The organism is Bradyrhizobium sp. A11 (assembly GCF_042077125.1).
Taxonomy (GTDB): Bacteria; Pseudomonadota; Alphaproteobacteria; order Rhizobiales; family Xanthobacteraceae; genus Bradyrhizobium; species Bradyrhizobium japonicum_B.
Genome location: NZ_CP149509.1, coordinates 912,268 through 1,027,610, shown reverse-complemented (window position 1 = coordinate 1,027,610; position 115,343 = coordinate 912,268). Strand labels below are relative to the sequence as shown.

General features: G+C 65.6%; 103 protein-coding genes, 1 other RNA gene and 1 pseudogene (2 of these 105 only partly in view). 39 read left to right on the top strand and 66 right to left on the bottom strand.

The features are described from left to right. On the top strand, positions 1-800 hold the final stretch of the coding sequence (locus WI560_RS04735) for a cache domain-containing protein (RefSeq protein WP_375307080.1). Its footprint begins 1,168 nt before the window's first position; only the last 800 of its 1,968 coding nucleotides appear in the window; the start codon falls outside the window, past its left edge; the stop codon is at positions 798-800. Between the two features lie 195 nt (positions 801-995). On the opposite strand, the gene WI560_RS04730 is transcribed toward WI560_RS04735, so the two are convergent. Beyond that, entirely contained in the window at positions 996-1,640 is a 645-nt protein-coding gene (locus tag WI560_RS04730; RefSeq protein WP_375307079.1) for a TetR/AcrR family transcriptional regulator, read from the bottom strand. Positions 1,641-1,743: 103 nt separating this feature from the next. Here WI560_RS04730 and WI560_RS04725 point away from each other — a divergent pair, with 103 nt between their 5' ends. Beyond that, entirely contained in the window at positions 1,744-2,388 is a 645-nt protein-coding gene (locus WI560_RS04725; protein ID WP_375307078.1) for a glutathione binding-like protein, read from the top strand. Positions 2,389-2,503: 115 nt separating this feature from the next. Here WI560_RS04725 and WI560_RS04720 read toward each other — a convergent pair whose 3' ends face one another. From WI560_RS04720 to WI560_RS04625, 20 genes are all read right to left on the bottom strand, one after another. Continuing rightward, positions 2,504-4,654, bottom strand: a complete 2,151-nt coding sequence (locus tag WI560_RS04720) for a methyl-accepting chemotaxis protein (RefSeq protein ID WP_375307077.1) — start codon at positions 4,652-4,654, stop codon at positions 2,504-2,506. A 1,365-nt stretch (positions 4,655-6,019) separates the two neighbouring features. Further along, complete coding sequence (locus tag WI560_RS04715) at positions 6,020-7,324, bottom strand: TRAP transporter large permease (protein ID WP_375307076.1); 1,305 nt, start codon at positions 7,322-7,324, stop codon at positions 6,020-6,022. Between the two features lie 31 nt (positions 7,325-7,355). Next, positions 7,356-7,949, bottom strand: coding sequence for a TRAP transporter small permease subunit (locus WI560_RS04710; RefSeq protein ID WP_257176720.1), 594 nt, complete (start codon positions 7,947-7,949; stop codon positions 7,356-7,358). Positions 7,950-7,959: 10 nt separating this feature from the next. After that, the gene (locus WI560_RS04705; RefSeq protein ID WP_375307075.1) at positions 7,960-8,961 is read right to left on the bottom strand and encodes a TRAP transporter substrate-binding protein; all 1,002 of its coding nucleotides are present in this window, start codon (positions 8,959-8,961) and stop codon (positions 7,960-7,962) included. A 34-nt stretch (positions 8,962-8,995) separates the two neighbouring features. Next, the gene (locus WI560_RS04700; protein ID WP_375307074.1) at positions 8,996-10,654 is read right to left on the bottom strand and encodes a hydantoinase B/oxoprolinase family protein; all 1,659 of its coding nucleotides are present in this window, start codon (positions 10,652-10,654) and stop codon (positions 8,996-8,998) included. 2 nt (positions 10,655-10,656) lie between these two features. Then, positions 10,657-12,741: a hydantoinase/oxoprolinase family protein gene (locus WI560_RS04695; protein WP_375307073.1), complete on the bottom strand. Its 2,085-nt coding sequence runs from the start codon at positions 12,739-12,741 to the stop codon at positions 10,657-10,659. 141 nt (positions 12,742-12,882) lie between these two features. Further along, a complete protein-coding gene (locus tag WI560_RS04690) occupies positions 12,883-13,689 on the bottom strand; it encodes an NAD-dependent protein deacetylase (RefSeq protein WP_375307072.1) in 807 nt (268 codons plus the stop codon). Between the two features lie 37 nt (positions 13,690-13,726). Then, a complete protein-coding gene (locus WI560_RS04685) occupies positions 13,727-15,529 on the bottom strand; it encodes a cation:proton antiporter (RefSeq protein ID WP_375307071.1) in 1,803 nt (600 codons plus the stop codon). 117 nt (positions 15,530-15,646) lie between these two features. Continuing rightward, positions 15,647-16,483 (bottom strand): SDR family oxidoreductase, encoded by an 837-nt coding sequence (locus WI560_RS04680; protein ID WP_375307070.1) that lies wholly within the window; start codon positions 16,481-16,483, stop codon positions 15,647-15,649. Between the two features lie 65 nt (positions 16,484-16,548). After that, positions 16,549-17,868, bottom strand: coding sequence for a solute carrier family 23 protein (locus WI560_RS04675; RefSeq protein ID WP_375307069.1), 1,320 nt, complete (start codon positions 17,866-17,868; stop codon positions 16,549-16,551). A gap of 417 nt (positions 17,869-18,285) precedes the next feature. After that, positions 18,286-19,899 (bottom strand): ABC-F family ATP-binding cassette domain-containing protein, encoded by a 1,614-nt coding sequence (locus tag WI560_RS04670; protein ID WP_375307068.1) that lies wholly within the window; start codon positions 19,897-19,899, stop codon positions 18,286-18,288. Between the two features lie 169 nt (positions 19,900-20,068). Beyond that, positions 20,069-20,416, bottom strand: a complete 348-nt coding sequence (locus tag WI560_RS04665) for a RidA family protein (RefSeq protein ID WP_028138431.1) — start codon at positions 20,414-20,416, stop codon at positions 20,069-20,071. A gap of 13 nt (positions 20,417-20,429) precedes the next feature. Further along, on the bottom strand, positions 20,430-21,551 hold the full coding sequence (locus tag WI560_RS04660; protein WP_375307067.1) for an NAD(P)/FAD-dependent oxidoreductase: 1,122 nt from the start codon (positions 21,549-21,551) through the stop codon (positions 20,430-20,432). Next, on the bottom strand, positions 21,548-22,966 hold the full coding sequence (locus tag WI560_RS04655) for an FAD-dependent oxidoreductase (protein ID WP_375307066.1): 1,419 nt from the start codon (positions 22,964-22,966) through the stop codon (positions 21,548-21,550). The genes WI560_RS04660 and WI560_RS04655 overlap by 4 nt, the downstream gene beginning before the upstream one ends. Next, positions 22,963-23,259: a (2Fe-2S)-binding protein gene (locus WI560_RS04650; protein ID WP_257176709.1), complete on the bottom strand. Its 297-nt coding sequence runs from the start codon at positions 23,257-23,259 to the stop codon at positions 22,963-22,965. The genes WI560_RS04655 and WI560_RS04650 overlap by 4 nt, the downstream gene beginning before the upstream one ends. A gap of 32 nt (positions 23,260-23,291) precedes the next feature. Beyond that, positions 23,292-24,425 carry an NAD(P)/FAD-dependent oxidoreductase gene (locus WI560_RS04645; RefSeq protein ID WP_375307065.1) on the bottom strand — a complete coding sequence of 378 codons (1,134 nt, stop codon included), beginning with the start codon at positions 24,423-24,425 and terminating at the stop codon, positions 23,292-23,294. 8 nt (positions 24,426-24,433) lie between these two features. After that, complete coding sequence (locus WI560_RS04640) at positions 24,434-25,240, bottom strand: ABC transporter permease (RefSeq protein ID WP_257176707.1); 807 nt, start codon at positions 25,238-25,240, stop codon at positions 24,434-24,436. After that, complete coding sequence (locus WI560_RS04635; RefSeq protein WP_375307064.1) at positions 25,237-26,112, bottom strand: ABC transporter permease; 876 nt, start codon at positions 26,110-26,112, stop codon at positions 25,237-25,239. The genes WI560_RS04640 and WI560_RS04635 overlap by 4 nt, the downstream gene beginning before the upstream one ends. Then, positions 26,109-27,149: an ABC transporter ATP-binding protein gene (locus WI560_RS04630; RefSeq protein ID WP_375307063.1), complete on the bottom strand. Its 1,041-nt coding sequence runs from the start codon at positions 27,147-27,149 to the stop codon at positions 26,109-26,111. Before WI560_RS04630 ends, WI560_RS04635 begins: the two co-directional genes overlap by 4 nt. Positions 27,150-27,172: 23 nt before the next feature. After that, entirely contained in the window at positions 27,173-28,207 is a 1,035-nt protein-coding gene (locus tag WI560_RS04625) for an ABC transporter substrate-binding protein (protein WP_028138439.1), read from the bottom strand. 272 nt (positions 28,208-28,479) lie between these two features. Here WI560_RS04625 and WI560_RS04620 point away from each other — a divergent pair, with 272 nt between their 5' ends. Together WI560_RS04620 and WI560_RS04615 are read left to right on the top strand one after the other, a co-directional pair. Further along, complete coding sequence (locus tag WI560_RS04620; protein ID WP_375307062.1) at positions 28,480-29,406, top strand: LysR substrate-binding domain-containing protein; 927 nt, start codon at positions 28,480-28,482, stop codon at positions 29,404-29,406. 67 nt (positions 29,407-29,473) lie between these two features. Next, positions 29,474-30,193 (top strand): type 1 glutamine amidotransferase, encoded by a 720-nt coding sequence (locus WI560_RS04615; RefSeq protein WP_375307061.1) that lies wholly within the window; start codon positions 29,474-29,476, stop codon positions 30,191-30,193. A 114-nt stretch (positions 30,194-30,307) separates the two neighbouring features. On the opposite strand, the gene WI560_RS04610 is transcribed toward WI560_RS04615, so the two are convergent. From WI560_RS04610 to WI560_RS04580, 7 genes are all read right to left on the bottom strand, one after another. Continuing rightward, positions 30,308-30,775 (bottom strand): DUF1348 family protein, encoded by a 468-nt coding sequence (locus WI560_RS04610; RefSeq protein ID WP_375307060.1) that lies wholly within the window; start codon positions 30,773-30,775, stop codon positions 30,308-30,310. Positions 30,776-30,853: 78 nt separating this feature from the next. Continuing rightward, complete coding sequence (ybgC, locus tag WI560_RS04605) at positions 30,854-31,258, bottom strand: tol-pal system-associated acyl-CoA thioesterase (protein WP_375308771.1); 405 nt, start codon at positions 31,256-31,258, stop codon at positions 30,854-30,856. Positions 31,259-31,373: 115 nt separating this feature from the next. Beyond that, positions 31,374-32,294: a metallophosphoesterase gene (locus WI560_RS04600; RefSeq protein ID WP_375307059.1), complete on the bottom strand. Its 921-nt coding sequence runs from the start codon at positions 32,292-32,294 to the stop codon at positions 31,374-31,376. A 129-nt stretch (positions 32,295-32,423) separates the two neighbouring features. Beyond that, complete coding sequence (gene ruvB / locus WI560_RS04595; RefSeq protein ID WP_375308770.1) at positions 32,424-33,458, bottom strand: Holliday junction branch migration DNA helicase RuvB; 1,035 nt, start codon at positions 33,456-33,458, stop codon at positions 32,424-32,426. A gap of 148 nt (positions 33,459-33,606) precedes the next feature. Next, positions 33,607-34,224, bottom strand: a complete 618-nt coding sequence (gene ruvA, locus WI560_RS04590) for a Holliday junction branch migration protein RuvA (protein ID WP_035998377.1) — start codon at positions 34,222-34,224, stop codon at positions 33,607-33,609. Positions 34,225-34,366: 142 nt separating this feature from the next. Beyond that, a complete protein-coding gene (gene ruvC, locus WI560_RS04585; protein ID WP_375307058.1) occupies positions 34,367-34,894 on the bottom strand; it encodes a crossover junction endodeoxyribonuclease RuvC in 528 nt (175 codons plus the stop codon). A gap of 243 nt (positions 34,895-35,137) precedes the next feature. Continuing rightward, entirely contained in the window at positions 35,138-35,884 is a 747-nt protein-coding gene (locus WI560_RS04580; RefSeq protein ID WP_126261898.1) for a YebC/PmpR family DNA-binding transcriptional regulator, read from the bottom strand. Between the two features lie 221 nt (positions 35,885-36,105). Between WI560_RS04580 and WI560_RS04575 the strand changes: the two genes are divergently transcribed. The 4 genes from WI560_RS04575 to WI560_RS04560 all read left to right on the top strand — a co-directional run bounded on the left by WI560_RS04575 (position 36,106) and on the right by WI560_RS04560 (position 41,997). Next, on the top strand, positions 36,106-37,857 hold the full coding sequence (locus WI560_RS04575) for a methyl-accepting chemotaxis protein (protein WP_375307057.1): 1,752 nt from the start codon (positions 36,106-36,108) through the stop codon (positions 37,855-37,857). 107 nt (positions 37,858-37,964) lie between these two features. Further along, the gene (locus WI560_RS04570; RefSeq protein ID WP_375307056.1) at positions 37,965-39,389 is read left to right on the top strand and encodes a methyl-accepting chemotaxis protein; all 1,425 of its coding nucleotides are present in this window, start codon (positions 37,965-37,967) and stop codon (positions 39,387-39,389) included. A 302-nt stretch (positions 39,390-39,691) separates the two neighbouring features. Then, positions 39,692-40,828, top strand: coding sequence for a DSD1 family PLP-dependent enzyme (locus tag WI560_RS04565; RefSeq protein WP_375307055.1), 1,137 nt, complete (start codon positions 39,692-39,694; stop codon positions 40,826-40,828). A 713-nt stretch (positions 40,829-41,541) separates the two neighbouring features. After that, positions 41,542-41,997 (top strand): hypothetical protein, encoded by a 456-nt coding sequence (locus WI560_RS04560; protein ID WP_375307054.1) that lies wholly within the window; start codon positions 41,542-41,544, stop codon positions 41,995-41,997. A 293-nt stretch (positions 41,998-42,290) separates the two neighbouring features. Here the strand turns inward: WI560_RS04560 and WI560_RS04555 are convergent, their stop codons facing one another. From WI560_RS04555 to WI560_RS04535, 5 genes are all read right to left on the bottom strand, one after another. Then, entirely contained in the window at positions 42,291-43,115 is an 825-nt protein-coding gene (locus tag WI560_RS04555; protein WP_375307053.1) for a TIGR00282 family metallophosphoesterase, read from the bottom strand. Next, complete coding sequence (locus WI560_RS04550; protein WP_375307052.1) at positions 43,093-43,689, bottom strand: 5-formyltetrahydrofolate cyclo-ligase; 597 nt, start codon at positions 43,687-43,689, stop codon at positions 43,093-43,095. Before WI560_RS04550 ends, WI560_RS04555 begins: the two co-directional genes overlap by 23 nt. A gap of 182 nt (positions 43,690-43,871) precedes the next feature. Then, a non-coding RNA gene (ssrS, locus tag WI560_RS04545) (6S RNA) lies at positions 43,872-44,032 on the bottom strand. Between the two features lie 238 nt (positions 44,033-44,270). Beyond that, positions 44,271-44,654 carry a cell division protein ZapA gene (locus tag WI560_RS04540; RefSeq protein ID WP_028138455.1) on the bottom strand — a complete coding sequence of 128 codons (384 nt, stop codon included), beginning with the start codon at positions 44,652-44,654 and terminating at the stop codon, positions 44,271-44,273. Further along, complete coding sequence (locus WI560_RS04535) at positions 44,651-44,971, bottom strand: DUF4164 domain-containing protein (RefSeq protein ID WP_028138456.1); 321 nt, start codon at positions 44,969-44,971, stop codon at positions 44,651-44,653. Before WI560_RS04535 ends, WI560_RS04540 begins: the two co-directional genes overlap by 4 nt. A gap of 374 nt (positions 44,972-45,345) precedes the next feature. On the opposite strand from WI560_RS04535, the gene tkt reads away from it, so the two are divergent. The 8 genes from tkt (at position 45,346) to WI560_RS04495 (ending at position 54,973) form a co-directional block, all read left to right on the top strand. Then, the gene (tkt, locus tag WI560_RS04530) at positions 45,346-47,331 is read left to right on the top strand and encodes a transketolase (RefSeq protein WP_375307051.1); all 1,986 of its coding nucleotides are present in this window, start codon (positions 45,346-45,348) and stop codon (positions 47,329-47,331) included. A gap of 148 nt (positions 47,332-47,479) precedes the next feature. Then, positions 47,480-48,487: a type I glyceraldehyde-3-phosphate dehydrogenase gene (gene gap / locus WI560_RS04525; protein WP_257176688.1), complete on the top strand. Its 1,008-nt coding sequence runs from the start codon at positions 47,480-47,482 to the stop codon at positions 48,485-48,487. Between the two features lie 153 nt (positions 48,488-48,640). Further along, complete coding sequence (locus WI560_RS04520; RefSeq protein WP_375307050.1) at positions 48,641-49,837, top strand: phosphoglycerate kinase; 1,197 nt, start codon at positions 48,641-48,643, stop codon at positions 49,835-49,837. A 54-nt stretch (positions 49,838-49,891) separates the two neighbouring features. Continuing rightward, the gene (gene fba / locus WI560_RS04515; protein ID WP_375307049.1) at positions 49,892-50,959 is read left to right on the top strand and encodes a class II fructose-bisphosphate aldolase; all 1,068 of its coding nucleotides are present in this window, start codon (positions 49,892-49,894) and stop codon (positions 50,957-50,959) included. Positions 50,960-51,251: 292 nt separating this feature from the next. After that, positions 51,252-52,277 (top strand): class I fructose-bisphosphate aldolase, encoded by a 1,026-nt coding sequence (locus tag WI560_RS04510; protein WP_375307048.1) that lies wholly within the window; start codon positions 51,252-51,254, stop codon positions 52,275-52,277. A 3-nt stretch (positions 52,278-52,280) separates the two neighbouring features. Further along, complete coding sequence (locus tag WI560_RS04505) at positions 52,281-52,970, top strand: thiamine phosphate synthase (protein ID WP_375307047.1); 690 nt, start codon at positions 52,281-52,283, stop codon at positions 52,968-52,970. A gap of 8 nt (positions 52,971-52,978) precedes the next feature. After that, positions 52,979-54,052 (top strand): tetratricopeptide repeat protein, encoded by a 1,074-nt coding sequence (locus tag WI560_RS04500; RefSeq protein ID WP_375307046.1) that lies wholly within the window; start codon positions 52,979-52,981, stop codon positions 54,050-54,052. Between the two features lie 129 nt (positions 54,053-54,181). Beyond that, positions 54,182-54,973: an inositol monophosphatase family protein gene (locus WI560_RS04495; protein ID WP_375307045.1), complete on the top strand. Its 792-nt coding sequence runs from the start codon at positions 54,182-54,184 to the stop codon at positions 54,971-54,973. Between the two features lie 164 nt (positions 54,974-55,137). Here the strand turns inward: WI560_RS04495 and WI560_RS04490 are convergent, their stop codons facing one another. The 3 genes from WI560_RS04490 to WI560_RS04480 all read right to left on the bottom strand — a co-directional run bounded on the left by WI560_RS04490 (position 55,138) and on the right by WI560_RS04480 (position 60,751). Continuing rightward, positions 55,138-58,299 carry a multidrug efflux RND transporter permease subunit gene (locus WI560_RS04490; RefSeq protein ID WP_375307044.1) on the bottom strand — a complete coding sequence of 1,054 codons (3,162 nt, stop codon included), beginning with the start codon at positions 58,297-58,299 and terminating at the stop codon, positions 55,138-55,140. 6 nt (positions 58,300-58,305) lie between these two features. Continuing rightward, positions 58,306-59,499, bottom strand: a complete 1,194-nt coding sequence (locus tag WI560_RS04485; protein ID WP_375307043.1) for an efflux RND transporter periplasmic adaptor subunit — start codon at positions 59,497-59,499, stop codon at positions 58,306-58,308. Positions 59,500-59,731: 232 nt separating this feature from the next. Then, positions 59,732-60,751, bottom strand: coding sequence for an SAM-dependent methyltransferase (locus tag WI560_RS04480; RefSeq protein WP_375307042.1), 1,020 nt, complete (start codon positions 60,749-60,751; stop codon positions 59,732-59,734). 167 nt (positions 60,752-60,918) lie between these two features. Here WI560_RS04480 and WI560_RS04475 point away from each other — a divergent pair, with 167 nt between their 5' ends. The 3 genes from WI560_RS04475 to WI560_RS04465 all read left to right on the top strand — a co-directional run bounded on the left by WI560_RS04475 (position 60,919) and on the right by WI560_RS04465 (position 63,572). Next, entirely contained in the window at positions 60,919-61,938 is a 1,020-nt protein-coding gene (locus WI560_RS04475) for a hypothetical protein (RefSeq protein ID WP_028138469.1), read from the top strand. Positions 61,939-62,097: 159 nt separating this feature from the next. After that, the gene (locus tag WI560_RS04470; protein ID WP_375307041.1) at positions 62,098-63,126 is read left to right on the top strand and encodes a peptidoglycan -binding protein; all 1,029 of its coding nucleotides are present in this window, start codon (positions 62,098-62,100) and stop codon (positions 63,124-63,126) included. Then, entirely contained in the window at positions 63,126-63,572 is a 447-nt protein-coding gene (locus WI560_RS04465; protein WP_375307040.1) for a GNAT family N-acetyltransferase, read from the top strand. Before WI560_RS04470 ends, WI560_RS04465 begins: the two co-directional genes overlap by 1 nt. Positions 63,573-63,717: 145 nt before the next feature. Here WI560_RS04465 and WI560_RS04460 read toward each other — a convergent pair whose 3' ends face one another. Then, entirely contained in the window at positions 63,718-65,568 is a 1,851-nt protein-coding gene (locus WI560_RS04460) for an ABC transporter ATP-binding protein/permease (RefSeq protein ID WP_375307039.1), read from the bottom strand. 196 nt (positions 65,569-65,764) lie between these two features. Here WI560_RS04460 and rpmE point away from each other — a divergent pair, with 196 nt between their 5' ends. Next, on the top strand, positions 65,765-65,992 hold the full coding sequence (rpmE, locus tag WI560_RS04455; RefSeq protein ID WP_011084323.1) for a 50S ribosomal protein L31: 228 nt from the start codon (positions 65,765-65,767) through the stop codon (positions 65,990-65,992). 200 nt (positions 65,993-66,192) lie between these two features. On the opposite strand, the pseudogene WI560_RS04450 reads toward rpmE, so the two are convergent. Both WI560_RS04450 and WI560_RS04445 read right to left on the bottom strand, forming a co-directional pair. Further along, positions 66,193-66,700: pseudogene (locus WI560_RS04450) on the bottom strand (DUF1465 family protein). 492 nt (positions 66,701-67,192) lie between these two features. Next, complete coding sequence (locus tag WI560_RS04445) at positions 67,193-67,384, bottom strand: DUF1192 domain-containing protein (protein ID WP_375307038.1); 192 nt, start codon at positions 67,382-67,384, stop codon at positions 67,193-67,195. 116 nt (positions 67,385-67,500) lie between these two features. Between WI560_RS04445 and WI560_RS04440 the strand changes: the two genes are divergently transcribed. After that, positions 67,501-68,499 carry an NAD(P)H-quinone oxidoreductase gene (locus WI560_RS04440; RefSeq protein WP_375307037.1) on the top strand — a complete coding sequence of 333 codons (999 nt, stop codon included), beginning with the start codon at positions 67,501-67,503 and terminating at the stop codon, positions 68,497-68,499. A gap of 139 nt (positions 68,500-68,638) precedes the next feature. Continuing rightward, a complete protein-coding gene (locus WI560_RS04435) occupies positions 68,639-71,515 on the top strand; it encodes an EAL domain-containing protein (protein ID WP_375307036.1) in 2,877 nt (958 codons plus the stop codon). Between the two features lie 189 nt (positions 71,516-71,704). Here the strand turns inward: WI560_RS04435 and WI560_RS04430 are convergent, their stop codons facing one another. Then, positions 71,705-71,965 (bottom strand): hypothetical protein, encoded by a 261-nt coding sequence (locus tag WI560_RS04430; protein WP_375307035.1) that lies wholly within the window; start codon positions 71,963-71,965, stop codon positions 71,705-71,707. 154 nt (positions 71,966-72,119) lie between these two features. Between WI560_RS04430 and WI560_RS04425 the strand changes: the two genes are divergently transcribed. Further along, the gene (locus WI560_RS04425) at positions 72,120-73,616 is read left to right on the top strand and encodes a diguanylate cyclase (protein ID WP_375307034.1); all 1,497 of its coding nucleotides are present in this window, start codon (positions 72,120-72,122) and stop codon (positions 73,614-73,616) included. 105 nt (positions 73,617-73,721) lie between these two features. Here WI560_RS04425 and WI560_RS04420 read toward each other — a convergent pair whose 3' ends face one another. Next, positions 73,722-74,597 carry a UTP--glucose-1-phosphate uridylyltransferase gene (locus WI560_RS04420; protein WP_028138479.1) on the bottom strand — a complete coding sequence of 292 codons (876 nt, stop codon included), beginning with the start codon at positions 74,595-74,597 and terminating at the stop codon, positions 73,722-73,724. Positions 74,598-74,816: 219 nt separating this feature from the next. On the opposite strand from WI560_RS04420, the gene WI560_RS04415 reads away from it, so the two are divergent. Both WI560_RS04415 and WI560_RS04410 read left to right on the top strand, forming a co-directional pair. Further along, a complete protein-coding gene (locus WI560_RS04415; RefSeq protein ID WP_375307033.1) occupies positions 74,817-76,214 on the top strand; it encodes a lytic murein transglycosylase in 1,398 nt (465 codons plus the stop codon). A gap of 171 nt (positions 76,215-76,385) precedes the next feature. After that, entirely contained in the window at positions 76,386-78,095 is a 1,710-nt protein-coding gene (locus WI560_RS04410; RefSeq protein ID WP_375307032.1) for a DUF459 domain-containing protein, read from the top strand. A gap of 173 nt (positions 78,096-78,268) precedes the next feature. Here WI560_RS04410 and WI560_RS04405 read toward each other — a convergent pair whose 3' ends face one another. Next, positions 78,269-78,637 carry a CsbD family protein gene (locus WI560_RS04405; protein ID WP_028138482.1) on the bottom strand — a complete coding sequence of 123 codons (369 nt, stop codon included), beginning with the start codon at positions 78,635-78,637 and terminating at the stop codon, positions 78,269-78,271. An 83-nt stretch (positions 78,638-78,720) separates the two neighbouring features. Further along, positions 78,721-79,458: an SDR family NAD(P)-dependent oxidoreductase gene (locus WI560_RS04400; protein WP_375307031.1), complete on the bottom strand. Its 738-nt coding sequence runs from the start codon at positions 79,456-79,458 to the stop codon at positions 78,721-78,723. A gap of 97 nt (positions 79,459-79,555) precedes the next feature. On the opposite strand from WI560_RS04400, the gene WI560_RS04395 reads away from it, so the two are divergent. Beyond that, positions 79,556-80,335: an SDR family NAD(P)-dependent oxidoreductase gene (locus tag WI560_RS04395; protein WP_375307030.1), complete on the top strand. Its 780-nt coding sequence runs from the start codon at positions 79,556-79,558 to the stop codon at positions 80,333-80,335. Between the two features lie 98 nt (positions 80,336-80,433). Continuing rightward, entirely contained in the window at positions 80,434-81,321 is an 888-nt protein-coding gene (locus WI560_RS04390) for a TauD/TfdA family dioxygenase (protein ID WP_257176668.1), read from the top strand. 200 nt (positions 81,322-81,521) lie between these two features. On the opposite strand, the gene WI560_RS04385 is transcribed toward WI560_RS04390, so the two are convergent. Then, positions 81,522-82,166 carry a YqgE/AlgH family protein gene (locus WI560_RS04385; RefSeq protein WP_028138486.1) on the bottom strand — a complete coding sequence of 215 codons (645 nt, stop codon included), beginning with the start codon at positions 82,164-82,166 and terminating at the stop codon, positions 81,522-81,524. Positions 82,167-82,308: 142 nt separating this feature from the next. Here WI560_RS04385 and WI560_RS04380 point away from each other — a divergent pair, with 142 nt between their 5' ends. From WI560_RS04380 to WI560_RS04370, 3 genes are all read left to right on the top strand, one after another. Beyond that, positions 82,309-83,148 carry a protein-disulfide reductase DsbD domain-containing protein gene (locus tag WI560_RS04380; RefSeq protein WP_375307029.1) on the top strand — a complete coding sequence of 280 codons (840 nt, stop codon included), beginning with the start codon at positions 82,309-82,311 and terminating at the stop codon, positions 83,146-83,148. 116 nt (positions 83,149-83,264) lie between these two features. Next, positions 83,265-84,632, top strand: coding sequence for a flippase (locus WI560_RS04375; RefSeq protein ID WP_375307028.1), 1,368 nt, complete (start codon positions 83,265-83,267; stop codon positions 84,630-84,632). Positions 84,633-84,829: 197 nt separating this feature from the next. After that, positions 84,830-85,654, top strand: a complete 825-nt coding sequence (locus WI560_RS04370; protein WP_375307027.1) for a sulfite exporter TauE/SafE family protein — start codon at positions 84,830-84,832, stop codon at positions 85,652-85,654. Positions 85,655-85,787: 133 nt separating this feature from the next. Here WI560_RS04370 and WI560_RS04365 read toward each other — a convergent pair whose 3' ends face one another. The 12 genes from WI560_RS04365 to cysG form a co-directional block, all read right to left on the bottom strand. Continuing rightward, positions 85,788-86,576: a 3-hydroxybutyrate dehydrogenase gene (locus tag WI560_RS04365; RefSeq protein WP_257176663.1), complete on the bottom strand. Its 789-nt coding sequence runs from the start codon at positions 86,574-86,576 to the stop codon at positions 85,788-85,790. Next, on the bottom strand, positions 86,569-87,753 hold the full coding sequence (locus tag WI560_RS04360) for a DUF3734 domain-containing protein (protein ID WP_375307026.1): 1,185 nt from the start codon (positions 87,751-87,753) through the stop codon (positions 86,569-86,571). The genes WI560_RS04365 and WI560_RS04360 overlap by 8 nt, the downstream gene beginning before the upstream one ends. Positions 87,754-87,830: 77 nt before the next feature. After that, on the bottom strand, positions 87,831-88,331 hold the full coding sequence (locus WI560_RS04355; protein WP_257176661.1) for a CAP domain-containing protein: 501 nt from the start codon (positions 88,329-88,331) through the stop codon (positions 87,831-87,833). Positions 88,332-88,488: 157 nt separating this feature from the next. Further along, a complete protein-coding gene (locus WI560_RS04350) occupies positions 88,489-89,523 on the bottom strand; it encodes a sulfate/molybdate ABC transporter ATP-binding protein (RefSeq protein ID WP_375307025.1) in 1,035 nt (344 codons plus the stop codon). After that, a complete protein-coding gene (gene cysW / locus WI560_RS04345; RefSeq protein ID WP_375307024.1) occupies positions 89,513-90,421 on the bottom strand; it encodes a sulfate ABC transporter permease subunit CysW in 909 nt (302 codons plus the stop codon). The genes WI560_RS04350 and cysW overlap by 11 nt, the downstream gene beginning before the upstream one ends. Before the next feature lie 8 nt (positions 90,422-90,429). Next, positions 90,430-91,215 (bottom strand): sulfate ABC transporter permease subunit CysT, encoded by a 786-nt coding sequence (cysT, locus tag WI560_RS04340; protein WP_375308769.1) that lies wholly within the window; start codon positions 91,213-91,215, stop codon positions 90,430-90,432. 89 nt (positions 91,216-91,304) lie between these two features. Continuing rightward, positions 91,305-92,318 (bottom strand): sulfate ABC transporter substrate-binding protein, encoded by a 1,014-nt coding sequence (locus WI560_RS04335; RefSeq protein WP_375307023.1) that lies wholly within the window; start codon positions 92,316-92,318, stop codon positions 91,305-91,307. 108 nt (positions 92,319-92,426) lie between these two features. Next, on the bottom strand, positions 92,427-93,158 hold the full coding sequence (locus tag WI560_RS04330; RefSeq protein ID WP_375307022.1) for a phosphoadenylyl-sulfate reductase: 732 nt from the start codon (positions 93,156-93,158) through the stop codon (positions 92,427-92,429). Further along, entirely contained in the window at positions 93,155-93,670 is a 516-nt protein-coding gene (locus tag WI560_RS04325) for a DUF934 domain-containing protein (RefSeq protein ID WP_375307021.1), read from the bottom strand. Before WI560_RS04325 ends, WI560_RS04330 begins: the two co-directional genes overlap by 4 nt. After that, entirely contained in the window at positions 93,657-95,312 is a 1,656-nt protein-coding gene (locus WI560_RS04320) for a nitrite/sulfite reductase (protein WP_257192870.1), read from the bottom strand. The genes WI560_RS04325 and WI560_RS04320 overlap by 14 nt, the downstream gene beginning before the upstream one ends. A gap of 11 nt (positions 95,313-95,323) precedes the next feature. Beyond that, positions 95,324-95,641 carry a DUF2849 domain-containing protein gene (locus WI560_RS04315; RefSeq protein ID WP_257176653.1) on the bottom strand — a complete coding sequence of 106 codons (318 nt, stop codon included), beginning with the start codon at positions 95,639-95,641 and terminating at the stop codon, positions 95,324-95,326. After that, a complete protein-coding gene (gene cysG, locus WI560_RS04310) occupies positions 95,638-97,062 on the bottom strand; it encodes a siroheme synthase CysG (protein ID WP_375307020.1) in 1,425 nt (474 codons plus the stop codon). The genes WI560_RS04315 and cysG overlap by 4 nt, the downstream gene beginning before the upstream one ends. 245 nt (positions 97,063-97,307) lie before the next feature. Between cysG and cysD the strand changes: the two genes are divergently transcribed. The 4 genes from cysD (at position 97,308) to WI560_RS04290 (ending at position 102,862) form a co-directional block, all read left to right on the top strand. Next, positions 97,308-98,102 (top strand): sulfate adenylyltransferase subunit CysD, encoded by a 795-nt coding sequence (gene cysD / locus WI560_RS04305; protein WP_028138502.1) that lies wholly within the window; start codon positions 97,308-97,310, stop codon positions 98,100-98,102. A gap of 21 nt (positions 98,103-98,123) precedes the next feature. Continuing rightward, positions 98,124-100,040, top strand: a complete 1,917-nt coding sequence (gene cysC, locus WI560_RS04300; protein ID WP_375307019.1) for an adenylyl-sulfate kinase — start codon at positions 98,124-98,126, stop codon at positions 100,038-100,040. Positions 100,041-100,366: 326 nt separating this feature from the next. Beyond that, a complete protein-coding gene (locus tag WI560_RS04295; protein WP_375307018.1) occupies positions 100,367-102,532 on the top strand; it encodes a malate synthase G in 2,166 nt (721 codons plus the stop codon). A 129-nt stretch (positions 102,533-102,661) separates the two neighbouring features. Then, positions 102,662-102,862, top strand: coding sequence for a CsbD family protein (locus WI560_RS04290; RefSeq protein WP_061880957.1), 201 nt, complete (start codon positions 102,662-102,664; stop codon positions 102,860-102,862). Between the two features lie 65 nt (positions 102,863-102,927). Here WI560_RS04290 and WI560_RS04285 read toward each other — a convergent pair whose 3' ends face one another. The 3 genes from WI560_RS04285 to WI560_RS04275 all read right to left on the bottom strand — a co-directional run bounded on the left by WI560_RS04285 (position 102,928) and on the right by WI560_RS04275 (position 104,637). Further along, complete coding sequence (locus WI560_RS04285) at positions 102,928-103,083, bottom strand: Thivi_2564 family membrane protein (RefSeq protein WP_008546817.1); 156 nt, start codon at positions 103,081-103,083, stop codon at positions 102,928-102,930. Between the two features lie 106 nt (positions 103,084-103,189). Then, the gene (locus tag WI560_RS04280; protein WP_375307017.1) at positions 103,190-103,840 is read right to left on the bottom strand and encodes a DUF2865 domain-containing protein; all 651 of its coding nucleotides are present in this window, start codon (positions 103,838-103,840) and stop codon (positions 103,190-103,192) included. Between the two features lie 17 nt (positions 103,841-103,857). Further along, the gene (locus WI560_RS04275) at positions 103,858-104,637 is read right to left on the bottom strand and encodes a L,D-transpeptidase (RefSeq protein WP_375307016.1); all 780 of its coding nucleotides are present in this window, start codon (positions 104,635-104,637) and stop codon (positions 103,858-103,860) included. Between the two features lie 208 nt (positions 104,638-104,845). Here WI560_RS04275 and WI560_RS04270 point away from each other — a divergent pair, with 208 nt between their 5' ends. The 5 genes from WI560_RS04270 to WI560_RS04250 all read left to right on the top strand — a co-directional run bounded on the left by WI560_RS04270 (position 104,846) and on the right by WI560_RS04250 (position 109,001). Then, positions 104,846-105,958 (top strand): AI-2E family transporter, encoded by a 1,113-nt coding sequence (locus WI560_RS04270; RefSeq protein ID WP_375307015.1) that lies wholly within the window; start codon positions 104,846-104,848, stop codon positions 105,956-105,958. 78 nt (positions 105,959-106,036) lie between these two features. After that, entirely contained in the window at positions 106,037-106,408 is a 372-nt protein-coding gene (locus tag WI560_RS04265; RefSeq protein WP_028138509.1) for a YqjD family protein, read from the top strand. Positions 106,409-106,498: 90 nt separating this feature from the next. Then, complete coding sequence (locus WI560_RS04260; protein ID WP_375307014.1) at positions 106,499-106,954, top strand: hypothetical protein; 456 nt, start codon at positions 106,499-106,501, stop codon at positions 106,952-106,954. Positions 106,955-107,125: 171 nt separating this feature from the next. Continuing rightward, the gene (locus tag WI560_RS04255; RefSeq protein ID WP_375307013.1) at positions 107,126-108,298 is read left to right on the top strand and encodes an OpgC domain-containing protein; all 1,173 of its coding nucleotides are present in this window, start codon (positions 107,126-107,128) and stop codon (positions 108,296-108,298) included. Positions 108,299-108,386: 88 nt separating this feature from the next. Then, entirely contained in the window at positions 108,387-109,001 is a 615-nt protein-coding gene (locus tag WI560_RS04250) for a TetR/AcrR family transcriptional regulator (protein WP_375307012.1), read from the top strand. Here WI560_RS04250 and WI560_RS04245 read toward each other — a convergent pair. The 7 genes from WI560_RS04245 to WI560_RS04215 form a co-directional block, all read right to left on the bottom strand. Continuing rightward, positions 108,998-110,656: an HWE histidine kinase domain-containing protein gene (locus tag WI560_RS04245; RefSeq protein WP_375307011.1), complete on the bottom strand. Its 1,659-nt coding sequence runs from the start codon at positions 110,654-110,656 to the stop codon at positions 108,998-109,000. The two genes, WI560_RS04250 and WI560_RS04245, sit on opposite strands and share 4 nt — an antisense overlap. 288 nt (positions 110,657-110,944) lie before the next feature. Then, complete coding sequence (gene ureG / locus WI560_RS04240; RefSeq protein ID WP_375307010.1) at positions 110,945-111,568, bottom strand: urease accessory protein UreG; 624 nt, start codon at positions 111,566-111,568, stop codon at positions 110,945-110,947. A 40-nt stretch (positions 111,569-111,608) separates the two neighbouring features. Next, positions 111,609-112,337 (bottom strand): urease accessory protein UreF, encoded by a 729-nt coding sequence (locus WI560_RS04235; protein WP_375308768.1) that lies wholly within the window; start codon positions 112,335-112,337, stop codon positions 111,609-111,611. After that, entirely contained in the window at positions 112,318-112,962 is a 645-nt protein-coding gene (gene ureE, locus WI560_RS04230; RefSeq protein WP_375307009.1) for an urease accessory protein UreE, read from the bottom strand. Before ureE ends, WI560_RS04235 begins: the two co-directional genes overlap by 20 nt. Positions 112,963-112,973: 11 nt before the next feature. Continuing rightward, entirely contained in the window at positions 112,974-113,273 is a 300-nt protein-coding gene (locus tag WI560_RS04225) for a putative quinol monooxygenase (protein ID WP_018318764.1), read from the bottom strand. A 127-nt stretch (positions 113,274-113,400) separates the two neighbouring features. Continuing rightward, complete coding sequence (gene ureC, locus WI560_RS04220; protein ID WP_375307008.1) at positions 113,401-115,116, bottom strand: urease subunit alpha; 1,716 nt, start codon at positions 115,114-115,116, stop codon at positions 113,401-113,403. A 34-nt stretch (positions 115,117-115,150) separates the two neighbouring features. Beyond that, on the bottom strand, positions 115,151-115,343 hold the end of the coding sequence (locus WI560_RS04215) for an HD domain-containing protein (protein ID WP_375307007.1). Its footprint extends 350 nt past the window's final position; the window shows 193 of its 543 coding nt (coding positions 351-543); the start codon falls outside the window, past its right edge; it ends in the stop codon at positions 115,151-115,153.

Genomic DNA, 115,343 nt, shown 5'->3' with positions numbered 1-115,343 from the left:
GCGACGTCGTCACCACGGTGTCCTCGGCCGCGGTCGAGATGGAGCATACGGCGCGTTCGATGTCGGCCATCGTCGAGCAGTCCCGGCAGCAGACGCGCGCGGTGTCGTCGGCCTCGGCGCTGGCCTCGGAGAATGTGCAGACCGTCGCGGCCGCAGCGGAGGAGCTGTCCTCGTCCATGACCGAGATCAGCCGCCGCCTCGCCCATGCGACCGAGGTGGTCGGCAAGGCCGCCAGCGACGGTCGGCAGTCGAATGCACGCGTGCAGAGCCTGGCGGAAGCCGCACAGAAGATCGGCGACGTCGTCTCCTTCATCAACGGCATCGCCGGCCAGACCAATCTGCTGGCGCTGAACGCGACGATCGAAGCGGCGCGCGCGGGCGAAGCCGGCCGCGGCTTTGCCGTGGTCGCTTCCGAGGTCAAGGCGCTGGCGACGCAGACGGCAAAGGCGACCGAGGAGATCGGCGCTCAGGTCACCGCTGTGCAGGGCGAAACATCAGGCGCGGTGGATGGCATCCAGTCGATCTGCGCGACGATACAGCAGGTCGACGAGATCTCCGCCGCGATTGCGGCTGCCGTCGGCCAGCAGGGCACGGCGACGCAGGAGATCGCTCAGAACGTCCAGCAGGCGGCCGCCCGCACCGGCGAGGTCTCGCAGAACATCGCGGGCGTCACCGACGGCATCGCAGCCACCGGCACGGCGGCGGAGGAAGTGCTGGGTTCGGCGATCGAGCTGTCGAACCAATCGCAGCGGCTGCGGGACGAGGTGGATCGCTTCCTGGCACAAATCCGCGCGGCGTAGTCGACACGGGATCGCGCCACGTCCTCGCTGTCGTCCCTGCGAACTCAAGGGACCCATACCGCGTGATTTATCGATGGCGTACGGTACGCATACCCAAGGCCATTAACGCCCAGTCTTTAACCCCGAGTCCTCGCCAAACTCCTGCTGCGGCGTATCGGTCCCGGATCTGCGCTTACGATTGTCCGGGACGACAGCTCAGGGCTTGGCGCCCAGCATCAGATCGATCGCGCCTTTGACGATGGCCTCCAGCTCCTTGCGCGGGACGCGGGCGCGGGAGCGGATGGCGATGCTGTGGACGGTGGCTGATGCGATCTGTGCCAGCACGAGCGGATCGGCATTCTCCGGCAGCTCGCCCTTCTCCTTGGCGCGGCGGAAGCAGCTCGCAAAGGCCTTGTCGAGCTCGCTGAGCCCGTCGAGCACCATGGCGCGGATCTCGGGATCGCCGACGGCTTCCGATGCCGCCGTCACCACCGTGAAGCAGCCGCGCGGGCCGGTCTCGCCGGACAGATAGATGTTCAGCGCCGAGGCGAAGATGCGCTCCAGCCGCTGGCGCACCGGCATTTCCTCGCGAAAGATCGCGGCCATGGATGTCCGCGCTTCCTCGCGGTAGCGCTGATAGCTCTTGATATAGAGCTCCCGCTTGTCACCGAAGGCGCCATAGAGGCTCGGGCGGTTCATGCCGGTCGCTTCGCTCAAATCGTCGAGCGAGGTCGCGGCAAAACCTTGCTTGCGGAACAGGTCCAGCGCCTTGCCGAGCGCGACATCGGGCTCGTAGGCCCGGGGACGGCCGCGGCGCTTCGGCTTGTTGGTCGCAATCGGCGGCTCTGATTTTTGTACCATCTCGCAAAATAATCCTTGACCGGTCACATATTATGCAAGACAGTACAAAAATCAATCTGGCCAGGTTGAGCGAAACCTCAAGAATTGCCCAAGGAGGCTACAGATGGATCTCTATTTCTCGCCGCTCGCCTGCTCGATGGCGACGCGTGTCGCGCTGTACGAAGCCGGCGCCGAGGCGAACTATCTCGAGGTCGACCCGCCGACCAAGACCGTGCTGAGCGACGGCTCCGACTTCCGCACCGTCAATCCGATCGGCCTGGTGCCGACGCTGCGCACCGACGAGGGTCTGGTTCTGACCGAGAATGCGGCGATCCTGCAATACGTCGCCGACCGCTTCCCGCAATCCGGCCTCGGCGCGAGCGCCGGCATCGAGCGCACGCGGCTGCATCAATGGCTGTGCTTCGTCGGCACCGAGCTGCACAAGGGTCTCTTCGTCACCCTGCTCGACCGCAAGGCGCCGCAGGACGCCAAGGCCTATGCCCTGGAAAAGAGCCTGTCGCGGCTCGACTATCTCGACAATTACCTGAAGGGGCGCGACTTCCTGCTCGATCATTTCAGTGTGGCTGACGCCTATCTCGTCACCGTCATCAACTGGACCATGGCGACGCCGCCGATCGAGCTGGCGAAATGGCCGAACGTGAAGGCCTATTACGAGCGCCTGCGCCAGCGGCCCTCGGTTGCTAAGGCGATCGCCGAGGAGTTCGAGCTGTACAAGGCCGAACTCGCACGGAAGAAGGCGGCCGCGTAGGTCGGATTGAACGCGGCATGGCCATGCCGATCTGATCGTTGTCCCCACGAGGCGGGGACAACGACTGTTTTGATTTTGCCGCTTTTTCCCAGCGACCAGGAAGAGCTGCATTCGTTCAAGCGGCCCGAACGCTGTCGAGAAAGCGGCCGACCTCCGTTCGCAACCGATTGCTGTCGGTTGAAAGCGCTTGCGCCGCGCTGAGCACCTGCGTGGAGGCCGAGCCGGTTTCGGTCGCTCCACGCTGGACGTCGGCGATGTTCGACGAGACCTGGTGCGTGCCTTGTGCAGCCTGCTGGACGTTGCGCGCGATCTCCTGGGTCGCGGCGCCCTGCTCCTCGACCGCCGCAGCGATGGTCGACGAGATCTCCGACAAGGACTTGATCGTACTCCCGATCGTCTTGATGGCGTTGACCGAGTCCTGGGTCGCGCCCTGAATGCCGGAAATCTGCTGGGAGATCTCGCCGGTGGCCTTGGCGGTCTGCTCGGCCAGGGCCTTGACCTCGGAAGCGACGACGGCAAAGCCGCGGCCGGCCTCGCCGGCCCGCGCGGCCTCGATCGTTGCGTTCAATGCGAGCAGATTGGTCTGGCCTGCGATCGTCGTGATGAGCTCGACGACGTCGCCGATCCTCGCCGCAGCCTTGGAGAGCTCACCGATCTTTTGATCGGTGAGACGTGCCTGCTCGACCGCCTCATTGGCCATCCGCGCGGATTCCTGGACCTGTCGGCCGATCTCGTTGATGGAGGATGACAGCTCCTCCGTCGCGCTCGCGACGGATTGAACGTTGGTGGAAGCTTCCTCGGAAGCCGCCGCGACCATCGTTGCGAGCTTCTCTCCGTGCTCCGCGGTCGAGGTCAGCGTGTTCGCGGAGGCCTCCAGCTCCGTCGAGGCCGACGAGACGGTCTCGATGATCTCGCCCACCGCGCTTTCGAAGCTGCCGGCGAGCTTGTTCATCTCTATCTTGCGCTGGGTAGCCGCCCGCTTCTCGGTCGCCTTCAGCTCGTCGCGATCAAATCGAACGATGGCCTGCAACGTCTGCAGATTCCGCAGAGCCACGCCGAGCTCGTCGTCTCGCTCGACGACGATGCGGTTGTCGAGCTTGCCCTGGTTGATGCTGAGCATGGCATCGTTCAGGCGCTGAAGCGGGCGGACGATGGCACGGATAGTTTGCCGGCTGACGAGCCCGCCGATGGCGATGCTCGCCACCAACAGCGCAAGCGCAGCGCCGACGAGCCAGCCATATTCGTACTCGGCCACATCGTATTCCGCCCGGGCTTCCTTGACCTGGATCGCCACAAGCCTGTCGAGGTCGGCCTTCGCCGCCTGGTACAGTTCGCGCGCCCGCCCGGCCAGCAGAATAGCGAGCTCATCATACTTGCGCTCGGCGGAGAGCGACAGCGCCAGCTTCAGTCCCTGCTCGACATAATTCATGCGCCTGGGCGTGAAGCTGTCGGCAACGCTCTTTTCTTCCGGCGTCAGATAGGTCGCCATGTATTCAGCCCAGGACTTTCCGACCTTCTCCAGATTGGCATTGACCTTGGCTGCAATCTCTTCGACCGGCTTTCCGGCCCGCCCGTTGGCGGCCGCCTCGAACAGCAGCACGGTGTTGTCTCTCATCCGGTCATTGATCTCAAAGAGCTGTGCCAGCGGCACCGCACGGTCTTCGTAGATCGATTTCAGCCGCGAATTGCTCTGCCGCGTGCCCTGCAGGCCCATGACGCCGATCGCCAGCAGAAACAGGGAGAGGATGGTGACGAGCGTAACCAGGCGCGCGTTGAGCGTGCCGGTGAAGATGGCCAATCGATCGAGAAAGGAACGCCGGCGAAGCATGCCGGCATCCAGCCTGTAATCGTGCGGCTTGTTCTCGCGGATCATCGCATACACCTGCTCTGCCTCGGCGCGCTGGTCGGCGGGCAGCTTGGTACGGATGGAGCTGTATCCGACGATCTGTCCGTTCTGCCGAATCGGAGAGGCGGTCGCCAACACCCAGTAGAAGTCGCCGTTCTTGCGCCGGTTCTTCACGGCGCCCGACCAGGGCTTGCCCTGCTGGAGCGTGGCCCACAGATTTTCGAAGGCCGCCGGCGGCATATCCGGATGGCGGATGATGTTGTGAGGCTGCCCCATCAACTCGGCTTCAGAAAATCCGGAGGCTTCGACGAACTGATCGTTGAAGTAGGTCAGCTTCCCTTTCGTATCGGTGTGAGAAACGATGAGGGTATCGTCGGTAACTGGATATTCGATGGCCGTGACCGGGAGATTGGTCCGCATGGGAGCCTCCAAAATGGCATTCGCAAAAATCGAACCTGTAAACTTCAAGTAGGCTCCGAAGATTTAATTTGCCTAAATTTCCCGAACCAACCGCACGGTGAAATGGATGCTGCACCAGATTATTTTCGGCAAAAGCGCATCCAATACGGGAGACCGCAGAACGGCAGCAACCGCTGGATGGTCAAGGTCCGTCTCGCAAAGTCACGCGCGTTCGCAGTCGCGCGCCGGCAGCCTTTGATCGCATCGCGCGGCGGCGCTTCTGATTCGCAACTCGCAGTTGGCGCCGGCGGTAAGATCGTGGCGATGCCGGGCACAGCGTCAGCAGCAGCAGACGATGTGGCCATATCACACTGCTCTCGTGTCCCGGACGCGCTGCAGCGTTCTGACGCTGCTGCGCAGAGCCAGACCCAGAAGGCTGCGTATTCCGCTGAGGCATGGGCCCCGGCTCTGCAGCGCACCGCACCGGACGATGCTTCGCATCGCCGGGCGCGCTGCGCTGCGTCCGGGGCACGCGACCGCTGCTTGGCGTTGGTCACAGCTTCGCATCCTCGCGGCATGTTTCGCCCGAGCTTTGCTGTCTTCATCCGCCCTCGTCGAAAGCAAGGGCGCAGGGAAGGCCGGGCGCCGGCTGGCACCCGAAGTCCCGCGTGTGCTAAAGAAAGCGCACGGGGTGGACGACAGGTGATGCCGGTCGCCCGGCCTTCCCTGCGCGATGGTTTTCACGGTGTCCTTCGTGCTCTCCCCGGGGAGCGTTGCACTATTGCCCCCGTCGTCTTGCGGCTGGTCGATGCGCGCGCCGGTCGGCCGCCACATCACCGCAAAGGCTTGACGCCAGAACCCCGGGCGTCGGGACCACACGACTTCTCCGTCCGCGCGCATCCTCGCTGGGTTCTCGACCGCTGGCGTGCGCTCACTGTCGAGACCATGAGAAGACGCTGTCAGCGCCGTGTCGTATCGCGCCGGTCGCTGCTCACGGGATTCCCCCGCCCTGCAGTTCGCATGCGCGCCGACGCCGTCGCGGCCACCGCATCCCGGCCCGCGCTTCGTGACGATCGCGAAACGCCCCTCGTGGCGGGCGGGATGTCCAGGCTTGTACGGCAAAACCGAATTTCTGTAAGTACGAATATTTTAGCGCGCGGCTATCGACCCAGCGCTGGGGTGTTTTGCCCGTCGGGCAACACAACGGATGGTGGGCGGGGTCCTCGAGCGCTGACGCCCGCAGCGTCGGCTTTCCACCTCTCCCGAAGGGAGAGGTCGGATTGCATCGTCAGATGCAATCCGGGTGAGGGGTTAAGCTCTACCGACTTGCCGCGCCCCCTCACCCGGCGCTACGCGCCGACCTCTCCCCGATGGGGAGAGGTGAAGTTACCCGTACAGCACCCGCGGCAGGATCGTGACGATGCCGGGCCACAGCGTCAGCAGCAGCACGAAGCCGATCATGATCATCAGGTACGGCATCGTGACGCGCGCGATGTAGCCGAGGCCGTCGTCGGTCAGGCCCTGGATCACGAACAGGTTGAAGCCGACCGGCGGCGTGATCTGCGCCATCTCGACGGCGAGCACCAGGAATACTCCGAACCAGACCTCGTCGAAGCCTGCCCCCTTCACGATCGGCAGCACGATCGGCAGCGTCATCACGATCATCGAGAAGCCGTCGAGGAAGCAGCCGAGAACGAGATAGAAGACGACCAGCGCGACGATCAGCATGAACGGCGACAGGCCGAGCCCCTTGACGAAGGCGGCCACCGCCTGCGGGATGCCGAGGAAGGCTGCGGCATTGCCGAGGATCGAAGCGCCGAGCACAATCAGCGCGATCATGGAGCAGGTCACGACCGAGCCGATCAGCACGTCGCGCATCACCTGCTGCGACATCGCACCCTGCGCCCAGGCCACCAGCGCCGCGCCGAGCACGCCGACGGCAGCGGCTTCCGACGGCGTGGCGAGCCCGCCATACATCGAGCCGAGCACGCAGGCGATCAGGAACAGCGCCGGCGCGAGATCCTTCAACGCCGCGAAGCGCTCGCTCCACGGCACCTGCGAAAGCTTGGCTTCGGTCTCCGGCACTATCGTGCGATCGAGACTTGTGTGCAGCATCACCCAGGCCATGAAGGTGGCGGCGAGCAGGAATCCCGGCAGCACACCGGCGGTGAACAGCTTCAGGATCGAGACGTCGCCGAGCACGCCGTAGATGATCATGATGTTGGAGGGCGGAATCAGGAAGCCGAGCGTGCCGGCGCCGGCGAGCGAGCCGATCGCGATGTCGCGCGAATAGCCGCGGCGCAGCAGCTCGTTGAGCGACATGCGGCCGATCACCTGCGTGGTCGCAGCCGAGGAACCGGAGATCGCCGCAAAGATGGTGCAGCCGATCACGTTGACATGCAGCAGGCGGCCGGGCAGGAGACCGGCCCATGGCGCCAGCCCCTGGAACAGCGAGCGCGACAGGCGGGTGCGAAACAGCAATTCGCCCATCAGGATGAAGAGCGGCAGCGCCAGCAGCTCCTGGGTGGTCAGGATGTTCCAGGCGTATTGCGGCAGCAGCTTGTCGAGCGGGATCGAACGGAACATCGCGAGCAGCAGCGTCGCGGTGAGTGCCAGCGTCAGGCCGATCCAGACGCCGCACGCCAGCAGCGCAAACAGCATCGCGAACAGGGCAACGACTTCGATGGTCATGCGATCTTGAATCCGGCTGCGGGCAAGGCGGTCATTCGACGGGCGAGGCCTTCATGCGGTGATCCTCCAGCGGCAGGCCGAGCGCGGCCTGGATCGCGCGCGCCAGGAACTGGAGCGTGAGCAGCAGCATGCCGAAGGTGACGACGGCTTCCGGAAACCACAGCGGCGTGTCGCTGGAGGTCGACACCTGGCCGCGCGTGTAGGCGGCAAAGGCGAACTTCGCCATGGCCGAGGTCAGGAACGCCATGAAGGCGAAGCCGGCCGCCGCGGAGAGAATCTCGAGCGCGCGTTGCACCGGAACCGGTGCGTTCTTCAGCAGCAGCACGACGCGGATATGGCCGCCGACGCGCAAGGTCATGGCCGCGCCGAAGGTGAACGACGCCGCCATCAGATAGGACGAATATTCCCACGCGATCGAGATGCTCGGCGGAAAGAACGGCAGGAAGTTCGACAGGAAACGGGTCGCGACCTCGCACAGCATCAGCAGGGTCAGCATCAACAGGCAGAAGCCGCCGATCCAGCCGTCGAGCCGGCCGAGGCGGTCGATGCCGTCGAGCAGGATGCGCAGCGGCGCTGGTGCCGCTGCGTTGAGGCTCTGCGGTGCTTCGGACGAAACGCTCACCACGCCTCCGCCCTCAGCCGCGCTTCATGTCGGCGAGATAGGCCCGCACCGGCTTGTCGGCCGCCGGCACGCGCTTGAGGAAGGCATCCAGCTGCGGCGCGGTCTTGGCCCGGATGTCCGTCATCATCGCGTTCGAGACCGGCACCACCTCCATGCCGCCCTCCTTGAGACGGTTGAGGCTGTCGACGTCGGCCTTGAGCGAGTTGGCCCAGAAGCCCGGCTCCATCTTTGCGGCGATATCGGCGACGAGCTTCTGCTGATCGGCGGGAAGCGCCTTCCAGGATTCGAGATTGACGGTGAGCATCTGCGACGACCAGACGTGGTTGGTCGGGTAGACGTATTTGAGGAATTCCCAGAACTTGCCGTCGACGCCCGACACCGACGAGGTGGAGACGCCGGCGACCGCGCCGGAGGCCAGCGCGGGAATGGTTTCGCCCCAGGGGATCATCACCGCCGCCATGCCGATTGCATTCAGCATGTCGACCGCATTCTTGTCGGGCACGCGGATCTTGATGTTCTTCAGGCCCTCGACGTCGGAGACCTTGGCCTTGAGGTGCAGATATTGCGTCGGCCACGGCACGATGTAGAGGATCTTCTGGTTGTTGCGCGCGGCGATCTTCTCATATTCGGGCCGCACGTATTTGTGCAGCACCTTGAGCTCATCCACCGAGCCGCACAGGAACGGGATGCTCTCGACGCCCATGAAGGGCTCGTCGCCGACCTGCTGGATGTTGAGAACGTCGGCGAGCGGCACCAGGCCGTCGCGCACGGCGCGCAAATGCTCGGGCCCCTTGAAGCCGAGCTGGCCGCCGGCTTTCACGGTGATCGCGACCGCGCCGCCCGTCTGCTTCTTCACCTCCTCCGCGAAGGCCATCGCGTTCTGGGTATGGAAATTGCCGTCGGGCCAGACCGTCGACATGTCCCAGCTCGTCGTCGCCGCCCGCGCACGGGTCGAGATATGACCTGCTGCGAGCAGCGTCGCTGCGCCCGCGGTGAAGTTCCGTCGCGTGATCATTGCACCCCTCCGTTGATCCAAGCGCGCTGACACGTCAGCGCGCGTACCCATAAACTGCAGCCGCATTCGCGGCGGACACGAGCCCGCTTTCGATATCGTCCTTGACCGCCGCTCGCTCGCGCGTCGCGGGATCGCCGATGCCGGCGCCGCCGGGCGTCAGCACCACCAGCCGGTCGTCCGGCGGCACCTGCTGGAAGCCCTTGCCGCGCAGCTTCTTGCCGGACTTGAGACCGACATAGCCGGCCTCGCCGTTGCGGCCGCCGTCGCGTCCGCGCGGCGGATGATCGATGCGGTCGAATGCCGCCAGGATGTCGAACGGCGCGTCGACGCCGCTGCCGACCTCGATGATCTGGCCGAGACCACCGCGGGTGCGCCCTGCCCCGCCGGAATCCGGGCGCAGCTCCTTGCGCCAGAAGATCAGCGGCGTCTGCGTCTCGGCGATCTCGACCGGCGTGCCGCGCACGCCGCTGGGATAAGCGGTGGCCGACAATCCGTCCTTCGCAAAGCGCGCACCGGTGCCGCCATTGGAGGTCACCGCCATCGAGAACCCGTAATTGCCGCCGACGCCGCTGCGCGTCTGGCCGCGAACGTTGAGATTCCACAGGCACGAGGTGCCTTCCGCCGGCACGCGCTCCGGAATGATCTGGCGCAGGCAGCCGAACACCACGTCGGGCAGCATCTGGCCGATGATGTGGCGCGAGGCGACCGGCGCGGGCTTCGGCGCATTGAGGATCGCACCCGCCGGCGCCGACACCGTGAGCGGCGAAAGCGAGCCGGCATTGTTCGGAATCTGCGAGGCGACCACGCAGCCGAGGCCGAATACGGTGTAGGCGGTCGTGTAGGACAACGGCACGTTGATGCCGAACTTCGAGGCCGCGGACGTGCCGTCGAAATCGACGTGGATCCCCGCATCCGAGATCGTCAGCGTGGCCGCCAGCGTCACCGGGGCATCATAGCCGTCGACCACCATGGTGTTGCGCCAGCTGCCCTTCGGCAGCTTCGCGATCTCGGCCAGCACGGCCTCACGCGAGCGATCGCAGATATAGTCGCCGAGCTCGTCGAGCGTGTCGATGCCGAACTCGGTCATCATCTCGACAAGGCGCTCGCAGCCGACGTCGTTGCAGCCGGCGAGCGAATAGGTGTCGCCCTCGGTGTCGATCGGCAGCCGCGTGTTGGTGCGGATCATCGCCATCAACGTCTCGTTGACGACGCCCTGGTCGATCAGCTTCAGCATGGGGATGTAGAGCCCTTCCATGAACACGTCGGTGGCGTCGGGGCCGAAGCCGATGCCGCCGATGTCCATGAGATGGCTGGTGCAGGAGAACAGCGCCACCGGCTTGCCGTCCTTGAAGCAGGGCGTGGTGACGACGAAGTCGTTGAGATGGCCGGTCCCCATCCAGGGATCGTTGGTGATATAGGCATCGCCCTCCTTCATCGTCTCGATCGGAAAGTGGGCGATGAAGTGCTTGACCGATTCCGCCATCGAGTTGACGTGGCCGGGCGTGCCGGTCACCGCCTGCGCCAGCATACGGCCCTTGAGATCGAACACCCCGGCCGAGAGGTCGCCGCATTCGCGCACGATCGGGCTGAAGGCGGTGCGGAGCAGCACCTGGGCCTGCTCCTCGACCACGGCGATCAGCCGGTGCCACATGATCTGAAGGTCGATCAGGCTCGCGCCATTTGCCTTGCTCATGATCAGGCCGCCTTTCGTTCCATGACGATGCTGCCGGCACCGTCGATATGGGCGTCAAAATTGGTGGAGACGAAGGTGGAGGTCTCGTCCTCCGCGATCACGGCCGGGCCCGCAATGGTCGCGCCCGGCGCCATGTCCTCGCGGCGATAGAGCGGAATCTCGATCACCTCGCCTGCCCGGCCGTCGAAGAACTTCCGGCTGCCGACGGCCTTGCCCGCCGGCTTGCGCGCGACGGCTGCGACTGCGGGCGGATTGCGCGCCTCCGTGGTCGCGAGCACCGACCAGCTCAGCACCTCGATCGCGGCGCCCGGAATCGACCGCTCGAACATCGCCGCATAATCGGCCTCGAACTTCCGGCGCAGGCCGGCGAGATCGGCCACCGTCAGCCGCCGGTTCGGCAGCTCGACGGAGATCTCATGGCCCTGACCGACATAGCGCATGAAGGCGGCCCGACGTTCGCGCACCGGCGCACCCGCCGCGCCAGGCTCGACCAGCGCGCGCGCTTCGGTCACCATCTCCTGCAACAGCTCGGAGACCGCCTCGGTGTCGAAATCGTCGAGCCGGACATGGCGGCTGCGCACCAGCTCATAGGCGATCGGCGCGGCCAGGAAGCCGACGGCCGAGCCGACGCCGGCATTCGACGGCACGATCACCCGGGAGACGCCGATCTTCTCGGCGACACGCGCCGCATGCAGCGGCGCAGCACCGCCGAAGGCGATCAACGTGTGCTGGCCGACGATCTCGCCGCGCTCGACCGCATGGACGCGCGCCGCACCGGCCATGTTCTCGCAGACGACCTCGTGCACCGCATAGGCCGCGGTTTCCGCCGACAGGCCAAGCGGTTCGCCGACATCGCGCAGCAGCGCCTGCTTCGAAAGCTCGGGGTCGAGCTTGATGGTGCCGGCCGCGAACGCGTCGGGATCGATCATGCCCAGCGCAACATCCGCATCCGTCACCGCCGGACGCTGGCCGCCGCGGCCGTAACAGGCAGGGCCAGGCTCCGACGAGGCGCTCTCCGGGCCGACAGTGACGCGCTTCATGGCATCGACATGGGCGATCGAACCGCCGCCGGCGCCGATCTCGACCATCTCGATCACGGGAATGCGCACCGGCAGGCCGGAGCCCTTGAGAAAGCGCGCGGCGCGATCGACCTCGAACACGCGCGAAGTCTCGGGCTGGTACTTCTCGATCAAACAGATCTTTGCGGTGGTGCCGCCCATGTCGAAGGACAGAACCTTGCTCTCGCCAAGCCTTGCCGCGATCTGCGCCGCGAAGATCGCGCCGCCGGCGGGGCCGGATTCGACGAGGCGCACCGGAAAGCGCCGCGCCGTGTCGATCGAGGTGACGCCGCCGCCCGATGTGACGAGATAGATGGCGCCGCGAAACTGCTCGACCTGCAAGGCGTCGGCCATGCGGGCGAGATAGCCGTCGATCAGGGGTTGCACATAGGCATTCGCGACCGCGGTCGATGTGCGCTCATACTCGCGGATCTCGGGACAGACGGCGGAGGACACGGTCACGGAGACGCCGGGCATCTCCTCGGCGAGGATCGCGGCGGCACGCCGCTCGTGCTCGGGATTGGCGTAGGAGTGCAGGAAGGCGATGGCGACGCTCTCGACGCCGAGCTCGCGCAGTTTCGGCGCGAGTGCGCGCACAGCCGCTTCGTCGAGCGGGAGGCGGACGGCGCCGTGGGCGTCGACCCGCTCGGGCACGGTGAAACGCAGGCTGCGCGGCGCCAGGGGCCTCGGCTTGTCGATGCTGAGGTCGTACTGGTCGTAGCGGCTCTCGGTGCCGATATCGAGCACGTCGCGAAAGCCTTCGGTCGCAATCAGGGCGGTCTTGGCACCGCGGCGCTCGATGATCGCGTTGGTCGCCAGCGTGGTGCCGTGAATGAAGACATCGATGTCGCTGATATGTGCACGCGCATCGGCGAGAATGAGACGCATGCCGTCGAGCACCGCCTGCTCGGGCCGCTGCGGCGTGGTCAGCAGCTTGCGCGTCTTGCGGTCGTGACCCACGTCCAGCACGATATCCGTGAACGTCCCACCGATATCGACGGCAAGCCGCACCTCGGCTCCCTCAAGCATTCCAAATTCTCCGTGCTGGTCGTCAAAGAGTTGCGAGCGAAAACGCAGCAATTCCCGTGCCATGAGGCATGCAGGAACGCGCGCCCGGCTATTTTGCGCGGCACCTATGCAATAGGCAAGGCGTGTTCGCCGCGCGCGAGATCAGAGCAGGAATGCAAGCGCCGTCTCGCAGCGCTCCTCGACCTTGAGCGTCAGCAGATCATCGGCGCGGGTGCGGCCGAGATTGATGGCCGCGATCGGAATGTTGCGCTGCGCTGCCGCCTGCACGAAGCGGAAGCCGGAATAGACCATCAGCGACGAGCCGACGATCAGCATGGCGTCGGCCTGCGCCAGATGATCCTGCGCGGTGGCGACGACGTCGCGCGGCACGTTCTCGCCGAAAAACACGACGTCGGGTTTGAGGATGCCGCCGCAGGCTTCGCAGGCAGGCACCTGGAAGGACGAGAAATCCTCGTGCTCCAGATCGGCGTCGCCATCGGGAGCATCGGCCGCATCGAGCGTCAGCCATTGCGCATTGGCGCGGCCGAGCGCATCCTGGAATTCGCTCCGCGACGTCTTGCGGCCGCAGCCCATGCAGCGAACCAGATCGAGCCGACCGTGCAGGTCGATCACCTGCCGGTGGCCGGCGGATTGATGCAGCCGGTCGACGTTCTGGGTCAGCAGCATCCCGCACCGCCCGTTCGCCTCGAGCCGGGCCAGCGCGTGATGCGCGTCGTTCGGCTTGGCCTGGCCGAACCGCCGCCAGCCGATCAGGCTGCGTGCCCAATAGCGCCGCCGTGTTTGCTCGTCCGACATGAAAGACTGGAAGTTGACCGGCTGGGTCCGCTTCCAATTGCCATGGCTGTCGCGATAGTCAGGAATGCCCGAATTGGTGCTGCAGCCGGCGCCGGTCAGCACGAACAGCCGTTCGTGCCGGTCGATGAAGTGCTGGAGCGACGGATTTGCCATGTCCCCTATGTAGTCTGCGCGATGCGGTGTTGCCAGATCAATGCCGCCGATCGTGGCGGCCTGCGATAGCGGATGGGCGGGATATCTCCGGGTCTGCCCTGCGCGCGGCCTGCTGCAGCGTCAGCCTGAATTCGTCCCGCTTCTCGTGCACCGAGGCGATCGCATGCCCGACCGCAACGCCGAGGCCGACCAGCGCGGCTTCGGAAAGCTGCAGGCTCGCCTCGATGGTTTCGGGCACCACATCGGTTGCGCCGATCGCGTAGAGATGGCGGGCATGCTCGGCGTCCCGCGCACGTGAGACGATCAGCACGTCCGGGCGCACCGCGCGGATCCGCTCGACGACGGCATCGATCGCCGGCCGCGACTGGATGGTGATGATCACGCCGGTCGTCTGCATCAGGCCGCAAGCTTCGAGGAAGCCCGGCTCCGTCGCATCGCCAAAATAGACCTTGTGACCGTCGCGGCGGTCGCGTGCCACGGCGACTGCCTCGTGATCGACGGCGATGTAGTTCAGGCCGTGGCCTGTCAGCAGCGAACAGACCACCTTGCCAACGCGGCCATAGCCGATCACGATCGCCTGCGCCCGGTCGCCGGGCGGGCGAACCGCCAGTTCAGGATCTGGCGTGCGCTCGCTGCTCAGCCTCGCGGCCAATCGTCGGCCAAGCATGCCCAGAAGCGGTGTCAACGCCATCGTCACGGCGGTGACGGCCACGGCGAAGCTCGATACGCGGGGCTCGATCATGCCTCCGGCCGCGGCCATGCCGATGCTGACGAAGGCGAATTCGCCGACTGGACTGAGCAGGAATCCGATCTCGATCGCTGCCGGCCATGACAGCCTGAAGAGGCGGCCGAGGGCGATGAGCACGATCGCCTTGCCGACGAGAATACCGACAACGGCGGCCAGCAGCCAGCCGGGCTCGCGCAGGAACACGCGAAAGTCGATGGCCATGCCGACGGTGAAGAAGAAGATGCCGAGCAGCAGGCCCTTGAACGGCTCAACGGTGGCCTCGATGGCTTTGCCATACTCCGTCTCCGCCAGCATCAGTCCTGCAACGAAGGCTCCGAGCGCCATCGACAGGCCGGCCTGGTGCGCGGCCAGTCCTGCGCCGACGATGACGAACAAGGTTGCGGCGACAAACAACTCGGTCGAATGGGTGCCCGCAACCATCTGGAACAGCGGACGCATCAGCAGCCGTCCGAGCAGGATGAGGACAGTGACCGCCAGCGCGGCCTTCAGGATCGCGCTGGAGATGTGCGCCAGGACGGAGCCGCCGCTGTCTGCGCCGAGCACCGAGACGAAAACCAGAATGGGAACCACCGCGAGATCCTGGGCAATCAGGATCGCGAAGCTGGCGCGCCCGGTCGTGGTCGCAAGCCGCTTCTCACCGGACAGAAGCTCGAGCACGATCGCGGTAGAGGACAGCGCAAGGCTGGCGCCGAGGACGACGGCCATATCGGAGCTCTGTCCGGAGAGAAGCGCCACGCCGGAAATCATCGCGGACGTCACCAGTACCTGCAGGCCTCCGAGCCCGAACACCAGACGCCGCATCGTGACGAGCCGCCGGAAAGACAGCTCGAGGCCGATCAGGAAGAGCAGGAAGACGATGCCGAGATTGGCGATACCCTCGACGTTCTGCGCATCCGTCACCGTAAACCAGTACAGGAACGGGATTTCTCGAACCAGCGAGCCGAGCCCGAGCGGACCGAGAATGGCGCCGGCGCCGAGGTAGCCCAGCACGGGATTGATGCCCCAATGGCGGACAATTGGCACCACGACGCCGGCGGTCCCGAGGACCACCAGTGCGTCACTGTAGGCGTTGATGTTGATGGTTGCGGTCACGAGCCCTTCATGTGTCGGCACTCGCAATAGCGGTGGCGTCACCGACGGTCGATAGCACATGGCGCCGCAGACCTCTATCCGGTCGCGATCGCAATCCCGGAGGTTCGAAGCCGACGTTCAGCTTGCCCAGTTTTCCCGGAATTCGGGGAATAGTGTCAGGCCTCCGCACGCATAAAGCGTCTGCCCGGTGATGTAGCTCGCATCGTCCGAGGCGAGGAAGGCAAAAACGGCGGCGATCTCCTCCGGCGTGCCGACGCGGCCCATCGGAATGTGGCTGGTGACGACGCCGCGCTTTTCGGGGTCGCCGGTCCAGGCCGCATTGATCGGCGTATCGATCGCGCCGGGGCCGACGGCATTGACGCGAATGCCGCGGCCGGCAAACTCGAGCGCCAGCGTGCGCGTCAAATTGGCCATGCCGCCCTTGCTGATCGAATAAGCGAGATAGAAGGGCTTCGGAATGATCTGGTGCACGCTGGAGCAGTTGATGATGCTGCCGCCGCCGCCGCGCTTGACGAAATGCGCAAGTGCCTGCTGCGCGCACAGCACGGCGCCGTTCAGGTTGACGTCGATGATGCGGCGATAGGTTTCGACGTCGAGCGCCTCGCTCGGAGATTCCTGCTGAAAGCCGGCGTTGTTGACGAGACAATCGAGACCCTTCCAGCGCGAAAAGATCGCCTCGAACATCGCAGCAATGTCCCGCTCGTCGCCGACATTGGCCTTGACGATGCAATGATCGGGCTCGCCGTGGCCGCGGTCGCTCGACGCTGCCCGCGCGAGCGCGAGCGTCTGCTCCGCCCGCTCGTCGTTCTCGAAATAGTTGATGGCGACGGTCGCACCTTCCTGCGCGAACCTGACGGCAACGGCGCGGCCGATGCCCTGTGAGGCGCCGGTCACCAGCGCATATTGGCCGACAAGGCGCGAGGGAAACGAAGTCGGGCGATCGGGTTGCGGCATGGGTTCTCTCCGGAATGCCTCATCATCGACGGGAGGCGCTTTTTGTTCCATCGCTACCGCGCATTTCATTCCGCACGGCGCGCGAGTGGCGAAGTCAGGATCTGGTAGAGAATGATGGCACCGAAGGTTGCCGTGCCGATCCCACCGATCGTGAACGCGCCGAACTTGAGCGTGAGATCGCCCGCGCCCGCGATCAATGCCACGGCGACGGTGATCAGGTTTGCAGGATGTGCAAAGTCGACCTTGTTCTCGACCCAGATCCGGCCCGCCATCGCCGCGATCAGTCCGAACAGCACGATCGAGAGGCCGCCGATGACGGGACCCGGGATCGACAGGATCAGCGCGCCGAATTTCGGCGAGAAGCCGAGCAGGATAGACACGAGGGCCGCGAAGGCGAACAGCAGGGTCGAATAGACTTTCGTCGCCGCCATGACGCCGATATTCTCCGCATAGGTTGTGACGCCGGTGCCGCCGCCGGAGGCGGCGACGATCGTCGCGAGGCTGTCGGCGAACAGGGCGCGGCCGAGATAGGCATCGAGACTGCGGCCAGTCATGGCGCCGACGGCCTTGATGTGGCCGAGGTTCTCGGCGACGAGGATGATCGCGACTGGCGCGATCAAGAAGATGGCATCGGCCTGGAACGTCGGCGCGGTGAAGTTCGGCAGGCCGAGCCAGGGCGCGGCCGAAAGCTGGGTGAAGTCGATCGGCTTGCCGAAGCCGAGCCCGTTCGCAAACAGCAGATACAAGACATATCCGCCGATCGCGCCGAGGATGATCGGCAGCCTTCGCCAAAGGCCTGGAGCTGCAACGGCCACCACGCCGATGATCAGAACGGTCGCGAGCCCGATTGCCGTGTCGAAGGCGCTGGCGCTCACCGACTTGACCGCAACGGGCGCGAGGTTGAGGCCGATGGCGGCGACCACCGCGCCGGTGACGGCCGGCGGCATCAAGCGCTCGATCCAGCCGACGCCCGACCACATCACGATCAGCGCGATCACCCCGTACAGCACGCCGGCGCCGATGATGCCGCCGAGCGCGACCGAAATATTGGGATTCGGTCCCTGCCCGGCATAGCCGGTGGCGGCGATGACGACGGCGATGAACGCGAAGCTCGAGCCGAGATAGCTCGGCACGCGACCGGCGACGATGACGAAGAAGATCAGCGTGCCGATGCCCGAGAACAGCACCGCGACGTTGGGATCGAATCCCATCAGCAGCGGGGCGATGATCGTCGCGCCGGACATCGCGACGCAATGCTGGAGACCGGAGACAATGGTCTGCCCCCAGGCCAGCCGCTCCTCCGGCATGATCACGCCCGAGGTCTTGAGTTTCCACCGCGGAAAATAGCCTTGCGCTTGCCGGTCGGAGTCGGTTGCAGTCGCCATGTTCCCCCCAATTGCGGTGCAGCGATCGATCATCGTGCAAACAGGCAAGAATGTGATTGTCACTTCTGCGGCGGCCATCAGATCGTGCAGGTCATGCAAGATCCAGATCCTGCAAGAACGCGTCCCGAGGCCACTCTATGACACAAGTCGCGATCCAGCCAGCCAGCGGCCGCCGGCACCAGCCCCGGTACCGGATTCTCTACGCGCCAGGTGCTGATCGCGATCGCCGGCGACGCTGCTCTGGCGAACACGACCGGTTCCCACGCGGTAGTTTCCCGGAGTAGAAAATCGGTGCGGCACGCGTCACAACAATCGAATTGAGATCACGGATTGATACTCATTTTTTCCACCCGACGCGCTGGGGGCAGGGCGTCGGGTTTTTGAAAATCACTGACAAATCCAGACCGCCGAGCGGGATCAGACGATCCCGCCGTCGATGCGGAGCGCCCTGGCGGCGACATCGATCCGTCGTGTAATCGCGATCGCCTGCAAGAACGCTTCGTCATGACTGACGACGAGCAGCGCGCCATCATAGGCCTGCAAGCCCGCCTCCACGGCTTCGATGGATTCGAGGTCGAGATGATTGGTCGGCTCGTCCAGGATCAGCAGCGACGGCGGCCTCGGCCCGCCGAGCACGCAGGCCAGGCCCGCACGAAACATCTGCCCGCCACTCAAGCTTCCCACGACCTGCAAGGCGGCATCGGCGCGGAACATGAACCGGGCCAGTGCGGCATGGCACTCGTTCGCACCCGCCTTCGGGTTGAGACGGCGAAAATTATCCAGAATGGAGAGTCCCGGGTCGAGCAGACTGACTTTCTGATCGAACAACGCGAAATCCGGCCTGACCCGCACGATCCCCGAGAGCGGACGCAGCTCGCCCGCGATGAGTTTCAGCAGCGTCGTCTTGCCGGAGCCGTTGGGCCCGACCAGCGCGACACGCTCCGGTCCGACGACGGCGAACGAGAGACCGCGCAGGACCGGCTGCTCAGGTCGGTAGCCGGCGCTGACGCCCTCGAGCCAAAGCACCTCCCTGCCCGCCGGCAGGCCGGTCGCGGGCAACTTGACGGAGAGCGGCTGAAGAATCTCGATGCGCCGGCGCGCCGCGTCGGCGGCCTCGAGCGCTTCCGCGCGCTGCCGCTCGGCGATTTGGGCGGTCTTCCCGCCGCTATCCTCGCTGCGATCCTTCCGCGCGCCGGCCAGGATGCGTGGCATGTCGCCCTTGGCGCGCTTCTTTCGGCCGCCGCTGTCCCTGCGCGCTTTCCTCTCCGCCGCCTGCTGCGCCTTCCCGTCGATCTCGGACAGGCGCTTCGCGGCGTGCGCGAGAGCGTGCCTGACAGCAGCAAGCTCGACGGCTTTCTGTTCGCGAAACCTGCTCCAGTTGCCGCCGTAGCGCGTAGCCCCAAGCGACGTCAGCTCGACGATCGCATCCATGGTCTCGAGCAGGCTCCGATCATGGCTGACCACGATCGCACCGCCGCGCCACGCTGCCAGGAGACCGGTCAGGGCCTCGCGTCCGGCCCGATCGAGATTATTGGTGGGCTCGTCCAGCAGCAGGAAGTCCGGTTCGGCGAAGATCAGGGCCGCGAGCCGGACCCTCGTGATCTGACCGCCGGATAGACGCGACAGCTCCGTATCGGGAGACAGATCGAAGCCGAGGCGCGCCAGCGCGGCCGCCAGCCGAGCTTCGAGCGTCCAGTCGATCGCGGCGAGATCGTCGATCGACGCGCCGCCCCGCTCGGCACGGCGCAGCAGCCCGAGCGCCGGCCCGACGCCGAACAGATCGGCCACGCTCGCCCCTGCGGGCAATTGCGCATCCTGGCGCAGCAAGCCAATGCTGCCATTGATCAGAACGCGTCCGGAATGAGGAAGATGCTCCCCTGAGATCGACGCAAGCAGCGTCGTTTTCCCGACGCCGTTGCGGCCGACGAGACCGGTCCGCTCGGCCGCGAAGGTCAGATCGAGGTTGGAGACAAGAGAACGGCCGTCAGGCGTGGCCAGCGACAGGCTCGACAGGATGATGGAGGCAGGCATGGAAATCCCCGTGGGCAAGGCGGATGGGCTTTGCGGTCGGGGTCGAATCCATGGCTGCGAATTTCCTGATTGAGAGCCCTCCAATTATTCCCTTCGAAGGGCGATATCAAGGCGCAGCGCGAGGAGGCGACAGCGTGAGAGGCGCTGTCGTCCCTTGCAGCAAGCGCGATCAGCCCTTCAGCGCGGTGACCACGACCTCGATCAGCGCGCCGCCGCCGAGATCGGCGACGCCGACGGTCGCCCGGGTCGGCAGATTGTCGCCGAAGAACTCGGTCCAGGCCGCATCCATCTCCTTCTTCTTGGAAAGATCGGTGACGAAGATCGAGGCGCTGACGACGCGAGACTTGTCGGTGCCCGCCTCCTTCAGATAGCCGGCGATCTTGCCGAGGATGTTGCGGGTCTGCTCGCCCATCGAGACCGAGGTGTCGTCGGCGATGGTGCCGCCGAGGAAGACGAAGCCATTGGCCTCGACGGCGCGGTGCATGATGGGCGTGCGAATGCTGCGGGTGATGCTCATGATGTCCTCATTGCTAGAGCGTGGAAGGATGGAAGCGGTCGATGCCGAGATCGCTGATCCGGGTCTGGGTGCCGCCGCTGACGATCAACTCGGCCATCACGGCGCCGGCGCCGGGGCCGAGCTGGAAGCCATGCAGCGAGAAGCCGAACTGGTGATAGAGGCCCTTGTGACGGCTGCTCGGACCGAACACCGGAATATCGTCCTTCATCTTGGCCTCGATGCCGGCCCAGGCGCGGACGATCGAGGCGCTGCGCATCACCGGAAACAGCTCGAACACGGTCTGCGCGCTTGTCGCGAGGCTCTTCCAGTCGAGCACCGTCTCGTTGCGGTCCTGATAGGGCCTCGCCAGATGGCCGCCGCCGATCAGCACGGTGCCGTTCTTGAATTGCTTGAACGAAAGCTTGCGCCCGCGCAGGATCACGACGGGATCGATGAAGTGCGGCACGCGCGAGGTGATCATCAGCATCGGCGCGACGGTCTCGACCGGAACGGGCTCGCCGAGATCGGCGGCGATCTTGCCCGCCCAGGCGCCGGCGGCATTGACCAGCACCGGCGCGGCGAAGGTTTCAGGACCGACATCGACATGCCAGAGTCCGTCACGGTGCCGAATGTTGCCGGCCGCGACACCCTCGCGCACGGTCGCGCCCAGCCGCTCGGCCTTGCGCCTGAACGCCGTCGTCGTCTGCGCCGGATTGGCCGCGCCGTCACGGCGCGACACGATTCCACCGGGACAGGTCTCGGCAACCGCAGGCACCAGACGACGTAATTCAGCAGCGCCGATCAGTTCCTCGTGGGTGAAGCCCAGCGCGTTGAGCTCGGCGACGCGGGCGCGGCAGGCCGCCAGCTCCTCCTCGTTTTCCGCGACCAGCACCTGGCCGTAGCTTTCGAAGCTGCAATCGTCGTCGACGAGATCTGCGATCTTCTCCCAGATTCCCATCGAACGGATCGAGAGCGGAATCTCGGGGATGTGCCGTGCCAGCTGGCGCACGCCGCCGGCATTGACGCCCGAAGCGTGGCGGCCGGCATAGTCCTTCTCGATCAGCACCGGCTTCAGGCCGGCGAGGCACAGATGCAGCGCAGTCGAGCATCCGTGGATGCCGCCGCCGACGACGATCGCATCCACGTTTTGGGTCATCCGCGAACCACGGCCTTGACGTCCGCCTCGCTCTTCGGAACGGCGGCAAGCTCGGCGAGCGTGATCGGCTTCACCGGCGCGCGCAGCCGGTAATAGCCGATCTCCTGCGGCGTCTTTCCGCGCGCCTGCGCCATCAGCTCGGTGACGGTGAGGCCGCAGAGCCGGCCCTGGCACGGGCCCATGCCGGTGCGGCGATAGGCCTTGAGCTGGTTCGGCCCGGTCGCGCCGATCGCGACGGAATCGAGAACGTCCTTTGCGGTGACCTCTTCGCAGCGGCAGACGATGGTGTCGCCCGAAGGAATCCGGAACTGCGGCGCCGGGCGGAACAGGGTGTCGAGGAAGACGCGGCCGCGCTCGGCCTTGGCGAGATCGGCGCGGAGCGTTGCCATCGCTGGGAGCTTCGCCGCAACTGCAGGCGACAAGGCCTCCACGGCCGCGCGCGCCGCGATCCGGCCGCGCACCACGGCGGCGCTCGCACCGCCGATGCCGGCACCGTCGCCGGCAATCGCGATGCCGGCGACCGACGAGCCGCCGCTCGCATCGAGCACCGGCGACCAGCACAGCTGCAGGTCGTCCCAGCGATGCTCGACGCCAGCGGCCATCGCCAGATTGACGTTTGGCACGACGCCTTGATGCAGCAGGAGCAGGTCGGCGGGAATGGTCTCGCGCTTGCTGCCCGCGACATAGCTGACGCTGGCAAGCTGGCCCTCACCGGCTGCCGAGAGTTCGGTGACGCCGGAGACGACCTGCATCTTCGCCTTGACCTCGCGCATCATTGCGAGGCCCTTGGCGAAATAGGGCGAGGTCAGGAAGGCAAAGGCATGCGGCAGCGCCGCGAAATAATTGCCGCGCTCGGTGGTATCGAGGATGCGGTCGATGCGGCCTCCGAGCCGCAGGATTTGTGCAGCGAGCAGCCAGAGCAGCGGGCCCTGGCCGGCGATCACCGTGCGGCCGTCGGGCACCAGCGCCGAGGATTTCAGCATGGTCTGCGCCGCACCCGCGGTCATCACGCCCGGCAGCGTCCAGCCGGGAATCGGAAACGGCCGCTCCAGCGCGCCGGTCGCCAGGATCACGCGCTTCGCCTTGACGAAGGCGGATGCGCCGCCGATCGAGACGGCGATGTCGAGGTTGCGGTCAAGGCTCCAGACGGTGGCTCGATGAATCACCTCGGCGCTGCTCGCGCGCAGCGCCTGCACGAGATCGGTACCGACCCAATAATCGGCGCCGAGCTGGCTGCGGTCGGTCACGGGCGTGGATGCAATGGCGCGGAACACCTGGCCGCCGGGACCCATGTTCTCGTCGAGCAGCAGCGTCGAGAGGCCGGCTTCGGCCGAGGTCGCAGCGGCAGCAAGGCCGGCGGGCCCGGCGCCGATCACCACGACGTCATAGTCTTCACGCCTGGGAGCCACACTCATCTTCCGATCTCCCGCTTGCCCTTCTGGATCTCGATTTGCATGCCTTCGGCCACGGGCACCAGGCAGCCCTGCCGGTTGCCGACGCCGTCGATGGTGACGAGGCAATCGAAGCACACGCCCATCATGCAATAGGGCAACCGCGGCGCGCCGCTCACCGCGGTGGAGCGGCGTGCGTCGACGCCGGAGGCCAGCAGCGCGGCGGACACCGTGTCGCCCTGGCGCGCCGCGACGGCAACGCCGTCGACGAAGATCTGCACCGGTGGACGCTTGTCCTGTTCGGATCTCTTGAACATGGGGATGCCTCTTGGCTCCTTCCTCGGTATCTCTAATAGCCGCTGTTGTTCGCCGCGCCCGCGCCGAAGCGGCTGGCCGAGAACGCGCCGACCAGCTCGGGCTCGAGCGCGCCCTGCACCACCATGCGCGCGATCTCGAAAGCGTGGTTGGAGGCGAGCGTCACGCCGGAATGGCAGCAGGCGACGAAGGCGCCGGGATGCGTCTTTGACTGGTCGTAGATCGGAAAGCCGTCCTGCGGCATCACGCGGATGCCGGCCCAGCTTCTGACCACGTTGAGCCGCGACAGATGCGGGAACATGCGCTGGGCACGGTCGGTCATCACCGCGCTGATCGAATGCTTCAGCGCGCGGTCGTCAAGCTCGTCCTCCTTGCTGTCGCCGATCATCACCGTGCCTTCGTCGGTCTGGCGGATCGTCGTCAGCGGGTGCGGCAGGAACGGCATGGTGCGCTCGGTCACCACGATCTGGCCGCGGGTCGGACCCATCGGGGCATGGAGGCCGACCATCGGCGCCAGCGTCTGGTTGGCGTTGCCGGCGGCCAGCACCACCTTGGCGGCGCGCAGCTCGCCCTTCGGCGTGGTCAGGCGGAATTCGCCGCCGCTCTTGCCGATCGCGGAGACCGGCCGCTCCGGCAGATAGTCGATGCCGAACGCCTTGAAGCCGGTGTGGAACGCGCGAAACGTGCGCAGCGAATTGACGTGGCCGTCGAGCGGGCAATAGCTGCCGCCGGAGACCTCGGGGCCGATCAGCGGCAGCGACTTCTTCACCTCGGATGCCGAGAGCATCTCCATCTTGTAGTCGGCCGCGCCCGTCTGGTTGTGCATGCGCGCGACCAGCTCGGTGCGCTGGCCGAATTCGTCCTCGCCGAGGGTGAGGTGAAAGCCGCCATTCTGCTGGAGGCAGACGTCGAGCCCGGTCTGCTGCTTCAGTTCGGACGCCAGCCGGCCCCAGGCCTGCGACGCCTGCACGGTCCACACCGTATAGGCGGGCATGCCGAGCCCCTTGCTCTGCACCCAGACCAGCGCGAAGTTCGCGCGCGAGGCGCGCTTGGTGATGTCGCCTTCGTCGAGCACGGCGACCGTCTTGCCGAGCCGGCCGAGGCCCCAGGCAATGGCGGAGCCGAGCAGTCCGCCGCCGACGACGGCGACGTCGTAGTCCGTTCGCATAGGTTCTCCTATCGCCCCGTATCGCCCTTGCCGGCGAGCACGCGGTCGAGCCCGTAGAAGCGGTCGAGCAGAATGAGGGCGGTCATGGTGATCGCGATCACGCAGGCCGAGACCGACGTTACCAGCGGATCGATGTTGTCCTGGATGTAAAGGAACATGCGCACCGGCAATGTCTCGGTGCCGGGCGCGGCGAGGAAGACGGTCATGGTGAGATCGTCGAAGGACTGGATGAAGGCCAGCGCCCAACCACTGATGACACCGGGCAGGATCAGCGGCAACGTCACGCGGCGAAACAGGGTCCAACCGCCGGCGCCGAGCGAGACCGCGGCCATCTCGACCGTGCGGTCCATGCCGGTCGCCGCCGCCAGCGTCAGCCGCAGCGCGAACGGAAACACGATGATGACATGGGCGATGATCAGCGCGGCAAAGCTGCCGCCGAGGCCGGCCGAGGTGAAGAAGCGCAGGAACGCGATGCCGAGCACGACATGCGGGATCATCAGCGGCGACAGGAACAGCGCCGCCAGCGCATCGCGTCCGCGGAAGCGATAACGCGCGATCGCGAGCGCCGCCGGCACCGCGAACAGCAGCGCCACCAAGGAGGACAGCGCCCCTAACCCGAGACTGACCCAGAAGGCGTGGATGAATTCGGGATAGTTCGCGATGGTCCTGAACCAGCGCAACGAGAAGCCGTTGGTCGGCAGCGACAAATATCCCTCGGGCGTGAAGGCGACGAGGCAGACCACAAGGATCGGCGCCACCATGATGACGACGAAGATGGTGTGGAAGATCAGCGCGAGGGGGCCGTTCCGTCTCATCGGAACACCTCCGCATAGCGCCGCTCGATCAGCGCGTTGCTGCCGACGACGATCAGCACCAGCGCGGCCAGCAGGAGCGTCGCGACCGCGGCTCCGAGCGGCCAGTTCAGGGTGTTGAGGAATTCGTCATAGGCCAGCGTCGCGGCGACCTTGAGCCGGCGGCCGCCGATGATCGCGGGCGTCGCAAAGGCGCTGGCCGAGAGCGAGAACACGATGATGGCCCCCGACAGCACGCCCGGCATGATCTGCGGCAGGATGATGCGGCGGATGGTGGTGACGGGACCGGCGCCGAGCGACATCGCGGCGTTCTCGATCTGCGGATCGAGCCGCTGCAGCGCCGCCCACACCGACAGCACCATGAACGGCATCATGACATGCGCCAGCGCGATCACCATGCCGGTTTCGGTGAACATGAAGGGAATGGGGGAGCGCATCACCCCGAGCGACATCAAGAGCTTGTTGACGAGGCCGTTGTTGCCGCCGAACAGCAGTGCCCAGCCGAGCGTACGCGCCACCACGGAGATCAAGAGCGGCCCGAGAATGACCAGCAGGAAGAAGCTTTTCCACCGGCCGCTCATGCGGTTGAGGATATAGGCTTCGGGCGCGCCCAACACGGCAGTGAGGAGTGTCGTCAGGATCGCAACGCGAAACGTCCGCCAGAACATTTCCGCGTAATAGGGGTCGGTCGCGATCTCGTGCCAGTTCTTGAGGATGAAGACCGGCTCGATGCCCTTGTACTGGCCCCAATCGTGGAACGATAGCATCACGGTCATCGCCAGCGGGATCAAGAGCACGCCGACGAACAGCATCAAGGCCGGCGCCGTCAGCGCCCATGGCGCGCGCGTGCTGCGCTCCTCGGCGGCCATGCTCATGCGGCAGTCCTCGCGCGCACGCTCATGTCCTCGGGCCGCCAGGTGAGGCGAACGGCCTCGCCTTCGGCCGGTTGCGCCTTGCCGTCGTTCTGGCGGATCACGATCGCCGGGCCGCACTCGCTCTCGCACTGGAATAGCCAGTGATTGCCCTGGAAAATCCGCGTGATGATCTTTGCACCAAGACCGGCATCGCCAAAGCCGATCCTCTCGGGGCGAATGCTGACCGTCACGGGGCCGCTCAAGCCCACGGGCGCCGGTGCGCTCCAGGAGCCCGCCACCAGCTGCGCGGGCGCCGCGGTGCGGTCGACCGTCCCGGCAAAGTCGTTGGTCTTGCCGAGGAACTGCGAGACGAAGGCGGAGGCCGGCTTCTCATAGGTCTCCTGCGGAGTGCCGATCTGCTCGATCTTGCCCTGGCTCATCACCACGATGCGGTCGGACAGCGACATCGCCTCGTTCTGGTCATGCGTGACCAGGATCGTCGTGGTGCCGACGGTGCGCTGGATCTGGCGCAGCTCGATCTGCATTTCCTCGCGCAGCTTGGCGTCGAGGTTCGACAGCGGCTCGTCGAGCAGCAGCACGCTCGGCTTGATCACCAGCGCGCGCGCCAGCGCCACGCGCTGCTGCTGACCGCCGGACATGCGGCGGGGATGACGGTCCTCAAAGCCGGCAAGGCCGACCATTGCGAGCGCGGAGCGAACGCGCTCGGCCCGCTCGCCGCGCGGCACGTTACGCATCTCGAGGCCGAAGGCGACGTTCTCCGCCGCGGTCATGTGCGGAAACAGCGCGTAGCTCTGGAACACGATGCCGAGGCCACGCTTGGCCGGATGGATCGCGGTCAGGTCCTTGCCTTCGAGGCGAATGGTGCCGCGCGTGGGATCAAGGAAGCCCGCGATCATCTGCAGCGTCGTGGTCTTGCCGCAGCCGGAGGGGCCGAGGAAGGAGATGAACTCTCCCTTCCCCACCGACAGGCTGAAGTCGTCGACCACGCTCTGCGCGCCGAACTGCTTTGCGACCCGATCGAGCTCGAGATAGGCCATGACGCTGTCTCCGCCGCGACCGATCAGCGCTCGACCTCGCGATTCCAGCGCTTGGTCCACTCCTCGCGCTTCTCGTTGATGACGGTCCAGTCCGGATTATAGAGCTTGGCCGCACGCTCGCCGATCGGCGCCATCTTGCCGAGCTCGGGCGGGATCACCAGCGATTTCAGCACCGGGCCGTAACCGTAGTCCTTCAGCAGCACGAGCTGGATTTTCGGGTCGAGCAGCATCTTGACGAAGCTCGCTGCGAGCGGCGAGGCGTTCGGCTTGTTGATCGGACACGCCGTGGTCAGCAGCGTCGCCGCGCCTTCCTTCGGGTAGACGAAGTCGACGGGGAAGCCGGTATTGGCAAAGCTCTGCACGCGGCCGGTGCCCCACACCGCGATCACGGCCTGGCCGGACTGGAACAGCTCGGTCATCTTGCCCGGCGACGGCTCGTAGGCGAGCACGTTCGGATTGATCTGTTCCTTGAAGATCTTGAAGCCGGACTCGACGTTGGTCTCGCCGCCGCCGTTCATCTTCGACAGCATCACCAGCGCCTCGAGGCCGTAGGTGTTGTTGATCGGCGGGATCACGAGCTGCTTGGCGTATTTCGGGTCCTTCAGATCATTCCACGAGGTCGGCGGCGCCCAGCCCTTCTCCTTGAACACCTTGGTGTTGTACATCAGGCCGGTCGCGACGATGCCGATCGCGACCGCACGGTCGTCCTTGAAGCGGGCGGTATCGTAGAGATCGGCCGGCAGTCCCTCGAGCTTGCTGCAGAAGCCGAGCTGGATCGCCTGGTACATCGGGCCGTCGTCGACGATGGCGACGTCGATCTGCTGGTTGCCCTTCTGCGCCTGGAGCTTGGCCAGCGTGTCGGTGGAGTTGCCGGCGACGTACTCGACCTTGACGCCGTTCTCCTTCTCGAAAGCCGGAATTACCTCGTCACGGATGGTCTTCTCGAACGAGCCGCCGTAGCCGGCGATATAGAGTGTCTTTTGCTGGGCCGAGGCGGCTGACGGGGCGGCAATGAGCGCTGCGATGCTGACCGCGGTCAGAAGGCGAAAAGTCTTCATGTGGACCGATCTCCATACCGGAATGAGGTGACGTGCCGACAAATCTGCGGCTGGAGCGCCTTCCGCATTTCCTTCCGCGCAAATCCCCTCAGATCAGGGCTCCGGCCCCTGTTCGGCGGGTTTTGGCGCGATTTGGAGGTTTGAACGCCTCCAATCTGCCGAAAAAGCGAGCTGGCTCCAGCTCTGATGAAAAAGATCGCAAACCTATACTTCCATCGTCCAATGAATAATGGCACCCTCTGCATGCCGAAATGTTATGATTGGACGACGGGATGGCGCGGATCAATTCGCGGCAGGTGGAGGCCTTCCGCGCGATGATGCTGACCGGCAGCGTCACGGAGGCTGCCAAGCTGATGGTGGTGACGCAGCCAGCGGTCAGCCGGTTGCTGCGCGACTTCCAGGCGCTGTTGAAGATGGAGCTGTTCGAGCGGCGCGGCACCGGCCTGGTGCCGACCGCGGCGGCGATGGCGCTCTATACCGAGGTCGAGCGCTCATTCGTCGGCCTCGAGCGCATCACGGCGGCAGCCGAGGAAATCCGCGGCCGCCGCACCGGCTCGCTGCGCATCGCCGCGCTGCCGGCGCTTGCGAACGGTTTTTTGCCGCGGCTGGCCGGGCACTTCCTGCAGGAGCGGCCGAACCTCAACCTCGCCTTCTTCGGCGTGATTTCGCCGATCGTGGTCGACTGGGTTCTGAACAATCAATGCGACATCGGCTTTGCCGAGGTGCCGATCGCCCATTCCGGCCTGCCGAGCCTGCGGCTGCCGGCGCCGGCGCGCGTCGCGGTGCTGCCGAGCGGTCATCGCCTCGCGGAGAAGGAAGTCCTGGAGCCGCGCGATTTCGAAGGCGAGACCTTCATCTCGCTGTCGGCGGGATCGTCGAGCCGGCATCTCGTCGACCAGGTCTTCAATCGTCACGAGGTCCGCCGCGTGCTCAGGGTCGAGACCACGTTGTCGGAGATCATGTGCGGCATGGTGTCGTCAGGGCTCGGCGTCGCGATCTGCGACCCCTTCACCGCGCGGGAATTTTCCACCCGCGGCGTGGTCGCGCGTCGCTTCCTGCCGCGCATCGACTTCGAATTCTCCGCCGTCTTTCCGGCACAGCGCAGCCCGTCGCCGGTGGCGCTGGATCTGGTCGAGACCATGCGCAAGGCGCTGGCGGAGTTCGAGGACGAGGCCGCGCAGGATGTTGCGAGCGGGTGATTTTGCCGGCGGCTGATTTGGACGCCGCGCAGCGCCTGCTGTATTCTCCCTGTCTTCGCGAGGGCACATGGCACGCATCACCATCATCGAGACCGGAGCGGTCCCGCAAGAGCACCGCGAGCGCCACGGTTCATTTCCCGAGATGTTCGAGCGCATGGTCCGCGCCGAGGATCCGGCTGCCACGGTCGAGGTCATCAGCATCCCGAATGGCGATGCGCTTCCCGATCCGCGCGAGCTCGAGGCGGTCCTGATCACCGGCGCGGCCGCTGGCGTCTATGACGGGCTCGACTGGATCGCGCCGCTGGAAGATTTCGTGCGCACGGCCCACGTCAACAAGACGCCGATGGTCGGCGTCTGCTTCGGCCATCAGCTGATCGCCCAGGCGCTCGGCGGCACCGTGCGCAAGTCGGAGAACGGCTGGGGCATCGGCCGGCACGTCTATCGGGTGCTGCCGGAGAACGGAATCATCGAAGGCGAAGCGGTCGCGATCGCCGCCTCGCATCAGGACCAGGTGATCGAGCCCCCGAGCGATGCGCTGACGATCCTGTCGTCGGAGTTCACCCCGCACGCCGGCCTGCTCTACGCCAACGGCACGACGCTGACCGTGCAGCCGCACCCCGAGTTCGACGTCGCGTTCGCGCAAGTGTGCTGCGATCTGCGCGACGGCAAGGCGCCGGACGATGTCGTCGCGACGGCAAGGGCATCGCTGGCGGAGCCGATGGACAACGCGAAGCTCGGTGGGGCGATTACGAGGTTTCTGGCGCGCAAACCTATCCCCTCATCCTGATGAGAAGCCCGCCAAAGGGCGGGCGTATCGAAGGATAGAGGCCCCGCTGCAAGCAGCAAGGCCTGCATGGTTCGAGACGCCGCTTCGCGGCTCCTCACCATGAGGGTTGAGACCTCAGAACGGGCTCTCGCCCAATCCCGGCACATCAGCCGGCCGCGGTCCCGGCGCTGCCCAGTGAAACCGGCGGTCCTTTTCGGCGATCATGATGTCGTTGATCGAGGCCTCGCGCCGCTTCATCAGGCCGTGCTCGTCGAACTCCCACTGCTCGTTGCCGTAGGAGCGATACCACTGGCCGCTCGCATCGTGCCACTCGTACTGGAAGCGCACCGCGATGCGGTTGCCGTCGAAGGCCCAGAGGTCCTTGATCAGGCGATAATCCTGCTCCTTCTCCCATTTGCGGGTCAGGAAGGCGACGATCGCTTCGCGGCCCTGAAACACCTCGGAGCGATTGCGCCAGCGGCTGTCCTCGGTGTAGGCGAGCGACACGCGCACCGGATCGCGTGAATTCCAGGCATCCTCGGCCATGCGCGCTTTCTGCGCGGCGGTCTCACGGGTGAAGGGCGGAAGCGGCGGGCGCGACATGGTGGCCTCATCGGTTGATCGGAGCCGCAATCTATCGCCGCATTGGACAGAGTCGATAGGCCACAACCTATCGGGCGATCACGAAATCAAATCGGCCTTCATCAGCGTGCGGATCGATTTCGGGATCGGCTGGGCGCGACCGCCGCTGATGAAGGCGACGCGGACCTCGGCCTTCACCAGCACATCGTCACCGCGCCGCACCTCCTGCGCCAGCATGATCGAGGCGCCCTTCACCGCGACAGGCCAGGTCACGACGTCGAGCACGTCGTCCATCCGCGCGGGCTTGAGAAAGTCCAGATGCATCGAGCGCACCACGAAGGCGTAGCCTGTGCCTTCCGTCTCGGCCTTATCGAACAGCGCCTGCTGCTCGGCGCCCATCAAACGCAGATGATTGGTGCGTCCACGCTCCATGTAGCGCAGATAATTGGCGTGATAGACGATGCCGGAAAAATCCGTGTCCTCGTAATAGACGCGGACCTGCATGTGATGGCGGCCGTCGCGGATCTCGCCGTCGAGATGAGCTTTCACGTCGCGAGCCTCTTCGCTTGTCGCTAACCGGCCCGTTTTTGCGCAAAAACAGCCGGCGGCGCAAGCGGAGCTAGGACACAATCGGCCCTGTCCTTCCCAGCGTCACCTCGACGATCTCAGGCGGCACGCCGACGCGGACCGGCATGATGCTGCAACCGAGGCCGCCTGAAACGATGAGATCGCATTTCAGCCTGATGTGGCCATAGGCGAGCCGGATGCCCTGCTGCTTTGCGACGGCGGGCGACCAGCCGAGCAGGCGAACCTGGCCGCCATGGGTATGGCCGGACAGTTGCAGCGCGACGCGCGCGGGAACGCGCGGCGCGATGTTGGGCTCGTGCGCGAGCAGGATGATGGGCGCATCGTCGGTGACCTTGGCGAGCGTGGCGTTGAGATCGTCGGCGCCGAAGTGCGTCATGCTGCGCAAGCGCCGCGCCGGCAGGAAGGCCAGCTGATCGCCCAAGCCGGCGAGCCAGAATGGGCGGCCGTCCTTGGTGAGGCGCACCGCGTCGTTCTCGTAGACAGCAATGCCGGCGGCCTCGAGCGCACGATGCGCCGTCGTCGGCCCGCGCCCCGTGCGCTGCACGGTCCTGTCGTCCCAATAATCGTGATTGCCCATGACGGCATGGACGCCGAGCGGCGCCTTGAGGCCGGCGAGCACCCTCGCCCATTCCCTCGACGGAATGATGCGCGTGACATGGTGCAGACCGGCGACATAGTCGCCGAGCAGCACGACGATATCAGGCTTCAGCGCATTGGTGCGCTCGACGATGCCCTCGATCCGCTCCAGCGACATCCAGGGATCGCAGGCATGGATGTCGGCGATGGCGGCGATCTTCAGCGAAAGATCCGCCGGCCATTGCCGCGGCCTCGGATGATAGCGGGTGACGCGGAGCCGCAGCACCGGCTCGACGCCGACGCCATAGGCCGCGGTGGAGACGCCGAGGGCGGACAGGGCGCCGATGGAACGGATGAAATGACGTCGCGTGATCATGAAAGCCCGATCGGGATGCGCTCTCTTGATGCGGTCCGATTGGAGCGGAATTGGGGTGTTCTCGTGCAGATCGCCTGCACAAGATGACCAGAAATTCATGACCGAAGGAGCGCGCCGCGTTTGCGCAGATCAGTCGTCGCTCTCGTCCGTCCCGAACAGACCGAACTGCGCCGCCGCATCGCGCGAGGGCTCGGCGATGCCGAGATGGCGGAAGGCATGCGAGGTGAGCAAGCGGCCACGCGGGGTGCGCTGGAGATAGCCGCACTGGATGAGATAGGGCTCGATGATGTCCTCGATCGCGTCGCGCGGCTCGGACAGTGCCGCGGCCATGGTCTCGACGCCGACCGGGCCGCCGCCATAGTTGAGCGCGATGGTCGTGAGATAGCGGCGGTCCATTGCATCGAGACCTGCGGCATCGACCTCGAGCGCGCTCAGGGCGTGGTCCGCAATCTTGCGGTCGATCTTGTCTGCATCCGCCGCCGAGGCGAAATCGCGGACGCGCCGCAGCAGGCGGCCGGCGATGCGCGGCGTGCCGCGGGCGCGGCGCGCGATCTCGTTGGCGCCGTCAGCGCTCATGCCGACATTGAGCACGCGCGCGCCGCGGCTGACGATGCTCTCCAATTCCTCGATCGTGTAGAAGTTGAGCCGGACCGGAATGCCGAAGCGATCGCGCAGCGGATTGGTGAGCAGGCCGGCGCGCGTGGTGGCGCCGACGAGCGTGAATTTCGACAGCTCGATCTTCACCGAGCGCGCCGCCGGTCCCTCGCCGATGATGAGATCGAGCTGAAAGTCCTCCATCGCGGGATAAAGCACCTCTTCCACCGCCGGGCTGAGGCGATGGATCTCGTCGATGAAGAGCACGTCGCGCTCTTCGAGATTGGTGAGGAGGGCGGCGAGATCGCCGGCCTTGGCGATGACCGGCCCCGAGGTGGCGCGAAAGCCGACGCCGAGCTCCTTGGCGACGATCTGCGCTAGCGTGGTCTTGCCGAGCCCAGGCGGGCCGACGAACAGCACGTGATCCAGCGCCTCGCCGCGCTTGCGCGCCGCCTCGATGAAGATCGAGAGGTTCTTGCGCGCCTGCTGCTGGCCGACGAAATCAGACAGCGATTGCGGACGCAGCGCGGTGTCACCGACATCGTCGCTGCGGCGCTCGGGCGAGACCATGCGGCTGGCCTTGGGGTCGCTCACTTCGCAAACTCCTCGTAGGGTGGGCAGAACGAAGCGTGCCCGCGTCTTTCGAGCGATCGGACGTCTGGGGGGCACGGCGCGAAGGGCGCCTTTGCCCGCCCTACGGGACTGACCATTGCCGCACTCACTTCGCCAGCTCCTTCAGGCCGAGGCGGATGAGTTGCGCCGTCTCGGCACCTTCACCCGCGCTGCGCGAGGCCGATGCGATCGCCGCCGCCGCTTGCGGCTGGCCGTAGCCGAGATTGACCAGTGCGGAGATCGCATCCGCCACGGGCCGCGGCGCGCGCTGGTCGTCGACGGCACCGGCGAGATGTACCACGGCCGGATCGACATTGGCGAAGGCCGGCGCCTTGTCCTTCAACTCGGTGACGATGCGCTCGGCGACCTTGGGGCCGACGCCGGGCGTGCGCGCCACCGCAGCCTTGTCGCGCAGCGCAATCGCATTGGCGAGATCGGCCGGCGACAGCGTGCCGAGCACGGCCAGTGCGACCTTGGCGCCGACGCCCTGCACGGTCTGGAGCAGGCGAAACCACTCGCGCTCCTGGTCGGTGCGGAAACCGAACAGTTTGATCTGGTCCTCGCGGACATAGGTCTCGATCGACAGCACGGCGGCCTCGCCCGGCGAGGGCAGATGCTGCAGCGTGCGCGAGGAGCAGTGCACCTGGTAGCCGACGCCGCCGACGTCGAGGATGACGAAATCCTCGCCGTAGGAATCGATCAGGCCCTTGAGCTTGCCGATCATGTGGATTGCTCGAATGCGGCAGGTACTTCTCTCTCGTCATGGCCGGGCTCGTCCCGGCCATCCACGGCCTTGGCCTCAGCGAGAAAGATCGTGGATGCCCGGGACAAGCCCGGGCATGACGGCGGCGATATATAGCGAGCGATCATATCCCGACGACCTTCAGCCGCAGCGCCGCGCTCTGGCGGTGATGGGCGTGGGTGATGGCGATGGCGAGCGCGTCGGCGGCGTCGGCTGAGGGCGGCGCGGCCTTCGGCAACAGGATCTTCAGCATCATCGCGATCTGGGCCTTCTCGGCATGACCGGCGCCGACCACGGTCTTCTTGACCTGGTTCGGCGCATATTCGGCGACCGGGATGCCGAACATTGCGGGCGCCAGCATGGCGACGCCGCGGGCCTGGCCGAGCTTCAGCGTGGCAACGCCGTCCTTGTTGACGAAGGTCTGCTCGACCGCGGCTTCCACCGGCTTATGGTTCGAGAGCACGGAAGCGAGGCCTTCATGGATCGCGAGCAGCCGGTTCGACAAGGGCAGATCGCTCGCCGGTTCCACCGAGCCGCAGGCGACGTAAATCAGGCGATTGCCCTCGGCCTCGATCACGCCCCAGCCGGTGCGGCGCAGGCCGGGGTCGATGCCGATGATGCGGACGGGGCCACGAATCGGGAGCGCAGTCATGGGCCAGTGATAGCGGCTGGCCGCCGGAAGCGAAACAGAAACAGAACAGAAGTAACAGGGGAGTGGGTGCTGTTCTTCGCCTCTCCCCGCTTGCGGGGAGAGGCCGGAATGCGCGCGAAGCGCGGATTCCGGGTGAGGGGGACTCTCCGCGAGTCCGTCTGTCACCGTCGACGCGGAAGCAGCCCCTCACCCCAACCCTCTCCCCGCAAGAGCGGGGCGAGGGAGCGCACCGTTCGTGCTACCCTACCCGCCCATCTTCGCCATCAGCGCGTCCGACACCTCGAAATTGGCGTAGACGTTCTGAACGTCGTCGTGCTCGTTGAGCAGATCCATCAGCTTGAGCAGCTTCTCGCCGGTCTCGTCGTCGACCGCGACAGTGTTCTGCGGCTTCCAGATCAACGCGGCCTTGCGCGGCTCGCCGAACTTGGCTTCCAGCGCCTTGGCGACGTCGCGATAGCCTTCGGTCGAGGCGTAGATCTCATGACCGCCCTCACCCGAGACGACGTCGTCGGCGCCGGCCTCGATCGCAGCATCCAGCACCGCGTCGTCGGAGGCGACGCTGCGGTCGTATTCGATGATTCCGGTGCGATCGAACATGAAGGAGACCGAGCCGGTTTCGCCGAGATTGCCGCCGGATTTGGTGAAGAAGGAGCGGATGTCGGAGGCGGCGCGGTTGCGGTTGTCGGTGAGCGCCTCGACGATGACGGCGACGCCGCCGGGGCCGTAACCCTCGTAGCGGATCTCGTCATAATTCTCGCCGTCGCTGCCGAGGGCCTTCTTGATGGCGCGCTCGATATTGTCCTTCGGCATGTTCTCCTGGCGCGCCGCGATCACGGCGGCGCGCAGACGGGGGTTCATGGCGGGGTCAGGCGTGCCGAGCTTGGCGGCGACCGTGATTTCCCGCGCCAGCTTGCCGAACAGCTTCGACTTCTGGGCATCCTGCCGCCCCTTGCGGTGCATGATGTTCTTGAATTGGGAATGTCCGGCCATGCGTGGTCTCTTGGGAAATCGTCAGCCAAAGGTGGAGCGTGGGAAGCGCGGCCTTATAGGCCGCCAACCCGCCGGAATCAAAGGGATCTCCTACTCCTAAGGTAGCACCCTAAAGGTAGCCCTGGGTACGCCCGGGTGCCTAGAGATCGGGCATTGTTAACCCTGATTTCATTCCGGACTGCGAAAATAGCGTCCGACCATTCCCCGACAAGAGAGAGCCGATGGCGTTCGGACTATTTCGGAAGCGTCTACCGGACCAGGCTGCGCCTGCGGCCGCCCCGGCGCCGCCGCCGCAGCCGGCGGCCCATTCCGAGCCCGCTGCCGCGGCCGAGACTGATTCGGCACGGGAAATCCTGGAGCTGCTGGAACTCGAGCTCGGCGCCATGATCCGGCAGCTGGAACGCGCCGCCAATTCGGTGGCCGGCGGCGCCGAGGCGACCGCGGCGACGCTTGCCGCCATCCGCGACCGCACCGATGCCCTGACCGGCCGGACCAACGCCGCGCAATCGACCGCATCCACCTTTGCCCATGCCGCCGACAAGTTCACCCAGTCTGCGCTCGGAATCGGGGCGCAGGTTCGCGAGGCCGGCAAGCTCGCCGACGCGGCCAGTGCCGCGGCGCAGGAAGCCCGCGCCAATGTCGACCGCTTGCGGGAATCCTCCGCCGCCATCGGCAACGTCGTCAATCTGATCGCGCAGATCGCGCGCCAGACCACGCTGCTCGCACTCAATTCGACGATCGAGGCCGCACGCGCGGGCGCAGCGGGAAAGGGCTTTGCGGTCGTCGCAACCGAGGTCAAGGCGCTCGCGGTGCAGACGCAAGGCGCGACCGAAGAGATCACGAAGAAGATCGACGCGCTGCAGCGCGACGCCGCCGGCTCTGCGGATGCCGTGCACCGCATTTCGCAGGCGATCGAGGCGATCCGCCCGGTGTTCGAGACCGTCAACGGGGCGGTCGCCGAACAGAACGCGACCACCAGCGAAGTCTCCGGCAATGCCGCGAGCGCCTCGGAGTTCATCGTCTCAGTCGGCGAGAGCGCGGCCGAGATCGACGCCGCGACCAAGGCGGCCGAAAGCCACGGCGAGAACGTCGCCAGCGCCGGCAAAGCCGTCACCACCTTCGCACAGAAGCTGAAGTCGCGTTGCGCCGTGCTGCTGCGCCAGAGCGAGCACGACGATCGCCGCAAGACCGAACGGCTGCCCTGCCATCTCAACTTCGAGAGCGCGCGCGGCGCGATGCCGGTCTATGAAATCTCGATGGACGGCGTGCTGATCGGCGGCACGGACGCCAGCCGGCTCGCGCCGCAAACGATGATCGAGGGCACCCTCGAAGACGTCGGCGCCTGTCGCTTGCGCGTGGTCGAGCAATCCAAGGCCGGCGCCCGCGCGCAGTTCGCCAGCCCCAATGCCGAGCTCCGCGAAAAGATCGAGGACAAGCTCTGGTCGATCCACGAGGAGAACACCGAGTTCGTCACCCGCGCGATGGAAGCGGGCAACGCGCTGACCAAGATCTTCGAGCAGGCGGTGGCGCGCGGGGAGGTCAAGATCGACGACCTCTTCGACACCGATTATGCCGAGATCGCCGGAACCAATCCGCAGCAATACCGCACGAAATATCTCGATTGGGCCGACCGCGCCCTGCCGCCGTTCCAGGAAGCCTTTCTGGCAAAAGACAAGCGCATGGCGTTCTGCGCCATGGTCGACCGCAACGGCTTCCTGCCGGTGCACAACAAGATCTATTCGCATCCGCAGCGGCCGGGCGATGTTGCCTGGAATACGGCCAACAGCCGCAACCGGCGGATGTTCAACGATCCGGCGGGGCTCGCCGCCGCGCGCAACCTGCGATCGTATCTGGTCCAAACCTATGCGCGCGACATGGGCAACGGAAACACGGTGATGATGCGCGAGATCGACGTCCCGATCCGCGTGCAAGGCCGGCACTGGGGCGGATTCCGCACCGCCTACAAGCTCTAGTGCACGCTCAGGCAAGACGCCGGCGGCGAATCATCCTCTAAGTCGCCGCTGGAATGGGAATGCCGCGGAGGGCCGGCGAACGGCCCTGATTGGAGGAAGCCCAGGACATGTCCGCCGCACAACTTGCCGTCATGGACACCGCATCCAACCGCACGCTCGCCGAACGGCTGATCGATCAGCTCGCCGACCGCATCGGCGGCCTCGGCGTGGAACTCGCTGACATCGCCGGCAACGTCCAGGAAGTCGCAAACCGCGTCGCCAACCAGTCGGAACGGTTCCATCATCTGCAGAAGACGGCCGAGACGATGGTCTCGGCCAACCACGACATCGCCAATGCATCGCAAGCGGTGCAAACCACGACGTCGGCTGCGGTCGGCGAGATCGCGCAGTCGCGCAGCGCCGTCGACACCGCGGTCAGCCACATCTCCGAGCTCGTCGCAGCGGTGGAGCGGATCGAGGCGCGCCTCAGCGCGGTCGGCTCGGCGCTGGCGCAGGTCGCGAAAGTGTCCGGCTCGATCGAGGCGATCGCCAAGCAGACCAATCTGCTGGCGCTGAACGCGACCATCGAGGCCGCCCGCGCCGGCAATGCCGGCCGCGGCTTCGCGGTGGTCGCAAGCGAAGTGAAGAACCTCGCGGAAGCCACCCGCCAGGCCACGCACGAGATCTCCGACACCGTGCGCGATCTCGACGGCCAGATCGAAGGCCTGATCGGCGAGAGCAGCGATGCCTCCCAGCGCGCCAAGACGGCTGGCGAAGGCGCGCAAGCGATCTCCGGCATCATCTCGCGCGTACAGCAGGGATTCGCATCCGTGGAAGCGGAGATCGGCAGCGTCACGCGCGCGGCGACCTCCAATCTCGGGCATTGCGACACCGTCATCAGCGAGCTCAGCGAGCTTGCCAAGGGCGTCGACCTGTCCTCGCACGACCTCAAGAATGCCGACGAGCGGGTGGCCAAGCTGCTCGACACATCCGAAGGCCTGATCGCGCTGATCGCCGACAGCGGCGTGGAGACGTCGGACACGCCGCTGATCCGGATCGTGGTCGATACCGCGAAGCGAATCTCGGCCGAGTTCGAAGCCGCGATCGATCGCGGCGACATCACGCTCGACCAGCTGCTAGACGAGACCTATCGGGAAATTCCCGGCACCGATCCGAAGCAGTATCTCACCAACTACGTCGAGTTCACCGACCGCGTGCTGCCCGCGATCCAGGACCCGATCCAGAAATCGGATCCGCGCATCGTCTATTGCGTCGCCTGGGCGCGGAGCGGCTACCTGCCGACCCACAATCCGAACTACCGCCTGCCGCAGGGCAAGGACCCCGTCTGGAATAACGCCAATTGCCGCAACCGCCGCCTGTTCAACGACCGCACCGTCAAGAAGGTCGCAGGCAGCACCAAGCCGTTCCTGCTCCAGACCTACCGCCGCGACATGGGCGGCGGACAGTTCGTGCTGATGAAGGACCTGTCCTCGCCGATCATGATCCGCGGCAAGCACTGGGGCGCCTTCCGGATGGGATTCCGCCAGGGCTGACGGCGGCGCGCGGGGCAGCTCCTACTAAAAAGCGCGAAAACAACCCCATGCACAGTAGCCGGGGTCAATGGAATCAACGGCTTGCAATGGGGCAGAACGGCTTTGCGATGGGACGTCGGCGAGGCGATTTGGCTTGTCGGGCAAAACGGGGTAGACTGCTAATATTCCGAACTGTGAGAGGCGTTGCCGTCTTCCCGGCTTTGGAGCTTTGAGCCGCCAACACTGGTGCCCCTGTCGTCGTTGCCATAGAAGGGCCGCCGCACATTCGGGGCGCGGTCCCGAACACAACAAGCTGGTTCTTGATGTCCCGTCCACCCGCCCAAATCGGCGCGCCGTTTGCCGAGATCGACACGCCGGCGCTGGTCATCGACCTCGACGCCTTCGAGCGTAATCTCGATACGATGGCGGCGGCTGTGAGCAAGCTCGGCGTTCGCCTGCGTCCGCACGCGAAGACCCACAAATCGCCGATCATTGCCGCCAAGCAGATCGCGCGCGGCGCAATCGGCCTATGCTGCCAGAAGGTCGCCGAGGCCGAGATCCTGGTGGCGGGCGGGGTCAGCGACGTGCTGGTCAGCAACGAGGTGGTGGGCCTGCGGAAGCTGGAACGGCTCGCCGCGCTGGCGCGCCATGCGCGCATCAGCGTGTGCGTCGACGATGCCCTGGGCGTCGAGCAACTGGCGCAGGCCACGGAGCGGGCCGGCTCGCACATCGAAGTCCTGGTCGAGATCGACGTCGGCGCGGGTCGCTGCGGCGTCAGGCCGGGGCCGGCGGCGGCCACCTTGGCGCGGCAGGTCGCGGGGTCACGCTTCCTGTCGTTCGGCGGCTTGCAGGCCTATCACGGCTCTGCCCAGCATTTGCGCACGCCGGAGGAGCGGCGCGCGGCCATCGCCGGCGCCGCGAACGCGACCGTGGAGACACTGCGTGTCCTCAAGGACGCCGGCTTTGAATGCCGGACGATTGGCGGCGCGGGCACCGGCACGTTCGAGCTCGAAGGCGCGAGCGGCATCTGGAACGAATTGCAGGCGGGCTCCTATATCTTCATGGACGCCGACTACGCCAGGAACCTCGCCGACGGAGCGCGCAACGCCAATCCGTTCGAGCATGCGCTGTTCGTGATCGCGACCGTGATGAGCACCGGCGCCGGCGAGCGCGCGGTCATCGATGCCGGCCACAAGGCGCTGTCGAACGACAGCGGATTTCCGGTCGTGCTCGGCCGGCCCGATTTGCGCTATCACCGGCCCTCCGACGAGCACGGCCTGCTCGATTTCGACGGCGCGTCGTCGCGACTTGCGATCGGCGACAAGGTGACGCTGATCCCCGGCCATTGCGACCCGACCGTCAATCTTTACGACTGGTATGTCGGCGTGCGCGGCTTCAACACGCCGGATGCCCGCGTGGAGGCACTTTGGCCAGTCGCGGCGCGAGGCGCGGTCACCTGATATTGGCGCTTTGCGCGTCAATCTTCCCTGTCGTCCCGGACAGGCGAAGCGCAGCTTCGGGAGCCTGACGCCGCAGCAGACCTTTGGCGATGTCTCGGAGTGACCAGCTTCGCGAACAACGTTCTTGGGATTATGAGTCCCGCCGCCCGTGCGCAATTGCGCGCGCCGGGGCGTGTCCTCACAATTCGGGATCGTCCGCTTCCAAGGGATGAGCAGACGGGGCCTGACCCGACTGGGACGTCTGCAAATGACCCAATGCGGACTTCGCAACACAGTGGTGCTATGAAGGTCCATGACCCGAGAAGCCACTCTGCGACGACGCCTTGCCCTTGGTCTCTCTGACCTCACAGCAGAGGTCTACCTCTATCCAACTGATGCAGGAGGGAGGAAGTCACCTATCGGGCTCGGGTGGGGGTGTCCCTGCAGCAGCACGAACAATGCTCCAGTTGACGGTTGGGACGGCTATCTGCTGCTTAAAAGCGAAATGATGCCGGGCGAACGGCGAACGCTCGGCTTCGTCTTTCTATCAGGCGCAGAGGCGACTTCGGCACTCACGGCGAACGACAAGTTTTATCTTTGGGAGGCTGGCGTTATCGGAGAAGCCAACATCATTCGATAGGGTGGTTCAAGTCGCCGATTGGCCCATTGCGACAATCTCGACCCAGCGCTTGTTGTCGGCAATGACACAACTTTCAAACCGAAAAGGAGTCCAGTTGTTTCCTGATTCCACTATCAAATGGCGGCCCTACCCTTCGATAATCGATGGCATCGAACGCCCACCTTTTGTTTTCGATCAAGGCCTTTGGCGCGGCGTTCTCCATCTCATCGTGGTGGCACCGAACCCCTTCCTTCGCGCTTACGGCATCGAAATGTCCTGCGAGGTCTATTCGGGCATCGAAGAAATGATCTATTCGGTCGCCGATCACGGAGACAAAACAACTGGCCGCTATGATGGCGGAGTCTACATTAAAGAAGCTGAGAGCTCGGCATTGCTGAGAGCCTACGCTGCGACCGATCCGGTCGGTCGGAAGCCGCGGCACTTCTCCTTTGTTGGAAGCGACTACTGCTACGAGGTGCTTGGTTTCTCCGAACCGATCATACGAGCGTTTAGCAGTCCCGAAGAGGCATATGCTTGGGGACCTTCTAGGTCCGATGAGAAACTAAACTAGGTCAGTAGCAACCAGAGCCGGCACTTCCGCTCCTGGACCTCGGCAGGCCTCCCTTGGTTGTCCGCCAATGTCCGCTGTTGAGAGCAAAGCTGATGTAGCCGTCCGGGGGCGCCAATCGGTGAGCACGCGCTCCAGGCCGGACGACATTGAAGGTGTAGCGGCATATTCCAGAATCGCAGGGTCGGCAAAGCGAAGCGTACCCACGTAAGCCCTTCGCACATGGAGAGAAATCGTGGGCACAGCGCAAGTGCGCCTTTGCCCACCCTACGGCTTCTGAGGGTGAAGCTTCGCTTTCAACTCAACCAGAACTTCGGCGTCGCCGGCTCGAGCCGGCCACCCATGCGTACGGGTGCAATCTTCAGCGCAAGCCCCGTCGCGTCGTCCGTCTGCACCGCGACGCCGCTGAGCGTCGCCGCGCCCGCGGCCGGCTCGAAGCGGCCTGACGGGATGCCCGAGGTGAACCGGCGCAGCGGCTCTTCCTTCTGCATGCCGATGATGGAATCGTAGTCGCCGGTCATGCCGGCGTCGGTCATGTAGGCGGTGCCGCCGGTGAGGATCTGGTGGTCGGCGGTTGGCACGTGGGTGTGGGTGCCGACGACGAGGCTGGCGCGGCCGTCGCAGAAGAAGCCGATGCCCTGTTTCTCGCTCGAGGCCTCGCAATGGAAATCGACGACGATGGCGTCGGCGGCAACGCCGAGCGGGCAGGCGCCGAGTTCGCGCTCCAGCGCGGCGAAGGGATCGTCGAACGGGGTCATGAAGACGCGGCCGAGCGCGTTGACGACGAGCGCATGCTTGCCGTTCTTGGTCTCGACCAGCGCAGCGCCGCGGCCCGGCGTGCCGCGCGGATAGTTCGCCGGGCGCACCAGGCGGTCGGCGCGCTCGATGAACACCAGCGCCTCGCGCTGGTCCCAGGAATGATTGCCGAGCGTCACCGCGTCGGCGCCGGCCTCGAGAAACTCCTGGTAGATCGCTTCCGTGATGCCGAAGCCGCCGGCGGAATTCTCGCCGTTGACGACGACGAGATCGAGCGACCAGTCCTTGACCATGCCGGGCAGATATTCGGCGACGGCCTCGCGCCCGCTGCGGCCGACCACATCACCCACGAACAGAATGCGCAACTTCAGAACTCCGGAAATCGAACACGTCCGATTCCGTTAGCACATAATCCAGCGCCACGTCGTGCGATAGTGCCGGAACCGCCTTGATCTCCTGCGCTGCGAAAGCAAGCCCGATGGCGACGATCTGCTTCGCTTTTCGCAAATGCGCGAAGGTGAAATCGTAATGCCCGGCACCGTAGCCGATGCGATGGCCGAGACGATCGAACGCGGCCAGCGGCGTCAGCATGACGTCCGGAATGACTTCGGCGGCCGCCGGCGACGGCTCGGGAATGCCGAGCGGGCCGAGCATCAGGCGATCGTTCGGATGGAAGATGCGGAAGATCAGCGCCTGGCCGCGTGCGGTGACGCAAGGCAGCGCCAGCTTTGCGCCCTGCTCCGCAAGCGCCTTCATCAGCGGCATCGGATCGATCTCGCTGCGGATCGGCGAATAGCCCGAGACGATGCTGCCGGGCAGCAGCTCGAACGGCAGCCCGCGCTTGGCGAGCTTGGCGGCGGCGGCGCTGCGCTTCTTCTCGCTCAGCGCGTCGCGCGCCGCCAGGGCTTTGGCGCGGAGTTCGGCTTTCGATGCGGGCATGTTGGTCCCCACGTCATCACCCGCGAATGCGGGTGATCCAGTATTCCAGAGCCGGTGGTGATTCACACAAAGGCCGCGGCGTACTGGATGCCCCGCCCCGTGCGCAATTGCGCACTCGGGGGGCATGACACCTACTGAACTGCCGCAGTCTTTTCGACAGACACGGACCGAAAAGCAAACAGTGCGAAGCCGCGTACGCCGTTGAAGCACTCGATCCCGGAGTTCCCTACGAAAGTAGGTGGGCACCATATGTCCGGGCCCACGGGCCCGGCCAGGGACAGTTCCCTAAAGGATCGATAAGGCCCCGGGGATATATGGCTCCTGACGCGCGTCGCAGCCTCGCCTGGGCAATGTAACAACGATACTGACGAATCGCCAGTGCGACGAGAAGGCTAGGCTTTCGGTGCGCGCTTTCTTACCCTCCCCTGGAGGGCGAGGGTCGGCTCACATGGAGCGCAGCGGAATGTGAGACGGGGTGGGGTGACGGTCTCTCCACGTCTAGCGGTGCCCGAGCGGAGAGATCACCCCACCCCGCTCGCGCTGCGCGCGATCGACCCTCCCCCTTCAGGGGAGGGTGAACGCTACCCGATCGCGATGCCGTTGCCGACGGTCCGGTTCAGGACCTGGGTCGACTTCTCGATGCGCTCGGCGGCGGCGTTGAGCGCATTCACCACGGCGGTCTGGGTCAGCCGGGCGCGCTCGACGGCGGCGTTGCGGAAATCCCTGAGCTCGGTCAGCTCCTGCTCCATGGTGCGAACACGATTGCCGGCGTCGACCAGCTCGTCGCACACCGTCAGCGCCGCCATCACGGTGAGGCGCGCATCGCCGATCTCGCCGAACTTTCCGCGCAGCGACTGGATGCGTGTCTCCAGGCTCTCGGCGAGCTTGAGCAGCCGCACCTCCTGCCCCTCCTCGCAGGCCATGCGGTATTGCCGGCCATTGATGGTGACGTTGATGTGGCTCATCCATCCTCTCCGGTATCGAGCACCGAGCGTATCGTGACGATGGCCGAATCCAGCCGGTCGGAGATTTCGCGGTTGGTGCGCTCGAGCTTGCGCGCTTTCACCAGCGCGCCATCGAGCTCGTCGGCGAGCCGCGAACGGTCCGCACCCAGCGCCTGAATGCGCGCCGCGAGCTCGTTCTCGTCGCGATCGGCATCGCGCCGCCGCTCCACCGCGCTTTCGAGCGCGTCGAGCGCCGCCGTCAGCCTGCGGGTCGCGATCTCGATCTCGACCGCGGAGGATTCCGTCATGGCGGCACTGTTGGACACGCGATCGTTCATGTAGTCAGCGGCGGAACCTGCGGCCTTTGCCCAGTGGCCTTTTCCTGGGGCTTGCCGCCCGGCAAAAGACTCGGTTCGGCAAGCGGTTAGAAGCAGAAATTTACGTGGCAAGCTAGCCAAGCGCAACGCCGCCGCGAAACTATGCACCGATCAATCGGGGACGGACCTCATCCCGATCCGTGAGTTCCGCCGCGAACGCATCCAGCGGAAAACCGATCTCCACAGAGGCAACTTTTGCGGCCAAATCGGCGTTTGACTGCCTTGGACTCCCGGAACCGAGGTGCTATCCCAGCCCCGACCTTCAGTGGCCGCCAGGCTCCTCCCGCGCGGGCGTACATCGCCTCCAAGCGCCTCATTTCAGACGGATTTCAGACATGACGCAGGTCGATCACACCCGTATGGCCAACGCGATCCGCGGCCTTTCGATGGACGCTGTCGAGAAGGCGAAATCGGGTCATCCCGGCCTGCCGATGGGTGCCGCCGACATCGCCACGGTGCTGTTCACGCAATTCCTGAAATTCGACGCCACGGCGCCCGCCTGGCCGGACCGCGACCGCTTCGTGCTGTCGGCCGGCCACGGCTCGATGCTGCTCTATTCGCTGCTGTATCTGACCGGCAATGCCGAGATGACGCTGGACCAGATCAAGCAGTTCCGCCAGGTCGACTCGCTCACCCCCGGGCACCCGGAGAATTTCCGCACCAAGGGCATCGAGACCACGACCGGTCCGCTGGGCCAGGGCATCTCGACCGCGGTCGGCATGGCGCTGGCCGAGAAGATGCTCGCCGCCGAGTTCGGCAAGAAGATCGTCGACCACCACACCTATGTGCTCGCCTCCGACGGCGACCTGATGGAAGGCGTGTCGCAGGAAGCGATCGCGATGGCGGGGCACTGGAAGCTCAACAAGCTGATCGTGCTCTACGACGACAACGGCATCTCGATCGACGGTCCGACCTCGATCGCCGATTCCGTCGACCAGGTGAAGCGCTTCAAGTCGGCGGGCTGGGCCGCGGAGAAGATCGACGGCCATGACCAGGCGGCGATTGCCGACGCGATCACGCGCGCGAAGAAGTCCAACAAGCCGACGCTGATCGCCTGCCGCACCACCATCGGCTTCGGCGCGCCGAACAAGGCCGGCACCTCGAAGGTGCACGGCGAGGCGCTGGGCGCCGACGAGCTCAAGGCCGCCAAGGAGAAGCTCGGCCTCTCGCTCGAGCCGTTCGCAATCGCCGAGGACGTGCTGAAGGCGTGGCGCGCGGCGGGCAGCCGCGGCGCCGCGGCACGGCAGGAATGGGAAGCGCGGCTCGGCGAGCTCGGCAGCCGCAAGCGCGCCGAGTTCGAGCGCCGTCTGCGCCATGAGCGTCCGGCCTCACTGGGCAAGGCGCTGCGCGCGTACAAGAAGGAGCTGCTGGAAAAGCCGATGACGGCGGCGACCCGGAAATCCTCGGAAGCCGTCATCGAAGTGATTGCCGGCGCGATGCCGATGGAATTCCTGGCAGGCTCGGCCGACCTCACCGGCTCGAACAACAACAAGGCGAAGTCGGCGACCGCGTTCTCGGCCAAGACGCCGAAGGGCCGCTTCATCCACTACGGCATCCGCGAGCACGGCATGGCCGCCGCGATGAACGGCATTTTCCTGCATGGCGGCTTCGCGCCGAACGGGGCGACCTTCCTGGTGTTCACCGATTACGCCCGTCCCGCGATGCGCCTCGCCGCGCTGATGGGCTCCGGGGTGGTCTATGTGATGACGCACGATTCCATCGGCCTCGGCGAAGACGGTCCGACCCATCAGCCGGTCGAGCACCTCGCCGCGCTGCGCGCCATTCCCAACATGCGCGTATTCCGTCCCTGCGATGCCATGGAGGTCGCCGAGTGCTGGGAGCTCGCGCTCAACCGCGTGGACGGTCCGACCGTGCTGGCGCTGACGCGGCAGAACCTGCCGCAGCTGCGCACCACCGCACCGAACGACAATCCCTGTGCGGCCGGCGCCTACGAGCTGGTCGCTGCCCAAGGCGAAGCCAAGGCGACGCTGTTCGCCTCCGGCTCCGAAGTCGAGATCGCGGTCGCTGCCCAGAAGCAGCTCGCGGAACGCGGCATCGCGTCGCGCGTTGTCTCCGTTCCGTCACTGGAGCTGTTGTTAGCGCAACCAGAGGCAAAGCGCGCCGCCATCATCGGCAATGCGCCGGTGAAGGTGGCGATCGAGGCTGCCGTGCGCTGGGGCTGGGATGCCGTGATCGGCCAGGATGGTGAATTCATCGGCATGCATTCCTTCGGCGAAAGCGGCCCTGCAAAGGAGCTTTACAAGCACTTCGGTATTACCGCCGAGGCTGCGGTTAACGCTGTGCTGAAGCGCGTTACCTGAGAGTTGAGCTTGCCGCAAAAAAGGACTACGTAATCCCTCATATGATCAAGCACCGCCCGGCCGAACCGGGCGCCCGCCCCTAAAAAACCCTCGCAGGCGCGCACAGCGCGTTGTGCGGGATGACAACGGTCATTGAAGGAGACGAAACATGGCAGTCCGCGTCGGAATTAACGGCTTTGGCCGCATCGGCCGCAACATCCTGCGGGCTATCGCCGAGTCTGGCCGCAAGGACATCGAGGTCGTCGGCATCAACGACCTCGGTCCGGTCGAGACCAACGCCCATCTGCTCCGTTTCGACAGCGTCCATGGCCGCTTCCCCGGCACCGTCACCGTCGACGGCGACTCGATCAACCTCGGAGGCGGCAAGATCAAGGTGACCGCCGAGCGCGATCCCTCGAAGCTGCCCTGGAAGGATCTCGGCGTCGACATCGCGATGGAATGCACCGGCATCTTCACCTCGAAGGACAAGGCATCGGCGCATCTGACCGCCGGCGCCAAGCGCGTGCTGGTCTCCGCGCCCGCCGACGGCGCCGACGCCACCATCGTCTACGGCGTCAACCACGAGACGCTGACCCGGGATCACCTCGTCGTCTCCAACGGGAGCTGCACCACCAATTGCCTGGCGCCGGTTGCCAAGGTGCTGAACGACCTCGTCGGCATCGAGACCGGCTTCATGACCACGATCCACGCCTATACCGGCGACCAGCCGACGCTCGACACGATGCACAAGGATCTCTACCGCGGCCGCGCGGCCGCGATGTCGATGATCCCGACCTCGACCGGTGCGGCGAAGGCGATCGGCCTCGTGCTGCCCGAGCTGAAGGGCAAGCTCGACGGCGTCGCGATCCGCGTGCCGACCCCGAACGTCTCGGTGGTCGACCTCAAGATCGTCGCCAAGCGCGCCACCGACGCCAAGGAGATCAACGCGGCGATGAAGCGCGCCAGCGAGCAGCAGCTCAAGGGCATCCTCGGCTACACCAATGCGCCGAACGTCTCGATCGACTTCAACCACGACCCGCACTCCTCGACCTTCCACGAGGACCAGACCAAGGTGCAGAACGGCACGCTGGTGCGCGTGATGTCCTGGTACGACAACGAGTGGGGCTTCTCGAACCGCATGGCGGACACCGCCGCCGCGATGGCGAAGGTGATCTGAGCCAAGTCTCGTGTCCCGGACGCGGTGCAGCGCGCTTGCGCTGCTCCGCAGAGCCGGGACCCGTTCAACCGCGGGACTCGCTGTCATGTGGGTCCCGGTTCTGCAGCGCACCGCTCCGCGCTGCGCAGCGCCCGGGACAAGAGAGAGCGTCCGATGACCAATACATTCCGCACCCTCGACGACGTCGACGTGAAGGGCAAGCGCGTGCTGCTGCGCGTCGATCTCAACGTGCCCATGGACAATGGCCGCGTCAGCGACGCGACCCGGCTCGAGCGCGTCGCGCCGACCATCGCCGAAATCTCGGACAAGGGCGGCAAGGTCATCCTGCTCGCGCATTTCGGCCGGCCGAAGGGGCGCGACGCCAAGGACTCGCTCAAGCCCGTCGCCGAAGCGCTGTCGAAGGTGGTGAAGAAGCCGGTCGCCTTCGCCGACGATTGCATCGGCGAGCCCGCGGCCAAGGCCGTCGCCGCTCTGAAGGACGGCGACATTCTCTGTCTCGAGAACACCCGCTTCCACAAGGAAGAGGAAAAGAACGATCCGGCCTTCGTCGCGGAGCTGGCCAAGCTCGGCGACATCTGGGTCAACGACGCGTTCTCGGCGGCGCACCGCGCCCACGCCTCGACCGAAGGCCTCGGCCACAAGCTGCCGGCCTATGCCGGCCGCACCATGCAGGCCGAGCTCAACGCGCTGGAGAAGGCGCTGGGCTCGCCGACCAAGCCCGTCATCGCCATCATCGGCGGCGCCAAGGTCTCGACCAAGATCGACCTGCTCGAAAACCTCGTGACCAAGGTCGACGCGCTGGTGATCGGCGGCGGCATGGCCAACACCTTCCTGCACGCCCAGGGCGTCGCCGTCGGCAAGTCGCTGGCCGAGAAGGATCTGGCCGCCACCGCGCTGCGCATCATGGAGAAGGCGGAGGCCGCCAATTGCGCCATCATCCTCCCGGTCGACGCCACCGTTGCCTATCACTTCGCCGCCAACGCGCCCTCGCACGCCTACGGGCTCGACGCGATCCCGGCCGACGGCATGATCCTCGACGTCGGCCCGCAATCGATCGCGCGCGTCCACGCCGCGATCGACGACGCGGCGACGCTGGTCTGGAACGGCCCCCTGGGCGCGTTCGAGATGCAGCCTTTCGACCGCGGCACGGTCGCGGCCGCCAAGCACGCTGCCGAGCGCACCAAGGCCAAGAAGCTGATCTCGATCGCGGGCGGCGGCGACACCGTCGCGGCGCTCAACCAGGCCCATGTGGCCGGTGACTTTACCTATGTCTCGACCGCCGGTGGCGCGTTCCTCGAGTGGATGGAAGGCAAGCCCCTGCCCGGCGTCGAGGTGCTGCGCGTCAAGTAACTCAAGTCGGCAAACATCGCGGCCTTGAAAGGCCCCAACGGGAGAAAAAGACAGATGGCTCGGATCACGTTACGTCAACTGCTCGACCACGCGGCGGAGAACGATTACGGCGTACCGGCCTTCAACATCAACAATATGGAACAGGCGCTGGCGATCATGGACGCGGCCAACCAGGTCGACGCGCCCGTCATCATCCAGGCTTCGCGCGGCGCGCGCTCCTACGCCAACGACGTCATGCTCAAGCACATGATGGACGCGGTGACCGAGATCTATCCGCACATTCCGGTCTGCGTGCATCTCGACCACGGCAACGAGCCGGCGACCTGCATGACCGCGATCCAGGCCGGCTTCACCTCCGTCATGATGGACGGCTCGCTCAAGGCCGACGGCAAGACGCCCGGCGACTGGGCCTACAATGTCGGCGTCACCAAGACCGTGACCGACATGGCCCATCTCGGCGGCATCTCGGTCGAGGGCGAGCTCGGGGTGCTCGGCTCGCTCGAGACCGGCATGGGCGACAAGGAAGACGGCCACGGCGCCGAAGGCAAGCTCAGCCACGACCAGCTCCTGACCAATCCGGACGAGGCCGTGAAGTTCGTCAAGGAGACCAAGGTCGACGCGCTCGCGATCGCGATGGGGACGTCTCACGGTGCTTACAAGTTCACCCGCAAGCCCGACGGCGACATCCTCGCCATGAACGTGATCGAGGAGATCCACCGCAAGCTGCCGAACACGCATCTCGTCATGCACGGCTCCTCCTCGGTGCCGCAGGAGCTGCAGGACATCATCAACGCCTATGGCGGCAAGATGAAGCCGACCTGGGGCGTGCCCGTGAGCGAGATCCAGCGCGGCATCAAGAACGGCGTGCGCAAGATCAACATCGACACCGACAACCGCATGGCGATGACCGGCCAGATCCGCAAGGTGCTGAAGGACAGCCCGGAAGAGTTCGATCCGCGCAAGTACCTGAAGCCGGCGATGGAAGCCATGACCAAGCTGTGCAAGCAGCGCCTGCAGGAGTTCAACACCGCAGGGCAGGCCGCCAAGATCAAGCGCGTCCTGACCACCGCCGAGATGGCCAAGCGCTACGCCAAGGGCGAGCTCGACCCCAAGGTCGCTTAAGCGCTCGCGAAGACGGCGTAAGGGGGCCGCGCAAACGCTCTTTCGTCCCCCTCGCCCCGCTCTTGCGGGGAGAGGGCGGGGTGAGGGGCTGTTTCCGCAAAATTGGTGACAGACGGACTCGCGGAGAGTCCCCCTCACCCGCCGCGCTGACGCGCGTCGGCCTCTCCCCGCAAGCGGGGAGAGGCGAAGTCCCGCCTCCCCCCTAGCCCTGCGACGAACGTTAACTCGGCAATTGCCCGAGAACGGTCTATTTTCACGGGCAAGGGCAGAATCGTTTTGGGAGGACCTCTCGATGAATCTGACTGAGCTCAACAGGATCGCGACCGCCATGGTGGCCCCCGGCAAGGGTATCCTCGCCGCCGACGAATCCTCCGGCACCATCAAGAAACGCTTCGACGCGATCGGCGTGGCCTCGACCGAAGAGAACCGCCGCGACTATCGCGAGATGCTGTTCCGCTCCAAGGACGCCATGAGCCAGTACATCTCCGGCGTGATCCTCTATGACGAGACGATCTGGCAGAATGCTGCGGACGGCACGCCGCTGATCAAGCTGATCGAGAGCAGCGGCGCCATTCCCGGCATCAAGGTCGACGAGGGCACGCAGGCCCTGCCGATGTGTCCGGGCGAACTCGTCACCGTCGGGCTCGACAAGCTCGCCGAGCGGCTGAAGAAATATTACGAGCGCGGCGCGCGCTTCGCCAAATGGCGCGCGGTGATCGACATCGGCAGCGGCATCCCCTCCATGACCGCGATCAGCGTCAACGCCCACGCGCTGGCGCGCTATGCCGCGCTGTGCCAGGCCGCGCAGATCGTGCCGATCGTGGAGCCGGAGGTGCTGATGGACGGCGACCACGACATCGACCGCTGCTATGAAGTGACGGGGCGGGTGCTCAACAAGACGTTCCAGGAATTACGCGTCCAGCGCGTCGCGCTCGAAGGCATGGTGCTGAAGCCCAACATGGCGATCTCAGGCAAGAAATGCGCGAAGCAGGCCTCCGTCGAGGAAGTCGCGGAGAAGACGATCCGGCTGCTGAAGGCCTGCGTGCCGGCGGCCGTGCCCGGCATCGCCTTCCTCTCCGGCGGCCAGTCGGACGAGGAGGCAACCGCGCATCTCAACGCCATGCACAAGCTCGGTCCGCTGCCCTGGGGCCTGACCTTCTCCTATGGCCGCGCGCTGCAGGCCGCGCCGCAAAAGGCCTGGTCCGGCAAGGCCGAGAATGTCGCGGCCGGCCAGCGCGCCTTCAGCCATCGCGCGCGAATGAACGGCCTTGCCTCCAAGGGTGAGTGGCAAAGCGGCCTGGAACAGAAGGCAGCCTAGATCTTGTCGAGCAAACCGCCTCCGCCGCGCCCGGCGCCGCGCCTTTATCTCGCGACGCCTGTGGTCGATGATCCCGCTGCGCTTGTCGCCGAGCTGCCGGGGCTGCTCGCTGTCGCCGACGTCGCGGCCGTGCTGCTGCGGCTGAAGGAGACCGACCACCGCACCATGATCTCGCGCATCAAGGCGCTGGCGCCGCCGGTGCAGAAGGCGGGCGCGGCGCTGCTGGTCGAAGGCCATGCCGAGCTGGTCGCGCGCGGCGGCGCGGATGGCGCGCACCTGCCCGGCATCGCCGCGCTGAAGGAGGCGCTGCCATCGCTCAAGCCCGATCGCATCGCCGGCGTCGGCGGGCTGACGACGCGGCACCATTCCATGGATGCGGGCGAGATGGGCGCCGATTACGTGCTGTTCGGCGAGCCCGATGCGAATGGCCAGCGTCCCCAAGCGCAGGCGATCGCCGAGCGGCTGGACTGGTGGGCCGAGCTGTTCGAGCCGCCCTGCGTCGGCTTTGCCACCTCGCTCGAGGAAGCCCACGACTTCGCCCTCAGCGGCGCCGATTTCGTGCTGGTCGGGGACTTCATCTGGTCCGATCCGCGCGGGCCCAAGGCCGCGCTGGTCGAGGCGGATGCCGCGATCAAGAAGGCGCACGCGACGGCGATGGCGAGCCAGAATGCTGGCGGCGACGAGCACGGCTAGCGCCCGACATGAAGCTCCCCTACATCACCATGCTGGCTGCGCTGCTGCTCACGGCACCGGCGGCCGCGCAGCTTCAGATCACCCCGCCGGCCACCATACCGAGCACGACGCCTGAGAAGCAGAAGCCCAAGCCCCCCGCGCCGGCCAAGAAGGAGGCTGCGCCGAAGCCTTTGGCATCGCCCAAGCCGGCCCCCTCCGCCAAGCCGACGCCGGCCCCGACCGTGATCCCGGCGCCGCCGACCGACAATTCCAACGCCGATCTGGTGTACGGCGCCTATCAGCGCGGCCAGTACAAGACGGCGTTCGAACTCGCCACCGCCCGCGCGCAAGCCGGCGATCCCAAGGCGATGACCATGCTCGGCGAGCTCTATTCCAACGCCATGGGCATTCGCCGCGACTATGCCAAGGCGGCCGAATGGTATAAGCGCGCTGCGGACGCCGGCGACCGCGAGGCGATGTTCGCGCTCGCCATGCTGCGCATTTCCGGCCGCGGCGGCCCGGTCGACAAGGGCGAGGCCGTCAAGCTGATGGCATCCGCCGCCAAGCTCGGCGAGCCCAGGGCGGCCTATAACCTCGCTCTGCTCTATCTCGATGGGCAGACCCTGCCGCAGGACGTCAAGCGCTCGGCCGAGCTGCTGCGCCAGGCTGCCGATGCCGGCCTGCCCGAGGCGCAATACGCGCTTGCGACCTTCTACAAGGAAGGCACTGGCGTTCCGAAGGATCCGGAACGCGCGGTGCGGCTGCTGCAGGCCGCCTCGCTCGCCGACAATGTCGACGCCGAGGTCGAATATGCCATCGCCATGTTCAACGGCACCGGCACGCCGAAGAACCAGCCGGCCGCCGTCGCCCTGCTCCGCAAGGCCTCCCGCCAGGGCAGCGCGATCGCCCAGAACCGGCTGGCGTGGGTGCTGATCAACGGCGTTGGCACGACCATGGACAAGGTCGAGGGCTTCAAATGGCACCTGGTCGCCAAGACCGCCGGCAAGGGCGACCCGGAGCTCGACAAGCAATTGTCCGACCTGCCGGCCGAGGAGCGGACCAAGGCGGAGGCCGCCGCCAAGAAGTGGCTTGGCAACAAATGACTTGACCCCAAATGACCTGACCCCAAATGACCTGATCCAATGACTTGACGCCAGCGCCCCTGCAGGGCACCCAAGGCGTCAAACAGGCGCGATGTCCCGCCCTTCTCCCCCGATCAAGACCGAAAGCTCATGCTGTATTCCGCCACTATCAACGTCATGGTCAAGGCTGCGCGCCGTGCCGGCCGCAGCCTCAAGCGCGATCTCGGCGAGATCGAGCATCTCCAGGTCTCGCTGAAGGGGCCGGCGAATTTCGTTTCGCTTGCCGACAAGCGCGCCGAGGAGATGCTATACCAGGACCTCGCCAAGGCCCGCCCCGGCTACGGCTTCATCGGCGAGGAAGGCGGCACGCGCGAAGGCAGCGACAAGAGCCATACCTGGATCGTCGATCCGCTCGACGGCACCACCAACTTCCTGCACGGCATCCCGCAATTTGCGATCTCGATCGGGCTGTCGCGCGAGGGCACGATCATCGCGGGCGTGATCTACAACCCCGCCAACGACGAGCTCTACATCGCCGAGCGCGGCAAGGGCGCCTTCCTCAACGACCAGCGCCTGCGGGTGGCCGGGCGCCGCCAGTTGAACGAATGCGTGGTGGCCTGCGGCCTGCCCCATATCGGCCGCGGCGATCACGAGGAATTCCGCCGCGAGATGACGGCGATCCAGGACCGCGTCGCAGGCCTGCGCCGCTTCGGCGCCGCCTCGCTCGACCTCGCCTTCGTCGCCGCCGGCCGCCTCGACGGCTATTGGGAGCGCAATCTGCAATCCTGGGACATCGCGGCCGGAATGCTGATGGTGCGCGAAGCCGGCGGGACGGTGAGCGACATCGCAACGCCCGGCGATGCGCTGGTGACGGGCAACGTCGTGTGCGGGAATGAATACGTGCACGGGGAGCTGGTGAAGATCTTGCGGAAGCCGACGTAAGGCGGAAGCCCGCGCTTCACATTCAGCTGTCATTCCGGGGCGCGCCGCTTGGCGCGGGCCCGGAATCCATTCATCGACTGTGATTGCGGCCCGATAAATTCTCAGATGCGCGATTGCGCATCATAGTTCGCGCTACGCGCGCCCCGGAATGACGAAAAGAACTGTCAGTGCCCGGTATGAGCCCGCGCCGGCGAACCGTGAGGCTCGCGTTCCTTCGCTGCCGCCGGCTCCCGGTCCCCGCCCAGCACGCGCTGCACCGAGACGAAGAACACCGGCACCATCAACAGCGCCAGGATCACCACCGCGATCATGCCGCCCATCACGACTGAGCCGAGCGCCTGCTGGCTGGCGCCGCCGGCGCCGTGGGCGATCGCCATCGGCAGCACGCCGCAGATGAAGGCAAGGCCGGTCATCAGGATCGGGCGGAAGCGCAGGCGGCAGGCTTCGATGGTGGCCTCCACCAGCGGCTTGCCCTCTTTGCGCAGATCCTTGGCGAACTCGATGATCAGGATCGCGTCCTTGGCGGCAAGGCCGATGATGGTGATCAGGCCGACGGTGAAATAGACGTCGTTGGGCAGGCCGCGCAGCATCGCCGCGGTCACGGCGCCGACGATGCCGAGCGGCACGGTCAGCAGCACCGCGAGCGGAATGGTCCAGCTCTCGTAGAGCGCGGCGAGACACAGGAACACCACGAACACCGACAGTGCCAGCAGGAACGGCGCCTGCGAGCCGGACAGCTTCTCCTGCAGCGACTGCCCGGTCCATTCATAGCCGAAGCCGCGCGGCAATCTGTCGGCAAGCTGCTCCATCTCGGCGATGGCGTCGCCCGAGGTGAAGCCGGGCTTGGCTTCGCCGGAGATGCGCACCGCCGGATAATAGTTGAAGCCGGCGATCTGCGTCGGCCCGCGCGCCCATTCGACCGTGGCGAAGGACGAGAACGGCACCAGCTGGCCGCGGCTGTTCTTGACGTTGTAGTTGAGGATGTCCTCGGTCCGCATGCGGTCGCGGGCGTCCGCCTGCACCACGACGCGCTGCATGCGGCCGCGGTTCGGGAAGTCGTTGATGTAGTTCGAGCCGAGATTGGTCGAGATCGTGTTGTTGATGTCCTCGAAGGTGACGCCGAACGCGCCGGCCTTCTCGCGGTCGATCATGAGATTGACCACCCCTGCCTCGGGCAGGCCTTCGATATAGACCTTCTGGAGCACCGGGCTCGCATTGGCCGCTGCGATCAGCTGGTCGGCCGCGCGCATCAAGGCCGGATAGCCCTTCTGGCCGCGGTCCTGGAGACGGAACGAGAAACCGGAGGAGTTGCCGAGATTGTCGATCGGCGGCGGCTGCAGCGCCGAGATCTTCGCATCGCGGATCGACGAGCCGAGGTCGCGATTGACGTCGTTGACGATCGCGGCGGCGGAATCCTTCGGCCCGCGTTCCGACCAGTCCTTCAAGGTGATGAAGGCCTGCGCGGTGTTCATGCCCTGGCCGGAGAAGCTGAAGCCGGTGAGGAAGGTGACGTTGTCGACACCCGGTCGCGCGGCCAGATATTTCTCCACCTTCTCGATCACGGCCTCGGTGCGGGCATAGGACGAATCCGAAGGCGTCTGCACGTCGGTGGTGATGAAGCCCTGGTCGTCGACCGGCAGGAAGCCGCCGGGCAGATTGACGAAGGCCCAGGACAGACCAACCAACAGCGCGGCATAGACCAGCATCAGCCGGCCGGTGCGCTTCAGCGAAAAGCCGACGGTGCGCCCGTAGCGGAATCTGGCCGCCTCCAGCATGTGATTGAACCGACTGAACACGAAGTTGGTCGAATGACCGTGCCCCTTGGCTATCGGCTTGAGCAGCGTCGCGCAAAGCGCCGGCGTCAGCGACAGCGCCAGGAAGGCGGAGAAGCCGATCGCCGCGACCATGGTGACCGAGAATTGGCGGTAGATGATGCCGACCGAGCCCGGGAAGAACGCCATCGGCACGAACACCGCCATCAGCACCAGGGTGATGCCGATGATGGCGCCGGTGATCTGCGACATGGCCTTGCGCGTCGCTTCCTTCGGCGGCAGGCCTTCCTCGGCCATGATGCGCTCGACGTTCTCGACAACGACGATGGCGTCGTCGACGAGGATGCCGACCGCGAGCACCATGGCGAACATCGAGAGCATGTTGATGGAATAGCCGGCGAGCAGCAGCGCGGAACAGGCGCCGAGCAGCGCCACCGGCACCACGATGGTCGGAATGATGGTGTAGCGGATGTTCTGGAGGAACAGGAACATCACGACGAACACCAGCACCACGGCCTCGACCAGCGTCGTCAAAACCTTCTTGATCGAGGCCTCGACCACGGGCGTGATGTTGTAGGGGATCTCGTAGGTGATATTGGCCGGGAAGAAGCGCGACAGCTCCTTCATCTTGGCTTCGACCGCGCTCGCGGTCGCCAGCGCATTGCCGGTCGGCGACATCAGCACGGACAGGCCGGCGGTCGGCTTGCCGTCGAGGCGGGTGTTGAACTGATAGCTGAGACCACCGACCTCGATTCGCGCGACGTCGCGCAGGCGCACGGTCGAGCCGTCGGCATTGGCGCGCAGGATGATGGTGCCGAACTCGTCCGGCGAGGAGAGCTGGCCCTTGACCAGCACCAGCGCGGAGGTGCGCTGGTTCGAGGTCGAGGGCTCGGCGCCGATGCTGCCCGAGGCGACCTGCGCGTTCTGCGCGGCAATGGCCTTGTTGATGTCGTCGGCGGTGAGCCCGTAGCCGACCAGCTTGGCCGGATCGACCCAGACGCGAAGGGAACGCTCGGTCGAATACAGCGTGGCGCGGCCGACGCCGGGAATGCGGCGGATTTCACCGAGCACGTTGCGGATCATGAAGTCGCCGAGCCCGACCTCGTCGAGGCTGCCGTCGGTCGAATTCAGCGTGATGATCTGGAGCACGGCGCTGGAGGCTTCCTCGATCAGGATGCCCTGCTGCATCACCGCGCGCGGCAGGCGCGCCTCGACGCGCTTGATGCGGTTCTGCACCTCGACCGAGGCGGCGCTGGTATCGGTGCCCGGCTGGAAGTTGGCGATGATTTCGACCTGGCCGAGCGAATCGCTGGTCGATTCGAAATTGAGGATGTTGGCGGCGCCGTTGAGCTCCTCCTCGATCAGCCGCGTGACGCTGTTGTAGAGGTTCTCAGGCGAGGCGCCGGGATAGCTGGTCGAGACGGAGATCGAGGGCGGCGCGATGATCGGATATTGGGCGATCGGCAGCAGCGGCACGGCGATCGCACCGATCAAGCAGATGAATAGCGCGACCACCCAGGCGAAGATGGGCCTGTCGATGAAAAAACTCGCCATGACGCGCTACCGCGTGAGCTGCTGGGCGTGCCGATTGTCCGCGGTCGCGTCCGCCTCCGACCAGGATTGCGGCTTGACCTTGTCGCCGGCCGCGAACTTCTGGAACCCTTCCACCACGACCTTGTCGCCGGCCTTCAGGCCTTCGGTGACAAACCAGAGTCCGTCCTGCACCGATCCGGTGCGCACCGCCTGCACCGCGATGTGGTTGTCGTCCTTGACGACGAACACCTCGCTGCCACCGCCGCCATTGCGCTGGACCGCCTGCTGCGGCACCGCGATCGCATCGGAATCGAGACCCTGGTCGATGCGGACCCGGACGTACATGCCCGGCAGCAATTCGCGCTTGGGATTGCGGAACTCGCCGCGCAACGTCACCTGCCCGGTGTGGGCGTCGACCTTGGCGTCGGAGAACAGCAGCTTGCCCTCGAGTGAATAGATGGTGTTGTCGTCGAGCACGAGGCGGACCTTGGCAGTGTCGGACGCAATACGCTCCAGGTCGCCGGTTTCGAAGGCGCGGCGGAGCTGGTTGAGTTCGTTCACCGACTGGGTGAAGTCGGCATAGATCGGGTCGAGCTGCTGGATGGTGGCGAGGTTGGTCTCGTTCTGCACCGCGAGGGCGCCTTCGCTGACAAGGGCCGCACCGACCACGCCGTCGATCGGCGCGCGCACGGTCGCGTAGTCGAGATTGAGTTTGGCCCGTGCGAGGTCGGCCTTGCGGCCTTCGACCTCGGCATGGGCCTGCCGTTCAGCCGCAATCGCCTTCTCGTTCTCGGCTTCCGGCGCGGCGCGATCCTTGGTGAGGGTGGCGATACGGTGCGCCTGCTGCTTCGCCTGCATCAACGCGGCCTCGGCCTTGGCGAGCGCAGCTTCGTTGGCCATCACCTCGACCTCGAACGGGCGCGGATCGATGCGGTAGAGCGCGTCGCCCGCCTTGACCTCGCTGCCCTGGCGAAACAGGCGCTCGACCACGATGCCGGACACGCGCGGCCGCACGTCGGAGACACGCGTCGGCGCGATGCGGCCCGGCAGCTCGCGCACCACGGCGCGCGGCTGCGGCTTGACGATGACGACGCTGACATCAGGGTGGGCCGACGGAGCGGTAGAGACGGCCGAGCTGGATTCCTCGCAAGCACCCAACAGCGGCGCTAAGGCCGCGAGCATCATTGCAACGCATGCCGATCGCGCACGAAGTCCTGACATGAAGTGGGGTGCCCCGATATTGTTGAAACTGGTCACTTCCGCGCGGAGCCCGTTCTGGACCGTTTCGCGCGCGGGTGATGTCGACAAAATAGAAGGCCCCTGCTGCGATGCAACGCACAGAACGGGCGGCTCATTGTCACACAGCGCAAGATATTGATTTCACAAGGACTTTTACGTGTCACCTGATTGTGAATCGTAGCCCATCAGCGCGTGCTGCGACGGAACGGCGCAATTACCCGGCGGCTTTCATCCGGTATTGGCTGACGCCCCACTCGGTTCCATCGGCGTAGCCGAACAGGCCCGATGTCGCGAGCAGGAACCAGCGCCAGCGCCGCAGCCAGAGTGCGGTCTCCTCGCCATAGACCTTGCGCAACGACGCCTCGATCGCGTCGCGATGCGTGTCGAAATTGACGAGCCAGTCGTTCGCGGTGCGCTGATAATGCGTGCCGCTCCAGCACCATTCCTTCTCCACCGTGAAGATGTCGTCGAACTGCCTGACGAGGTGATGGCTTGGCATCAGCCCGCCCGTGAAGACATGCTGCGCAATCCAGTCGTCACGATCGAGCCGGTCGAACAGCTGCGAGCCGGAGCGATGGGTGACGATTTGCATGAAGAACCGCCCCTCGGGGGCGAGCCATGACCGCAGACGGGTCATCAGCTTGCGCCAATTCATCATCTGCTCGAACATCTCGACCGAGACGATGCGGTCGAACTGGCCGTCGGGCGCGAACACGTTCATGTCCGCGGTGACCACGCGCAAGTTCAGCAGGCCGCGCTGCTGTGCCTGCTCCTCGACATGGGCGCGCTCCGCCTGCGAGGTCGACACCGCCGTCACCTTGGCGTGCGGAAATTGCCGCGCCATCCACAGCGACAGCGAACCCCAGCCGCAGCCGAGCTCGAGGATGGTCTGGCCATCGGCAAGGCCGGCATGCTCGACGGTCTGGCGCAGCGCCTCCTCCTCCGCCTCCTGCAAGGTGGTCGCGTCGGTCTTGTAGAAACAGCAGGAATATTTGCGACTGGGGCCGAGCACGTCCGCGAAGAACGCCGCGGGCACCTCGTCACGCCCGGCCGCGGCACCCTCGGCGATCGGCCGCAGCATCATCCGACCGGCGAAGGCGGCGTCAGTGGCCGCATCATGGCCGGCGAGGCGCGTTGCGGTGCGGGAGCACAGGCGCTGGATCGCAGCCCGGACCACGACGTCCGGCAGCGGTACGCGATCGGCAGTCCCGATGATCGCGGAAACGACGCTCATGCGCCCCCCCGAATAGCGAACTTCTGCAGATACCTTGCTATCAAAGCGCCGCTTCCGGCGCGGGTTCCCCGAGCCGTCCCCGAAATCGGCGTATCCGGCGCTTTTTTTGGGCCGGCGCTGTGCCATAGTGCGCACGCAAGCAAGCTACGTAATGGATGATAATGGCCATGCCGTCAGGCACTTCGTCCCGCTCCACCATGGATATCGAGTACACCAAACTGTCCTCGCCCAGCGTCTTCCTGGTGCGGATGCTGGTCTTCCTGGTGCTGTGCACGCTGGTGGGCGTGGTGCTCTACAAGCAGATCATCCAGGCCTTCTTCGCCAATCCGGGGCTCAATGCCCTGATCGGAGGGGTGCTGTTCATCGGCATCATCCTGGCGTTCCGCCAGGTCATCCGGCTCTACCCCGAGGTCTCCTGGGTCAACAATTTCCGCATCGCCGACCCCGGCCTGGCGCCGGCCCGGCACCCGAAGCTGCTGGCGCCGATGGCGGCGATCCTCGGCGGCGAGCGCTCCGGGCGGATGTCGATCACCCAGACCACCATGCGGCACCTGCTCGATTCGATCGCGACCCGCCTGGATGAGGCCCGCGACATCTCGCGCTACATGACCGGCCTCCTGGTCTTCCTCGGCCTGCTCGGCACTTTCTGGGGCCTGATCGAGACGGTCGGTTCGGTTGGCAAGGTGATCGACGGGCTCAAGGTCGGGAGCGATTCGGGGGCGCTGTTCGACACGCTGAAGGAAGGCCTCGCCGCCCCCCTCGGCGGCATGGGCATCTCGTTCTCGAGCTCCCTGTTCGGCCTCGCCGGCTCGCTGGTCCTCGGCTTCCTCGATTTGCAATCGAGCCAGGCCCAGAACCGCTTCTACACCGACCTCGAGGACTGGCTGGCCACCACCGTGCGCGAATATGGCAGCGGCGAGGTTGCGGTCGCCTCCGGCGGCGGCGGGGTCGCCAGCGGCGAGCTGCAGGCCGCGGTCGAGCGCTTGCGCTCCGTGCTCGAGGAAGGCAGTGGCAGCCGCGGCACCACGGCGGCGATGGCGAGCCTTGCCGAAGCGATCCAGGCGCTGGTCTCGCACATGCGCACCGAGCAGCAGATGATCCGCGAATGGGCCGACGGCCAGGGCGAGCAGAACCGCGAGATCCGGCGCCTGCTGGAGCGCCTCGCGCGCCAGCCGGAGAAGAGTTGAGGACAGGACGAAAGGTTCGTGCCCCGGACGCGACGCAGCACGAAGTGATGCGTTGCTGAGCCGGGGCCCAGCACCTTCTGCGTTACAGAATGGGTCCCGGCTCTGCGCCGCAACGCTGACGCGTTGCAGCTTGTCCGGGACACGGAAGTGGAGACGTAAATGGCTCTTGCCCGCGCCCGCCGCAGCGAAGGCGGCCTCAACTACTGGCCCGGCTTCGTCGACGCGCTGTCGACGCTGGTGCTGTCGATCGTGTTCCTGCTGTCGGTATTCCTGGTGGTGCAGTTCTTCCTGTCGCAGGAGGTCACCGGCAAGGACAAGGCGCTGGAGCAGCTCAACGCCAAGATCGCCCAGCTCAACGAGCTGCTGTCGCTGGAGAAGCTCGGCAAGCTCACGCTCGACGACCAGGTCTCGCAACTCAAGGCCGGCCTCGCCTCGGCCGAGAGCGAGCGCGACCGCATCAAGGGTCTCTATGACGGCCTGGCGGCCGCCGGCAACGACGCGCAAGGCAAGACCTCCGAGCTCGGCAAGGCGCTGGATTCGGAGAAGGCGGTCTCGGCGCGGGCGCTGGCGCAGATCGAGGTGCTGAACCAGCAGATCAGCGCGCTCCGGCGGCAATTGGCGGCGCTGGAAGAGGCGCTCGACGCCAGCGAGAAGCGCGACAAGGAATCGCAGAACCGCATTGCGGACCTGGGGTCGCGCCTGAACGTCGCCCTGGCGCAGCGGGTGCAGGAATTGTCGCGCTACCGCTCCGAATTCTTCGGCCGCCTGCGCGCCATCCTCGGCAACCGGCCCGACATCCGCATCGTCGGCGACCGCTTCGTGTTCCAGTCCGAAGTGTTCTTCGACACCGGACAGGCGATGCTGCTGCCCGAGGGCCGCGCCGAGCTCGACACGCTCGCGACCGCGCTGATCGAGCTCGACAAGAAGATCCCGGGCGAGATTCCCTGGGTGCTGCGCGTCGACGGCCACACCGACGTGCGCCCGGTCAACGGCCCGAACTTCAAATCGAACTGGGACCTGTCGGCGGCACGCTCGATCTCGGTGGTGCAATATCTGGTCTCGCTCGGCGTGCCCGCCCAGCGCCTCGTCGCGGCCGGCTTCGGCGAATTCCAGCCGCTCGATCCCGGCAACACCGAGGAAGCCTACAAGCGCAACCGCCGCATCGAGCTGAAGCTGACGGAGCGGTAGTGAGCGCGCTTCACCTTCGCCCCTACCGCCCCGAAGACGAAGCCGCCGCGATCGGGCTCTGGCATCGCACCTGGCAAGCGGCCTATCCGCAGATCGACTTTTCGGCCCGGCTGGAATGGTGGCGCGAGCGCTGGTGCAAGGATCTGGTGCCCAAGGCCTCGATCGTGGTGGCGGAACAGGACGGCGCGCTGACCGGATTCGTCACCATCGACGGCGAGGGCTATCTCGACCAGCTCGTGGTCGACCCCGCGCATTGGGGCTCGGATGCCGCGCGGCTGCTCGTCGATGAAGCCAAGCGCTTGTCACCCTCGGGCGTGACGCTGCTCGTCAACAAGGACAATGCCCGCGCCATCCGCTTCTACGAGCGCAACGGCTTTGCCCATGCCGGCGACGACGTGAACCCGACCTCGGGGCGGCCGGTGCTGAAGATGGTGTGGCGGGCGTGATCGCGTGAAATTCCGCTGTCATTCCCCGCGAAGGCGGGGAATCCAGTACGCCGTGGCTGATCGGTCAATCACGATCGTCTCGGAGTACTGGATCACCCGCTTGCGCGGGTGATGACATTGTGCGTGTGACAGCGAGCGAAGCCCCTCACGCCCCCTCGAACTGCAGCCGCGCCAGCCGGGCGTAAAGCCCGTTCGCGGCGACGAGCTCGGCATGGGTGCCCTGCTCGACGATCCTGCCCTGGTCCATCACCAGGATGCGGTCGCAGGACAGCACGGTGGCGAGGCGGTGCGCGATCACCAGCGTGGTGCGGTGGCGCATCAGTTCTTCCAGCGCAGTCTGCACCAGCGTCTCGCTTTCGGCGTCGAGCGCGGAGGTGGCCTCGTCGAGCAGCAGCAGCGGCGCATCGCGCAGGATGGCGCGCGCGATCGCGATGCGCTGGCGCTGGCCGCCTGACAGCGTCACGCCGCGCTCGCCGAGCGGGGTCTGGAAACCTTCGGGCAGGCGGCGGATGAATTCGGCGGCATGGGCAAGCTCGGCGGCGCGCTCGACCTCGGCATCGGTGGCATCGGGCCGGCCGAAGCGGATGTTCTCGCGGGCGCTCGCGGCGAACACCACGGATTCCTGCGGCACCAGTGCGATGCGCGCGCGGAAATCCCTGGGGTCGGCGGACTTGACCGGCACGCCGTCGAGCGAGATCGAGCCGCTGCGCGGGTCGTAGAAGCGCAGCAAGAGGTGAAAGATCGTACTCTTGCCGGCGCCGGATGGGCCGACGATCGCAACCTTCTCGCCGGGGCGCACGGTGAATGACACGGCATCGAGCACATTGGTGTCGCGCCGCGCCGGATAGGCAAAACTGACCTGATCGAACCCGACCTCGCCGCGTGCCGGCACCGGCAACGCGCGCACTGAGGCGGGCGCGGTGATGTCGGGCTTCACGTGCAGGATCTCGAACAGGCGCTCGGCCGCGCCGGATGCCGCGGAGACTTCGCCCCAGACCTCGCTGAGCTGGCCGAGGCCCGCCGCGGCGAACACCGCATACAGCACGAACTGACCGAGCCGGCCCGGCGAAATCGCGCCGGTGAGGACGTCATGCGAGCCGATCCAGAGGATCGCGACCACGCTGGCGAACACGATGAAGATGATGATGGCTGTGAGCACGGCGCGCGCCTGGGTCGAGGTGCGCGCGGCCTCATAGGCGTGCTCGACCTCGCCGCCGAAACGCTTCTCCGCGAACCCTTCGCTGGTATAGGCCTGCACGGTGCGGATCGCGCCGACCAGCTCGCCCGCATATGCCGAGGCCTCGGCGAGCGTATCCTGCGCGTTGCGCGACAGCCGCCGCACCCAGCGCCCGAAGGCAACCAGCGGCAGCACGATCAAGGGGATGGCGAGCAGCACGAAGCCCGACAGCTTCGGGCTCGTGATCACCATCATCGCCGTGGCGCCCAGGAACATCATCAGATTGCGCAGCGCGATCGACACGGAGGCGCCGACGGCCGATTTGAGCTGGGTGGTGTCGGCGGTGAGCCGCGAGATCAATTCGCCGCTGCGCGCGGAATCGAAGAAGGCGGGGGAGAGCGAGAGCAGATGAGCGAAGACGTCGCGCCTGAGGTCGGCGACGATGCGCTCGCCGATCGTCATCACGAGGTAGTAGCGCGCGGCGCTGGCGAGCGCGAGCACGCCGACCACCGCGAGCATCACCGAGAAGTAGCTGTTGATCAGCTCGATGCCCTCGGGCGTCAGGCCGAAATCGATCATCCGGCGGACGGCGATGGGCACCAATAGCGTGGTCAGGGCCGCGACCGTGAGCGCGACGAAGGCCAGCGCCGCCCGGCCGCGATAGCGGCCGACATAGGGCGCCAGCGCGAGCAGCGGCCGCAGCTTGGCGCGGCCCTTGGCCGGCGCTTCGATCAGCTCGGCTTCGATCGAGGTTGTGTCCGCGGCGTTCATTCCGGGCTGATCGACATATTGGTCATCAAGCCGTTCCACTGCGCTCATGAGATCTGGCCCATTGCATTCGTTTGCTCCCAATAGGCCGGTGCAAGGGTAGTGGCAAATCCGGGATGTCCCTTAGGGGCAAACCCGGTTCAGCCGCGCAAGCCCGCTTGTTTTGACTGATATCGTGAGGTATAGAGCCGGCCAAATCCGTCATTTGCGAGCCACCGAACAGGCGCCGGGCGCCGAGGAATTTGCCATGAAAGCCGAAATTCATCCGGATTATCATACGATTAAGGTCGTGATGACCGACGGAACCGAGTACCTGACCCGCTCCACTTGGGGCAAGGAAGGCGACACGCTGAACCTCGACATCGACCCGAAGTCGCACCCGGCCTGGACCGGCGGCAACGCCCAGATCATGGACCGCGGCGGCCGCGTCTCGCGCTTCCAGAAGAAGTTTTCGGGCTTCCTGAAAAAGGATTGATCTGGCCCGCAGGGCTGGAGACGAAAAACGCCCCCGGGAAACCGGGGGCGTTTTTGTTTGCCGTCATTCAGGGGCGCCCGAAGGGCGAGCTACGATGCGCAATTGCGCATCTGAGAATCCATAACCACGATCGGGAGTATGGATTCCGGGCTCGCGCCAAGTGGCGCGTCCCGGAATGACGACCGAGGTTGTTGACAATATTACCGCTCGAACGCGGCCTTCAGCGCGTTGAGGTGCGGCACCAGCGGATTGCCGATTGCGACGTGCTCGGCCGGCGGCGTGTGAATCGTGGTGTCGAGGCGGCGCACGCGGGTCTGCAGGCTCATCGAGCGATGGATCAGGTCCTGGAGCTGCGCGGGCAGCTTCTCGATGGTGTCGGCGGGGCCGGGATCGGCGGCGCTGAGCTTGACCTTGGTCTTCTCGCGATTGGCCTGAACAAGCGTCATCTCGCCTTCCTTCACCGCGGTGCAGCAGCAGCCACGAGGCGAGCTGCATCAGGCGGGTGGTGAGACGCATGCTCTCGGTCGCGTAGGTGAGGCTGACGGCACGGTCGAGCGCCTTGGCCTCGGTGCGGCCGGCGCCGTCGAGATAGGCGGCAGTCTCTTCTACCAGATCCATGCCCTCGCGGAACAGAACGCCGAACGCCGCGGAATTAGTGAACCGCTCGCTCAGTTGAACGAGCGCGCCGTCGGCCTGCAAACGTTCCATGGTTAACGCCTCTTACGCAACTGTTTGACTGTCCGGCTTTGGCGCCGGCTTTATGATGAACAAATCATTGCGCGGGCGAGACGCGGAGTCCAGTGACAAGCGCGGATATGGTTTCCGCGGGTCATTCCGAGGAATTCAACCGGGAATAGACACAAAAAAAGAGCCGCCGGAGACCGGCGGCTTTGAAAGTTGATAACAGGGAGGCGTCAAACAGAGTGGACAGGAGCCACTCGGTGTCCAAACGAGGACAGTTCCAGTCATAAACCCGAAAGCTTAATCTGGAGTAAACGAGCGATTTTTTTGACGGTTCGTTAGCCATGTCGGCCAGTGGCCGAGTGCGGTGCGATGGCGTCTCTCTCGCCGCCGTCATTCCGGGGCACGACGAAGTCGTGAGCCCGGAATGACGGCGGGACTGATCGAGGTGGGTCCTGGCTCTGCGGAGCAGCGCTACGCGCTCCACCGCGTCCGGGACACGACAAGAGAGGCCCGCGACTACTTCTTGAAGAAATGATCCGCCGCATCGCGCGAGGCGCGCTTCTTGGTGGCGGCTTCCTCCAGTCTTGCGATCTCGGTCTTGAGCAAGTTCACGCGCTCGGTCAGTTCTTCGACCGACAACAGTGAGAGATCCTGTCCGATCTCGTGGCTGATCTTTTTGCGGGGGCGGTCGTTGTCTTCCGTCGCCATTCTCGCTCCTCCTCTCGTCCGCGGACCGGACCCCACGTCTGAGGCGGTTGCCAGTCCGGACTGCGGTGGCTAATCAAAGGCCTGGTTCATCCCGCACCTTTGCTCAAGGACACATCATGGACAAGCTGCCCGCGCAAATGACCGTGGTCGCCATCTCCAAGCCCGGCGGACCGGAGGTGCTGATCCCGGAACAGCGCAGCCTGCCGCAGCCCGGCCCGGACGAGATCCTGGTCAAGGTGATGGCCGCCGGCGTCAACCGGCCCGATGTCGCACAGCGCTCCGGCGCCTATCCGCCGCCGCCCGGCGCCAGCGACCTGCCCGGCCTCGAGATCGCCGGTGAGGTGGTCGCGGTCGGCAGCAACGCCAAGCGGCACAAGGTCGGCGACAAGGTGATGTCGCTGGTCGCCGGCGGCGGCTATGCGCAGTACTGCATCGCCCAGGACGCCCAGGCCATGAGCGTGCCGCCGGCGCTGTCAATCAAGGAAGCCGGCGCGCTGCCGGAGACCCTGATGACGGTCTGGCACAACGTGTTCGAGCGCGGCGGCCTCAAGGCCGGCGAGACGCTACTGATCCATGGCGGTTCCTCCGGCATCGGCACCATGGCGATCCAGCTGGCGAAGGCGTTCGGCGCCAAGGTGTTCGTCACCGTGGGATCGCAGGACAAGTGTGATGCCTGCCTCAAATTGGGCGCCGACCGCGCCATCAACTACAAGACCGAGGACTTCGTCGCCGTGGTCAAGGAAGAGACCAACAAGGAAGGCGTCAACCTGATCCTCGACATGGTCGCCGGCGACTATGTCGACCGCAACTACGACGCCGCCGCGGTCGATGGCCGGATCGTGCAGATCGCGACCCTCAACGGACCCAAGGTCAGCGTCAACATCGCCAAGCTGATGGTCAAGCGCCTCACCCATACCGGCTCGACCCTGCGCCCCCGTACGAATGCGGATAAGGCGGCGATGGTGGCCGCAATCGAGCAGAAAGTGATGCCGCTCTTGCGCGAAGGCCGCGTCAAACCGCTGATGGACAGCACTTTCCCGCTGGAAAAGGCCGCCGACGCGCATCGGCGCATGGAAACCAGCGCACATATTGGCAAAATTGTGTTGGAGGTCTAGGCCGCTGACCCACAGGGCGGGCCGGAAACCCTTTGATTTTCCTCGCTTTCGTGGCATCTATCGCGACGCACCGGACCACTTCGGTCCGGTCTGAAATCAGCTCTTACTCAGAGTTTGCGTCGAACGCGGAGAACTGACCTTGCGTCTGATCAGGTGCCTCGCGCCCATCGCGCTGGGCCTCATGATTCTCGTCGCCGCGTATCCCGCGCGCGCGCTCGACGCCGTCAGCGTCCGCAGTGACGCGCCCGCGATCGACCTCACCGGCGTGCTCGAGCATCAGCGCAGCGATGCCGACCGCATCCAGGTCTCCACCGCGCCCGGCACCGACGGCATCGTCCGCCGCATCGAGGTGCGCGCCCGCGAAGGCGGCCAGAACTGGGTGGTGTTCGCGCTCGCCAACAACACCGACGACCAGCTCGACCGTCTGATCGTCGCCCCGCATTACCGCATCGTCTCCTCAGGGCTGTTGTGGCCGGATCTCGGCCTGTCGCGCATCGCCACCATCACGCCCTCGACCGGCGACCGGCCGGAGCGGCAGGAAAGCCCGACCGCAGACGTGTTCCGCATCACGCTCGACCCCGGCGCCGTCATCACCTTCGTCGCGGAGCTGCGCACCGACAAGCTGCCGCAGCTCTATCTGTGGGAGCCGGAAGCCTACAAGGACAAGGTCAACTCGTTCACGCTGTACCAGGGCATCGTGATCGGCATCTCCGGCTTGCTCGCACTGGTGCTGACCATTCTGTTCGTGGTCAAGGGCAGCATCATGTTCCCGGCCGCCGCGGCGCTGGCCTGGGCCGTGCTGGTCTATATCGGCGTTGATTTCGGCTTCTGGGGCAAGGTGCTCGACATGTCGAACAACGCCGAGCGCATCTGGCGCGCGGCGGGCGAGGCGATCCTGGCGGCGACGCTCCTGGTGTTCCTGTTCGCCTACCTCAATCTCAGCCGCTGGCATGTGCGCTATTCCCACATCACGATCGGCTGGCTCGCCTTCCTGGGATCGCTGGTGGCGCTCGCGCTGTTCGATCCGGCGGTGGCCTCGGGCATCGCGCGCATTTCGCTGGTGCTGATCGCTTTCGCGGGCTTTGCGCTGATCGTCTATCTCTCCACCCACGGCTTCGACCGCGCCGTGCTGCTGATCCCGACCTGGTTCCTGCTCGTCGTATGGGTGGTCGCGGCCGGCATGACCGTCGCGGGCTCCGTGACCAACGACATCGTCGGCCCGGCCCTGCTCGGCGGCCTCGTGCTGATCGTGATGCTGATCGGCTTCACGGTGATGCAGCACGCCTTCGCAGGCGGCGGCGCCACCACCGGCGTCGTCTCCGACATCGAGCGGCGCGCGCTGGCGCTGGCCGGCTCGGGCGATCTGATCTGGGACTGGGATGTCTCCGCCGACAAGGTCTTCACCAGCCCCGAGACCGAAGCCCTGCTCGGCCTCAAGCGCGGCACGCTGGAAGGGCCCGCGGCCTCCTGGTTAGAGGTGCTGCATCCGCTCGACCAGGACCGCTTCCGCGCCGCGCTCGACAGCGTGCTCGACCAGCGCCGCGGCCGCCTGGTGCAGGATTTCCGCCTGCGTACCCCGGACGGCCATTTCATGTGGTTCGCGCTGAAGGCCCGCCCGGTGGTCGGCTCGGACGGCGAAGTCTCGCGCGTGGTCGGCACGCTCACCGACGTCACCGAGCTGCGCAACGCCGAGGAGCGCCTGCTGCACGATTCCGTTCACGACAACCTCACCGGCCTGCCCAACCGCAAGCTGTTCATGGACCGGCTGGGTGCGGTCGCCAACTTCGCCAAGACCATGCCGACGCTGCGGCCGACCTTGATGGTGATCGACCTCGACCGCTTCAAGCAGGTCAACGATTCCGTCGGCATCGCGGTCGGCGATTCCATCCTGCTCACCCTCGCCCGCCGCCTCACCCGCATCCTGAAGCCGCAGGACACGCTGGCCCGCATGGCCGGCGACCAGTTCGGCCTGATCCTGCTGTCGGAGCAGGACCCCGCCCGCATCACCGCCTTCGCCGAGACCATCCGCAAGACCATCCGCGCGCCGATCGCCTTCAACGACCGCGAGATCTTCCTCACGGCGTCGATCGGCCTCGCGCTGTCCGATCCGCAAACCCAGCTGACCGACGAGATCATCAAGGACGCCGAGCTGGCGATGTATCATTCCAAGCGCATCGGCGGCGATCGCATCGACGTCTACAAGCCGGCGATGCGGGCGCGGAAGACCGATCGCCTGACCCTGGAGAGCGAGCTGCGCCGTGCCATCGAGCGCCAGGAGCTCACGATCCTGTACCAGCCAATCGTGCGGCTGGAGGATCGCTCGGTCGCCGGCTTCGAAGCGCTGGTGCGCTGGGACCACCCCAAGCTCGGGCGCATGGCGCCGTCGGAATTCATCAGCATCGCGGAAGAGACCGGCCTGATCGTCGACCTCGGCATGTTCGTGCTCGACCAGACCGCCAAGCAGCTCTCGGTGTGGCAGCGCGCGATGCGCTCGCGCGAGCCGATCTTCGCCTCCGTCAACGTCTCGTCGCGGCAATTGCTGCGCCACGACCTGATCCACGACATCCGCACCGTGCTGTCGCGCTCCTCGGTGGCGCGCGGCACGCTCAAGCTCGAATTGACGGAATCGCTGGTGATGGAGAACCCGGAGCACGCCGCGCAGATGCTGACGCGGATCCGCGAGCTCGGCACCGGGCTCTCGCTCGACGATTTCGGCACCGGCCATTCCTCGCTGGCCTATCTGCAGCGCTTCCCGTTCGACACCATCAAGATCGACCAGTCCTTCGTGCGCACCACCAACCGCGGCACCCGACCGGTGATCCTGAAGTCGATCATCGCGCTCGCGCACGACCTCGGCATGGACGTGGTGGCCGAGGGCGCCGAGACCGATTCCGACGCGGTCGAGCTCTACCAGATGGGCTGCGAATACGCCCAAGGCTTCGCTTTCGGCGAGCCGATGGACGCCGACGCCGCGATGCGGCTGCTGACGGAAGTGCGGCTGGAAGCGGCGAGCTGATCGCTCTCTTACCCTCCCCTGGAGGGGGAGGGTCGGCTCACATTGAGCGCAGCGAAATGTGAGACGGGGTGGGGTGACAGTCTCTCCACGTCCAGCGGTGCCCGAGTGGAGAGATCACCCCACCCCGCTCGCGCTTCGCGCGATCGACCCTCCCCCTCCAGGGGAGGGTGGACGGCGTGCCCTACGATACTATCGCCGCCGCTCCTTCTGCTTCCTGAACCGCACGCTGGCACCGTCCGGCATCCGTGTCGCGACGAAGCCCGCGGCGAGGCAGGCTTCCCGCTGCGGCATCTGGATGTCGGGACTGCGCAGGCTGTCCCACCACGAGGCACGATTGGCCGCGCGCGGCAGGGCCGCGCCGATGATCTCCTCGATCTGCTCGAAGCTCAGCACTAGTTCGTCCTGCTTCTGCCGCATCAGATAGTCGCGCAACGCGTCGTAGTCGTTCACAATCGTCCTCTCGTCCGAAAGCGGGCCTGCTCACGCCGGGTCTGCCCAAAACCGTGGCCTGCGTAAACCGATTCTTAACTCAGTACGGCAGCGCCGTCCCGCCTTAAACATCGCGCAAGCTTTCGGGCGCATCCACTTATGTCGGGAGCAAACGATGCTGTCTGGATGGCGCGACGCCATGGCCCGCCGGCCGTGGCGGATTTCGGCGAAACTGCTGATCATCTCGTCCATCGTGACGGTGATCGGCTTTTCCGCCGTTTGCGTCAACGTGATGCTCGACATGCGCCGCGGCGAGGAGGCGCTCGCCCGCCAGACGCTGGAGAACCTCGCGACCACGATCCAGTCCGACGTCAGCCGCAATTTCGAGATCTACGATTTGTCGCTGAAGGCGGTCGCCAGCAACATGCTGCTGCCCGAACTCGCGACGGTGTCGAAGCCGATCCGTCACCTGATCCTGTTCGACCACGCGACGACGGCCAGGCATTTCGGCGCCATCCAGGTGTTCGATGCCGAGGGCCGGCTGACCATCGACGCCTCCACGCTCGATCCCCTCCCCGAGAACCGGAGCGAGGAGGATTACTTCAGGGTCCATCGCGACAATCCCGGCATCGGGCTGTTCATCAGCCGTCCCATACTGTTTCGCGGCGCTTATGCGATCGTGCTGAGCCGGCGCATCAGCGACACCGACGGCGGGTTCCTGGGCGTCGTCGCCGGCTCGATCCGCTTCAGCTATTTCCACGAATTGTTCGAGCAGCTGAAGCTCGATCCCGAAGACACCATCACCGTCCTCAAGCGCGACCGCACCATCATGATGCGGCGGCCATTCGATCTCGACATCATCGGCACCAACCTGAACGATCGCCGCAGCTGGAGGGCCGACAATCTCCGGATCGGGGCCGCCTATTCGGGACAGGGTCCGGTCGACCCGACGCCGCGGCTCTATGTCCGCGGCGGCGACAGCGGACCGCTGTTCGTGGTGGCGGGCAAACCCCTGACCGCCGTCTTCGCGCTCTGGGAGAAGGAGGCGTTCCGCATCGGCGCCGTGGTGCTGGCGCTCGCGCTGTTCGTGCTGGGGTCGACGCTCGTGCTGGCGCGCGAGATCGGCCGGCGCGCCGAGGCCGAGCGCAAGCTGGAGGAGATGGCGACGACCGACGCGCTCACCGGCCTGAAGAACCGCCGCAAGTTCGATTCCGTCATCGACGTCGAATGGCGGCGCGCCATGCGCCAGAAGGCGCCGATCGCGCTGGTGATGATCGATGCCGATCACTTCAAGGCCTACAACGACAGCTTCGGTCATCAGGCAGGGGACCAGGTGCTGGTCGGCATCGCCATTTGCATTTCCGATTCGGTGAGCCGGGCCGGCGATTGTGCCGCGCGCTATGGCGGCGAGGAATTCGCCGTGCTGCTGCCGAATACGTCGCCCACCGACGCCTTCAAGGTCGCCGAGGCGATCCGGACCAAGGTGCAAGGCTGGTCCGATGAGCAGGTGATTTCGACGGTGTCCTGCGGCGTCGCCAGCCTGGTTCCCACCGCCGGCATGGACTGGTCGATCCTGGTCGCCGCCGCCGACAAGGCGCTCTACGCCGCGAAGGCTGGCGGCCGCAACCAGTCGGTGGTCGCGAGCCTGCCGAAGCTGTCGCTAGTGGCGTGACGAGCTCTCTCCTCGTCATTGCGAGGAGCTCTTGCGACGAAGCAATCCAGGCATTCTCCGTGGAAAAATTCTGGATTGCTTCGCTTCGCTCGCAATGACGGCGCGCTACTGCCCCAGATACTTCTTCATCTCCGCGATCAAGCCGTCGCGCAGCTCGGGGCGCTTCAGGCCGTAGGCGATGTTGGCGCGCAGGAAGCCGGGCTTGGAGCCGCAATCGTGGCGCTCGCCCTCGAACTCGACGCCGTAGAACTTCTGCGATCTGGCAAGGCCGATCATGGCGTCGGTGAGCTGGATCTCGCCGCCGGCACCGCGCTCCTGCGTTTCCAGGATCTTGAAGATCTCGGGCTGCAGGATGTAGCGGCCGGTGATCGAGAGGTTCGAGGGCGCGGTGCCCTTGGCCGGCTTCTCGACCATTCCGTCGACCTCGAACATCTTGCCGCTGCGCTTGCCGACGCCGCAGATGCCGTATTGATGGGTGAGATGGTCGGGCACCGCCTCGACCGCGACCAGATTGGATTTCTCGCCGAGCGATGATGCCATCTCGATCATCTGCTTGAGGCAGCCGGGCGTGTTGAGCACGAGCTCGTCGGGCAGCACGACGGCGAACGGCTCGTTGCCGACGATGTCGCGCGCGCACCAGACCGCGTGACCGAGGCCGAGCGGCGCCTGCTGACGCGTGAAGCTGACGGCGCCCGCGTCGGGCTGGTTCTGCGCCAGGATGTCCTGCTCGGCCTTCTTGCCGCGCGCCGCCAGCGTCGCGTCGAGCTCGTACATCCGGTCGAAATGATCTTCGATGACGTTCTTGTTGCGGCCGGTGACGAAGACGAAGTGCTCGATGCCGGCCTCCCTCGCCTCGTCATAGACGTACTGGATCAGCGGCTTGTCGACGATGGTCAGCATTTCCTTCGGCATCGCCTTGGTGGCGGGCAGGACACGGGTGCCGAGGCCGGCGACGGGGAATACGGCTTTGCGAATTTTCATGTGATTGATCGAATACCTGAGAGCCGATGGGAACGGAGCTGGGAACGGAGCAATGGCATTTGCTAACCTGTTTGCAGCCGCCAACAAAGGCGGATGTGGGGCCTCACCCGCGCAGAGTTAAGAAAAAGGCCGCCACCAAAATTTCACCTTTGTTAAGCTATTGGCAACCGTAACCAGGCCTCCTGATGGCGGATTTTTGAAAAGCCCGATGGGTGGGACATGATGCGATCGGTGGCAGGACAGGCAAGACGGACGGTATCCGCGACCGGCGCGATGATGGTTGCGGCCGCTATGCTGCTGCCCGCCGGCGCGCACGCTCAGGCGCAGAACGGCCTGTCCAACCTGTTCGGCGGCATCTTCTCCGGCTCCAACGCGGCGCCCTCTCAGCCTGCGCCGGGACCCGGCGGCGGTCAAACGGGAGCATTGCCCTGGACCGGCGAGGACGGCGCCTCCGGCCATCCCTTGATGACGGCGGCAGCGATCCGCGAGGCCGCCGGCAATTTCAACAATTGCGTCGCCGGGATGTGGCCCGATGCCGCACGGCGCGGCGTCACCCAGGAAAACTTCCAGCGCTTCACGGCCGGCCTCAGCCCCGATCTGCGCATCATGGACCTCATGGATTCGCAGCCCGAATTCACCAAATCGATCTGGGCCTATCTCGACATCCTCGTGAACGACAACCGCCTCGCCAAGGGCCGCGAGATTCTCGCCACATACAAGGCGCAGTTCGACGCCACCGAGAAGGCCACCGGCGTCGATCGCTACATCATCGCCTCGATCTGGGGCATCGAGTCCAACTACTCGACGCAGATGGGCGACCGCAGCGTGCTGCAATCGACCGCGACTCTCGCCTGCATCGGGCGCCGCCAGGCCTATTTCAAGGACGAGTTCCTGTCGGCGCTGGAGATCCTCAACCGCGGCGACCTCAGGCCGGAGCAGATGCGCGGCTCCTGGGCCGGCGCCTTCGGCCCGACCCAGTTCATGCCGACCGCGTTCAAGCGCTTTGCCGTCGATGGCGACGGTGACGGACGGCGCGACGTCGTCGACAATCCCACCGATCTGATCGCATCGACCGCCAACAATCTGAAGAAGGATGGCTGGCAGGCCGGCCAGACCTGGGGCTACGAGGTCGTGGTGCCCCAAGGCTTCAACTACGTGCTGGCCGACCGCGCCAAGGCGATGCCGATCACGCAATGGGAGAAGCTCGGGCTGAAGCGGGCGACTGGGCAGGCGTTCCCGCATCCGGCGGAGAAGGCCTACCTGCTGGCGCCGGCAGGCGCGCAAGGACCCGGCTTCCTGATGCTGCAGAACTACCGCGTCATCATGAAGTACAACCCGGCCGAGGCCTATGCGCTGGCGATCGGCCATTTCGCCGACCGCCTGCGTGGCGGGCAGCCCTTCGTGCAGCCCTGGCCGCGCCAGGAGCGCGAGCTGTCGCGCACGGAGCGGCTGGAGCTGCAGCAGCTGCTGGCCCAGCGCGGCTTCTACAAGGGCACCCCGGACGGCCAGTTCGGTGGCCAGACGCGGGAGGCGCTGCGCAACTTCCAGGCCTCGATCGGGGTGCCGGCCGACGGCTTTGCCTCCTCCGACGCGCTGGATCGGCTGCGCGGACGGTAGAATCGCCCCGAAAGTGACCCTGAACAGGGATTTCGCCCGCCGCGCTTGACGCAGGCGGCTGTTCCCCGGTGTATGGGGCAAGAATCTGCAACGGAATTTGCCCGTTTCGCGCCCGATTCCGTTACTATATTGAGCCACTTCCGATCCCCGTTTGCGCGTGCCCGAGATCGCATGTCGAAGAAGTCCCTGTTCAAGGCACTGACCGAGACCGGCCCGTTGATCGCGCTGGGGACGGCGCTTGCGATCCTGGTGGTGGTCGCAGGACCTGCCTCGGCGCAGTTCTTCAACTTCCCCGGCTTCGGCGGCCCGCCGCAGCGCTCGGCGCCGCCGCCCCCCCGAGGTGGTGGAGGCGGCGGCTGGTTCGGCGGCGACTTCTTCGCACCGTTCCAGCAGCAACAGCAGCAGGCGCCGCGGCAGGATTTTTCGCGCGCCCCGGCGCCGGCCAAGCGCGACACCATCCCCGAGAAGAACGTGCTGGTGCTCGGCGATGCCATGGCCGACTGGCTCGCCTACGGCCTGGAGGATGCCTACGCCGAGCAGCCCGACATGGGCGTGATCCGCAAGCACAAGACCGTTTCCGGCCTGATCAGGTACCAGCCCAAGGGCGAGCCCTCGGACTGGGCGGCGGCGGCAAGGGGCATCCTCGAGACCGAAAAGCCCGACGTCATCGTCGTCATGCTCGGCCTCAACGACCGCGCCGCGATCCGCGAGCCTGCGGCCGAGAAGACGGACAAGCCCGCTGCGGACAAGGACAAGAAAAACGACAAGGGCGCGCGCGGCAAGCCGCCGGCAAAGCCGGGCGAGACGAAGCCCGGCACCGACAGCGCTGCCAAACCCGAGGACAAGCCGGCCGATGCCGACCTGCCGCAGGACGACGCCGACAACGCCGACACGCCTGCGGCCGCGCCGGAAAAGACCGCGCGCAATCCGAACGGCCTCTACGAATTCCGCGACGAGCGCTGGATCGAGCTCTACAGCAAGAAGATCGAGGAGCTCGCGGCCGTCCTCAAATCCAAGGGCGTGCCGGTGCTGTGGGTCGGCCTGCCGGCGGTTCGCGGACCCAAGGGCACCGCGGATACGCTGTTCCTGGATTCGCTCTATCGCGAAGGCGCGGCCAAGGCCGGCATCACTTATGTCGACGTCTGGGACGGTTTCGTCGACGAAGCCGGCCGCTTCCTGCAGAAGGGCCCAGACTTCGAAGGCCAGATTCGCCAGCTGCGCAGCTCTGACGGCGTCTATTTCACCAAGGCCGGCGCACGCAAGCTCGCGCATTATGTCGAGCGCGAGATCACGCGCCTGCTGGCCGGACGCTCCGGCCCGATCGCGCTGCCGAGCGAGCCCGCGACCCCCGACACCAGTGCCGAGCCCGGCAAGCCCGCGCCGCGGCCGCTGGCCGGGCCGATCGTGCCGCTGGTCGCGGCCTCGATCTCGACCGATCAATTGCTGGGCGGCCCGGGCTCGCGTCCCGCCGCCGTCGATGCGCTCGCTGCCAGGACGATGGTGAAGGGTGAGCCGCTGGCAGCGCCGGCCGGCCGCGCCGACGATTATGCCTGGCCGCGCCGCGAAGTCGGCCGCGAGCAGGCCAAGGGCGATACGCCGATGGCCGCGACGACGCCTGAGGGCAACGCCGCCAATCCGACCGCGGCTGGCGCCGCCGGCGCGATCGGGCCGCCGAAACTGGCGCCGAAGAAGCCGCCGGTGCCGCCGCAGCAGCCGGCGCAGGCGCCGCCCTCGTTCCGCGATTTCTTCGGCTTCGGCTCGCCGCAGCCAGGACCGCCGCGTCAACTGGCGCCGGCGCCCGGCCCGCGCAATCCGGCTCCCAATCCGGGGATCCCGCGTCCGCCGGGCAACGTCGGCCGCTCCGCCGAGATGTTCCGGTAAGCGAAGGTCTCGTGTCCCGGACGCGACGCAGCACCTCTTGGTGATGCGGCGCAGAGCCGGGACCCAGCTCCTCTCACGACATTCAACAAAAGAATGGGCCCCGGCTCAGCAGCGCACCACTGCGTGATGCGCTGCGTCCGGGGCACGAGAAACGTGAGCTCTTGGCCCAGCCGTTAATAGCGCCAGCGCGGCGGCGGACGGCGGGCGGGGCGAGACATCAGCAGCGCGAGCGCAAAACCGATGCCGCCGGCCACCATCAGGGCGCCGAGCGGATTGTCCTGCACCTTCTTCGACAGCGCCTGCGTGCCATCGCGGAAGGTGTCGCCGCTGTTCTCATAGGCGTCCTTGGCGTAGCTCGTCGCGGTGTCCGCGGCATCGCGCACGGCATCCTTGGCCTGGCCGTAGAGATTCTGCACCGTGCCCGCAGCCTCCCGCGCCTTGCCCGATGCCTGCGTCTTGGCATCGCCTGCCAGGTCTCCGATCGCGCCTTCCGCGCGCCCGGCATATTCCTTGGCCGATCCAACAATCCGATCCGTGTCCATGATGCTCCTCCTCGGGGGTCAGCCCAAGTAACCGATCAGGAGCAGCGCAGTTCCAAGCGATGACGAAAGTGTTGCCCGGACGGCTACAAAATCAGCCCGCCATCGACGACCAGAGTCTGGCCGATGATGTAGGACGACAGCGGCGAGGCCAGGAACAGCGCCGCGCCCGCCATGTCGGCCGGCGTGCCCAATCGCCGCAGCGGGATGCGCGCGAGCGCGCCTTCGAGGCGCTTGGGATTGTCGGTCGTCACCTTCGTCATCTTGGTGTCGACGAGGCCGGGTGCGATGCCGTTGACGCGGATGCCGTCCTCGGCCCAGGCCTCGCCGAGGGTTCGCGTCAATCCGACTGCGCCGGTCTTCGACGCGTTATAGGCGGGATTGCCCATGGTGGAATGATAGGCCGCGGTCGATGACACCATGATCAGCGCGCCCTTGGCATCCCGCAACATGGAATGAAACCGCGTCGCACAGGCCATCAGGCTCATCAGGTTGACCTCGACCACCTGGCGGAAGCCGGCCATCTCGAACTCGCCGCGGCGATAAAGCACCGCGCCTTGCGCCAGCACGAGCACGTCGAGCCTGTCGAAGGACGGCTTGAACGTCTCGATCGCACCGGGATTGCTGACGTCGAGCTGCGCGTAGGAAAGGCCCGTGAGATCGGAGCCTTCTTCCGCAGAATATTCCGCTGCGCGAGCCCGCGTGCCGCACACCGCGACCTGCGCGCCCCGCGTGCGAAAAGCCTGCGCGATGCCGTTGCCGATCCCGCTCGAGCCGCCGACGACCAGCACCTGCTTGCCTGAGAAATCGAGCTCGTTCGCCATGGCGGCCTCCCTTTTGTCTTGCTTTGTTTGACCTGTCTGCGGATCGATGCCAGCCTTGTCAATCATAACAAGAAAAGCAGCGTTCCGAGGAAACAACATGTCCGAATTCAAGGAGCTCAGCCGGTCCGTCAAGAGCCTGACCGTTCTCGTCACCGGCGCGGCCAGCGGCATGGGGCGTGCCACCGCGCGCGTGTTCGCCGCCGAGGGCGCCAACGTCGCCGTCACCGATTACGACGCGCAGGGCGCGCAGGCGGTGGCTGCGGAGATCGCCGCGAGCGGTGGTGCAGGAAAAGCGTGGAAGCTCGACGTTGCCGACGGCGGCGAGATCAAGCGCGTGGTGAATGACGTCGCCGCGCATTTCGGCGGGCTCGACATCATCGTCAACAACGCCGGCATCTCCGTCCGCGTCGCGATCGACGACGAAAGCTATGAGGACGCCTGGGCCAGGGGCATTGCGGTGATGCTGACGGCGCATCCGCGCATCATCCGCGCCGCGCTGCCGCATCTGCGCAAGTCGAGATGCCCGCGCATCGTCAACATCGCCTCGACCGAGGCGCTCGGCGCCACCGCGTTGCACAGCCCCTATTCGGCGGCGAAGGGCGGCGTTGCCAGCCTGACCCGCTCGCTCGCCGTGGAGTTCGGCCGCGAGGGCATCACCGTCAACTGCATCTGCCCCGGCCCGATCCGCACTGGGATCACCGACCGCATCTCCGAGGAGCACAAGACCATCTACGCCAAGCGCCGCACCGCACTCGGCCGTTACGGCGATCCCGAGGAGGTCGCGCATGTGACCTTGAGCCTGTGCCTGCCGGCGGCGTCCTTCCTCACCGGCGCGGTGATCCCGGTCGACGGCGGGCTGATGGCACGGAACGCGTGAGAGGCATGCGCGCCGCGCGTTGACAAGTACGAGCGCCGGAGTAGCTTTTTCGTCGACAGAGCGGGACCAACCGCTCGCGACACGCGGGAGAGAACGTCATGACGATCGCCATCCGGCAGCTGCAAAAACACTTCGTCGGCGAGGTGTCCGGCCTCGATCTGCGCAAGCCTCTCACCGAGGCCGAAGCACGCGAGGTCGAGGCCGCCATGGACAAATACGCGGTGCTGGTGTTCCACGACCAGGACATCACCGACGAGCAGCAGATGGCCTTCGCCCTGAACTTCGGTCAGCGCGAGGACGCCCGCGGCGGCAACATCACCAAGGCCGATGAATACCGCCTCACCTCGGGCCTCAACGACGTCTCCAACCTCGGCAAGGACGGCAAGCCGCTGCCGAAGGACAGCCGCGCCAATCTGTTCAATCTCGGCAATTGCCTGTGGCACTCCGACAGCTCGTTCCGCCCGATCCCGGCAAAGTTCTCGCTGCTGTCGGCGCGGGTGGTGAACCCGAAGGGCGGCAACACCGAGTTCGCCGACATGCGCGCCGCCTATGACGCGCTCGACGACGAGACCAAGGCGGAGATCGAAGACCTCGTCTGCGAGCACTCGCTGATGTACTCGCGCGGATCGCTCGGCTTCACCGAATACACCGACGAGGAGAAGGAGATGTTCAAGCCGGTGCTGCAGCGGCTGGTGCGGACCCATCCCGTGCACCGTCGCAAGTCGCTGTATCTGTCGTCGCATGCGGGCAAGATCGTCGGCATGAGCGTGCCTGAAGGCCGCCTGCTGCTGCGCGATCTCAACGAGCACGCGACGCAAGCAGAATTCGTCTACGTCCACAAATGGAAGCTGCATGACCTCGTGATGTGGGACAACCGACAGACCATGCATCGCGTCCGCCGCTACGACCAGTCGCAGCCCCGCGACATGCGCCGCGCGACGGTCGCGGGGACGGAGCCGACGGTACAGCAGCAGGCGGCGGAGTAGGCGCGGCATACGCTGCTGTCGTCCCGGACGAGCGCAGCGCAGATCCGGGACCCATAGCCACAGGGAGGAGTTTGACGAAGACTCGGAGTGACCGGTCTGCCTCAAACTTCAGCTCGGGAGTATGGGTCCCGGATCTGCGCGCGCTTGAGGCGCGCTTGTCCGGGACGACACCGAGAGTGGGGCGCTAGCGTCTGAACAAATTACGCGTGGCCCGCCTCGTTCGAGAGCATGCCGGGATCAATGCCGATCTTCTGCAAAGCGCGGGTGTATTTGTCGTCGACGTCGTCGCCGAAGATCAAATCCGCATCCGCATCGCAATGCAGCCAGCCGTTGCTCTGGATCTCGGTCTCGAGCTGGCCCGGCGCCCAGCCGGCATAGCCGAGCGCGAGAATGGCGTGCTTGGGGCCGGAGCCGCTGGCGATGGCGCGCAGGATGTCGACGGTCGCCGTAAGGCAGACGCCGTCGTCGATCCGCAGCGTCGCGTTCTCGATGTAGAAGTCGCTGGAATGAAGCACGAAGCCGCGGCCGGTATCGACCGGGCCGCCGCGCAGCACCTTCATGCTTTCGGCATTCTCCGGCAGCTTGATGTGCTCGCCCTTCTTGATGATGCCGAGTTGCTGCAACAGCTCGGGGAAGTCGATGCTGCCGGCCGGGTGGTTCACGATGATGCCCATCGCCCCTTCCGCCGAATGGGCGCAGAGATAGATCACCGAGCGCTCGAAACGGGAATCGCCCATCACGGGCATCGCGATCAGCAGCCGGCCGTCGAGATAACCGGCCGAATTGGGAAGCGCCGGACCCGCGCGGCGGGTGCTTTCGCCCGTTCTCTTTCCTGTGGGAGCCATCGGTGAAGCACTCCGGTTTCAATTCCTATCCTGATGTCGGCCCGGGCCGCTGTCAAATCAAGGCTTGCAGGGACGCGATTCGGCTGCATCCATCACAAGCAATTCAATGGTTTGCCCCGGGGCGACCCTGTAAAGACGTGCCATGCTGACGAGAGTTCCCCTGCGTGCGGCGATTGGCGTCGCGACAACCCTGCTTGCGTCGTCGCTGGCCATCGCAGCCCGCGCCGAAGACGCTTCGCCGTGGCAGCGCGACGGACATTCCGCGGTGCGGCTATTGGCGGGATCGCGCAGCGGCGCCGTCCTGCTTGGCGGTATCGCCTTCCAACTCCAGCCTGGATGGAAGACCTACTGGCGTACCCCCGGCGATTCCGGCGTTCCGCCGCGGTTCGACTTCTCGAAGTCGGACAATGTCGAAGCGGTGACGGTGATGTGGCCGGCGCCGCAAAAATTTGCCGACGGCGCGGGCGGCCATTCGATCGGCTATCGTGACCAGATCGTGCTGCCCTTGCGCATCGTCGCCAAGGCGGCCGACAAGCCCGTGACCTTGCGCGCCGAAATCAATTACGCCGTGTGCGAGAAGCTCTGCATTCCGGTCGAGGCCAAGGCCGAGCTCGGCTTCAACAGCGTCGCCTCGACCGAGGACGCCAATTTGCGCGCCGCGCTCGACACCGTGCCCAAGCCCGCCAATATCGGCGATCCCAATCCGCTCACCATCCGCGACGTCAAGCGCGACGGACCCAAGAACGTTGTCGTCGACGTGATCACGCCCGACAGCCGCAACGTCAATCTGTTCGTGGAAGGCCCGACGCCCGATTGGGCGCTCCCGATTCCGGCGCCGGTGCAGCACGGCCCGCCCGGCGTGATGCGGTTTTCCTTCGAGCTCGACGGTCTGCCGCCAGGCGCCAAGCCGGATGGTGCGGCGCTGAAATTCACGCTGGTCGGGCCGGAGAAGGCCTACGAGTTCAATACGAACTTGGAATGAGTGGCGCGCTGTCCGGGACGACACCGAGGATGGAACGCCACCCAACCCAATCTTAACGAATGGTTGCTAATCCCTCACCTGCCGCAGCATGCCGGGCGATCTGAGGGACCTTCGAATTGGCCGTGATGGATGCAGAACCCGCAACGACCGGACCGGCCGGGCTGATCGCGCGGCTGCGGGCCAGGCTGACGGGCGGGCCCAGCGAGGCCTCGCTGACGCGACGGCTCGCCGGCACCATCTTCATCATCCGCGTCATCAGCGCCGGGCTCGCTTATGTCTCGCAGGTGCTGCTGGCGCGCTGGATGGGCACGTCCGATTACGGCGTCTATGTCTATGTCTGGACCTGGGTGCTGCTGCTCGGCAGCATGATGGATTTCGGCATCTCGGCGTCGGCACAGAAGATCATTCCGGAATATCGCGCCAGCAACGACCAGGCGCTGCTGCGCGGCTTTCTGTCCGGCAGTCGCTGGCTGACTTTTGCCGTGTCGACACTGGTGTCGCTCGGCCTCGCCGGCATCGTCAGGCTGCTGTCGCCCTGGATCGATCCGGCCGAGCAGCTGCCGCTCTATATCGGCTGCATGACCCTGCCCGCCTTCGTGGTCGCCAACACGCAGGACGGCATCGCGCGCTCGCATGACTGGATGCAGCTCGGGCTGATGCCGCAATTCATCATCCGCCAGGGGCTGATCATCGCCATCACGGGCGCGGCCTTCCTGCTCGGCTACCATCTCGGCGCCGTCGCCGCGATGGTGGCGAGCGCCGGCGCGGTGTGGATCGCGATGACCGGGCAGATGCTGGTGCTGAACCGCAAGCTCGCCGATCACATGGAGCCCGGACCCAAGACTTACGACATAAGCGGCTGGCTCGCCGTCTCGCTGCCGATCCTCCTGGTCGAGAGCTTCTACTTGCTGCTGTCCTATACCGACGTGCTGGTGCTGCAGCAGTTCCGTCCCTCCGACGAGGTCGGCGTCTACTTTGCGGTGGTGAAGACGCTGGCGCTGGTCTCCTTCATCCACTACGCGATGTCGGCGACGACGGCGCATCGCTTTGCCGAATACAACGCAAGCGGCGACAAGGCGCGGCTGTCGGCCTATGTGGCGCATGCGATCAACTGGACGTTCTGGCCGTCGCTGGCGGCGACCATCGTGCTGCTCGCGCTCGGCAAGCCGCTGCTCTGGTTGTTCGGGCCGCAATTCGTGGTCGGCTACGACATCATGTTCGTCGCCGCGATCGGGCTCGTGGTGCGCGCCGCGATCGGGCCGGTCGAGCGGCTGCTCAACATGCTCGGTCAGCAGAAGATCTGCGCGCTCGCTTACGCGCTGGCCTTCGTGATGAACCTCGTGCTCTGCATCGCGCTGGTCCCGCGCTATGGCGGCCACGGCGCTGCTGCTGCGACATCAATCTCCCTCAGCTTCGAGACGGTGCTGTTGTTCTGGATCGTGCGGCAGCGCCTTGGCCTGCACGTGCTGGCGTTCGGGAAATAGGCGCTGCACGCCTCGATGCCTGCTGATTTGTCGGGGAACGGCACTGTCAGCGCACGCACGCGAACGAGGCAAAACGCCTCCGCTTTTTCAACGCGAGGCAATATTTTTCTTATTCTGCCGAGGTGGTTGCGCATCAGGGGAACCTTATCCTACGTCGTATTGCCTAACCGACCAGATCAACCTAAGATTATCCTGATATGCTTGATCCACTCTACGTCGCCTCTGGCTTCGGCGTCGGCCTCCTTGTCGGGATGACCGGCGTGGGCGGCGGCTCGTTGATGACGCCGCTCCTGATCCTGCTGTTCGGTGTTCATCCCTCCACGGCGGTCGGAACCGACCTGCTCTATGCCGCCGCGACCAAGGCCGGCGGCAGCGTGGTGCATGGCTGGTCGCGCAGCGTGCACTGGCCGGCGGTGCTGCGGCTCGCCTGCGGCAGCATTCCCGCGAGCGCGCTAACGCTGCTGGTGCTGTGGAAGCTCGACCTCAAGAACGATTCCGAGCGCAGCCTGGTCAATCTGGTGCTGTGCTTCGCGCTGCTGCTGACCGCGACCTCGCTGATCTTCCGCAAGTCGATCATGGAGCGCTATCGCAGCCGGCTGGAGCGCGTCGACGATCGCACCACCGCGATCGCGACCGTCTTGACCGGCATCGTGCTCGGCGTGCTGGTCTCGATCTCGTCGGTCGGCGCCGGTGCGGTCGGCGTCACCGTGCTGCTGCTGCTCTATCCGCGGCTGCCGATGGTGACCATCGTCGGCTCCGACATCGCCCACGCGGTGCCGCTGACGCTGGTCGCCGGCATGGGGCACTGGGCGCTCGGCGACGTGGATTGGGCCTTGATGGGCGTGCTGCTGATGGGCTCGCTGCCCGGCATCGTCGTCGGCAGCTACAGCGCGACGCGCGTGCCCGAGACGGTGTTGCGCCTGACGCTTGCCAGCGTATTGTTCGTCGTCTCCGGCAAGATCATGTTTGCCGAGTTGAACCTGTCCTCGGCGTTCGTCACCGCCCTGGCCTGGACGCATTGAGCGGGAAGCTGCCGCCTCGCTCTCAATTTCGTAGGGTGGGCAAAGCGAAGCGTGCCCACGTTCTTTCTCAATTGCAGAGTGACGGTGGGCACGGCGCTGACGCGCCTTTGCCCACCCTACAATACTGAGCGCACTACGCCGCGGTCCAGCCGCCGTCGATCGAGAGATTAGTGCCGGTGATCTGGGCGGCGTCGTCGCTGCACAGGAACAGTGCCAGCGCTGCGACCTGCTCGGAGGTGACGAATTCCTTGGTCGGCTGCGCCGCGAGCAGCACGTCGTTGATGACCTGCTCGCGCGTCAAATTGCGTGCCTTCATCGTGTCGGGGATCTGCTTCTCCACCAGCGGCGTCCAGACATAACCCGGGCTGATGCAGTTGCAGGTGATCTTGTGGGTCGCGACCTCCAGCGCCACGGTCTTGGTGAGACCGGCGATGCCGTGCTTGGCCGAGACATAGGCCGACTTGAAGGGCGAGGCCACCAGCGAGTGCGCGGACGCCGTGTTGATGATGCGGCCCCAGCCCTTCTTCTTCATGCCGGGCACCGCGGCGCGGATGCCGTGGAAGGCGGAGGACAGGTTGATCGCGATGATCTGGTCCCACTTCTCGATCGGAAACTCCTCGACCGGCGAGACGAACTGGATGCCGGCATTATTGACGAGGATGTCGACCGAGCCGAAGGTTGTCTCGCCGAGCGCGATCATCCCGGCGATCTCGGCGGGCTTGGTCATGTCGGCGGGCGAATAGATCGCCTTCACCTTGAACTCCTGTTCGATCCTGGCGCGTTCCTTCTCGATGTCCTCCGGCGTGCCGAAGCCGTTGATGACGACGTTGGCGCCGGCGCCGGCGAACGCACGCGCATAAGCGAGCCCGATGCCGCTGGTGGATCCGGTCACGACGGCGTTCTTGCCTGACAGACTACCCATTTGATTCGCTCCTTTTTGCCGGGGGCGCGGAGACGTCCCCCGTGAGATCGTAAGTCACCATGGTCTCGCCGGACTGCGGCCGCTCGAGCCAGTCCTTGTGGCGCATCGACAGGTGCACGTCGTTCACGCCGGCCTCCCAATGCTCGACCATGGCGACGTGAGAGAAATCGTAATCCTTCGACGAGGATTCGTAGTTCTTGCTGCGGTAGATCAGATGCACCACGGTGACGGTGCTTTCGCGCGACACTTTCGCGAGGAATTCGACGGACGGGTCGTTCTTCAGGTAGTCCGGCAATTTGCCGATCAGGTCGCGCACGGCCTTTCGGGCGTTGTGCAGCTGCTTGTTCTTGTCGGTGTTCATCCGCGTGCGGCTGGAGTAGCGGATGTCCTTCTCGCGCTCGGCGGCCTCCAGCAGCGAGGTCGGCAGATCGCCGCGCGCCGAAAACAGATCGACCTGGAAGATCAGCATGTCGCGATCGAGCTCGGCATCGAGCACGTAGTCGAGCGGGGTATTGGAGGCGATGCCGCCGTCCCAATAATGCTCGCCGTCGATGATCACCGAGGGAAAGCCGGGCGGCAGAGCGCCGGAGGCCATGATGTGCTCCGGGCCGATTTTCTTGCCGAGCTTCTTGAGTTCGTAATTGTCGAAATACTTGAAGTTGCCGGAGGTGACGCCGACCGCGCCGACCGACAGGCGGGTCTTCAGGTCGTTGATGCGGTCGAAATCGACCAGGCGCTCCAGCGTCTTCTTCAAGGGCGCCGTGTCGTAATAGCTCTGGGCTTCGGCATGCCCCGGCGGCCACAGCGGTGCCGGCGGGACGCGCGGGACGAAGAAGCCGGGCACGCCGAAGGTGGCGATCAGCGCGGCACTGGTCGAGTTGAACAGCTCGCGGCTGTGATCGCTCTTGCCGATCGGCTTCCACGGCACCGGCGCGGAGACCATCTCCCAGAATTCCTTGAGCCGCTTGACGCGGGCCGGCCCCTCGTTGCCGGCGATGATGGCGGCGTTGACCGCGCCGATCGAGATGCCGGCGACCCATTCCGGCTCGAAGCCGGCGCCGCACAGCGCCTGATAGGCACCCGCCTGGTACGAGCCGAGCGCGCCGCCGCCCTGCAGGACCAGGACGCGTTGCGCATGCGCGGGGATGCTGGCGGATTCCGGGCTACGATCTGTCATCGGGGAACATTAACAATGGCGCACCACCGTGGCGACACTCCGCGACGGCGTCAATGCATGCCGGGATCAAGTCTGGCTCATCGCTCCGTCGAGGCCAGGATCATGGTCCAGAACACCTTGTACTTGGTGCCGGGGGCATAGCTCGCCGCGATGCCCAATTTTGTGACACCGTTCTTGAGCATGTTGGCGCGATGCGGAGGCGAGTCGCGCCAGCCGGAAAAGGCTTCCGCCAGCGTATGATAGCCGGCCGAAATGTTCTCGACCGCGACGGTCGCGGGATAGCCGCCGGCGGCGAGGCGCTTGGCCAGGGGCGCGCGGACGTCATGGTCCATTTTGTTGGCGGCGGCCATGGCCTGGGACTGGGATTCCGCAAGCCGCATCAGATCGGGGTCGACCACGACCGTGCCGAGCATGTTGTTCTGGCGGTATTGCGAGATCATGATCGCGGCCGCCTGCGCGTCGAGCTTGGAGCCCGGCACCGCCATGTCCGTGTACATCGACGGCTGCTGGACCGGTGCCTCGTTGCCGGCACAGCCGGCGAGCAGCAAAGTGATGAGAATTGCGGCCGCAGCGCGCATGAAGGTGCCCCCGAATGAGCGGCCGTTGTTGCATATCAACAATGGCTGAAAGGTGAATTTTGAGGAAAATTTGAGCCGTCATTCCGGGGCAGTGCGAAGCATCGAATCTCGAAATTCCGGGTCTGGTCCTTCGGACCATCCCGGAATGACGGGGGACCTAGCCCGCAAATATCCGGTAACGGCGCGGTTCGAGGCCGATCATGTCGCCGGCGCGCAGTTCCTTGTCGCGGGGGGCATCGATCTCGATGGTCTTGCCGCCTGACAATGCGACCTCGGCCCGCTGCACCGGGCCGAAATTGCGGACATGCTGCACGGCGCCCTCGAAAGCGCCGCTGCCGGGCGGGCCGACCACCATGTCATGTCGGCGCACGAACAGTCTTGACGCGCCGGGCGCGAGCCCGTCCGCCGCAAGGGCGAGCGGCCGGTCGCCGAGCCTGACGACGCCGCCCTCGACCTGCACCGGCAACTCGATGGATTCGCCGATGAAGCCGTGGACGAAGGCGCTTGCCGGGCTGTCGTAGACGTCGTCGGGCGAGCCAATCTGCTCGATCCTGCCCTTGTCCATGACCACGACACGGTTGGCGACTTCCAGCGCCTCCTCCTGGTCGTGGGTGACGAAGATCGAGGTGACGTTGATCTCGTGGTGGAGCGAGCGCAGCCACCTGCGCAGCTCCTTTCGCACCTTGGCGTCGAGCGCGCCGAACGGCTCGTCGAGCAGCAGGATGCGCGGCTCGATCGCGAGCGCGCGGGCGAGCGCGATGCGCTGGCGCTGGCCGCCGGAGAGCTGGCTCGGATAGCGGCCGGAAAGCCAGTCGAGCTGCACGAGGTCCAGCAGCTCCTTGACGCGCGCGCGGATGGTCGCTTCGTCCTTGCGGACCGCGCGCGGCTGCACGCGCAGGCCGAAGGCGACGTTCTCGAACACCGTCATGTGGCGGAACAGCGCGTAATGCTGGAACACGAAGCCGACATGCCGCTCGCGCGCGCCCTGCGCCAGCGCGTCCTCGCCGTTGATGAGGACTTCACCGGCGTCGGGCCAATCGAGGCCGGCGACGATCCTGAGCAGCGTGGTCTTTCCCGATCCCGACGGTCCGAGCAGCGCCACCAGTTCGCCGCCGTCGACCTTGAGGTCGACGCCGTCGAGGGCTTTGAAGCTGCCGAACGTCTTGACGAGATTTCTGACTTCAATGGTCACTTGCCTGTCCCTGGTCCAGATGGCGTTCCAGTACCGTCTTGGCGATCAGCGTAATCAGCGCCAGCATCGCGAGCAAGGAGGCAATCGCGAAGGCGGCGACGAACTGGTATTCGTTGTAGAGGATTTCGACCAGTAGCGGCATCGTGTTGGTCTCGCCGCGGATATGGCCGGAGACGACCGAGACCGCGCCGAACTCGCCCATCGCCCGCGCGTTGCAGAGCAGGACGCCGTAGAGCACGCCCCATTTGATGTTGGGCAGCGTGACGCGGAAGAAGGTCTGCAGGCCCGAGGCACCGAGGGAAATCGCGGCCTCCTCCTCCTGCGTGCCCTGCTCCTGCATCAAGGGAATCAGGGCACGCGCCACGAACGGGAAGGTCACGAAGGTAGTGGCGAGCGCGATGCCGGGCACCGCGAACAGGATCTGGATGTCGTGATCCCTCAGCCAGCTGCCGAGATAGCCCTGCGCGCCAAACAGCAGCACGAAGACGAGCCCGGAGATCACCGGGCTCACCGAGAACGGCAGGTCGATCAGCGTGATCAGGAACGTCTTACCCGGGAAGTCAAATTTGGCGATGGCCCAGGCGGCGACGAGGCCGAACACCAGATTGAGGCCCACCGAGATCGCTGCGACCAGCAACGTCAGCCTGATTGCGGCCAGCGCCTCCGGATCGGCCAGCGCGGCAAAATAGGCGGCGATTCCCTTCGAGAACGCATGCGCGAACACCACCACCAGCGGCAGCACGACGAAAATGCCGAGAAACGCGACCGCGACAACGATGATGACAGTGCGCACTGCCTTCGGCTCGGTGCGAAGATTGTCCCGCGCGAGGGCTTCACGTGCACGGGCCTTCTCGTCGGACGAGGTGACGGGACCTGAATGGGCGATCTGCATCGTCATGGTCCGCCTCAGCGCGCCGGGATCCGGCTCTGCGCCCAGCGCTGGAGCCGGTTGACGGCCAGGATGACGACAAAGGAGACGACGAGCATGACCACCGCGATGGCGGTCGCGTCGGCATAGCGGAACTCGGACAGGCGGATCACGATCAGGAGCGGCGCGATCTCGGACACGTTGGGCAGATTGCCGGCAATGAAGATCACCGAGCCGTATTCGCCGACCGCGCGGGCGAAGGCGAGCGCGAGCCCGGTGAGCAGCGCCGGCGCCAGCGAGGGCAGGATCACGCGCGTGATGGTCTGCCAGCGGTTGGCCCCCAGGCTGCCCGCGGCTTCCTCGATCTCGGGATCGAGGTCCTGCAGCACCGGCTGAACCGTGCGCACCACGAAGGGAATACCGATGAAGATCATGGCGACGAAGATGCCGACCGGCGTGAACGCCACCTTGATGCCGAGCGCCGCAAGCGGCGCCCCCAGCCAGCCCTGCTCGGCGAACAGCGCGGTCAGCGCGACGCCCGCCACCGCCGTCGGCAGCGCGAAGGGCACGTCGACGATGGCGTCGAACAGCCGGCGGCCGGGAAAGCGGTAGCGCACCAGCGCCCAGACGATGATGCTGCCCATGACGAGATTGACGCAGGCCGCTGCGAAGGCGAGGCCGAAGGAGACGCGCAGGGCATTCAGGGTGCGGCGGCTGGAGAGGATATTCCAGAATTGTTCGGGACTGAGCTCGAGCGATTTCAGGAACAGCCCGGCGAGCGGAATGAGGATGATGACGGACAGCCAGGACAGCGTCAGCCCCATCGTGAGACCGAAGCCCGGCAACGTCCGGCGTCGTGCTGCGATTGCGCTCACCAGGCCCCCTGCAAAAAGCCTCCTAAGACAGCAGCCGATCAGTTCTTGTAAATCTGGTCAAAGATGCCGCCGTCGGCGAAATGTTCCTTCTGCGCCTTGGTCCAACCACCGAAAACGTCGTCGATCGTAAATAGTTCGAGCTTGGCGAAGGCGTTTTCATATTTCTTTGCGATCTCGGCATCGCGCGGGCGGTAGAAGTTGCGCGCGGCGATCTCCTGACCCTCCCTCGTGTACCAATATTGCAGGTACGCGTCGGCGGCGTTGCGCGTGCCCTTCCTGTCGGCCACCTTGTCGACGATCGCGACCGGCGGCTCGGCCAGGATCGACTGCGGCGGCGCCACGATCTCGAACTTGCTCGCGCCGAACTCCTTCAGCGCGAGGAACGCCTCGTTCTCCCAGGCGAGCAGCACGTCGCCGACGCCGCGCTCGACGAAGGTCACCGTGGCGCCGCGCGCGCCGGTATCCAGCACCGGCACCTGCTGGTAGAGCTTTCCGATGAAATCCCTGGCCTTGTCGGCTGACCCGTATTTCTTCTGCGCAAAACCCCAGGCCGCAAGATAATTCCAGCGCGCACCGCCCGATGTCTTCGGGTTCGGCGTGATCACCGCGACGCCCGGCTTGACCAGATCGTCCCAGTCCTTGACGGCCTTTGGATTGCCCTTGCGCACCAGGAATACGATGGTCGAGGTGTACGGCGATGAATTCTGCGGCAGCCGCTTCTGCCAGTCGGCCGCGGTAAGGCGCTTGGCCGCGATTGCGTCGATGTCGTAGGCGAGCGCGAGCGTCACCACGTCGGCCTGCAAGCCGTCGATCACGGCGCGGGCCTGCGAGCCGCTGCCGCCATGCGACTGCTTGATCTCGACACTCTTGCCGGTCTCCTTTTGATAGGCATTCGCAAATGCCTTGTTGAACTCCGCATAGAGCTCGCGGGTCGGATCGTACGACACGTTCAACAGGTTGATGTCAGCGGCGAGAGCCGCGCTTGCCAAGAAGCCCGTCAAGACGAGACCTGCAGCGAGCGGAACGATACGGCGCATCATGTCCATCTCCATTCACTTCACTGACATCGGTGTCGGCGAAGGCAGGCGAAACTCGCGGCGAAACGCGCTCAAGTCAACGAAACCGGATTTTCTTGTTCGCGGCGTGGCAATGTTGCTGTGCTACGAAGTCTTCATCGTGTGGATGCCGCATTCTGTCTTGGCTCGGCCGCGCCAGCGACCGGCGCGTTCATCCTCGCCTTCGGCCGTTCTGCTCGTGCAAGGCATACACCCGACCGACCGGAAACCGGAGGCGACCAGGGGATGACGCGGCAATTTGGCGCGGACGAAGATCGCCTCGAGTTCCTCGCGTGAGACGTTGGCGAACGGATTGAACTTCAATCGCACACCGTCGTCCTCGACGACCGGAATGTCGGTACGGGCATTGCCCTGGAAACGCTTGCGGCCGTTGAGCCAGGCATCAAAGGGCTTCAGCGCGCGCGCCAGCGGCTCCACCTTGCGGATGCGGCAGCAGGCGTCCGGATCGGAGAACCAGAGATCGCGGTCGGGATCCTCGCGCGACAGGGTCTCCTCGGCCGGCTTGATCGAGCGGACATCCTTCAGACCCAGCGTCGCGATCAGCGTGTCGCGATAGGCCAGCGTCTCCTCGAACAGCCAGCCGGTGTCGAGGAAGATCACGGGGATCGCCGGGTCGACATCCGCAATGACCTTCAGCAGCGTCGCCGATTCGGTGCCGAAGGACGACACCAGCGCCAGCTTCTCGCGCCCGACCGTCTTCAGCGCCGCGGCAACGATCTCCGCGGGCGAGGCATCGCGCAAGGCGCGATCGAGCTCCTGCGCGGACGGCAGCGCAGAAACGGAGAGCTGGGCGAGCTGAGAGGGAACGACGTTCACGTGCCGACACCCTCGGAATGACGCAGCTGCATGCGCCGGTGCAGCGCGGTGATACGGCCGTCGCCGGTCGGCTGGTAGAACACCGAATAGCGCTTGGCGGTCTCCATGAAGGCTTCCGCGTCGGCCTGCTTTTTGACCTCGAAGGCGTCGAAGCCGGCGCGCAGCATGAACACGAACTGGTCGCGCAAGACCTGGCCGGTTGCACGCAGCTCGCCGCGATAATCGTAGCGCTCGCGCAGCAGGCGGGCCTGGCTGTAGGCGCGGCCGTCGCGGAAGGTCGGGAACACCAGCGCGACGGCGGCGACCTTGCCGAGATAGGGCACGAGCTCGCTGATGTCGCGGCTGTTGGGCCAGATCACGCCGACCTTGCCCGAACGGTTGAGGAGCGTGTCGGCCTCGCCCAGGAAGCGCTCGGCCGGCACCAGGATGTCGCCGCCCTCGGGCAGCGGCGTGTCGACGGCGAGCTTGGCGAAGCTGTCGCCCGTGATCTTTCCGCCTTTAACGAGTGGCATAGACGCGCTCCTTGAAAGGTTCGACTCCGAGGCGCTTCACAGTGTCCATGAACAGCTCTTCGGGCCGCTCGCGCAGCGCCAGATAGGCTTCCACGATGTCCTCGACGACGTCGGCGACCTCGTCGAACTTGACGCCCGGCCCGATCAAGGTGCCGAGCGCGGCGCTCTCGTCGGCACGGCCGCCGATGGTGATCTGGTAGACTTCCTCGCCGTTCTTCTCGACGCCGAGAATGCCGATATGGCCGACATGGTGATGGCCGCAGGCATTGATGCAGCCGGAGATGTTGATGTGGAGCCGGCCGATCAAATTGGCGAGCTCGTGATTGGCGAAGCGCCGCGTCAATTCCTGCGCGATCGGGATCGAGCGCGCATTCGCCAGCGAGCAATAGTCGAGGCCCGGGCAGGCGATGATGTCGGTGATCAGGTTGACGTTGGGCGTCGCGAGCCCGAGCTTGTCGAGTGCCTTCCACAGCGCCGGCAGGTCGCGCTTGGCGACATGCGGCAGCGCCAGGTTCTGCTCATGGCCGACGCGGATCTCGCCGAAGGAATATTTGTCGGCGAGATCGGCCAGCGCATCCATCTGCTCGGCAGTGGCATCGCCCGGAGGCCCGCCGGTCGGCTTCAGCGAGATCGTGACGATCGAATAGCCCTGCACCTTGTGCGGGGCCACCGAGTTCTTGCGCCAGGCCTCGAAATCAGGATCGGCCGCGGCCTGGCGCAGCTCGTCCGGCATGTGCGGCAGCTTCTCGTAAGCCGGATAGGTGAAACGCGAGCGGATGTCCTCGATCACCTCGTCGTCGATCTGGAGCGAGGAGTTGCGGATGTGCTGCCACTCGTCCTCGACCTCGCGGGAGAACTTCTCGATGCCGAGCTCGTGCACCAGGATCTTGATGCGCGCCTTGTAGATGTTGTCGCGGCGGCCGTATTGGTTGTAGACGCGCAGGATCGCCTCGATATAGCTGAGAATGTCGCGGCCGTGCACGAAGTGCTTGATGGTCTTGGCGATGAACGGCGTGCGGCCGAGACCGCCGCCGACCAGCACCTCGAAGCCGGTCTCGCCCTTTTCGTTCTTGATCAGGCGCAGGCCGATGTCGTGGATCTTGATCGCGGCGCGGTCATGGTCCGACGCGGTGATCGCGATCTTGAACTTGCGCGGCAGGAAAGAGAATTCCGGATGCAGCGTGGTGTGCTGGCGGATCAGCTCCGACCAGATGCGCGGGTCCTCGATCTCGCCGGGCGCGACGCCGGCCCATTGGTCCGAGGTGACGTTGCGCATGTTGTTGCCGGAGGTCTGCATCGCATGGATGCCGACCTTGGCGAGATCTTCCAGGGCGTCCGGCAATTCGGCGAGCTTGATCCAGTTGAACTGGATGTTCTGCCGTGTCGTGAAATGGCCGTAGCCGCGGTCGTACTTCCGCGCGACATGCGCGAGCGCCCGCAGCTGGTTGGTCGCCAGCGTGCCGTAGGGGATCGCCACGCGGAACATGTAGGCGTGCAGTTGCAGATAGACGCCGTTCTGCAGGCGCAGGATCTTGAACTCGTCCTCGGTGAGCTCTCCGGACAGGCGCCGCTTCACCTGGTCGCGGAACTCCGAGACGCGCTCGTTGACGAGCGTGCGGTCGATTTCGTCGTAAGCATACATAAGAAGATGCCTTAAGCCTGGGCCGACTGTCCGATGGTCACACCGGTGCGACGAATCTGTTCGCGCAGATTACCGGGTTCGATCTTGCCGTCCGCGCCGACCTGCACCGGGGCGATATAGGGGCCGATCGCGCCGACGTCATCGGCGATGGACTCCGCAAGCAACGCCTTGGCCTCGTCGGAGTTGCGCACGATCGCGGCTTCCGAGAGGTCCGCGGACCAGCTCTTGGCGGTGGTGCGGTACACCACGATGCCGTCCCAGGTGCGGTTGGCGGTCACGATCGAGGGGCCGGCGATCTTGATCTTCTTCTGTTCGAGCGGAGAGGTCATTCGGCTGCATCCAATAGGTCAGAGATGATTTGGGTGGGTGTCTGGCGGCGAAGCGAACCGGCATGCCGGACCACCTCGCCGATGATGAGAATGGCCGGACCGCCATTGGCCCGCCGTGCGAGCTCGGGAAGTTCGCGAAGCGTGCCGATCGCGCCTTGCGCGTCGGGGCGCGTGACGCGGGCGAACACGCCGACCGGCGTCTCCGGCGAACGGCCCGCAGCGAGCAGGCCCGCGCGCACGGTAGCTGCCGCGGACACGCCCATGTAGACGACGACGGTCATCCTGGTGTCGGTCAGCGCCGACCAGTCCACCGCTTCCGCATCGCGCGCCTCGTGCGCCGTGAGGAAGGTGATGCGGGTTGCTTCATGACGGTAGGTAAGCGGCACCTCGAAATCGGCGGCGCCGCCGAGGCCTGCGGTGATGCCGGGAACGATCGAATAGGGAACGCCTGCGGCGCGCAGCGCTTCGATCTCTTCGCCGCCGCGCCCGAACACGAAGGGATCGCCGCCCTTCAGCCGCACCACGCGCTGGCCGGCTTGCGCGGCCTCGATCATGCGCTTGTTGATGGCGTCCTGGCCGATGCCGGGCTTGCCGACGCGGCGGCCGACCGCAACGCGCGTGGTGTCGCGGCGGATGCGGTCGAGGATTTCGCCCGAGACCAGCTCGTCATGGAAGACGATGTCGGCGTCCTGCAACGCGCGCAGCGCCTTGATGGTGAGAAGATCGGGATCGCCGGGACCGGCGCCGACCAGCGCGACCGAGCCTTGCGGCTTGTCCGCGCGCGCGAAGTCGGTGGGATCTGAAATGGCCTTGAGCGCGGCGTCTGCGTCCGCCTTGCGGCCGGCGAGCACGGCGGCACCGATCGGACCGTCGATCACCCGCTCCCAGAAGCGGCGGCGCAGCGGAAACTCGGCGATGCGTTCATTGATGGATTTGCGGAAGCTGCCGATGAACTCGGCGAGTTCGCCGATACGCGCCGGCAGCAGCGCTTCGATCTTCTCGCGCACGCGCCGTGCCACGACCGGGGATGTGCCGCCGGTGCCGACCGCGACCACGACGTCGCCGCGATCGACGATCGCCGGAAAGATGAAGCTGGAATGCTCGAGATCGTCCATGACGTTGACGGGGAGCCCAAGCGCCTTGGCGCGAATTGACATCGCCACCCCGACATCGCCGGCGCCTGCGCAGACGACGGCGATGACGCCCGCGAGATCGGCGGTGAGCGGATCGCCCGTCCGGACTTCGATACGCGCCGCGTCCTCAGCGCCGAGACCGAGATCCTGATTGTCGTCGATCGCGTGCACACGGATGCGCGCGCCGGCCGCAGCAAGCACGCGCAGCTTGGCGCGCAAAAGCTCGCCCGCGCCGATGAGAACCACCGGACCGGCCTTGAGATCGAGGAATACCGGCAAGAACCGCATACGATACTCGCTTCCCCCACTTCCGGGGTTGACTGGAATTATTTTCTATATATGTGTCGTTTCGAGCGCGCAAAGAGAAAATTTTTTCTTCTCTTCTGCATCGCAACTATAGAATTTTCGCCTCCAAACGCAAAGTGGCAGAGATGCATCTTCTCAAGGACGATTCCGCTTCGGTCGGAGTGAGCAGCAGAGCCCCCCTCGCACGCCCGGGCTCGCAAGAATTTTCTGCCGATGTTGCGCCGAGCATGGACCATCTCGACCAACTCGAGGCGCAGAGCATCTACATCTTCCGCGAGGCCTTCGCCCGGCTGAAGAAGATCGCGCTGCTGTGGTCGCTCGGCAAAGATTCCAACGTCATGATCTGGCTGGCGCGCAAAGCGTTCTTCGGCAAGATGCCGTTCCCGGCCCTTCATGTCGACACCGGCAAGAAGTTTCCCGAGATGTACCGCTTCCGCGATCATTACGGCAAAGAGTGGGACCTCGATCTGCGCGTCGAGCCCTGCCCGCCCATCGATGCCGTCGATCCGACATTGCCGCCGGCCGCCCGCTCCGCCGCGCGCAAGACCGAAGGCCTCAAGATGGCGCTCGCCAAGTATGGCTTCGACGGTCTGATCGCCGGCATCCGCCGCGACGAGGAAGCGACCCGCGCCAAGGAACGCGTGTTCTCGCCGCGCGGCCTTGAAGGCAATTGGGACGTGCGCGACCAGCCGCCCGAGTTCTGGGATCATTTCAATGCCTCGCCGCCGCAAGGCGCGCATTTGCGCATCCATCCGATCCTGCATTGGACCGAGGCCGATATCTGGGCCTACACCAAGCGGGAGAACATCCCGATCATCCCGCTCTATCTGGCGAAAGACGGCAAGCGCTACCGCTCGCTGGGCGATCAGGACATCACCAACCCCGTGAATTCGACGGCGTCGACCATCGACGAGATCTTGATCGAGCTCGAGCAGACCAAGGTCCCGGAGCGCTCGGGGCGCGCGCTCGACCACGAGACCGAGGACGCCTTCGAGCGCCTTCGTGTCGCCGGCTATCTCTGACCCCAAGGACGCATCGCGGTCATGAACATGCTCGTCACCCCCGCTTCGCCTGCGACCCCGAACGGCACCACCCGTCCGCAAGTGCGCATCGTCATCGTCGGCCATGTCGACCACGGCAAGTCGACGCTGGTCGGCCGCCTCCTGCACGAGACCGGCAGCCTCCCCGACGGCAAGCTGGACATGCTGAAAGCCGTCAGCGCGCGGCGCGGCATGCCGTTCGAATGGTCGTTCCTGCTCGATGCGCTGCAGACCGAGCGCGACCAGGGCATCACCATCGACACCACGCAGATCCGCTTCCGCACCAATTCGCGCGACATCGTGCTGATCGACGCGCCGGGCCACGCCGAATTCCTGCGCAACATGATCACCGGCGCCTCGCAGGCCGACGGCGCGGTGCTGATCATCGACGCGCTCGAAGGCGTGCGCGATCAGACACGGCGGCACGGTTACCTGCTGCATCTGCTCGGCGTGAAGCAGGTCGCGATCGTCGTCAACAAGATGGACCGCGTCGATTTCTCCGCCGATCGCTTCAAGGAGATCAGCGACGAGATTTCCGCGCATCTGAGCGGCCTCGGCGTGACGCCCACGGCCGTGATTCCGATTTCCGCCCGCGACGGCGACGGTGTCGCCGAGCGGACCGGCCGGATCGGCTGGTACAAGGGTCCAACCGTGGTCGAGGCACTTGACAGGCTCGAGCCGGCGCGGGCGCTGGAAGCGCTGGCGCTGCGGCTGCCGGTGCAGGCGATCTACAAGTTCGACGATCGCCGCATCGTGGCGGGCCGCATCGAGTCCGGCAGCCTCAAGGCCGGCGACGAGATCGTGATCATGCCCGCCGGCAAGATCGCCCGGATCAGGACGGTCGAGAGCTGGCCGGCGACGCCGGTCGCGGGGCGGCAAGGTGCCGGCCGTTCGGTCGGCATCACGCTCGACCGCGAATTGTTCCTCGAGCGCGGCGACATCGTCGCGCATGCCGGCAGCGCTCCGCGCGAGACGCGGCGCTTGCGTGCACGCATCTTCTGGCTGCATGACAAGCCGCTCGCCAAGGGCGACCAGCTGCTGGTTCGTTGCGGACCGAAGGAAAGCCGCGCCACCGTGGTGGCGATCGAGAAGGCGGTCGATCCGGGCGAGCTCAAAAGCAGCGAGAACAAGGCGATCGGCCGCAACCATGTCGGCGAGATCGATATCTCTCTTTCGAATCCGATTGCCACCGATCCCTACACCGAGAATCCGCGCACCGGCCGGCTCGTGATCGAGGTGTCCGGACGCATCGCCGGCGGCGGCCTGGTACTGTCGGTCGATGCCGGCCAGCGCGCCGTGCCCGTCGACATCGTACCGGTGGAATCGGCCCTGCGTCCCGACGAGCGCTCCGCGCGCTATCGGCACAACGGTGCCGTGGTCTGGCTCACCGGCCTGCCCGCTTCCGGCAAATCGACGCTCGCCAAGGCATTGGAGCGGCGGCTGTTCAGCAACGGCGGCTCGCCGATCCTCCTCGACGGCGACACGCTGCGCGCCGGCCTCAACAGCGATCTCGGCTTCTCCGCCGCTGACCGCAGCGAGAACATCCGCCGCCTCGCCGAAGTCGCGACGCATCTCGCCCGCAACGGCCATATCGCCATCGTCGCCGCCGTCTCGCCGGCCCGCGAGGACCGCGCGAGTGCGCGCCGCATCGCCGACACCGTCTTCCGCGAGATCCACGTCGCGACGCCTGCCGAAATATGCGAGGAGCGCGATCCCAAGGGCCACTACAAGAAGGCGCGCGCCGGCGCGCTGGCCTCGTTCACCGGCATCGGCAACGACTACGAAGCGCCGCAGGCGGCCGAGCTCGTGATCGACACCTCGACACGGACGGTCGCCGAGGCCGCCGACGAGATCGAGCGCATGCTGAAGACATCAGGCGTGCTTTTCGACGAGGCCGTGGACCTCGCGGCGAATATTTGAAGGCGCAGCCGGCGCCGCACCAATGGTGTCGTCCCGGCGAACGCCGGGACCCATACCGCGTGATCCATCCATAGAGCTCGATCGCCGTCTCGAACGACGAATCTTCGCCAAACTCCTCCTTGGGGTTATGGGTCCCCGTGCGCGGGGACGACAGCTGCGCCTGCCTCTCCCCACCTCTGCTTGACATTTTGACAACTTATGGAGGTCTTCTCACCGCCCTGGTTTTGGGGCTAATAGGGCCCCGAAAGCCGCCCCTAGTGGGCGCATTTTGCTGCTGTCGGGTCAAAAGCAGCCAAAAACAGCCATTTCCAACAAGAAAGCCCATCATGAAACGCGTCGACGCCCACGGATTGAAGATCGCCCCAGTCCTGTTTGATTTCATCGCCAAGGAAGCGACCCCGAAAACGGGGATCGCACCGGATGTGTTCTGGGCCGGGGTTGCGGCCATCGTCAGGGACCTGGGGCCGAAGAACCGTGCGCTGCTGGCTTTCCGCGACACGCTGCAGGCCAAGATCGACGACTGGCACCGTGCCAACAAGGGCAAGGCGTTCGACCTCAACGCCTATACCGCCTTCCTGAAGGAGATCGGCTATCTCGTCCCGGAGCCGGCGACCCAGAAGGTCGAGACCGCCAATGTCGACGAGGAGATCGGCAAGATCTGCGGCCCGCAGCTCGTCGTGCCGCTGACCAATGCGCGCTACGCGCTGAACGCGGCAAACGCGCGCTGGGGCTCGCTCTATGACGCCTTCTACGGCACCGACGCGATCCCGCACGATCCGTCCGAAAGCGGCAAGGGCTACAACAAGGCGCGCGGCGACAAGGTGATCGCCAAGGCCAAGGCGTTCCTCGATGCCGCCGTGCCGCTCGCAACCGGCAGCCACACCGACGTCACCGCCTACAGTGTCGTCGCGGGCCAGCTCGCGGTGAAGCTGAAGAGCGGCAACGCCACCGCGCTGAAGAACGCCGCGCAGTTCGCCGGCTTCCAGGGCGATGCGGCTTCCCCGAGCGCGGTGCTGCTCGTCAACAACGGCCTGCATGTCGAGGTCAAGATCGACCGCAGCAGCGCGATCGGCAAGGACGATCCGGCCGGCGTCGCCGACATGATCATGGAGGCCGCCGTCTCAACCATCCTCGACATGGAGGACTCGGTTGCCGCGGTCGATGCCGAGGACAAGGTGCTGGTCTACCGCAACACGCTGGGCCTGATGAACGGCACGCTGTCGGCCGACTTCGAGAAGGGCGGCAAGACGCTGACGCGCTCGCTCAACGCCGACCGCCTCTACAAGACACCCGACGGCAAGGGTGAGCTCAAGCTGCACGGCCGCAGCCTGCTGTTGATGCGCAATTGCGGTCACCACATGTTCACCGACGCGGTGCTGGACGAGAAGGGCGAGGAGATTCCCGAAGGGCTGCTCGATGCCGCCGTCTCCGGCCTGCTCGCCATCCACGACCTCAAGGGCAATTCCAAGGTCAAGAACAGCCGCACCGGCTCGGCCTATATCGTCAAGCCGAAGATGCACGGCCCGGACGAGGTGTCGCTGACCTGCGAGATCTTCGACCGCGTCGAGAAGATGCTGGGCCTGCCCGAGAACACGCTCAAGGTCGGCATCATGGACGAGGAGCGGCGCACCACGGTCAACCTCAAGGCCTGCATCCAGCGCGCCTCCAAGCGCATCATGTTCATCAACACCGGCTTCCTCGACCGCACTGGCGATGAGATCCACACCTCGATGGAAGCGGGCCCGATGATCCGCAAGAACGAGATGAAGGCGCAGGCCTGGATCAAGTCCTATGAGGACTGGAACGTCGACATGGGCCTGACCTGCGGCCTGCCCGGCCACGCCCAGATCGGCAAGGGCATGTGGGCCGCGCCCGACAAGATGGCGGACATGCTGGCGCAGAAGCTTGGCCATCCGCAGGCCGGCGCCACCACCGCCTGGGTGCCCTCGCCGACCGCGGCGACGCTGCACGCGCTGCACTACCACCAGGTCAACGTGACCGCGCGGCAAGAGGAGCTCGCCAAGGGCGGGCCACGCGCCAAGCTCTCGGACATCCTCACCATTCCGGTGTCGAAGTCGAACTGGGCGCCCGACGACGTCAAGCAGGAGATCGACAACAACTGCCAGGGCATTCTCGGTTACGTCGTGCGCTGGATCGACCAGGGCGTCGGCTGCTCCAAGGTCCCCGACATCCACGACGTCGGCCTGATGGAGGACCGCGCCACCTTGCGCATCTCCAGCCAGCATCTCGCCAACTGGCTGCACCAGGGCGTCATCACCGAGGCGCAGGTGATGGAATCGCTGAAGCGCATGGCAGTCGTCGTCGACAAGCAGAACGCAGGCGATCCGATCTACAGGCCGATGGCGCCCGCCTTCGACGGCGTCGCCTTCAAGGCCGCATGCGATCTCATCTTCAAGGGGCGCGAGCAGCCGAACGGCTACACCGAATACATCCTCACCGCGCGCCGCCGCGAAGCGAAGGCGGCGGGCTGAGCTCCGCCAGAGAGCTTCAAAGGCCCCGGCTTACGCCGGGGCTTTTTTGTGGGCGAAACGCCGCGGCGGGCCGCGGAACGGCTGCACCGTGGACCGCGTTGTCAGGCCATCAACCAACGGGAGATGGTCATGGACTGGAATCGGATCGAAGGAAACTGGAAGCAATTCAAGGGCTCGGCCAAGGAGAAATGGGCCAAGCTCACCGACGACGACCTCCAATTGATCGAGGGTCGGCGCGAGCAGCTCGAGGGCCGGCTCCAGGAGCGCTACGGCAAGGCCAAGGACCAGGTTCGGCAGGACGTCGACGACTGGCTCAAAGGGCTGCATTGAAGCGGACGCAAAAAAGCCCCGGCTCACGCCGGGGCTTTTGTTTTGATGTGTAGCCCGTACCCTGGCTAGAACACTGCGAGATATTTCAACAAGGACACGATGCCGATGATGATGACGATCACGCGCGCGATCTGCTTGGCGCGACCATCCATCGGCAGCATGTTGATGAGATAAAGGACGAGAATGACGACGAGAAAAGTGACGAGCACGCCCACCAGCATCGCGGGACCCCCTTCATGCAAATTGCGACCGCTATCCTAACGCCTGACGGTTGCGCTGGTTCCAGTACTGCAACCCATTGCCATTTCTAGCAAATATGTGCTCCGCCTACTCCTTCGCCACAACCGGCACCTGGCGGAATCTGGCGCGCACCGAATCCGGCAGCGGCGAGAAGTTCATCGCGACGCCGCCGCGGCGGTCGTTGGCATTGCGGCTGGCAACCACAAGACCATCGGCGCCGGCGACGATGTCGCCCTTGCGCAGCGTCGGATCGTCCTCGACCTTGACCTGCGCCAGCCCGACGGAATCCTTGCCGTTGCAGGTACAGCCGGAGACGATCTCGTTGCGATAGCGGTAGGCATTGGGCAATTCGGAATAGGATTTTCCCTTGTCGGTGGTGGCGTCGTCGATGTTGCCGCCATAGACCAGCGAGGTCTCGGACGCCGGGCAGAAGCTCTTGCAGGATTGCGCCTTGCTCTCGGCATCATTGCCTTGCGCCGGGAAGTAGCGGCCATCGCAACCGCGCACGCAATAGGCCGTGCCGCCACCATAGGCGGCGCGCTGGCGCGGCGCTTCATACCGTGGCATGTCGTCGTTGGGGAAGGGCATTCGGATCTCGGGCGGCGGCCGCCGGAAGCCGCCGAACAGGGCCGAGAAGAAATCCTCGGCATGCGCCGACGGTGTCTGCGCCACGCCGCCGACAGCAACCACCAGGATTGCCAGACCGGCAGCCAGCTTGCCGTTCATACCTCTGCTCATGTCACCTCACTCAAACCCTAGTTCACGGCCGAGGACGCCGAGATATTCAGCGCGTGCCTGCCCGAAGGCAGCGTCGTCACGGCCGGACGCTTGCGCACGGGGTCGCCGTCCCTGGCCATCAGCGGCGCATTCTTCGGCAGCACCACGACCTTGGCGCCGACATTGACGCGCCCGAACAGGTCGACGACGTCCTCGTTGGTCATGCGGATGCAGCCGGAGGAGACGAACTTGCCGATCGTGGAGGGATCGTTGGTGCCGTGGATGCGGTATTGGCTGGAGCCGAGATACATCGCCCGCGCGCCAAGCGGGTTGCCGGGGCCGCCGGCGACGAAGCGCGGCAGATAGGGCTGACGCGCGATCATCTCGGCCGGCGGGTGCCAGTCCGGCCACTCCGCCTTGCGGCTGACGCTCTGCACGCCGGACCAGGTAAAGCCTTCGCGGCCGACGCCGACGCCGTAGCGAATGGCGCGGCCGTTGCCGAGCACGTAGTAGAGATAGGTGTTGTTGGTGTCGATCACGATGGTGCCGGCGGGCTCGCTACGGTCGAAGCCGACGATCTGCCTGCGCAGGCGATCGGGCAGCTGGGCATCTTCGTCGTCAGCCGCCTGCGGCGCCTCGTTGACGTAGCCCTGCGAGTAACCTTGATCCTGCGGGTAGGATTGCGGCTGCATCGGGCTGTAGCCGACCGTCTGCGCGCTCGCGCCGCCGAACGGCACCCCGAGCAGGAGCGTTGCGAAGGCGAATGCGGTAACGACGCGCGGCGACGAGCTGCGACGGACTGCAGAGAACTTTGTCATGTGCTGCCCCGTGGGATGTGTGCATCAGGGTGATGCGCTGTCCCATGAACTCCGCGGGGGCGATTCAAGTTCCGACACGGCGCGCGGCATCCCTGTCACAGTCAAGCGAGCAGCACTTCACGAAGCCGCGATGGAACCGCGGTCCGGCTCGCGCATTATCCGTCACCAATGGGCGCGCGGTGCGAGGCTTCCGTGCGGGAGAGAGATTGTGCGCGTCCTTCCGAGCGAGAGTTTGATTCCCGGCAACAGCGCAGGCGACCCGCTTCCCGACAGCCGTGCCGAGCTGCCGCCGGTGATCCGCCGCACGGAGTTCGTCGCCTTTGCGCTCGCCGGCCTATTGCTGATTGCCGTCGTCACCGTGCTCTACGTCGGAAGGGCTTTCTTCCTGCCTGTGGTGATGGCCTTTGTCACCGGCACCATGCTGTCGCCGGCGGCGGGCTTCCTGGAGCGGTACAAGGTCCCGCGTGCGGTCGGTGCCGTTCTGATCGTGGCTGCCGGGACCGCCGTGGTCGCCTTCGTCGTAGCGCTGATCGCCTCGCCGGCAATCGAGTGGAGCACGCGCCTGCCGGAGCTCGGCGCGCGACTGAAGGACAAGCTGCACGTGTTCGACCGGCCGCTTTCGCTGTGGCGGGAGACGCAAGCCATGCTCGGCGGCTCCGAAGGATTGCCGAGCATCCACATGCCGAAGGTCGAGTGGGTGCAGCCGACGCTGGAATTCCTGTCACCGACCTTCACCGAATTCCTGCTGTTCTTCGTCACCCTGATCCTGTTCATCGCCAGCTGGCGCGACCTGCGGCGCGCCATGATCATGAACTTCGGCGATCACGACGCACGGCTTCGTACGCTGCGGATTCTCAACGAGATCGAGGAGCATCTCGGCAATTATCTGCTGACGGTGACGCTCATCAACGTCGGCGTCGGCGTCGCCACCGGTCTCATCTGCGCGCTCACCGGCATGCCCAATCCGGCCGGGCTGGGTGCGCTCGCAGCAACGCTCAACTTCATCCCGATCATCGGGCCGGTGGCCATGTTCGTCGTGCTGGTCGTGGTCGGGTTGGTTGCCTTTCCGACCATCGGCGGCGGCCTGATGGCGGCCCTGGCCTTCGGCGGTCTCACCTTTCTGGAAGGGCACTTCATCACCCCGACCATCATCGGCAGGCGGCTCGCGCTGAATGCCCTTGCAGTCCTGCTTGCGCTGGCATTCTGGACCTGGATGTGGGGTCCGATGGGCGCGTTCCTGTCGTCGCCGCTCCTGATCGTGGCGCTGATCCTCAAGGAGCACCTGTTGCCGGCGGATTCGCCGCAGCTGCCGCGAGACTGACCGGTTTCCATGAACGGAACTTCCCCGGTGACGAAACGTTTTCCGGCTATCGCAGCCGTCAACAGTTCGGAGCTCCCGATGTCCACGACCAGTGCCGAAGCCGGGATGAAAGACTGGACCGACAAAGCCACCAGAGAACGCCTCGAAAAGGATGTAGCAGCCGTGAAAAGCGATATCGCCGCCCTGACCGACCAGATCACCGACGCGCTCAATACCTTTGCCAATTCCACCAGCAAGCAGGCCCGCCGCGGCTACCGCCAGGCGCGCGAGAATGTCGACACCGCGATGGACGACATGTCGGAGCGCGGCAGTGCGATGATGGGCGCGGCCCAGGAGGCCTATGGATCGATCGAGGAGACGCTCGAAGACGCGATCACGCAGCGGCCGCTTGCGACCGTCGGACTCGCGCTCGGGATCGGCTTCCTGATCGGGGCCGCCTGGCGCCGGTAACACGCGAGCTGGCATGGAACGGCGGCGTTACCGCGCCGCCGATGCCGGCTTGTGGACGGACAGGCTGTGGGGGATTTGAGGAGCAAGGCCATGTTTCAGCGCATCATCGACGGGATCAGCGCATCCACCGGCACGACCGTGCGGCTGACCTCCCTGGCCGCGGGCGCGGCGTTCGCGCTGTTCATCACCACGTGCTTCCTGTGCGCGGCGGCATTCATCTCCGTGCTCAACAGTTACGGTCCGGTGCAAGCCTGCCTCGCGGGGGCCGGCGTTTTCTTCCTCCTGACCTTGGCCGCAGCAGTGAGCTACTGGGCCTACAAGCGCGAGCTGCGCAAGCAAGCCCAGATCGCGGCCGAGCGCGCCGCGAAGGCGGCGGCCTCGAGCATGCTCGCGGACCCCATGCTGCTCGCCACCGGGCTGCAGATCGTTCGCGCCATCGGTGTCAAGCGGCTGTTGCCGATCCTGGCGATCGGCGGCGTCGCCCTCGGCATCCTCGCGAGCCGCGCCGGCATGTCCGACGAGGTATCGGCCGAACCGGCCGAGTAAGGACGGGACCACGTCAAGAAAATTTCGCGACAGGCGAGCCCGCGGCGGCATTTATTCGCCTAGTCTTGCGTCGTTTTGAGCCGCCCGACCATCACTCACGCAAACGCTACTCGGACGGGCCGCCGGTTGCCGCTAAAAGCGTCACCCTGATTCTCAAAGCTAATTTACTCAATGAAACCGTCCGTCCAGGCAAACCTTGCCGCATTCCGTCATGACGCCAGGTTGTATTTGACGCTCGGCATCGCCAATTGGTCGGTTTTCGTCGACCACATCCCGAACAACGTCGTCAACCTGCTGACGCTGCGCAACTTCGGTTTCAGCGGCGCCGCCGACCTGTTCGTCTTCGTGGTCGGTTATGGCGTCGCGGTCATCTACGGCCGGATCGCGCTGGAGCGCGGCAATCTCGTCGCTGCAACGCGCATCTTCCGTCGCGTCTGGCGGCTCTATGCGGCCTATGTCGTGCTGTTCGTGATCTACATCGCTACCATCGCCTACGTCGCCTCGCAGTCGATGGCGCCGGAAATCATCCACCAATACAACATCTCGGGAATCCTCGAGCACCCGCTGCGCATCCTGGTCCGCGGCCTCGTGCTCCAGGAGGAGCCGCTGAACCTCGATCTCCTGCAATTGATGATCCCGCTGATGGCCTTCTTTCCCTTGGCCCTGTGGGGGCTGTTGCGGAGGCCGAACGTGACGCTGGCGGCATCGGTCGCGCTGTATCTTGCCGCGCGCTGGTTCGACTGGAATTTCCGGGTCTATCCGGATCAGGAATGGACCTTCAACCCGCTGTGCTGGCAGATGCTGATGGTGCTCGGAGGCTGGTTCGCCGTGACTGGCGCATCGGGGCGCGCGCTACGCGACATGCCCTGGCTACGGATACTCGCCTGGACCTATCTGGTCTTAGCGATGGCCGTCACCTTGCTGCGCCATTCGCCGCAATTGTCCCATTACTTGCCGGATCTTCTCCTCGCCGGCATCGCGCCGACCGACAAAGAAAATCTCGCGCCCTATCGCGTGGTTCACTTCCTCGCACTCGCTTTCCTCGCGACCCATCTCATTCCGGCCGATCACCCCGGCCTGAGTTTGAAGCCGCTCCAGGCGGTCATCAGATGCGGCGAGGAATGGCTTGCCGTGTTCTGCGTCGGAGTGTTCCTGTCCTTTGCCGGGCATCTCATCCTGATCACCAGCGCCAATCTGGTCGCGATGCAGATCGTGGTGAGCCTCGCCGGATTCGCCGCAATGACCGCGGTGGCCTATTACGTTGCCTGGTCGAAGTGGCAGGATCTGCCCGAGGCGTTGCGGCAGGGGGGCCTAGACTATGATCCGCAAAGGCGCGCAGCCTGATCGCATCGCGCTTTAGCGCAATTTCCCTAGGCCGGCCGCCGCGGCTGCGCTATCCCGGAGCAAGAGCGGGTGCGCGAGGAGACCGGGCGTGGTGACGGCGAATGGCGGGGGTGACGGGGCCGACAGCGCCCCCCGGCGCGGCCGGCCGCGATCGATCGAGACCAGCAACGCCATTCTCGAAAGCGCCTATGCGCTGATGGCGTCCACCGGCCTTGCGGCCACCACCATCGACGCCGTCGCCCGCCATTCCGGCGTCTCCAAGATGACGATCTACAAATGGTGGCCATCGCGCGAGGCGCTCCTGATCGACGCCTTTCTTCGACATGCGGCGCAGATGCTGCCGCTGCCCCCGGCGAGCTCCGGCAGCCCCGCCGCCCGCGCGCGCCGCCACGCCGCGGCCTATGCCGAGGCGCTCCAGGGCGAGTTCGGCAAGGTGCAGCTCGCCGTCATCTCCGAATGCATTTCCAAGACCGGCTCCGCCGAACTGTTCTACGCCCGCTATCTGCAATTCCGTCGCGACGCGCTGGTGGAGATGATCGCTTTGGGCCAGCACGACGGCAGCATCCTGGCCGAAGGCCCGGCTGAGGACCTCTACGACGCGATCTACGGCAGCCTGTTCTACCGCTACGTCTTCGGCATCGCGCCGATCACGCCCAGCTACGCGCGCAATCTGGTCGATCTGATCTTGCGGCCGAAAGCTTAGCCGCGCGCAGGCCGCACCGGGGCCGAGATCTTGTCCGTGCGGTCGCGTTCGGTCATGTCGACCACCGTCTCCATCGGGGCGGTGAGCTCATAGACGTAGGAGACGTCGGTGAAATAGCGCTTGGCGGTGCCGCCGAGCGCCTCGGGGGCGACACGGTCGAGCAAGATCAAGCCGAAATCGGAATCGGGGCGGCGGGTCGCTTCGCTGGTGTTGAACTCCTCCCAGCGAAAATTGAAGATCTCCTCGCTCCCCTCGCCCGTCACCGTCCAATTCGCGGTGATGTGCGGATGCTTTCCAACCAGCGACAGGCCTTCGTCGGAATGCGAGGCGAGCTCGAAGAACAGCAGCGACAGGCTCTGCGCCGCGCGCGCGCTGACCGCGATATCGGGACCGGTGACGGCGATGCGGTCGGCATGCGGGATCGCACGAGCCTCGAACAAGCCTTTGAGCTTCACGCCCTGCCACTGGCTTTCGCTGAGCAGCGAGACCACATTGGACATGGCGTGGATGCGCCCGATCAGGAGCTCGCGGGCGACGTCGATGTCCGCGCCATGGCGCAAGGTGCGCGTCACGATCGACTGGATCACCGCCAGGATGTTCTTGACCCGGTGGTTGAGCTCGTCGATCACCGCGGTCAACCGGCGCTCGAAGCCGATCCTGACCTGGATTTCCCGACTGAGCCGCAGATTGTTGTAGGCAACATAGCCGAACAGGCCGCACACCATCGCAGTGATCGCAAAGCCGATGGCCGCCACGATGATCGCGGTCTGCTCGGCACGGCGGATCGAGTTGGTCTTGGCGTAATAGCCGAGCTGCCAATCGCGGCCACCGAAGCTCACCGTGCGCATCGCCGACGGTGCCGGTCCGTCCGCCACGCTGCGCGTCGAGACCACGCCTTGGTCGTTGGCGATCAGCTCGCCGCCTTCCTTGCGCGGATCCCTGAGCGCGACCGAGAACAACGACATGTCGTCGTTGGTCAACATCAGCGTGGCCAGCTCGTAGGAGAACGTGATGAAACCGGCCGGCTCGGTCGCCCCTTCGGGAATGACGGGCGCAGCCACAATGACGCCCACGGGCCCGTTCGCGTGCAACAGCGGAACCGGGTCCGAAGCCACAGACTTCTTCTCGGTCCTGGCGCGCGTCAGCATGGCGCTGCGAACCGGGTCCTGGTCGTAACTGCGGCCCGGCAGGGCCTTGGTCTCGTCACTGCGCGGCTCGAGATCCAGCAGCACGTCGATCGGCGAGGTGATCTCGGCCGGATTGATCGGCTTGTCGTCAAAGCTGCGGATTTTCGGATTCGGGAAGCCGGCGCCCGCAATGGCATCCTGCGCCGCGGTCAGCTCGTCCGGCTTCAGCCGGGCGATCCAGCCGGCCACGACGAAATCCGTCTTGAAGGCGTAGATGGCCGAGCGCAGCGGCTCCAGCATGTTCGGATTGATAACGGACGGCCTGCGGAACAGGCCTGAGGCAACGCGCGCGAGCAACTCGCGCTCGGTGAGCCGGTCCTGGACCAGGCTGGCATGAACGTCGATCGCGCGCGCGAGCGCGATCCGGTCCAGCGCCAATTCCTGGTCATGGACGCGATAGGCTGCAAGCCCGGAGAGCAGGGCTCCAAGCAGCGCGATGAAACCGATGATGAAACCCAGCCGGACCACGCGACTACTCAGGCCAATGCAGGAGGTCGGCAACAAACAGGGAGCATATGAACGCCGATCGAACGGCCATGTGCCGAAACAGGATGGACTCCAGTGGCGGAGATAATGAAGGAGGAGACATCGGTACGCAACGTAGGTCGCCTGAAAAGCTTAATCCGTCCGGTCCGGCCATGACGGACTGCCCGGGGCGCCGGAGGTAATCAATCGCCGTGTCCGAAATTTGTTCCGTCGTTGCGGCTCGACGGCGAGGTTAACGGCGAAATAAGCGTACGCCAAGTGGTCGCGCCGTCAGCCTGCCCGTTTCAAGCCGCCCTTGGCCTCGATAAAGCCGACGATGCGCTCGAGCCCCTGGCTCTTCTTCAGGTTAGTCATGACGAAAGGACGCTCGCCGCGCATGCGCCTGGCGTCCACGTCCATCTTCTCCAGGGAGGCGCCGACATGGGGGGCGAGGTCGATCTTGTTGATGACCAGAAGATCGGACCGGGTGATGCCGGGGCCGCCCTTGGAGGGGATCTTGTCCCCGGCGGCGACGTCGATCACGTAAATGGTGAGGTCGGCCAGCTCCGGGGAAAAGGTGGCAGCGAGATTGTCGCCGCCGGACTCGATCAGCACGAGATCGAGCCCGGGAAATTTGGCGCGCATGTCCGCGACAGCAGCCAGATTCATCGAGGCATCCTCGCGGATCGCGGTGTGCGGGCAGCCGCCGGTCTCGACGCCGGCGATGCGGTCCGGCGTCAGCGAGCCCGAGCGCACCAGGAATTCCGCATCCCATTTGGTGTAAATGTCGTTGGTGATGGCGGCGATGTCATAGCGCTCGCGCATGGCCTTGCAGAGCAGGTCCATCAGCTGGGTCTTGCCCGATCCGACCGGACCGCCGACGCCGACACGCAAGGGGCCGTGGGATTTCGACATGCAACTCGCTCTCTCTCGAAGGGTTAAAGGCGCGGCGCGCTCACGACCGGAACAGCCGCGTATATTGTGTCTCGTGCCTGAGGCTGGCGAGGTCGGCGCGGAAGGTCGCGCTGCCGAGGTCGTCAAAGGTCGCGTTCAGCGCGCGATTCGCAGTCGCAGCCACGGCGGCTTCCAGTCGCACCAGCACGCGCTGGCTGTCGGTCTGGCCGAGCGGGACGAGACGGCTGGCCGCGGAAATCCAGTTCGAGACCAGCGCATGCAGGAACGCGTGCAGCGTCGGCGCCAGCGGAACGCCGTGCTGAGCCGCGACGACGCCGACGGCGACAGGATAGACCATCGGCGTGCGGCATGCCGCAACCATGGCATCCAGCCCGTCGGCATCCCACGCGGCGCGGGCGATGTCGATGAATGCACGGCCTTGCGAGCTCGTCTCCAACTGCCGTTCACGCGAGGGCACGAAGGCCGCGGCCAGTTCGGCGATGTCGTTCAAAGCGGCCTTCTCATCCGCCTCCGCGGCGCGATAGGCGTGGACCAGGAACGTCGCGTCGCAAAAGCCGGAGCCATCACCGAGCATCGCGTCGAGCCAGTCGGCCAGCGTTGCCGTGTCGACGATGTCGCCCGCCTCGACCGCCCATTCGATGCCGCTGGAATAGGAGAAGCCGCCGACCGGGAATGCCGGCGACAGCCAGGTCATCAGCCGATACAGCGCCGCCGCCTCGCCCTCGTCGAGGCCCCCGGCGCTGATCGGTTCATTTGTGGTCATGAGCATGCTTGTGGCCGTGGTGTTCAGGGTGGTCGCAATGCTCGTCGTGGTGATGGTGGTGGTCGTGACCGTGGTCATGTGAGGCATGACCATGGTGGTCGTGGTGATCATGGCCGTGGTGATCATGGTGATCGTGGCCATGATCATGATGATGGCCGTGATCGTGATGCGCGTGGTCGTCGTGACCATGCGCGTGACCGGCATCTGCATAGGCACCGCCTTCGGGATCGAACGGCGCTTCGATCTCGATCACGCGCGCGCCGAGGCCCTTCACCATGGCCTCGATGACGTGATCGCGGCGAATGCGCAAGGCCTTCGCCATGATCTGGGTCGGCAGATGGCGGTTGCCGAGATGCCAGCCGACACGAATGAGGTGATGCGGATCGCGGCCGCGGATTTCCAGCAGCGGCTCGGGCGCTGCGACCACCTCGACCAGGCGGCCGTCCTCGAGCACCAGCGCATCGCCGCCGCGGAGCGCTGTGGCGTGCTCGAGGTCGAGCAGGAATTCGAGCCCCCGCGTGCCCGTCATCGCCATGCGGCGACGGTTCCGATCGTCGAAATCGAGCACGACCGTGTCCGCCGGCGCTTCCGTGAAGCGGTGCTGTCCCCTGACCTGCGTCGCCCGGATCATGCTCTACCTCTTTACCGTGTCTCGACCTTCTCGGGCGTGATCACCTCGATCTTCGGCGGCGCCGTGAAGCACTTCACCGCGACGCGGCCGAACGTCTTCATATGCTCCATGCCACGATGCGGCACCAGCGCCTCGGCGTTCTCCCACTGCTCGACGAACACCATCTTGGCAGGATCGGTGACGCTCTCGTGCAGATCGTAGGCGATATTGCCGGGCTCCTTCCGCGTCTCCTTGATGCAGGCAGTGGCCGCTGCAATGAATTCGGCGCGCGTTTCGGGCTTGATGGTCAAGGTGGCGACGACATAGATCACGAGAAATCCTCCCGGCTTTTCTTCTAGGGTTCAATACCGGGCGGACATTAGACCAGGCGGGACCGAACGCAAAACCGCAAAAAGGCGTCCCCGGACACCCGCCGGGGACATGCGTCGAGGCGCTATTTCAGTACATGAAATAACGCTGTGCCATGGGCAGCACCTCGGCGGGTGCACAGGTGAGCAGCTCGCCGTCGGCGCGCACCTCATAGGTCTCCGGATCGACCTCGATGTCGGGCGTGGCGTCGTTGTGGATCATGCTCTTCTTGGAGATCCTGCCGCGGGTGTTCTGGACGGCATAGAGCTTCTTCTCGATGCCGAGCTTTCGCGCCAGACCGCCCGTGACCGCCGCCTTCGAGGTGAAGACCACGGACGAGGCCGTGCGCGCCTTGCCGAAGGCGCCGAACATCGGCTGGTAGTGCACCGGCTGCGGCGTCGGGATCGAGGCGTTGGGATCGCCCATGGGCGCCGCGACGATGCTGCCGCCCTTGACGATGCAGTCCGGCTTGACGCCGAAGAAGGCCGGCGACCACAGCACGAGATCGGCGAGCTTGCCCTTCTCCACCGAGCCGATCAGCTTCGACACGCCGTGCGCGATCGCCGGATTGATCGTGTATTTGGCGATGTAGCGCTTGACGCGGAAATTATCGTTGTCCTTGCCCTTGTCCTGCGGCAGGGACCCGCGCTGCTTCTTCATTTTGTCGGCGGTCTGCCAGGTCCGGATGATGACCTCGCCAAGGCGGCCCATCGCCTGCGAGTCCGAGGACATCATCGAGAGCGCGCCGAGATCGTGCAGGATGTCCTCGGCTGCGATGGTCTCTTTCCGGATGCGGCTTTCGGCGAAGGCCAGGTCTTCCGCGATCGACGGATCGAGATGGTGGCACACCATCAGCATGTCGAGATGCTCGTCGATGGTGTTGCGGGTGAAGGGGCGCGTCGGGTTGGTCGAGGACGGCAGCACGTTCTTGAGCCCCGCGACCTTGATGATGTCGGGGGCGTGACCACCGCCGGCGCCTTCGGTGTGGAAGGCGTGGATGGTGCGGCCCTTGAAGGCCTTGATGGTATCCTCGACGAACCCGGATTCGTTCAGCGTGTCGGTGTGGATCATCACCTGGATGTCGTGAGCGTCGGCAACCGACAGGCAATTGTCGATCGCAGCCGGCGTCGTGCCCCAGTCCTCGTGCAGCTTGAGCGCGCAGGCGCCGGCCTTGATCATCTCGACCAGGGCTGCGGGCCGCGAGGCGTTGCCCTTGCCGGAGATGCCGAGATTGACCGGGAAAGCGTCGAACGACTGGATCATCCGCGCGATATGCCACGGTCCCGGCGTGCAGGTGGTGGCGAAGGTGCCGTGCGAGGGACCGGTGCCGCCGCCCAGCATCGAGGTGACGCCCGACATCAGCGCGTGTTCGATCTGCTGCGGGCAGATGAAATGGATGTGACTGTCGAAGCCGCCGGCGGTGAGGATCTTTCCTTCGCCCGCGATCACGTCGGTGCCCGGGCCGATGATGATGGTGACGCCGGGCTGGATGTCGGGATTTCCGGCCTTGCCGATGCCTGCGATCAGGCCGTCCTTGATGGCGACGTCGGCCTTGACGATGCCCCAATGGTCGACGATCAGCGCATTGGTGATGACGGTGTCGGCCGCGCCCTGTTTGTTGGTGACCTGTGACTGCCCCATGCCGTCGCGGATCACCTTGCCGCCGCCGAATTTCACCTCCTCGCCATAGGTGGTGAAATCCTTCTCGACCTCGATGATGAGGTCGGTATCGGCGAGCCGCACCCTGTCGCCGGTGGTTGGGCCGAACATGTCGGCATAGACGGAACGCTTCATCTTGACGGACATCACGAGCCCCGCTTGCTTTTGAATGTTTGGGTGGTCACAGCAACGCCCTCGCTGCTTTGACGGCATCATCGAATCTTTCGTCGAGCCACGCATTGCCGCCGCGGCACCCCGCCACGACTTGCGTCGCCCATTCGACGTAGTCGGCGAGATCCGCGCGCTCCGCGGCACTCGGGTCGGTTTGAATGCGCGCGCCCGTATTGCTGATCTTATCGGCAATCTTGATCAGC

Bases quoted from the DNA above. Each gene is read 5' to 3' on its own strand.
- WI560_RS04730 (WP_375307079.1), bottom strand. From the start codon at position 1,640: ATGGTACAAAAATCAGAGCCGCCGATTGCGACCAACAAGCCGAAGCGC.
- WI560_RS04725 (WP_375307078.1), top strand. From the start codon at position 1,744: ATGGATCTCTATTTCTCGCCGCTCGCCTGCTCGATGGCGACGCGTGTC.
- WI560_RS04720 (WP_375307077.1), bottom strand. From the start codon at position 4,654: ATGCGGACCAATCTCCCGGTCACGGCCATCGAATATCCAGTTACCGAC.
- WI560_RS04715 (WP_375307076.1), bottom strand. From the start codon at position 7,324: ATGACCATCGAAGTCGTTGCCCTGTTCGCGATGCTGTTTGCGCTGCTG.
- WI560_RS04705 (WP_375307075.1), bottom strand. From the start codon at position 8,961: ATGATCACGCGACGGAACTTCACCGCGGGCGCAGCGACGCTGCTCGCA.
- WI560_RS04700 (WP_375307074.1), bottom strand. From the start codon at position 10,654: ATGAGCAAGGCAAATGGCGCGAGCCTGATCGACCTTCAGATCATGTGG.
- WI560_RS04695 (WP_375307073.1), bottom strand. From the start codon at position 12,741: ATGCTTGAGGGAGCCGAGGTGCGGCTTGCCGTCGATATCGGTGGGACG.
- WI560_RS04690 (WP_375307072.1), bottom strand. From the start codon at position 13,689: ATGGCAAATCCGTCGCTCCAGCACTTCATCGACCGGCACGAACGGCTG.
- WI560_RS04680 (WP_375307070.1), bottom strand. From the start codon at position 16,483: ATGCCGCAACCCGATCGCCCGACTTCGTTTCCCTCGCGCCTTGTCGGC.
- WI560_RS04675 (WP_375307069.1), bottom strand. From the start codon at position 17,868: ATGGCGACTGCAACCGACTCCGACCGGCAAGCGCAAGGCTATTTTCCG.
- WI560_RS04670 (WP_375307068.1), bottom strand. From the start codon at position 19,899: ATGCCTGCCTCCATCATCCTGTCGAGCCTGTCGCTGGCCACGCCTGAC.
- WI560_RS04665 (WP_028138431.1), bottom strand. From the start codon at position 20,416: ATGAGCATCACCCGCAGCATTCGCACGCCCATCATGCACCGCGCCGTC.
- WI560_RS04660 (WP_375307067.1), bottom strand. From the start codon at position 21,551: ATGACCCAAAACGTGGATGCGATCGTCGTCGGCGGCGGCATCCACGGA.
- WI560_RS04655 (WP_375307066.1), bottom strand. From the start codon at position 22,966: ATGAGTGTGGCTCCCAGGCGTGAAGACTATGACGTCGTGGTGATCGGC.
- WI560_RS04650 (WP_257176709.1), bottom strand. From the start codon at position 23,259: ATGTTCAAGAGATCCGAACAGGACAAGCGTCCACCGGTGCAGATCTTC.
- WI560_RS04645 (WP_375307065.1), bottom strand. From the start codon at position 24,425: ATGCGAACGGACTACGACGTCGCCGTCGTCGGCGGCGGACTGCTCGGC.
- WI560_RS04640 (WP_257176707.1), bottom strand. From the start codon at position 25,240: ATGAGACGGAACGGCCCCCTCGCGCTGATCTTCCACACCATCTTCGTC.
- WI560_RS04635 (WP_375307064.1), bottom strand. From the start codon at position 26,112: ATGAGCATGGCCGCCGAGGAGCGCAGCACGCGCGCGCCATGGGCGCTG.
- WI560_RS04630 (WP_375307063.1), bottom strand. From the start codon at position 27,149: ATGGCCTATCTCGAGCTCGATCGGGTCGCAAAGCAGTTCGGCGCGCAG.
- WI560_RS04625 (WP_028138439.1), bottom strand. From the start codon at position 28,207: ATGAAGACTTTTCGCCTTCTGACCGCGGTCAGCATCGCAGCGCTCATT.
- WI560_RS04620 (WP_375307062.1), top strand. From the start codon at position 28,480: ATGGCGCGGATCAATTCGCGGCAGGTGGAGGCCTTCCGCGCGATGATG.
- WI560_RS04615 (WP_375307061.1), top strand. From the start codon at position 29,474: ATGGCACGCATCACCATCATCGAGACCGGAGCGGTCCCGCAAGAGCAC.
- WI560_RS04610 (WP_375307060.1), bottom strand. From the start codon at position 30,775: ATGTCGCGCCCGCCGCTTCCGCCCTTCACCCGTGAGACCGCCGCGCAG.
- ybgC (WP_375308771.1), bottom strand. From the start codon at position 31,258: ATGCAGGTCCGCGTCTATTACGAGGACACGGATTTTTCCGGCATCGTC.
- WI560_RS04600 (WP_375307059.1), bottom strand. From the start codon at position 32,294: ATGATCACGCGACGTCATTTCATCCGTTCCATCGGCGCCCTGTCCGCC.
- ruvB (WP_375308770.1), bottom strand. From the start codon at position 33,458: ATGGTCTCGCCCGAGCGCCGCAGCGACGATGTCGGTGACACCGCGCTG.
- ruvA (WP_035998377.1), bottom strand. From the start codon at position 34,224: ATGATCGGCAAGCTCAAGGGCCTGATCGATTCCTACGGCGAGGATTTC.
- ruvC (WP_375307058.1), bottom strand. From the start codon at position 34,894: ATGACTGCGCTCCCGATTCGTGGCCCCGTCCGCATCATCGGCATCGAC.
- WI560_RS04580 (WP_126261898.1), bottom strand. From the start codon at position 35,884: ATGGCCGGACATTCCCAATTCAAGAACATCATGCACCGCAAGGGGCGG.
- WI560_RS04575 (WP_375307057.1), top strand. From the start codon at position 36,106: ATGGCGTTCGGACTATTTCGGAAGCGTCTACCGGACCAGGCTGCGCCT.
- WI560_RS04570 (WP_375307056.1), top strand. From the start codon at position 37,965: ATGTCCGCCGCACAACTTGCCGTCATGGACACCGCATCCAACCGCACG.
- WI560_RS04565 (WP_375307055.1), top strand. From the start codon at position 39,692: ATGTCCCGTCCACCCGCCCAAATCGGCGCGCCGTTTGCCGAGATCGAC.
- WI560_RS04550 (WP_375307052.1), bottom strand. From the start codon at position 43,689: ATGCCCGCATCGAAAGCCGAACTCCGCGCCAAAGCCCTGGCGGCGCGC.
- WI560_RS04540 (WP_028138455.1), bottom strand. From the start codon at position 44,654: ATGAGCCACATCAACGTCACCATCAATGGCCGGCAATACCGCATGGCC.
- WI560_RS04535 (WP_028138456.1), bottom strand. From the start codon at position 44,971: ATGAACGATCGCGTGTCCAACAGTGCCGCCATGACGGAATCCTCCGCG.
- tkt (WP_375307051.1), top strand. From the start codon at position 45,346: ATGACGCAGGTCGATCACACCCGTATGGCCAACGCGATCCGCGGCCTT.
- gap (WP_257176688.1), top strand. From the start codon at position 47,480: ATGGCAGTCCGCGTCGGAATTAACGGCTTTGGCCGCATCGGCCGCAAC.
- WI560_RS04520 (WP_375307050.1), top strand. From the start codon at position 48,641: ATGACCAATACATTCCGCACCCTCGACGACGTCGACGTGAAGGGCAAG.
- fba (WP_375307049.1), top strand. From the start codon at position 49,892: ATGGCTCGGATCACGTTACGTCAACTGCTCGACCACGCGGCGGAGAAC.
- WI560_RS04510 (WP_375307048.1), top strand. From the start codon at position 51,252: ATGAATCTGACTGAGCTCAACAGGATCGCGACCGCCATGGTGGCCCCC.
- WI560_RS04500 (WP_375307046.1), top strand. From the start codon at position 52,979: ATGAAGCTCCCCTACATCACCATGCTGGCTGCGCTGCTGCTCACGGCA.
- WI560_RS04495 (WP_375307045.1), top strand. From the start codon at position 54,182: ATGCTGTATTCCGCCACTATCAACGTCATGGTCAAGGCTGCGCGCCGT.
- WI560_RS04490 (WP_375307044.1), bottom strand. From the start codon at position 58,299: ATGGCGAGTTTTTTCATCGACAGGCCCATCTTCGCCTGGGTGGTCGCG.
- WI560_RS04485 (WP_375307043.1), bottom strand. From the start codon at position 59,499: ATGTCAGGACTTCGTGCGCGATCGGCATGCGTTGCAATGATGCTCGCG.
- WI560_RS04480 (WP_375307042.1), bottom strand. From the start codon at position 60,751: ATGAGCGTCGTTTCCGCGATCATCGGGACTGCCGATCGCGTACCGCTG.
- WI560_RS04475 (WP_028138469.1), top strand. From the start codon at position 60,919: ATGCCGTCAGGCACTTCGTCCCGCTCCACCATGGATATCGAGTACACC.
- WI560_RS04470 (WP_375307041.1), top strand. From the start codon at position 62,098: ATGGCTCTTGCCCGCGCCCGCCGCAGCGAAGGCGGCCTCAACTACTGG.
- WI560_RS04460 (WP_375307039.1), bottom strand. From the start codon at position 65,568: ATGAGCGCAGTGGAACGGCTTGATGACCAATATGTCGATCAGCCCGGA.
- rpmE (WP_011084323.1), top strand. From the start codon at position 65,765: ATGAAAGCCGAAATTCATCCGGATTATCATACGATTAAGGTCGTGATG.
- WI560_RS04445 (WP_375307038.1), bottom strand. From the start codon at position 67,384: ATGGCGACGGAAGACAACGACCGCCCCCGCAAAAAGATCAGCCACGAG.
- WI560_RS04440 (WP_375307037.1), top strand. From the start codon at position 67,501: ATGGACAAGCTGCCCGCGCAAATGACCGTGGTCGCCATCTCCAAGCCC.
- WI560_RS04425 (WP_375307034.1), top strand. From the start codon at position 72,120: ATGCTGTCTGGATGGCGCGACGCCATGGCCCGCCGGCCGTGGCGGATT.
- WI560_RS04420 (WP_028138479.1), bottom strand. From the start codon at position 74,597: ATGAAAATTCGCAAAGCCGTATTCCCCGTCGCCGGCCTCGGCACCCGT.
- WI560_RS04415 (WP_375307033.1), top strand. From the start codon at position 74,817: ATGATGCGATCGGTGGCAGGACAGGCAAGACGGACGGTATCCGCGACC.
- WI560_RS04410 (WP_375307032.1), top strand. From the start codon at position 76,386: ATGTCGAAGAAGTCCCTGTTCAAGGCACTGACCGAGACCGGCCCGTTG.
- WI560_RS04405 (WP_028138482.1), bottom strand. From the start codon at position 78,637: ATGGACACGGATCGGATTGTTGGATCGGCCAAGGAATATGCCGGGCGC.
- WI560_RS04400 (WP_375307031.1), bottom strand. From the start codon at position 79,458: ATGGCGAACGAGCTCGATTTCTCAGGCAAGCAGGTGCTGGTCGTCGGC.
- WI560_RS04395 (WP_375307030.1), top strand. From the start codon at position 79,556: ATGTCCGAATTCAAGGAGCTCAGCCGGTCCGTCAAGAGCCTGACCGTT.
- WI560_RS04390 (WP_257176668.1), top strand. From the start codon at position 80,434: ATGACGATCGCCATCCGGCAGCTGCAAAAACACTTCGTCGGCGAGGTG.
- WI560_RS04385 (WP_028138486.1), bottom strand. From the start codon at position 82,166: ATGGCTCCCACAGGAAAGAGAACGGGCGAAAGCACCCGCCGCGCGGGT.
- WI560_RS04380 (WP_375307029.1), top strand. From the start codon at position 82,309: ATGCTGACGAGAGTTCCCCTGCGTGCGGCGATTGGCGTCGCGACAACC.
- WI560_RS04370 (WP_375307027.1), top strand. From the start codon at position 84,830: ATGCTTGATCCACTCTACGTCGCCTCTGGCTTCGGCGTCGGCCTCCTT.
- WI560_RS04365 (WP_257176663.1), bottom strand. From the start codon at position 86,576: ATGGGTAGTCTGTCAGGCAAGAACGCCGTCGTGACCGGATCCACCAGC.
- WI560_RS04360 (WP_375307026.1), bottom strand. From the start codon at position 87,753: ATGACAGATCGTAGCCCGGAATCCGCCAGCATCCCCGCGCATGCGCAA.
- WI560_RS04355 (WP_257176661.1), bottom strand. From the start codon at position 88,331: ATGCGCGCTGCGGCCGCAATTCTCATCACTTTGCTGCTCGCCGGCTGT.
- cysW (WP_375307024.1), bottom strand. From the start codon at position 90,421: ATGACGATGCAGATCGCCCATTCAGGTCCCGTCACCTCGTCCGACGAG.
- cysT (WP_375308769.1), bottom strand. From the start codon at position 91,215: ATGGGGCTGACGCTGTCCTGGCTGTCCGTCATCATCCTCATTCCGCTC.
- WI560_RS04335 (WP_375307023.1), bottom strand. From the start codon at position 92,318: ATGGAGATGGACATGATGCGCCGTATCGTTCCGCTCGCTGCAGGTCTC.
- WI560_RS04325 (WP_375307021.1), bottom strand. From the start codon at position 93,670: ATGCCACTCGTTAAAGGCGGAAAGATCACGGGCGACAGCTTCGCCAAG.
- WI560_RS04320 (WP_257192870.1), bottom strand. From the start codon at position 95,312: ATGTATGCTTACGACGAAATCGACCGCACGCTCGTCAACGAGCGCGTC.
- WI560_RS04315 (WP_257176653.1), bottom strand. From the start codon at position 95,641: ATGACCTCTCCGCTCGAACAGAAGAAGATCAAGATCGCCGGCCCCTCG.
- cysG (WP_375307020.1), bottom strand. From the start codon at position 97,062: ATGCGGTTCTTGCCGGTATTCCTCGATCTCAAGGCCGGTCCGGTGGTT.
- cysD (WP_028138502.1), top strand. From the start codon at position 97,308: ATGGACCATCTCGACCAACTCGAGGCGCAGAGCATCTACATCTTCCGC.
- cysC (WP_375307019.1), top strand. From the start codon at position 98,124: ATGAACATGCTCGTCACCCCCGCTTCGCCTGCGACCCCGAACGGCACC.
- WI560_RS04295 (WP_375307018.1), top strand. From the start codon at position 100,367: ATGAAACGCGTCGACGCCCACGGATTGAAGATCGCCCCAGTCCTGTTT.
- WI560_RS04290 (WP_061880957.1), top strand. From the start codon at position 102,662: ATGGACTGGAATCGGATCGAAGGAAACTGGAAGCAATTCAAGGGCTCG.
- WI560_RS04285 (WP_008546817.1), bottom strand. From the start codon at position 103,083: ATGCTGGTGGGCGTGCTCGTCACTTTTCTCGTCGTCATTCTCGTCCTT.
- WI560_RS04280 (WP_375307017.1), bottom strand. From the start codon at position 103,840: ATGAGCAGAGGTATGAACGGCAAGCTGGCTGCCGGTCTGGCAATCCTG.
- WI560_RS04275 (WP_375307016.1), bottom strand. From the start codon at position 104,637: ATGACAAAGTTCTCTGCAGTCCGTCGCAGCTCGTCGCCGCGCGTCGTT.
- WI560_RS04265 (WP_028138509.1), top strand. From the start codon at position 106,037: ATGTCCACGACCAGTGCCGAAGCCGGGATGAAAGACTGGACCGACAAA.
- WI560_RS04260 (WP_375307014.1), top strand. From the start codon at position 106,499: ATGTTTCAGCGCATCATCGACGGGATCAGCGCATCCACCGGCACGACC.
- WI560_RS04255 (WP_375307013.1), top strand. From the start codon at position 107,126: ATGAAACCGTCCGTCCAGGCAAACCTTGCCGCATTCCGTCATGACGCC.
- ureG (WP_375307010.1), bottom strand. From the start codon at position 111,568: ATGTCGAAATCCCACGGCCCCTTGCGTGTCGGCGTCGGCGGTCCGGTC.
- WI560_RS04235 (WP_375308768.1), bottom strand. From the start codon at position 112,337: ATGCTCATGACCACAAATGAACCGATCAGCGCCGGGGGCCTCGACGAG.
- ureE (WP_375307009.1), bottom strand. From the start codon at position 112,962: ATGATCCGGGCGACGCAGGTCAGGGGACAGCACCGCTTCACGGAAGCG.
- ureC (WP_375307008.1), bottom strand. From the start codon at position 115,116: ATGTCCGTCAAGATGAAGCGTTCCGTCTATGCCGACATGTTCGGCCCA.